This window comes from Escherichia sp. E2562, assembly GCF_005781075.1.
Taxonomy (GTDB): Bacteria; Pseudomonadota; Gammaproteobacteria; order Enterobacterales; family Enterobacteriaceae; genus Escherichia.
This window is the reverse complement of sequence record NZ_VATM01000010.1, coordinates 1-115,343: the sequence shown is the minus strand read 5'-3', so window position 1 is coordinate 115,343 and position 115,343 is coordinate 1. Positions and strand designations below refer to the sequence as shown.

General features: G+C 49.0%; 102 protein-coding genes, 1 tRNA gene and 8 pseudogenes (1 of these 111 running past the window's edge). 60 read left to right on the top strand and 51 right to left on the bottom strand.

The genetic code is table 11. The annotated features are described in order from the left end of the window. The 6 genes from ilvB to uhpT all read left to right on the top strand — a co-directional run. Positions 1–537 carry the 3' end of an acetolactate synthase large subunit gene (ilvB, locus tag FEK43_RS15665; RefSeq protein ID WP_135408419.1) on the top strand. 1,152 nt of this gene lie to the left of the window's left edge, so the window shows 537 of its 1,689 coding nt (coding positions 1,153–1,689); the start codon falls outside the window, past its left edge; its stop codon occupies positions 535–537. A 3-nt stretch (positions 538–540) separates the two neighbouring features. After that, positions 541–831: an acetolactate synthase small subunit gene (gene ilvN, locus FEK43_RS15660; RefSeq protein ID WP_104920000.1), complete on the top strand. Its 291-nt coding sequence runs from the start codon at positions 541–543 to the stop codon at positions 829–831. 72 nt (positions 832–903) lie between these two features. After that, positions 904–1,494: a transcriptional regulator UhpA gene (gene uhpA / locus FEK43_RS15655; protein WP_130206774.1), complete on the top strand. Its 591-nt coding sequence runs from the start codon at positions 904–906 to the stop codon at positions 1,492–1,494. Continuing rightward, a complete protein-coding gene (gene uhpB, locus FEK43_RS15650) occupies positions 1,494–3,002 on the top strand; it encodes a signal transduction histidine-protein kinase/phosphatase UhpB (RefSeq protein ID WP_135408421.1) in 1,509 nt (502 codons plus the stop codon). Before uhpA ends, uhpB begins: the two co-directional genes overlap by 1 nt. A gap of 9 nt (positions 3,003–3,011) precedes the next feature. After that, positions 3,012–4,331, top strand: a complete 1,320-nt coding sequence (gene uhpC / locus FEK43_RS15645; RefSeq protein ID WP_130206854.1) for an MFS transporter family glucose-6-phosphate receptor UhpC — start codon at positions 3,012–3,014, stop codon at positions 4,329–4,331. 202 nt (positions 4,332–4,533) lie between these two features. Then, positions 4,534–5,925, top strand: a complete 1,392-nt coding sequence (gene uhpT / locus FEK43_RS15640) for a hexose-6-phosphate:phosphate antiporter (protein ID WP_130261100.1) — start codon at positions 4,534–4,536, stop codon at positions 5,923–5,925. 46 nt (positions 5,926–5,971) lie between these two features. Here the strand turns inward: uhpT and adeD are convergent, their stop codons facing one another. Continuing rightward, positions 5,972–7,738, bottom strand: coding sequence for an adenine deaminase (gene adeD, locus FEK43_RS15635; protein WP_135408423.1), 1,767 nt, complete (start codon positions 7,736–7,738; stop codon positions 5,972–5,974). A gap of 174 nt (positions 7,739–7,912) precedes the next feature. Here adeD and adeQ point away from each other — a divergent pair, with 174 nt between their 5' ends. Continuing rightward, a complete protein-coding gene (gene adeQ / locus FEK43_RS15630; protein WP_135408424.1) occupies positions 7,913–9,247 on the top strand; it encodes an adenine permease AdeQ in 1,335 nt (444 codons plus the stop codon). 52 nt (positions 9,248–9,299) lie between these two features. Further along, positions 9,300–9,752, top strand: a complete 453-nt coding sequence (locus FEK43_RS15625) for a DUF1198 family protein (protein ID WP_130206763.1) — start codon at positions 9,300–9,302, stop codon at positions 9,750–9,752. A 124-nt stretch (positions 9,753–9,876) separates the two neighbouring features. Here FEK43_RS15625 and FEK43_RS15620 read toward each other — a convergent pair whose 3' ends face one another. Together FEK43_RS15620 and FEK43_RS15615 are read right to left on the bottom strand one after the other, a co-directional pair. Further along, positions 9,877–10,200, bottom strand: coding sequence for a DNA-binding transcriptional regulator (locus FEK43_RS15620; protein ID WP_000125641.1), 324 nt, complete (start codon positions 10,198–10,200; stop codon positions 9,877–9,879). Then, on the bottom strand, positions 10,184–10,537 hold the full coding sequence (locus FEK43_RS15615) for a type II toxin-antitoxin system RelE/ParE family toxin (RefSeq protein ID WP_135490529.1): 354 nt from the start codon (positions 10,535–10,537) through the stop codon (positions 10,184–10,186). The genes FEK43_RS15620 and FEK43_RS15615 overlap by 17 nt, the downstream gene beginning before the upstream one ends. A 233-nt stretch (positions 10,538–10,770) precedes the next feature. On the opposite strand from FEK43_RS15615, the pseudogene nepI reads away from it, so the two are divergent. Continuing rightward, positions 10,771–11,963: pseudogene (nepI, locus tag FEK43_RS15605) on the top strand (purine ribonucleoside efflux pump NepI). A gap of 40 nt (positions 11,964–12,003) precedes the next feature. On the opposite strand, the gene yicS reads toward nepI, so the two are convergent. Further along, positions 12,004–12,297, bottom strand: a complete 294-nt coding sequence (gene yicS / locus FEK43_RS15600; RefSeq protein ID WP_064526021.1) for a protein YicS — start codon at positions 12,295–12,297, stop codon at positions 12,004–12,006. Between the two features lie 221 nt (positions 12,298–12,518). Here yicS and nlpA point away from each other — a divergent pair, with 221 nt between their 5' ends. Further along, positions 12,519–13,337 carry a lipoprotein NlpA gene (gene nlpA / locus FEK43_RS15595; protein WP_135408428.1) on the top strand — a complete coding sequence of 273 codons (819 nt, stop codon included), beginning with the start codon at positions 12,519–12,521 and terminating at the stop codon, positions 13,335–13,337. 3 nt (positions 13,338–13,340) lie between these two features. On the opposite strand, the pseudogene FEK43_RS15590 reads toward nlpA, so the two are convergent. Continuing rightward, positions 13,341–14,265 (bottom strand): annotated as a pseudogene (locus FEK43_RS15590) (carboxylate/amino acid/amine transporter). 204 nt (positions 14,266–14,469) lie between these two features. Here FEK43_RS15590 and fliB point away from each other — a divergent pair. Next, a complete protein-coding gene (fliB, locus tag FEK43_RS15585) occupies positions 14,470–15,684 on the top strand; it encodes a flagellin lysine-N-methylase (RefSeq protein ID WP_135408430.1) in 1,215 nt (404 codons plus the stop codon). 409 nt (positions 15,685–16,093) lie between these two features. Here the strand turns inward: fliB and FEK43_RS15580 are convergent. The 13 genes and pseudogenes from FEK43_RS15580 to FEK43_RS15515 all read right to left on the bottom strand — a co-directional run. Then, a pseudogene (locus tag FEK43_RS15580) lies at positions 16,094–16,195 on the bottom strand (DUF4942 domain-containing protein); the annotation flags it as partial. A 308-nt stretch (positions 16,196–16,503) separates the two neighbouring features. After that, positions 16,504–19,617 (bottom strand): autotransporter outer membrane beta-barrel domain-containing protein, encoded by a 3,114-nt coding sequence (locus FEK43_RS23140; RefSeq protein ID WP_240783052.1) that lies wholly within the window; start codon positions 19,615–19,617, stop codon positions 16,504–16,506. A gap of 849 nt (positions 19,618–20,466) precedes the next feature. Further along, positions 20,467–20,664: a DUF957 domain-containing protein gene (locus FEK43_RS15570; protein ID WP_135408582.1), complete on the bottom strand. Its 198-nt coding sequence runs from the start codon at positions 20,662–20,664 to the stop codon at positions 20,467–20,469. 75 nt (positions 20,665–20,739) lie between these two features. Next, positions 20,740–20,889, bottom strand: a pseudogene (locus FEK43_RS15565) (DUF5983 family protein); the annotation flags it as partial. Then, on the bottom strand, positions 20,886–21,263 hold the full coding sequence (cbtA, locus tag FEK43_RS15560; protein ID WP_061361848.1) for a type IV toxin-antitoxin system cytoskeleton-binding toxin CbtA: 378 nt from the start codon (positions 21,261–21,263) through the stop codon (positions 20,886–20,888). The pseudogene FEK43_RS15565 and the gene cbtA, both read right to left, overlap by 4 nt. 89 nt (positions 21,264–21,352) lie before the next feature. After that, positions 21,353–21,721 (bottom strand): type IV toxin-antitoxin system YeeU family antitoxin, encoded by a 369-nt coding sequence (locus FEK43_RS15555; protein ID WP_135408432.1) that lies wholly within the window; start codon positions 21,719–21,721, stop codon positions 21,353–21,355. 74 nt (positions 21,722–21,795) lie between these two features. Continuing rightward, positions 21,796–22,017: a DUF987 domain-containing protein gene (locus FEK43_RS15550; RefSeq protein ID WP_105224706.1), complete on the bottom strand. Its 222-nt coding sequence runs from the start codon at positions 22,015–22,017 to the stop codon at positions 21,796–21,798. Between the two features lie 68 nt (positions 22,018–22,085). Beyond that, positions 22,086–22,562 carry a RadC family protein gene (locus tag FEK43_RS15545; protein WP_001186770.1) on the bottom strand — a complete coding sequence of 159 codons (477 nt, stop codon included), beginning with the start codon at positions 22,560–22,562 and terminating at the stop codon, positions 22,086–22,088. A gap of 14 nt (positions 22,563–22,576) precedes the next feature. Beyond that, positions 22,577–23,062 (bottom strand): antirestriction protein, encoded by a 486-nt coding sequence (locus FEK43_RS15540; RefSeq protein ID WP_135408435.1) that lies wholly within the window; start codon positions 23,060–23,062, stop codon positions 22,577–22,579. A 90-nt stretch (positions 23,063–23,152) separates the two neighbouring features. Next, the gene (locus FEK43_RS15535; protein ID WP_135408437.1) at positions 23,153–23,971 is read right to left on the bottom strand and encodes a DUF932 domain-containing protein; all 819 of its coding nucleotides are present in this window, start codon (positions 23,969–23,971) and stop codon (positions 23,153–23,155) included. A gap of 89 nt (positions 23,972–24,060) precedes the next feature. Beyond that, positions 24,061–24,294: a DUF905 family protein gene (locus FEK43_RS15525; RefSeq protein ID WP_064986988.1), complete on the bottom strand. Its 234-nt coding sequence runs from the start codon at positions 24,292–24,294 to the stop codon at positions 24,061–24,063. 70 nt (positions 24,295–24,364) lie between these two features. After that, positions 24,365–27,211, bottom strand: a complete 2,847-nt coding sequence (locus FEK43_RS15520; RefSeq protein ID WP_135408439.1) for an Ag43/Cah family autotransporter adhesin — start codon at positions 27,209–27,211, stop codon at positions 24,365–24,367. 371 nt (positions 27,212–27,582) lie between these two features. Further along, complete coding sequence (locus FEK43_RS15515) at positions 27,583–28,455, bottom strand: GTPase family protein (RefSeq protein ID WP_135408441.1); 873 nt, start codon at positions 28,453–28,455, stop codon at positions 27,583–27,585. Between the two features lie 1,221 nt (positions 28,456–29,676). On the opposite strand from FEK43_RS15515, the gene FEK43_RS15505 reads away from it, so the two are divergent. Further along, the gene (locus FEK43_RS15505; RefSeq protein WP_135408444.1) at positions 29,677–31,182 is read left to right on the top strand and encodes a YfjI family protein; all 1,506 of its coding nucleotides are present in this window, start codon (positions 29,677–29,679) and stop codon (positions 31,180–31,182) included. A 121-nt stretch (positions 31,183–31,303) separates the two neighbouring features. On the opposite strand, the gene FEK43_RS15500 is transcribed toward FEK43_RS15505, so the two are convergent. Next, positions 31,304–31,876 carry a hypothetical protein gene (locus FEK43_RS15500; protein ID WP_135408447.1) on the bottom strand — a complete coding sequence of 191 codons (573 nt, stop codon included), beginning with the start codon at positions 31,874–31,876 and terminating at the stop codon, positions 31,304–31,306. An 85-nt stretch (positions 31,877–31,961) separates the two neighbouring features. Then, the gene (locus FEK43_RS15495; protein WP_001095912.1) at positions 31,962–32,168 is read right to left on the bottom strand and encodes an AlpA family transcriptional regulator; all 207 of its coding nucleotides are present in this window, start codon (positions 32,166–32,168) and stop codon (positions 31,962–31,964) included. Positions 32,169–32,948: 780 nt separating this feature from the next. Here FEK43_RS15495 and hha point away from each other — a divergent pair. The 4 genes and pseudogenes from hha to FEK43_RS15470 all read left to right on the top strand — a co-directional run bounded on the left by hha (position 32,949) and on the right by FEK43_RS15470 (position 35,450). Continuing rightward, on the top strand, positions 32,949–33,161 hold the full coding sequence (gene hha, locus FEK43_RS15485) for a hemolysin expression modulator Hha (protein ID WP_135408451.1): 213 nt from the start codon (positions 32,949–32,951) through the stop codon (positions 33,159–33,161). Between the two features lie 694 nt (positions 33,162–33,855). Then, complete coding sequence (locus tag FEK43_RS15480) at positions 33,856–34,425, top strand: inovirus Gp2 family protein (RefSeq protein WP_135408453.1); 570 nt, start codon at positions 33,856–33,858, stop codon at positions 34,423–34,425. A gap of 262 nt (positions 34,426–34,687) precedes the next feature. Next, positions 34,688–35,071: a putative zinc ribbon protein gene (locus FEK43_RS15475; RefSeq protein WP_171020820.1), complete on the top strand. Its 384-nt coding sequence runs from the start codon at positions 34,688–34,690 to the stop codon at positions 35,069–35,071. Continuing rightward, positions 35,068–35,450, top strand: a pseudogene (locus tag FEK43_RS15470) (putative zinc ribbon protein). The gene FEK43_RS15475 and the pseudogene FEK43_RS15470 overlap by 4 nt, the downstream one beginning before the upstream one ends. A 631-nt stretch (positions 35,451–36,081) precedes the next feature. Here the strand turns inward: FEK43_RS15470 and FEK43_RS15465 are convergent. After that, complete coding sequence (locus tag FEK43_RS15465; protein WP_135408457.1) at positions 36,082–36,288, bottom strand: FaeA/PapI family transcriptional regulator; 207 nt, start codon at positions 36,286–36,288, stop codon at positions 36,082–36,084. A gap of 570 nt (positions 36,289–36,858) precedes the next feature. On the opposite strand from FEK43_RS15465, the gene daaA reads away from it, so the two are divergent. The 17 genes and pseudogenes from daaA to FEK43_RS15375 all read left to right on the top strand — a co-directional run bounded on the left by daaA (position 36,859) and on the right by FEK43_RS15375 (position 54,002). Then, on the top strand, positions 36,859–37,158 hold the full coding sequence (daaA, locus tag FEK43_RS15460) for a F1845 fimbrial adhesin operon transcriptional regulator DaaA (RefSeq protein ID WP_135408459.1): 300 nt from the start codon (positions 36,859–36,861) through the stop codon (positions 37,156–37,158). A 7-nt stretch (positions 37,159–37,165) separates the two neighbouring features. Then, positions 37,166–37,708 carry a type 1 fimbrial protein gene (locus FEK43_RS15455; protein WP_135408461.1) on the top strand — a complete coding sequence of 181 codons (543 nt, stop codon included), beginning with the start codon at positions 37,166–37,168 and terminating at the stop codon, positions 37,706–37,708. A gap of 56 nt (positions 37,709–37,764) precedes the next feature. After that, a complete protein-coding gene (faeD, locus tag FEK43_RS15450) occupies positions 37,765–40,167 on the top strand; it encodes a F4 (K88) fimbrial usher FaeD (RefSeq protein ID WP_135408463.1) in 2,403 nt (800 codons plus the stop codon). Next, entirely contained in the window at positions 40,160–40,951 is a 792-nt protein-coding gene (faeE, locus tag FEK43_RS15445) for a F4 (K88) fimbrial chaperone FaeE (RefSeq protein ID WP_138158623.1), read from the top strand. The genes faeD and faeE overlap by 8 nt, the downstream gene beginning before the upstream one ends. Positions 40,952–40,985: 34 nt before the next feature. Beyond that, entirely contained in the window at positions 40,986–41,477 is a 492-nt protein-coding gene (faeF, locus tag FEK43_RS15440; RefSeq protein WP_135408468.1) for a F4 (K88) fimbria minor subunit FaeF, read from the top strand. 238 nt (positions 41,478–41,715) lie between these two features. Beyond that, positions 41,716–42,510, top strand: coding sequence for a hypothetical protein (locus FEK43_RS15435; RefSeq protein ID WP_138158621.1), 795 nt, complete (start codon positions 41,716–41,718; stop codon positions 42,508–42,510). 196 nt (positions 42,511–42,706) lie between these two features. Further along, positions 42,707–43,483 carry a F4 (K88) fimbria minor subunit FaeH gene (gene faeH, locus FEK43_RS15430; protein WP_135408475.1) on the top strand — a complete coding sequence of 259 codons (777 nt, stop codon included), beginning with the start codon at positions 42,707–42,709 and terminating at the stop codon, positions 43,481–43,483. Positions 43,484–43,510: 27 nt separating this feature from the next. After that, complete coding sequence (gene faeI, locus FEK43_RS15425) at positions 43,511–44,275, top strand: F4 (K88) fimbria minor subunit FaeI (protein WP_135408477.1); 765 nt, start codon at positions 43,511–43,513, stop codon at positions 44,273–44,275. A 16-nt stretch (positions 44,276–44,291) separates the two neighbouring features. Next, complete coding sequence (gene faeJ, locus FEK43_RS15420; protein ID WP_135408586.1) at positions 44,292–45,065, top strand: F4 (K88) fimbria accessory protein FaeJ; 774 nt, start codon at positions 44,292–44,294, stop codon at positions 45,063–45,065. Between the two features lie 65 nt (positions 45,066–45,130). Continuing rightward, on the top strand, positions 45,131–45,772 hold the full coding sequence (locus tag FEK43_RS15415) for a hypothetical protein (RefSeq protein ID WP_135408479.1): 642 nt from the start codon (positions 45,131–45,133) through the stop codon (positions 45,770–45,772). Beyond that, positions 45,762–46,520 (top strand): EAL domain-containing protein, encoded by a 759-nt coding sequence (locus FEK43_RS15410; RefSeq protein ID WP_135408481.1) that lies wholly within the window; start codon positions 45,762–45,764, stop codon positions 46,518–46,520. Before FEK43_RS15415 ends, FEK43_RS15410 begins: the two co-directional genes overlap by 11 nt. Before the next feature lie 404 nt (positions 46,521–46,924). Further along, the gene (locus FEK43_RS15400; protein WP_240783053.1) at positions 46,925–47,167 is read left to right on the top strand and encodes a hypothetical protein; all 243 of its coding nucleotides are present in this window, start codon (positions 46,925–46,927) and stop codon (positions 47,165–47,167) included. 548 nt (positions 47,168–47,715) lie between these two features. After that, the gene (locus FEK43_RS15395) at positions 47,716–48,117 is read left to right on the top strand and encodes a hypothetical protein (protein ID WP_135408483.1); all 402 of its coding nucleotides are present in this window, start codon (positions 47,716–47,718) and stop codon (positions 48,115–48,117) included. A gap of 155 nt (positions 48,118–48,272) precedes the next feature. Beyond that, positions 48,273–49,517 (top strand): annotated as a pseudogene (locus FEK43_RS15390) (GIY-YIG nuclease family protein). A gap of 235 nt (positions 49,518–49,752) precedes the next feature. Beyond that, positions 49,753–51,498 (top strand): nuclease-related domain-containing DEAD/DEAH box helicase, encoded by a 1,746-nt coding sequence (locus tag FEK43_RS15385; protein ID WP_135408588.1) that lies wholly within the window; start codon positions 49,753–49,755, stop codon positions 51,496–51,498. A gap of 65 nt (positions 51,499–51,563) precedes the next feature. Beyond that, positions 51,564–51,854 (top strand): annotated as a pseudogene (locus FEK43_RS23135) (hypothetical protein); the annotation flags it as partial. Between the two features lie 357 nt (positions 51,855–52,211). Then, complete coding sequence (locus tag FEK43_RS15375) at positions 52,212–54,002, top strand: hypothetical protein (protein ID WP_240783149.1); 1,791 nt, start codon at positions 52,212–52,214, stop codon at positions 54,000–54,002. Positions 54,003–54,051: 49 nt separating this feature from the next. Here FEK43_RS15375 and FEK43_RS23130 read toward each other — a convergent pair whose 3' ends face one another. The 6 genes and pseudogenes from FEK43_RS23130 to xanP all read right to left on the bottom strand — a co-directional run bounded on the left by FEK43_RS23130 (position 54,052) and on the right by xanP (position 61,239). After that, positions 54,052–54,405: a hypothetical protein gene (locus FEK43_RS23130; protein ID WP_240783055.1), complete on the bottom strand. Its 354-nt coding sequence runs from the start codon at positions 54,403–54,405 to the stop codon at positions 54,052–54,054. A gap of 872 nt (positions 54,406–55,277) precedes the next feature. Beyond that, positions 55,278–55,719: pseudogene (locus tag FEK43_RS23125) on the bottom strand (integrase); the annotation flags it as partial. Positions 55,720–55,833: 114 nt separating this feature from the next. Then, complete coding sequence (locus FEK43_RS15355) at positions 55,834–57,015, bottom strand: integrase arm-type DNA-binding domain-containing protein (protein ID WP_138158617.1); 1,182 nt, start codon at positions 57,013–57,015, stop codon at positions 55,834–55,836. A gap of 575 nt (positions 57,016–57,590) precedes the next feature. Further along, positions 57,591–57,685, bottom strand: a tRNA-Sec gene (locus FEK43_RS15350). A 331-nt stretch (positions 57,686–58,016) separates the two neighbouring features. Next, positions 58,017–59,726 carry an AsmA family protein gene (locus FEK43_RS15345; protein ID WP_135408488.1) on the bottom strand — a complete coding sequence of 570 codons (1,710 nt, stop codon included), beginning with the start codon at positions 59,724–59,726 and terminating at the stop codon, positions 58,017–58,019. A 121-nt stretch (positions 59,727–59,847) separates the two neighbouring features. Beyond that, a complete protein-coding gene (xanP, locus tag FEK43_RS15340; protein ID WP_135408490.1) occupies positions 59,848–61,239 on the bottom strand; it encodes a xanthine/proton symporter XanP in 1,392 nt (463 codons plus the stop codon). A gap of 279 nt (positions 61,240–61,518) precedes the next feature. Here xanP and gltS point away from each other — a divergent pair, with 279 nt between their 5' ends. Continuing rightward, complete coding sequence (gene gltS, locus FEK43_RS15335) at positions 61,519–62,724, top strand: sodium/glutamate symporter (protein WP_130206745.1); 1,206 nt, start codon at positions 61,519–61,521, stop codon at positions 62,722–62,724. A gap of 188 nt (positions 62,725–62,912) precedes the next feature. On the opposite strand, the gene recG is transcribed toward gltS, so the two are convergent. The 5 genes from recG to gmk are packed head-to-tail and all read right to left on the bottom strand — an operon-like array spanning position 62,913 to position 68,776. Beyond that, a complete protein-coding gene (recG, locus tag FEK43_RS15330; protein WP_135408493.1) occupies positions 62,913–64,994 on the bottom strand; it encodes an ATP-dependent DNA helicase RecG in 2,082 nt (693 codons plus the stop codon). Positions 64,995–64,999: 5 nt separating this feature from the next. Then, positions 65,000–65,689 (bottom strand): tRNA (guanosine(18)-2'-O)-methyltransferase TrmH, encoded by a 690-nt coding sequence (trmH, locus tag FEK43_RS15325; protein WP_001070177.1) that lies wholly within the window; start codon positions 65,687–65,689, stop codon positions 65,000–65,002. Between the two features lie 6 nt (positions 65,690–65,695). After that, positions 65,696–67,804 (bottom strand): bifunctional GTP diphosphokinase/guanosine-3',5'-bis pyrophosphate 3'-pyrophosphohydrolase, encoded by a 2,109-nt coding sequence (gene spoT / locus FEK43_RS15320; RefSeq protein ID WP_130206741.1) that lies wholly within the window; start codon positions 67,802–67,804, stop codon positions 65,696–65,698. Between the two features lie 18 nt (positions 67,805–67,822). Continuing rightward, the gene (gene rpoZ / locus FEK43_RS15315; protein WP_000135058.1) at positions 67,823–68,098 is read right to left on the bottom strand and encodes a DNA-directed RNA polymerase subunit omega; all 276 of its coding nucleotides are present in this window, start codon (positions 68,096–68,098) and stop codon (positions 67,823–67,825) included. 54 nt (positions 68,099–68,152) lie between these two features. Further along, positions 68,153–68,776, bottom strand: coding sequence for a guanylate kinase (gene gmk / locus FEK43_RS15310; protein WP_010344504.1), 624 nt, complete (start codon positions 68,774–68,776; stop codon positions 68,153–68,155). Between the two features lie 257 nt (positions 68,777–69,033). On the opposite strand from gmk, the gene ligB reads away from it, so the two are divergent. Continuing rightward, the gene (gene ligB / locus FEK43_RS15305) at positions 69,034–70,719 is read left to right on the top strand and encodes an NAD-dependent DNA ligase LigB (RefSeq protein WP_135408496.1); all 1,686 of its coding nucleotides are present in this window, start codon (positions 69,034–69,036) and stop codon (positions 70,717–70,719) included. Here the strand turns inward: ligB and FEK43_RS15300 are convergent. Further along, positions 70,716–71,333, bottom strand: coding sequence for a trimeric intracellular cation channel family protein (locus tag FEK43_RS15300; protein WP_064526048.1), 618 nt, complete (start codon positions 71,331–71,333; stop codon positions 70,716–70,718). The genes ligB and FEK43_RS15300 overlap by 4 nt on opposite strands. A 251-nt stretch (positions 71,334–71,584) precedes the next feature. Next, positions 71,585–72,448, bottom strand: a complete 864-nt coding sequence (locus tag FEK43_RS15295; protein ID WP_000621326.1) for a YicC/YloC family endoribonuclease — start codon at positions 72,446–72,448, stop codon at positions 71,585–71,587. Between the two features lie 126 nt (positions 72,449–72,574). Between FEK43_RS15295 and rph the strand changes: the two genes are divergently transcribed. The 3 genes from rph (at position 72,575) to FEK43_RS15280 (ending at position 75,253) form a co-directional block, all read left to right on the top strand. Continuing rightward, a complete protein-coding gene (gene rph, locus FEK43_RS15290; protein WP_130206735.1) occupies positions 72,575–73,291 on the top strand; it encodes a ribonuclease PH in 717 nt (238 codons plus the stop codon). A 65-nt stretch (positions 73,292–73,356) separates the two neighbouring features. Further along, positions 73,357–73,998 carry an orotate phosphoribosyltransferase gene (gene pyrE, locus FEK43_RS15285; RefSeq protein WP_000806177.1) on the top strand — a complete coding sequence of 214 codons (642 nt, stop codon included), beginning with the start codon at positions 73,357–73,359 and terminating at the stop codon, positions 73,996–73,998. A gap of 295 nt (positions 73,999–74,293) precedes the next feature. After that, entirely contained in the window at positions 74,294–75,253 is a 960-nt protein-coding gene (locus FEK43_RS15280; RefSeq protein ID WP_135408498.1) for a reverse transcriptase family protein, read from the top strand. Positions 75,254–75,298: 45 nt separating this feature from the next. Here the strand turns inward: FEK43_RS15280 and slmA are convergent, their stop codons facing one another. The 3 genes from slmA to coaBC all read right to left on the bottom strand — a co-directional run bounded on the left by slmA (position 75,299) and on the right by coaBC (position 77,658). After that, a complete protein-coding gene (gene slmA / locus FEK43_RS15275; protein WP_130206731.1) occupies positions 75,299–75,895 on the bottom strand; it encodes a nucleoid occlusion factor SlmA in 597 nt (198 codons plus the stop codon). A gap of 106 nt (positions 75,896–76,001) precedes the next feature. Continuing rightward, entirely contained in the window at positions 76,002–76,460 is a 459-nt protein-coding gene (dut, locus tag FEK43_RS15270; protein ID WP_000976070.1) for a dUTP diphosphatase, read from the bottom strand. Further along, the gene (gene coaBC, locus FEK43_RS15265; protein WP_130215156.1) at positions 76,438–77,658 is read right to left on the bottom strand and encodes a bifunctional phosphopantothenoylcysteine decarboxylase/phosphopantothenate--cysteine ligase CoaBC; all 1,221 of its coding nucleotides are present in this window, start codon (positions 77,656–77,658) and stop codon (positions 76,438–76,440) included. The genes dut and coaBC overlap by 23 nt, the downstream gene beginning before the upstream one ends. Positions 77,659–77,829: 171 nt before the next feature. On the opposite strand from coaBC, the gene radC reads away from it, so the two are divergent. From radC to mutM, 4 genes are all read left to right on the top strand, one after another. After that, entirely contained in the window at positions 77,830–78,498 is a 669-nt protein-coding gene (gene radC / locus FEK43_RS15260) for a DNA repair protein RadC (RefSeq protein ID WP_130215158.1), read from the top strand. Between the two features lie 216 nt (positions 78,499–78,714). Further along, on the top strand, positions 78,715–78,951 hold the full coding sequence (rpmB, locus tag FEK43_RS15255) for a 50S ribosomal protein L28 (protein WP_000091955.1): 237 nt from the start codon (positions 78,715–78,717) through the stop codon (positions 78,949–78,951). Positions 78,952–78,971: 20 nt separating this feature from the next. After that, the gene (gene rpmG, locus FEK43_RS15250; protein WP_001051798.1) at positions 78,972–79,139 is read left to right on the top strand and encodes a 50S ribosomal protein L33; all 168 of its coding nucleotides are present in this window, start codon (positions 78,972–78,974) and stop codon (positions 79,137–79,139) included. A gap of 97 nt (positions 79,140–79,236) precedes the next feature. Beyond that, positions 79,237–80,046 (top strand): bifunctional DNA-formamidopyrimidine glycosylase/DNA-(apurinic or apyrimidinic site) lyase, encoded by an 810-nt coding sequence (gene mutM, locus FEK43_RS15245; RefSeq protein WP_135408501.1) that lies wholly within the window; start codon positions 79,237–79,239, stop codon positions 80,044–80,046. 38 nt (positions 80,047–80,084) lie between these two features. On the opposite strand, the gene coaD is transcribed toward mutM, so the two are convergent. Both coaD and waaA read right to left on the bottom strand, forming a co-directional pair. Continuing rightward, a complete protein-coding gene (gene coaD / locus FEK43_RS15240; RefSeq protein ID WP_001171866.1) occupies positions 80,085–80,564 on the bottom strand; it encodes a pantetheine-phosphate adenylyltransferase in 480 nt (159 codons plus the stop codon). Positions 80,565–80,571: 7 nt separating this feature from the next. Beyond that, a complete protein-coding gene (waaA, locus tag FEK43_RS15235; RefSeq protein WP_130206723.1) occupies positions 80,572–81,849 on the bottom strand; it encodes a lipid IV(A) 3-deoxy-D-manno-octulosonic acid transferase in 1,278 nt (425 codons plus the stop codon). A 405-nt stretch (positions 81,850–82,254) separates the two neighbouring features. Here waaA and rfaQ point away from each other — a divergent pair, with 405 nt between their 5' ends. The 10 genes from rfaQ to FEK43_RS15185 all read left to right on the top strand — a co-directional run bounded on the left by rfaQ (position 82,255) and on the right by FEK43_RS15185 (position 92,153). Further along, on the top strand, positions 82,255–83,325 hold the full coding sequence (gene rfaQ / locus FEK43_RS15230) for a lipopolysaccharide core heptosyltransferase RfaQ (protein ID WP_130206721.1): 1,071 nt from the start codon (positions 82,255–82,257) through the stop codon (positions 83,323–83,325). Continuing rightward, the gene (rfaG, locus tag FEK43_RS15225) at positions 83,322–84,446 is read left to right on the top strand and encodes a lipopolysaccharide glucosyltransferase I (RefSeq protein ID WP_135408503.1); all 1,125 of its coding nucleotides are present in this window, start codon (positions 83,322–83,324) and stop codon (positions 84,444–84,446) included. Before rfaQ ends, rfaG begins: the two co-directional genes overlap by 4 nt. Further along, a complete protein-coding gene (gene rfaP / locus FEK43_RS15220) occupies positions 84,439–85,236 on the top strand; it encodes a lipopolysaccharide core heptose(I) kinase RfaP (protein ID WP_138158615.1) in 798 nt (265 codons plus the stop codon). The genes rfaG and rfaP overlap by 8 nt, the downstream gene beginning before the upstream one ends. 36 nt (positions 85,237–85,272) lie before the next feature. Then, positions 85,273–86,208 (top strand): LPS core biosynthesis protein RfaS, encoded by a 936-nt coding sequence (gene rfaS, locus FEK43_RS15215; protein ID WP_138158613.1) that lies wholly within the window; start codon positions 85,273–85,275, stop codon positions 86,206–86,208. A gap of 43 nt (positions 86,209–86,251) precedes the next feature. Next, complete coding sequence (gene waaB / locus FEK43_RS15210; RefSeq protein WP_135408507.1) at positions 86,252–87,331, top strand: lipopolysaccharide 1,6-galactosyltransferase; 1,080 nt, start codon at positions 86,252–86,254, stop codon at positions 87,329–87,331. Beyond that, the gene (gene waaO, locus FEK43_RS15205) at positions 87,331–88,350 is read left to right on the top strand and encodes a lipopolysaccharide 3-alpha-galactosyltransferase (protein WP_138158611.1); all 1,020 of its coding nucleotides are present in this window, start codon (positions 87,331–87,333) and stop codon (positions 88,348–88,350) included. Before waaB ends, waaO begins: the two co-directional genes overlap by 1 nt. A gap of 39 nt (positions 88,351–88,389) precedes the next feature. Continuing rightward, the gene (gene rfaJ / locus FEK43_RS15200; protein ID WP_135408509.1) at positions 88,390–89,406 is read left to right on the top strand and encodes a lipopolysaccharide 1,2-glucosyltransferase RfaJ; all 1,017 of its coding nucleotides are present in this window, start codon (positions 88,390–88,392) and stop codon (positions 89,404–89,406) included. 17 nt (positions 89,407–89,423) lie between these two features. Next, positions 89,424–90,122 carry a lipopolysaccharide core heptose(II) kinase RfaY gene (gene rfaY / locus FEK43_RS15195; protein WP_130206705.1) on the top strand — a complete coding sequence of 233 codons (699 nt, stop codon included), beginning with the start codon at positions 89,424–89,426 and terminating at the stop codon, positions 90,120–90,122. Between the two features lie 73 nt (positions 90,123–90,195). Next, the gene (gene waaZ / locus FEK43_RS15190) at positions 90,196–91,047 is read left to right on the top strand and encodes a 3-deoxy-D-manno-oct-2-ulosonate III transferase WaaZ (protein ID WP_131161547.1); all 852 of its coding nucleotides are present in this window, start codon (positions 90,196–90,198) and stop codon (positions 91,045–91,047) included. A gap of 32 nt (positions 91,048–91,079) precedes the next feature. Further along, on the top strand, positions 91,080–92,153 hold the full coding sequence (locus FEK43_RS15185) for a glycosyltransferase family 9 protein (protein WP_131161548.1): 1,074 nt from the start codon (positions 91,080–91,082) through the stop codon (positions 92,151–92,153). A 25-nt stretch (positions 92,154–92,178) separates the two neighbouring features. Here FEK43_RS15185 and FEK43_RS15180 read toward each other — a convergent pair whose 3' ends face one another. The 4 genes from FEK43_RS15180 to rfaD form a co-directional block, all read right to left on the bottom strand. After that, complete coding sequence (locus FEK43_RS15180; protein WP_138158609.1) at positions 92,179–93,444, bottom strand: O-antigen ligase; 1,266 nt, start codon at positions 93,442–93,444, stop codon at positions 92,179–92,181. Between the two features lie 9 nt (positions 93,445–93,453). Further along, on the bottom strand, positions 93,454–94,413 hold the full coding sequence (rfaC, locus tag FEK43_RS15175; protein WP_130258365.1) for a lipopolysaccharide heptosyltransferase RfaC: 960 nt from the start codon (positions 94,411–94,413) through the stop codon (positions 93,454–93,456). Positions 94,414–94,416: 3 nt separating this feature from the next. After that, the gene (gene rfaF / locus FEK43_RS15170; protein WP_130206695.1) at positions 94,417–95,463 is read right to left on the bottom strand and encodes an ADP-heptose--LPS heptosyltransferase RfaF; all 1,047 of its coding nucleotides are present in this window, start codon (positions 95,461–95,463) and stop codon (positions 94,417–94,419) included. A 79-nt stretch (positions 95,464–95,542) separates the two neighbouring features. Beyond that, positions 95,543–96,523 (bottom strand): ADP-glyceromanno-heptose 6-epimerase, encoded by a 981-nt coding sequence (rfaD, locus tag FEK43_RS15165; protein WP_135408513.1) that lies wholly within the window; start codon positions 96,521–96,523, stop codon positions 95,543–95,545. A 213-nt stretch (positions 96,524–96,736) separates the two neighbouring features. On the opposite strand from rfaD, the gene kbl reads away from it, so the two are divergent. The 3 genes from kbl (at position 96,737) to waaH (ending at position 100,420) form a co-directional block, all read left to right on the top strand. Next, entirely contained in the window at positions 96,737–97,933 is a 1,197-nt protein-coding gene (gene kbl, locus FEK43_RS15160) for a glycine C-acetyltransferase (protein WP_135408516.1), read from the top strand. A gap of 13 nt (positions 97,934–97,946) precedes the next feature. Further along, positions 97,947–98,972, top strand: a complete 1,026-nt coding sequence (gene tdh / locus FEK43_RS15155) for an L-threonine 3-dehydrogenase (protein WP_130206693.1) — start codon at positions 97,947–97,949, stop codon at positions 98,970–98,972. 413 nt (positions 98,973–99,385) lie between these two features. Further along, the gene (waaH, locus tag FEK43_RS15150) at positions 99,386–100,420 is read left to right on the top strand and encodes a UDP-glucuronate:LPS(HepIII) glycosyltransferase (protein WP_135408518.1); all 1,035 of its coding nucleotides are present in this window, start codon (positions 99,386–99,388) and stop codon (positions 100,418–100,420) included. On the opposite strand, the gene FEK43_RS15145 is transcribed toward waaH, so the two are convergent. From FEK43_RS15145 to gpmM, 3 genes are read right to left on the bottom strand one after another with little or no spacing between them, the layout of a single operon-like run. Beyond that, on the bottom strand, positions 100,407–101,366 hold the full coding sequence (locus FEK43_RS15145) for a divergent polysaccharide deacetylase family protein (protein ID WP_135408520.1): 960 nt from the start codon (positions 101,364–101,366) through the stop codon (positions 100,407–100,409). The two genes, waaH and FEK43_RS15145, sit on opposite strands and share 14 nt — an antisense overlap. A 3-nt stretch (positions 101,367–101,369) precedes the next feature. After that, a complete protein-coding gene (gene envC, locus FEK43_RS15140; protein WP_001626259.1) occupies positions 101,370–102,629 on the bottom strand; it encodes a murein hydrolase activator EnvC in 1,260 nt (419 codons plus the stop codon). 33 nt (positions 102,630–102,662) lie between these two features. Further along, positions 102,663–104,207, bottom strand: coding sequence for a 2,3-bisphosphoglycerate-independent phosphoglycerate mutase (gene gpmM, locus FEK43_RS15135; protein WP_064526112.1), 1,545 nt, complete (start codon positions 104,205–104,207; stop codon positions 102,663–102,665). 244 nt (positions 104,208–104,451) lie between these two features. On the opposite strand from gpmM, the gene FEK43_RS15130 reads away from it, so the two are divergent. From FEK43_RS15130 to cysE, 5 genes are all read left to right on the top strand, one after another. Further along, positions 104,452–104,883 (top strand): rhodanese-like domain-containing protein, encoded by a 432-nt coding sequence (locus FEK43_RS15130; protein WP_001156181.1) that lies wholly within the window; start codon positions 104,452–104,454, stop codon positions 104,881–104,883. Positions 104,884–105,024: 141 nt separating this feature from the next. Then, the gene (gene grxC, locus FEK43_RS15125) at positions 105,025–105,276 is read left to right on the top strand and encodes a glutaredoxin 3 (RefSeq protein WP_000024392.1); all 252 of its coding nucleotides are present in this window, start codon (positions 105,025–105,027) and stop codon (positions 105,274–105,276) included. 62 nt (positions 105,277–105,338) lie between these two features. Next, a complete protein-coding gene (gene secB / locus FEK43_RS15120; protein ID WP_130206686.1) occupies positions 105,339–105,806 on the top strand; it encodes a protein-export chaperone SecB in 468 nt (155 codons plus the stop codon). Continuing rightward, the gene (gpsA, locus tag FEK43_RS15115) at positions 105,806–106,825 is read left to right on the top strand and encodes an NAD(P)H-dependent glycerol-3-phosphate dehydrogenase (RefSeq protein WP_001076194.1); all 1,020 of its coding nucleotides are present in this window, start codon (positions 105,806–105,808) and stop codon (positions 106,823–106,825) included. Before secB ends, gpsA begins: the two co-directional genes overlap by 1 nt. A 79-nt stretch (positions 106,826–106,904) precedes the next feature. After that, a complete protein-coding gene (gene cysE / locus FEK43_RS15110) occupies positions 106,905–107,726 on the top strand; it encodes a serine O-acetyltransferase (RefSeq protein ID WP_001277565.1) in 822 nt (273 codons plus the stop codon). A gap of 52 nt (positions 107,727–107,778) precedes the next feature. Here the strand turns inward: cysE and trmL are convergent, their stop codons facing one another. From trmL to FEK43_RS15085, 5 genes are all read right to left on the bottom strand, one after another. Beyond that, on the bottom strand, positions 107,779–108,252 hold the full coding sequence (trmL, locus tag FEK43_RS15105) for a tRNA (uridine(34)/cytosine(34)/5-carboxymethylaminomethyluridine(34)-2'-O)-methyltransferase TrmL (protein ID WP_000932351.1): 474 nt from the start codon (positions 108,250–108,252) through the stop codon (positions 107,779–107,781). A gap of 167 nt (positions 108,253–108,419) precedes the next feature. Continuing rightward, positions 108,420–109,610: a quinone-dependent L-lactate dehydrogenase gene (gene lldD, locus FEK43_RS15100; RefSeq protein ID WP_135408522.1), complete on the bottom strand. Its 1,191-nt coding sequence runs from the start codon at positions 109,608–109,610 to the stop codon at positions 108,420–108,422. Next, the gene (gene lldR, locus FEK43_RS15095) at positions 109,607–110,383 is read right to left on the bottom strand and encodes a transcriptional regulator LldR (protein WP_130261179.1); all 777 of its coding nucleotides are present in this window, start codon (positions 110,381–110,383) and stop codon (positions 109,607–109,609) included. The genes lldD and lldR overlap by 4 nt, the downstream gene beginning before the upstream one ends. Continuing rightward, positions 110,383–112,038: an L-lactate permease gene (gene lldP / locus FEK43_RS15090; RefSeq protein WP_130215198.1), complete on the bottom strand. Its 1,656-nt coding sequence runs from the start codon at positions 112,036–112,038 to the stop codon at positions 110,383–110,385. Before lldP ends, lldR begins: the two co-directional genes overlap by 1 nt. Positions 112,039–112,442: 404 nt before the next feature. Continuing rightward, positions 112,443–115,343, bottom strand: a 2,901-nt coding sequence (locus FEK43_RS15085; protein ID WP_171020819.1) for a YadA family autotransporter adhesin, incomplete at its 5' end; no start/stop codon positions are given.

The window sequence follows — 115,343 nt, the reverse complement described above, 5'->3', positions numbered from 1 at the left end:
GCGATTATCACCACCGACGTGGGTCAGCATCAGATGTGGACGGCGCAGGCTTATCCGCTCAATCGACCACGTCAGTGGCTGACTTCTGGTGGGCTGGGAACGATGGGCTTCGGTTTACCCGCAGCGATAGGTGCGGCGCTGGCTAACCCAGATCGCAAAGTGTTGTGTTTCTCCGGCGACGGTAGCCTGATGATGAATATTCAGGAGATGGCGACCGCCAGTGAAAACCAGCTGGATGTCAAAATCATCCTGATGAATAACGAAGCACTGGGGCTGGTGCATCAGCAACAGAGTCTGTTCTACACGCAGGGTGTTTTTGCGGCCACCTATCCGGGAAAAATCAATTTTATGCAAATCGCTGCCGGGTTCGGCCTCGAAACCTGTGATTTGAATAATGAAACCGATCCGCAGGCGGCATTACAGGAAATTATCAATCGCCCTGGTCCGGCGCTGATCCATGTGCGCATTGATGCCGAAGAAAAAGTGTACCCAATGGTGCCGCCAGGCGCGGCAAATACTGAAATGGTGGGGGAATAAGCCATGCAAAACACAACTCATGACAACGTGATTCTGGAACTCACCGTTCGCAACCATCCCGGTGTAATGACCCACGTGTGTGGGCTTTTTGCCCGTCGTGCTTTTAACGTCGAAGGCATTCTTTGTCTGCCGATTCAGAACAGCGACAAAAGCCACATCTGGCTACTGGTCAATGACGATCAGCGACTGGAACAAATGATAAGCCAGATAGACAAACTGGAGGATGTGGTGAAAGTGCAGCGTAATCAGTCCGACCCGACAATGTTTAACAAGATAGCCGTATTTTTTCAGTAACCGCTCAAGGCTTGAACAGTGGCGCGCTTATCGTTAAGGTAAGCGCGTTTTTTTACCCGCCAGGACAAGACCATGATAACCGTTGCCCTTATAGACGATCACCTTATCGTCCGCTCCGGCTTTGCGCAGCTGCTGGGGCTGGAACCTGATTTGCAGGTAGTTGCCGAGTTTGGTTCCGGGCGTGAGGCGCTGACTGGCTTACCTGGGCGCGGTGTGCAGGTGTGTATTTGCGATATCTCCATGCCGGATATCTCCGGTCTGGAGCTGCTAAGCCAGCTACCGAAAGGTATGGCGACAATTATGCTCTCCGTTCACGACAGTCCGGCGCTGATTGAACAGGCGCTTAACGCGGGGGCGCGCGGCTTTCTCTCTAAACGCTGTAGCCCGGACGAGCTGATCGCTGCCGTGCATACGGTTGCAACTGGCGGCTGTTATCTGACGCCGGATATCGCGATTAAACTGGCATCGGGCCGTCAGGACCCGCTAACCAAACGCGAACGCCAGGTGGCAGAAAAACTGGCGCAAGGGATGGCGGTGAAAGAGATTGCCGCCGAACTGGGGTTGTCGCCAAAAACTGTGCATGTACATCGTGCCAATCTGATGGAAAAACTGGGCGTCAGCAACGACGTTGAACTGGCGCGGCGCATGTTTGATGGCTGGTGATGAAGACATTTTTCTCCCGCTTAAATACTGTAGTTTCCTGCTTTTTTATCTTCTCTGCCGCATGGTTTTGCCTGTGGAGTATCAGCCTGCACCTGGTTGTACGACCGGATCTGGCGGTATTGCTGTTTCCGTTCGGTCTGCGACTGGGGCTGATGTTGCAATGCCCGCGCAGATACTGGCTGGTGCTGATGGGCGCAGAATGGCTGCTGATTTACTGGCTGACGCAGGCGGTTGGGTTAACGCATGATCCGTTATTGATGATCGGTAGTTTGCTGACGTTACTTCCTGTGGCGTTGATTTCCCGTTATCGCCACCAGCGCGACTGGCGCACGTTGCTGTTACAGGGCGCGGCACTGACGGCGGCGGCGTTATTACAGTCATCACCCTGGCTTTGGCATGGGTACGGAAACGAGCCCTGGAACGCCCTACTGATGACCTTAACCGGCGGCCTGACGCTGGCCCCCATTTGCCTGGTGTTCTGGCACTATCTGGCGAATAACACCTGGCTGCCGCTGGGGCCATCGCTGGTTTCCCAGCCGATCAACTGGCGTGGGCGGCATCTGGTCTGGTATTTGCTGTTGTTTGTTATCAGCCTGTGGTTGCAACTGGGGCTGCCGAACGAACTCTCGCGCTTTACCCCGTTTTGTCTGGCGCTGCCGATTATCGCCCTGGCCTGGCATTATGGCTGGCAAGGGGCGCTGATTGCGACGCTGATGAACGCCATCGCGCTGATCGCCAGTCAGACCTGGCGCGATCATCCGGTCGATTTATTGCTTTCGCTGCTGGTGCAAAGCCTCACTGGCCTGTTACTGGGCGCAGGTATCCAGCGGTTGCGTGAACTTAACCAGTCGCTGCAAAAGGAACTGGCGCGTAATCAACATCTTGCCGAGCGGTTGCTTGAAACCGAAGAGAGTGTGCGTCGCGACGTAGCGCGTGAACTGCACGATGATATCGGCCAGACCATCACTGCCATTCGTACTCAGGCTGGCATTGTCCAGCGGCTGGCGGCGGATAACGCCAGTGTGAAACAGAGCGGACAGCTCATCGAACAACTGTCGCTGGGCGTTTACGACGCGGTTCGCCGCTTGTTAGGGCGGTTACGTCCGCGCCAGTTGGATGATCTGACCCTGGAGCAGGCCATCCGTTCATTGATGCGGGAAATGGAGCTGGAAGGGCGCGGCATTGTCAGTCATCTCGAATGGTGGATAGATGAATCAGCGCTAAGTGAGAACCAGCGCGTAACCCTATTTCGTATCTGCCAGGAGGGGCTGAACAACATTGTGAAACATGCAGATGCCAGTGCGGTTATCCTGCAAGGCTGGCAGCAGGATGAGCGTTTAATGCTGGTGATTGAAGATGATGGTAGTGGTCTGCCGCCAGGTTCCGGGCAGCAAGGTTTTGGCTTGACCGGAATGCGCGAGCGCGTAACGGCGCTGGGCGGCACATTGACCATTTCCTGCCTGCACGGCACGCGTGTCAGCGTTTCTCTACCTCAACGTTATGTTTAAGGCGTGATGATGTTGCCGTTTCTGAAAGCACCTGCCGACGCACCGCTGATCAGCGATAAAAGTGAAATTGATGCTCGCTACCGCTACTGGCGTCGGCATATTTTGCTGACCATCTGGCTGGGCTATGCGCTGTTTTACTTCACGCGTAAAAGTTTTAACGCCGCCGTACCAGAAATCCTTGCCAATGGCGTGCTCAGCCGTAGCGATATCGGCCTGTTAGCAACGCTGTTTTACATTACCTACGGCGTATCGAAATTTGTCTCCGGCATTGTCAGTGACCGCTCTAATGCCCGTTATTTTATGGGGATTGGGCTTATCGCCACTGGCATCATCAACATTCTGTTTGGCTTCTCCACCTCGTTGTGGGCGTTTGCCGTGCTGTGGGTGCTGAACGCCTTTTTCCAGGGCTGGGGTTCGCCGGTTTGTGCGCGTCTGTTGACTGCTTGGTATTCTCGTACCGAGCGCGGCGGTTGGTGGGCGCTATGGAATACGGCGCATAACGTCGGCGGTGCGCTCATTCCCATTGTGATGGCAGCGAGCGCGCTGCATTACGGCTGGCGTGCCGGGATGATGATTGCCGGTTGTATGGCGATAGTCGTGGGGATTTTTCTTTGTTGGCGGCTGCGCGATCGCCCGCAGGCGTTAGGTTTACCGGCGGTCGGAGAATGGCGACACGATGCGCTGGAAATCGCCCAACAACAAGAAGGGGCGGGGCTGACGCGTAAAGAGATCCTCACCAAATATGTGTTGTTGAATCCGTATATCTGGCTGCTTTCGTTCTGTTATGTGCTGGTCTATGTGGTTCGTGCGGCGATCAACGACTGGGGCAACCTGTATATGTCCGAGACGCTGGGCGTCGATCTGGTCACGGCGAATACGGCAGTAACGATGTTTGAACTGGGCGGGTTTATCGGTGCGCTGGTAGCCGGTTGGGGCTCGGACAAACTGTTTAACGGCAACCGTGGGCCGATGAATTTGATTTTTGCTGCGGGGATTTTGCTCTCCGTTGGCTCGCTGTGGTTGATGCCATTTGCCAGCTACGTGATGCAGGCAACCTGCTTCTTCACCATTGGTTTTTTTGTCTTTGGCCCGCAGATGTTAATTGGTATGGCGGCGGCAGAGTGTTCTCACAAAGAGGCGGCAGGTGCGGCGACGGGGTTTGTCGGCTTGTTTGCTTATCTGGGGGCGTCGCTTGCCGGTTGGCCGCTGGCGAAAGTGCTGGATACCTGGCACTGGAGTGGTTTTTTCGTGGTTATCGCCATTGCTGCCGGGGTTTCGGCACTGTTGTTACTGCCCTTTTTGAACGCCCAGGCACCACGCGAAGCGTGATGCATCTCACTTTTCTACCTCATATCCGGCAAAACTAAGAAATTTTCCTGGTTTTGCCTGGACGCTATCTCAAGCCTGATTTGCTGCAGGTTTTTACAATGCCATCATTCGTTAATTCTTTCCCAAAATAGTTCAAGTTGCAGGAACGCGAGCAGCTAAGGCACCTGCGGCCTGAAGTATGAAGGGAAATCAGGAGTAACCCATGCTGGCTTTCTTAAACCAGGTTCGCAAGCCGACCCTGGATCTTCCGCTCGAAGTGCGGCGTAAAATGTGGTTCAAACCGTTCATGCAATCCTATCTGGTGGTCTTTATTGGCTACCTGACGATGTACCTGATTCGCAAGAACTTCAACATCGCACAGAACGACATGATCTCGACCTACGGGTTGAGCATGACGCAGCTGGGGATGATCGGCCTGGGTTTCTCCATCACTTACGGCGTGGGTAAAACGCTGGTTTCCTACTACGCCGACGGCAAAAATACCAAACAATTCCTGCCGTTCATGCTGATCCTGTCTGCTATTTGTATGTTGGGCTTCAGCGCCAGCATGGGCAGCGGCTCGGTTAGCCTGTTCCTGATGATTGCCTTCTACGCCTTAAGCGGTTTTTTCCAGAGCACCGGCGGTTCATGCAGCTACTCCACGATTACCAAATGGACGCCGCGTCGTAAACGTGGGACCTTCCTCGGTTTCTGGAACATTTCCCACAACCTCGGCGGCGCGGGGGCGGCGGGTGTGGCGCTATTCGGCGCAAATTACCTGTTCGACGGTCACGTGATCGGCATGTTTATCTTCCCGTCGATTATCGCGTTGATTGTCGGTTTTATCGGTCTGCGTTACGGCAGCGACTCCCCTGAAGCGTATGGTCTTGGCAAAGCTGAAGAACTATTCGGTGAAGAGATCAGCGAAGAGGACAAAGAGACGGAATCCACCGACATGACCAAGTGGCAGATCTTTGTCGAATATGTTTTGAAAAACAAAGTGATCTGGCTGCTGTGCTTCGCCAACATCTTCCTGTACGTGGTACGCATTGGTATCGACCAGTGGTCAACCGTGTATGCTTTTCAGGAGTTGAAACTCTCTAAATCGGTGGCGATTCAGGGCTTTACGCTATTTGAAGCCGGTGCTCTGGTTGGCACGCTGCTGTGGGGCTGGCTCTCTGACCTGGCGAATGGGCGCCGTGGCCTGGTGGCGTGTATTGCACTGGCGCTGATTATCGCCACGCTGGGTGTGTATCAACACGCCAGCAACCAATATATCTATCTGGCTTCTCTTTTTGCATTAGGTTTCCTGGTATTTGGTCCGCAACTGTTGATTGGCGTGGCGGCTGTTGGCTTCGTACCGAAAAAAGCGATCGGCGCTGCCGATGGGATTAAAGGCACTTTCGCCTATCTGATTGGTGACAGCTTTGCCAAATTAGGTCTGGGAATGATTGCCGATGGTACGCCAGTGTTCGGCCTCACCGGCTGGGCAGGCACCTTCGCTGCACTGGATATCGCCGCTATTGGCTGTATCTGCCTGATGGCGATAGTCGCGGTGATGGAAGAACGAAAAATCCGCCGCGAGAAAAAAATTCAGCAGTTGACAGTGGCATAAACGTAACTGGTGACTTTTGCCCGGCATGACGCCGGGCTTTTTTTTATTATTCCGTGACTTCCAGGGTGGTGAAGGCAAACTTCTCGCCATCAAACAGCCCCTGACTGGTCAGTTTCAATGCGGGGATCACCGGCAGGGAAAGAAACGCCATCTGAATAAACGGTTCATCGGGTAACGGACCACATTCACGGGCAGCGACTTTTAACGCGTCAATTTGCTCCGCCAGTGACTGCGCCGTGTCGGTGCTCATCAGCCCGGCAATGGGCAATGGCAGATGACTCTGTACCTGGCCGTTACGGACCACGCACAGCCCGCCGCCATCCTGAATCACCTGGTTGGCCGCCAGCGCCATCTCTTCTGCGCTACGACCGATCACCACAATATTATGGCTGTCATGGCTGACTGTCGCCGCCAGCGCGCCTTCATTCAGGCCAAAGCCGCCGAGCAAACCACAGGCCGGAGCCAGACGTTGCCCGTAACGCTCAAGTACGGCAATAAAGCACACATCATCGCGATCAAAACCATTTTCGCTGTAGACGCTGGAGCGGGAGTGCGTGATCAGTTCGTTATGGATGACATCAATGACGCGATAGCGTTTTCCGGGGGTAAATTGCAGGGCAAAGTCGCTGGCGGAAACTGGCTGGCGGGCAATGGTATTGCCATATGGCGGGGCGGATTGTGCCAGTCTCGCCGACTCTTCTGCCTGCAAGGTTTGTGCGTCAATCGGTTCGCCTTTCACCAGTACCTGTTGCACTGTGACTTTACGCGCGTCACTTAACAGGACAATGTCGGCCTGCTTGCCGGGAGCCAGTAAACCGAGATGATTCAGACCAAAATGGTGCGCCGTCGACCAGCTGGCTACGCGATATGCCACATGCAACGGCACATTGTGTTGTTCAATCAGGCGGCGAATTAAGGCGTCGATATGCCCTTCGTGAGCGATTTCCCACGGGTTACGGTCATCAGTACAAAGCATGCATTGTGGGCTGTTAAATTCGTTGATCAACGGAGCCAGCGCGTTGAGATTGCGGGCAGCGGACCCTTCGCGGATCATCAACGACATGCCGAGTTGTAATTTTCGGCGTCCTTCTTCCAGCTGATAACTTTCGTGGCAGTTTTCAATACCCGCGGCAATATAGGCGTTAAGTTCTTTACCGCTTAGACCGGGGCAGTGACCATCCAGAGTCAGATGGCGAAAGGCGTCCAGTTTATCGAGCAGCGCATTTTGTCCACTAATTACGCCAGGGTAGTCCATCATCTCAGCAAGGCCGGTAACCTGCGGATGCTCCCGCCAGGTGAGCATCTGTTCGAGGGTAAAACTGGCCCCGTTAACATCGCAGCCTTCCAGGGCGGGTACGCAAGAGCTGACCTGCAAATACTGGTTTTGCTTCGCCTGTTCGGCACAGCGGGCAAACCAGGCGAATCCGGCTTCGCCCATCACGTTGACGATTTCATGAGGGTCGCAAATTACAGTTGTGAGGCCGCGTGGCAGGGTAGCTATTTCAAAAGTGACCGGCGTCATCATGCTGGATTCAATATGCAGGTGAGCATCAATAAACCCCGGCACCGCCGTTGCGCCGCGGGCATCAATCCGCCGCAAAGCCTGAGCGTCGGCATATTCTTCGCCAACACCGGCAATGTAACGTCCTTTAATCACAATCGGGCCGGGAATTTCTCCGCCATTGATCAGATCCAGAATAACGACATTATCAATAATATAATCGGCAACAGCGTCGCCACGGGAAACAGCCAGCAAATCCTGGTATTCAGCTCGACTAATGTGATGAAATTTATGGTTAATAGGATTATTCATATTTTTCTCATTTTGATTTTATCAATTTGATTATTATTTATCATAAAGAAACATCGCGTGATTATTAAAGAATATCCATTAATGTGCAATTGAAATGTGATAATTATCACTGAACCGTTGTTGTCATTTGTTTTACAAAAGCAAAGGATTAAATCTCCTCCAATGGACAAGAAAATGAATAATGATAATACCGATTACGTGAGTAATGAATCAGGGACGCTTTCTCGATTATTTAAACTGCCACAACATGGGACTACCGTCCGCACAGAATTGATTGCGGGGATGACCACTTTTTTAACTATGGTGTACATCGTTTTTGTTAACCCACAAATACTCGGTGCGGCACAAATGGACCCGAAAGTGGTGTTTGTCACCACTTGTTTGATTGCCGGCATCGGTAGTATTGCGATGGGGATATTTGCTAACTTGCCCGTGGCGCTGGCTCCGGCAATGGGGCTGAACGCCTTCTTTGCGTTCGTGGTTGTAGGGGCGATGGGCATCTCCTGGCAGACCGGAATGGGGGCAATATTCTGGGGGGCAATAGGACTATTTTTGCTGACTCTTTTTCGTATCCGTTACTGGATGATCTCTAACATTCCGTTAAGTTTACGTATTGGTATCACCAGTGGTATCGGGCTATTTATTGCCTTAATGGGATTAAAAAATACCGGTGTTATTGTCGCCAATAAAGACACGCTGGTGATGATTGGTGATTTAAGTTCCCACGGCGTGTTGTTAGGTATTTTAGGTTTTTTTATTATAACCGTGTTGTCATCGCGTAATTTTCATGCGGCGGTGTTGGTTTCTATCGTCGTCACTTCCTGCTGTGGATTATTTTTCGGAGATGTTCATTTCAGCGGAATCTATTCTATTCCACCTGATATTAGCGGTGTTATTGGCGAGGTTGATTTGAGCGGGGCATTATCGCTTGAGCTTGGCGGTATCATTTTCTCCTTTATGTTGATCAACCTATTTGATTCATCAGGAACATTAATTGGTGTAACTGATAAAGCTGGCTTAATAGATAGTAACGGTAAATTCCCTAACATGAATAAGGCGCTATATGTTGATAGCGTGAGTTCGGTGGCTGGCGCGTTTATCGGAACTTCCTCTGTTACCGCCTATATTGAAAGTACTTCTGGCGTAGCGGTCGGCGGTCGCACGGGGCTGACTGCGGTTGTTGTTGGCGTTATGTTCCTGCTGGTTATGTTCTTCTCACCGCTGGTGGCGATGGTTCCACCTTACGCCACCGCCGGGGCGTTAATCTTTGTTGGCGTGTTGATGACCTCAAGTCTGGCGCGCGTTAACTGGGATGATTTTACCGAATCGGTACCTGCATTTATCACCACGGTGATGATGCCCTTTACTTTCTCGATCACTGAAGGGATTGCGCTCGGCTTTATGTCGTACTGCATCATGAAAGTGTGTACGGGTCGCTGGCGCGATCTGAATCTGTGTGTGGTGGTTGTAGCGGCATTGTTTGCGCTGAAAATCATCCTGGTGGATTAGTATCTGATAAGCGTTTCCAGATATCATGAGTGCCGGTTACGCAGGAGAACTCATGATCTGGATAATGCTCGCTACGCTGGTGGTGGTGTTTGTGGTTGGTTTTCGGGTGCTGACATCCGGGGCCAGAAAAGCGATTCGCCGCCTCAGCGATCGGCTGAATATTGATGTTGTACCCGTTGAGTCAATGGTCGATCAAATGGGAAAGTCAGCCGGTGACGAATTTTTACGTTATCTGCATCGCCCGGATGAGTCGCACCTGCAAAATGCCGCGCAGGTGTTGCTTATCTGGCAGGTTGTCATTGTCGATGGTAGCGAGCAGAACCTGCTGCAATGGCATCGGATTTTACAAAAAGCCCGCCTTGCCGCGCCGATTACCGATGCTCAGGTCAGGCTGGCGCTGGGTTTTCTGCGCGAAATAGAGCCTGAAATGCAGGAGATTAATGCATTCCAGATGCGCTACAACGCATTTTTTCAGCCTGCTGAGGGCGTTTACTGGCTGCATTGAAACCGCTTTGCCTGATGCGACGCTGGCGCGTCTTATCAGGCCTACAGAGCGAGTACGGATAAGGCGTTCACGCCGCATCCGCTATCGGATCTGACAGTAGACGGACGCATTCTCTACGTTCTATTTACAGCAGCACCTCTAGCCCGTGTTTTTGCACAATACTAAGTAGTTTTAATGACATACCGCTGGGGCGTTTAGCGCCACTTTCCCATTTTTGTACAGTTGAAACGCTGGTATTGAGATAGTGAGCGAAGACGGGTTGACTCACTTTTAATTTTTCCCGTAGTGCTTTTATCTCAACAGGTTGTAAGTCTGGCACGCTGGACAGGCAGGCTTTGTCAAAAGTACGCATTGTTTCGGCAGAAATGGCATCAACGCTGGACAATCCAGCAGCCGCGCTGTGAATGGCCTCAAATGCAGGGCTTTTGAATTTAGTTTTTGCAGTCATAGCAGATCTCTGTCAGTTCTTTACTGTTAATCATTGCTGTCAGTTGGGCTTTCGTCAGGAAGGCATAATGCTTTGCGAGTTCACGAAATCCAGACAGTTCCTGACTATTGATGTTCGACATATCCTGTTTTGCATATAAAAACGTGTAAAACCAATAGCTACCCCCTTTCGCCAGAATAATTGCACGCTCACGATTTTGGTGAAGGCGCTTTTTAAAAACGCCACCACCAAGCGCATCAGCTTTACCCTGATCTGTTTCTAAAATGGCCCGGCATAACTCTTCATCTGTTATTGCATGAGACTTGGCTTCCCTTGCAAACCATTTGGTTTTAAACACACGCATATCGTTGATGTCCTGTTATTAAAGCATATCACTAAGTGCGATACTTTATCCCTTGTTTCCAACGAAATCGCGTCAATACATATCACCTTGCCATATGATTTTTATTTCCTCGAGCAGCCTCGAATTTTTCCCACAACATCGTAAAAGTTGCAAAAACGTTAAATGCGTCACACATTTCAATGTTAAACTGATCGGCTTTTCCCCTGAAACATGCCACGGGTAACACCATGAGTGAATTTATTGCAGAAAACCGCGGCGCGGACGCCATTACCCGACCGAACTGGTCAGCCGTTTTCTCGGTGGCGTTTTGCGTCGCCTGTCTGATTATCGTTGAGTTTTTTTGCCCGTCAGTTTGTTGACGCCGATGGCGCACGATTTAGGCATTTCGGAAGGGGTTGCCGGGCAATCGGTGACCGTAACCGCTTTTGTGGCGATGTTTGCCAGTTTGTTTATTACCCAGACCATTCAGGCCACTGACCGCCGCTACGTTGTCATTCTGTTCGCCGTTTTGCTGACGCTTTCCTGCTTACTGGTTTCCTTTGCCAACTCATTCAGTCTGCTGTTAATCGGTCGCGCCTGTCTGGGGCTGGCACTGGGCGGATTCTGGGCGATGTCGGCGTCGCTGACCATGCGCCTGGTACCGCCTCGTACGGTGCCGAAGGCGCTGTCGGTGATCTTCGGCGCGGTGTCCATTGCGCTGGTAATTGCCGCGCCATTGGGCAGTTTTTTAGGCGAGCTTATCGGTTGGCGCAATGTCTTTAATGCGGCGGCGGTGATGGGCGTGCTGTGTATTATCTGGATTATCAAATCATTGCCTTCGCTGCCTGGCGAACCGTCACATCAGAAACAAAATACCTTTCGCCTGTTGCAGCGTCCGGGGGTGATGGCCGGGATGATCGCCATCTTTATGTCCTTCGCCGGACAGTTTGCTTTTTTCACTTATATTCGCCCAGTGTATATGAATCTGGCGGGATTCGGCGTTGATGGCTTAACGCTGGTGCTGTTGAGTTTTGGTATCGCCAGTTTTGTTGGTACATCGCTTTCGTCGTTTATTCTCAAACGTTCGGTGAAACTGGCCTTAGCGGGCGCACCGTTTGTGCTCGCCCTGAGCGCGCTGGTACTGACGCTGTGGGGAAGCGATAAAATTGTTGCTACCGGTGTGGCGATTATCTGGGGGCTGACCTTTGCTTTAATTCCCGTTGGCTGGTCAACGTGGATCACTCGCTCATTGGCCGATCAGGCAGAAAAGGCTGGGTCTATTCAGGTGGCCGTTATTCAGCTTGCCAATACCTGCGGTGCGGCAATCGGCGGTTATGCGTTGGATAACATTGGTCTGACTTCGCCGCTGATGTTGTCCGGCACATTGATGTTGCTGACTGCATTGTTGGTTACGGCAAAGGTGAAAATGAAGAAATCCTGATATCAGGTAAAGAAGCGTTGGTCAGTGGTTGTTGCCGCTCTTACATATCCGGGCATTCTACCTTACCCAACGCTTCCCAATAATTGCTCTGATTATTACGTTCCATCGCCACGATGGCCTCGCGTATGTGTTGTTTATTGTTTTCATCTGACAACATTAACTTTTCCCACGCTTCATCTGACAACGATGCCTTCGGGGTGCAAATTTTCCGCAAATCCTCTAATACCGTATTTTTCTCTTTTGCGGACTGCAGTGAGCTAAAAGGCGACTCGGCGTATACGATGCCTGGCATAGCGAAAAAAGTGAAAATAAGCAGTAGCGTCGTTGGTTTCATGGATTCAACCTTTTACAAATGTGTATCGAATGAAGCATAAGTGTAGTTTGCTTTTATCGCTCTCATCATGCTGTACGAAACGCGCTTACGCGGTCAGTAAGAAGTGCCAGACCTTATATTCCACTTTTATTCCTTTTTATTCTTATCGATAGCGTTTCGTTTTTTAAACCGCAGCGACCTTACCGCTATAGTCAGGTAATCATTAATAAAAGGATAAAAAAATGAAACTGACAACACATCATCTACGGACAGGGGCAGCATTATTTCTGGCGGGGATCCTGCTGGCAGGCTGCGACCAGCAAAACAGCGATGCAAAACACATTAAAGTTGGCGTCATTAACGGTGCCGAACAGGATGTGGCAGAAATCGCTAAAAAAGTGGCCAAAGAGAAGTATGGTCTTGAAGTTGAATTGGTTGGATTTAGTGGTTCGTTGTTGCCGAACGATGCAACTAATCAGGGTGAACTGGATGCCAATGTCTTCCAGCATCGTCCTTTCCTTGAACAGGATAATCAGGCGCACGGTTACAAACTGGTGGCGGTAGGAAATACCTTTGTCTTCCCCATGGCTGGCTATTCGAAAAAAATTAAAACAGTCGATCAGCTAAAAGAAGGAGCGACAGTAGCGATTCCGAATGATCCGACCAATCTGGGGCGTGCGCTGTTACTGTTGCAAAAAGAGAAACTTATTACCTTAAAAGAGGGGAAAGGTTTACTGCCAACGGCGTTGGATATTACTGAGAATCCACGCCATTTGCAGATAATGGAGCTGGAAGGGGCACAGTTGCCACGTGTACTGGACGACCCGAAAGTGGATGTAGCGATTATCAGCACCACTTACATCCAGCAAACAGGACTTTCTCCGGTTAACGACAGCGTATTTATTGAAGATAAAAATTCACCATATGTGAACATTCTGGTGGCGCGGGAAGATAATAAGGATGCAGAAAACGTGAAGGAGTTTCTGCAATCTTATCAGTCACCAGAAGTTGCTAAAGCGGCAGAAACCCTCTTTAACGGTGGCGCGGTGCCTGGCTGGTAATGATCAACCGTACCGCGCCGGACGATTACATTTTTCTGGCGCGGCGGCGGGAATCCATTGAAATCAAAATCACCGATGACAGAATCAGTAGCGTTCCCAGCCAATCTGGTAATGTGAAGGTGATCCCCAGCAACAGCAAAGAGAGCAGCGCGCTACTTAATGGTTCTGCGCAACTCAAAATACTGGCTTTCGGCCCGCCAATTAACTGTGCACCTTTCAGATACAGACTAAAGGTCAGCGAAGTTCCAATTACCACCAGATAGAAAAAAGCCAGGATCAGGCTGCCATTAACCACGAAATTTGTTCCTTGCCCGGCATAAAAGGGCAGCAGGACCATCCCACCAATGAGCATACTCCAGCCGACGACGGGCAGCGTGCCGTAACGGGCAATGAGCGTTGAGGGGTATGTCGTATAGAATGCGGCAGCAAAGGCTGAAGCAACTCCCCAGAACAGCGCAGCAGGAGAGATCGACAACGATGTTGGATTACCGTGGGTGACCAGCAAAAATGTGCCTATCAGGGAGGTCAAAATCGCGGTAAATACCAGAATACCGGGGCGCGATTTTCGTACCAGTGAGAACCAGGCCACAATAATCGTTGGTGATAAAAATTGCAGCACCGTTGCTGTAGCTGCATTTGATTTTTCAATCGTCAGTAAGAAAGTTAGCTGGACGGTCAGAGCGCCAACAATGGAAAAAATAAGCAGGCTGATGGCATCTTTATGATTCTTAATGATTGAGAAGACTTTATCGCCGTGGACAAAAGAGAGCGTCAGCAGAATAAATCCGGCAAATATCAGCCGCGTCATGGTCAGAAACTGCGATGACATCTGACTTTGTTCCATGATGTATTGCGCGCAAACGCCTGAACTTCCCCATAATACGGCGGCAATCAGAACGTTCATCATCCCCTTTCTGGTGGAACCCATTTTTCCCTCTGCATACTGTTTTGTCGTTTATGTATGCAGGCATGATAGCAAAAATGGTGAGAATGACCCCTTCAGGTAAACCATTCATTTGATGGGGCGAGCATTTATGAAACGAGTGAAATACTTGTTAAACCGTCAGGTTATGACGTTATCATTTTGTTCTGACAGCGTGCTACTGTTCGCTTTTTAAACGCGAAGAATGTTATGCAAATCCATAAAGTAGTAACCCCCGAGTTTGTGAAGAAGTTTGCCTGCGTCGGCCCCAACTGCCTGATTTCCTGCTGTCAGGGATGGAAGATACACATCGACAAGAAAACCCATCATACTTACCTCAACGAACAACACCCGAAAATTGCCCAGTTGGCGAAAGAGAATTTATTACGGGTGCGAAATGGTAAAAGCCGCTATTCGATAATCAAACTGGACGCGCAGGGTCAGTGTCCGTTTCTCGATGAAAATAAACTCTGCCTGGTCCATCGCGATCTGGGAGAAAAAGCACTTTCAGAAACCTGTTCTACTTATCCACGTAGCAAAAAACACTACGCGGATACAACTCGCCATTCGATGGTGCTCTCATGTCCAGAAGTAGCCCGACTGGTATTGTTTGATGCCGACAGCATGTTAGTGCACGAACAGGATGATCTGTTGGCGAAGGCGAAAAACACCTGCACCACCAGCCAGCCGGTTAATCAGATCCACCAGATTGTGCATCTCTTTGCCTGGCACCTTCTACAGGCGCCATCGTTGAACGTTGAAGAAAACCTGATGGCGCTGGCACAGTTTATGGTTTATCTGCAGCGCATTGAGTTCGATCTGCACAACCATTTTGCGCAGGCTGAACAGTACCATCAGGAGCTATTAAGCGAGCTGGCGGCAGGTATTAGCCTGATGAGTCAATCAACGCCTACGGAGTCGGTGGGATTGAAGGTGCGTGCGCTGACGGTATTGGGGTCGCTTGTCGCGAATAAGAGCAGCAGGGATCGTATTATTACTGACTTGCATCGTAAGATGGCGGTGTATTTAGACGTGGCAAACAGCCCGGATAAGCAGGCTCTGGCTGATAAGTTTGCTGTCCTGAATAAACAGTGGCAGCAGCTTTGCCAGGATTCTATTCTCAGTGCTCCACATGTATTGCGCAATTTGCTGACCTACAAAATTTACCACAGTTATTTTCCGGGAGCTGATTTCTCAACGGCCATGCGTCAGGTTTACCATTTGATCCTCGACTATTTCTACATTAAGCATCTGTTGAGTCTGATATCTCTGGAGGCCACTCCAGATGAGGCGACGGTACTGAAGATTGTGGCGAGTCTTGCCGAGACAACCTTGCATTCGTCAACGATAAACCAGCGAATGAATGAAGCGATCGACATGATCAATGCCGGGGACGATCTCTCCTGCCTGCTGTTGATTCGTTAAATTCGCCTGTCGGGGACTGGGTTAAGCGTTTGTCTGGCATGTCGCTTCCGCTGTAATAAATATTAAGAACAACTTCGGTAAAGCAGGTTGAATCATGAACAGAAGAAATTATCTGCTTTAAACGGTATTACAAGGGATTGGTGAACGTCAGAAGAGGCATTTTGGCGGAGATCACAGGAGTCGTATTTGATGGTTAACTGTATTGTTATAAATGGATTTTATCCTACTGATTTTTCTAGATGCCCCCTGTTATGCCCCCAAATGATTTTGCTTGTGGAGAAGGAGGGATCCTGTGCCACTTTGAGATTCCTGTCCCTATAGTAAAGCAGCAATATTCCGTCTACTGAACTTGTAAGTTAGCCTTACAGGTTGTGAGGGGGCTGCTGCAATGATTATGTCAGAAATTAAGCTATCTTGTAGGCAGCATTTCTGGATAGTGTTTTGCAATATTATCATTCAGTCCGTCAACCAGCTTTGGTTTCATGAGCGTGATGTGCGCACGACCTTTCTTATGCTATTACGTATAACCAGAACGTTGCTTATACAGATAGAACCGATGATTTCTGCATGCCAGGTTAACACCACTGGATGGTGAAGGGGACGTATATCTTTCCATATGTTGCAGTGGGAAGCATTCAGCCAAACGAATAACGTTTTTTTCCGTGGACGTCATTATTGCGGTTTCAGCTCAGGAATGATTTCATCTGTCGTAATGCTGATAAATGTAGTAGGTATGTTAAAAGCATACATAACAGGTTATGTCTCAGATAAGGTGCAGCCATCCGTGGCCTGCTCCTGTCTGTCAGATATTCACCGTACTCAGAAAGTGTACTTCACACCCAGCATGGCTGAGGTGTCGCTGTACCCCTTGTCACCAGCCTGAATACCCACATTACCCCACAGATTCAGACGGTCATTTATCTGCCCTTCAACACCGGCTTTCACTTCCCCGATATTGCGGGCACCGTCCTGATGTACCGTCACGCCGTTCATGCGGGTACCAAATTCACGGGTGTTGTGCAGCCAGTTCACCTCTACGAACGGACGGAACTCACGGGATTTACCGTCGTCCATTCTGTTGTGTCCCTTAATCCAGGTTTTCACACCCAGACGGGTACGGACGTTACCGTCACCGGTGTTCTCAACACGGGTACCGTTGCTTTCACGGTGTTCATCTGCTTTTACACCCATCCAGACAACCTGTGCCTGAGGCTGAACATACCATTCATTCAGGCTGCCATGGCTGCCGCTGAACTCACCCGCTTTCCAGGTATAACCGGCCTCCAGTGAAGCCGTCAGACCTTTTGATTTCCAGGACTCGCCCGGCAATCCATCGCCTTTCACACGGTTGTCAAACCAGCCGTACTGTGCCCACGTATCCAGATAAGCCCCATTATGTGTTTCATCATTGGCAAACCAGGTGGCATACAGACCTGTGCTGTATCCGTTCACACTGCCTTTTGAGCGGTATCCGGTGCGCACAGAGTCCGTATTGTTATGCTCGTTACCGTAACCGGCCATAACACCAAGGTGCCAGCGGTCAGTTTCTCCCCAGCCCCATTGTGCAATGTCCCCTCCCAGTTGAACAACATAACGGTTACCCTGTGTTTTCAGCTGGCCTGTACCATCACGCCAGCGGTTATGTCCCCCTTCGTGGCGCATCCACATGCTGGTATTTTTCGTCTCACCGGTCATGACATCGGTGTACTGCATCGGCCCCAGACGTTCATGAAGACGGGTCACGAACATGGTGTTTACTGCAGCCATATTAGCCGTATAGGAACCGGCTTCCGGACGAAGATCATTATCATAACCACCCGGTGCAGGTTCAGGTCTGGTGTCCGGGTCAGGCGTCGGTGTTGGTTCCGGCGTATTTTTACCGCTAGTCAGATACCAGTTACCACTGTTGCTTCCCTGACCACGCCCCAGCGTGTAGTCATAAGCACCGGCAGCTATACGGTTGCTCTGGATAAACTCTCCGTTTGATTGACCATCAACATGGATAATCTCAATACCATTAAGTGTCTGTGCACCAACGCCTCCGATATCTTTTACAGTGACAAAGGTTTTACCGTCTGTATTCCCTTTAACAATTAATTTATCTACTGATGAGTCATCATCGCCGAGAATGCCTGAAAAATAGATGTGACCATTCTTACTGGTATAATCACCATTTATTGTTAGCGTGTTTTGGGCGTTTTGCCCCAGGTATACAGAACCATTGTTGCTAAGTTGAGCAATATCTGAATTACCTGCCATCTTCCAGATACTGTTCTCGTCTAAATTAACAGTACCACCATTTGATGCGCTTCCCGTCCAGCGTGAATTCTCTAAAGAAAGGTTGGCAGAGCTCTTTTCATCTGCTCTGATATCGCCATTAAATGAAGCATTCTTGGTTGTAACGGAAATGTTTCCACCGGAGCCAGTATTATTACTGACTGACAAAATGAAAGTACCGCTGTTGATGATTTGACTGCCGTCTAATGTGGCAACAATAGTACCCCCGGATGCACTAAAGTTGGCTCCTTTTTCACTAATTATTACCCCATTTTTCTGGCTGAATTCAGCTTTACCATTGTCGGTCGCAACTACTGAATCTGCACCGTTGCCCGATGTGTGTACAGATATATTTTCACCCTGAATAACTGTATTACTATCACTTGCCCACAACCCATGAGAGTAATCACCACTTGTTGTAATCGAGCTTCCGGAACCAAGCGTGATTTTTCCACCATCATTTGCTACCACACCATATGACTTGCTTCCACCAGTGGTAATCTGAGCTGTACTGGCATTTACAGTAGCATTATTTTGTGCATTTATACCGTATGCATAATTACCAATGGTGTTAATGGCAACCTTTTCAACGTCAATATGGGCGGTTTTTCCATGCCCCCATATGGCAATTGAATCGTCACCCGATGTATAGATCGTTGATGATCCTGTTAGAACAGCATGTGAGTCAGGGGATGAATCAGAAGGAGAGATGGCTGCAACGTATATCCCTTTCGCAGCATAGCCAGTGGTTTGGATTGAAACACTATCACCAGTTAATGTTCCACCGTTATTTCCGGTGATTTGGATTGCGTCAGCTTGCTCTCCCTTAGTTTCAATGGAAGCGCCTGTTCCAAGATTTATATGTCCATTATTCAAAGAAGATACTGCATGGGCCAGGTTGCCGGAAGTAACAATCTGAAGCCCTTTTGAGGCAGTGATTGTAGAATTCACTCCATCTGAACGTAATCCATAGGCATTTTTACCAGATGTAGTGATTTTTGTATCCGTTAGCTCAACTGAAGCACCAGATGATGTAAATACGCCAAAAGCCCCTGAACCTTCAGTTTTAATTTGGGTGTTATTTACAGAAACAGAGCCTTTGTTTTCGGCTGAGATACCGCGAGCTCCCCACAGAAACGCATTGCTGTTCTCTCCTTGAGTTGTAATGATTGAATTATTAATTGAGAACTGACTGTTTTCACCAGAAATAACAACGCCTCTGGCATTATCACCAGAGGTTATAATATTGCCCCCTTCGATTAAGCCGTTTGAGTTTTCAATATTGATACCAGTAGCATTTTTACCGCTTGTTGCAATAGATGCACCATTAGTAATGGTCAGGGATGAGTTATTTGAAACGGAGATGGCAAACGCATTTTTTCCAGCTGTAGATAGTTTAACATTCCCTTCAGTAGTTAATTTTCCTGAGTTTTGAACGGATACGGCATATCCATTTTTGCCAATTTTTACTCCTGTATCAATATCTATATCAGATGTCTCGATTTGTTCTTTTCCATCAAGGTCGATTTTCTCAGAAGAGGTCGAGGCATAAGCATTTGATAATAAAGCGCCAATTATGGTTGATAAAAGCGTTAAACGGGAGGGGGAACTTCCGAAGTGTTTCTTGTTTTTCTTTTTGTAAACAGAAGGTAACATAGATAACCTCAGTAATTATAACTGGCTGGATGTGTAAATATAAAAATAGTTTACTACGTTAGTAGATGTTTATAAGCGTTGTTATATACTGGACAGTATTAAACGCCGGGATAATACTGTGTTTTGTTAAAAAATACAAATTTCAGTAAATGTAATAATGTTTGGGTGAGTATTTTTAGAAATGGCGTATTGATATTCAGTATGCGTCCTATGTTGTGAATAGTTATTCGCTGCGCAAAACTGGTTTGCGAGCTATTTATTTCTGACTGTGTTATTTTTTTGTTGCTCGTGTTGATGCTTGGTTTTGTATTTGTTAATAGCGCATCCGCGAAGACATTCTTCGCATACTGGTGCTTGTTTTGTCTTTCGGTATCTCCATGTTTTCTTATTCAGGTGTTAAAGATACTAATGTTTTAACTTTTAATATAAATAGTGAAAAGGTTGTGGGGGCTTATAGGTCTGAGATGTTTGTTTTATGTGGTCATTTTAATTGTTTTTGTTTGTTTTGAAATGCCTGGTCAGGATGAACCGATCATTCCGAATGATATGGCGGGTAATAACTGCGCCAGTATCCCGGTTTCATGCTCTGTTTAATAGTGCTTTTATTTATAATTTTTTGTTAGCGCTAAGGTTTTAGTTAGTTGTCAGTCGTTTTTTCCTGTAATGCGGGGATTTATTCGGTCTCAATATGTCTGATACTGGTAGAGCAAATAACATCAATATACCCGGAATCCACTTCCGGGCAGGAGACATTTATATCTGGCATAATGGTTTTCCTTTTTGTTTATAAACGAAAACGCCAGCCGTGTTCAGGCTGGCGTCAGGAGAATGAAGTCTGATGAGTGAGATTCACCGGTTCTGGTGCAGAAGTTGCATATGGCACAGAGTACGGACATCCTGTCGCGCCTGTTTAATACAGGGTAACAGTGTAACTGAATCCGTTTTATTCTCGTCGTTGTCGAAAATAATTCCGGACCCGCAGTCGATATTGTCCTGCAGCCACGCAATGAGGATATCCAGCGCTGTTTCAGTGGTTAATGGCATCACGCTCTGTATCACTGTGTTGTCTTCCGGCAACTGATGAAGGCTGGCAGAAGTCGCCGGTGTTTCGGTAGTGTCACGTTCATCCACCACGCGGAGTGAATAACCGTTTTCAGCGACTTTGTTAATCAGTTCAGCGAGCTCAATGCCATCGACGTCAACGACGATTCGCCCCATGTTCAGTGCCTGTACGTTAACGCTGTCGGCTTCCAGCGTCAGGGCCAGTTTCATCGTTTCGCCTCCGGATGCTTACCCTGGGTAATGTTATTTACCGTTCTGTAATTGTCGCGGGTCATCAGGCCGGTTGCCCGGCGAGCCCGGAGGATATCGATGCTGTTTATTAACTGAGAGTGGGTACAGGCGCTGAATCCCGGCTGGTCGGTACGCACCAGTGTGTATTTTTCAACGAGAAAGTTCACTGCATCGCACAGTGAAATACCCGCCTCAATATGCTGCTCAATCACACGTTCATCAGCGAACGGTGTGTCATCCAGCGTAAGGCCGTAATGCTGGTCCAGCAACCGTGACAGCAGTATCTGCCAGATTTCAACAGGAGACAGGCGTGAACTGGCCGCCTGCCCGGGTAATACAGGTAATGTTTTCATACTGAAAATTTTCCTGATATGCAGATATAAAAAATGGGAAAGTGGCGTGGTGAAAACACCAGGCCGGAGCAGAAGATTATTCTGATGATTTACTTTTTCGTTTCGGGCGTCGGATAAACAGCCAGATAAACGTAACCACAGGAGCCCAGGGTATCGGCTTCGCAGGTCAGTCCTTTCGCATACAGCGTGACGGTATGCTGATAGCGGGGGCTGAGTTCACCACTGGTGAGCATGAGCTCCAGTTGTTTCATCAGCAGCGGAAAGGCCTGGTCCAGGTGGTACGAATCCGCGTCGCTGAACCGGCCTCTGATACCGGCGCGGTCTGCAAGGTAATGCAACCGGTTACCCTCCTGCACCAGACGTGCCCCGAAACAGGGCATCACGGTGCAGGGTAGCCCCCACCAGGGGCGGTCGTTGTTGTTGTCGGGATGCGTTGTCCCGGGCAGTGTGTCTGACACGATAAAGTCCTCACAAAAAATCAGTTAAGAATGGTCCGGTGGCAGCGATAATTCTGCTCATCATTTCTCCTGACTCAGTTCAGAGTGACGCTCATCAGCCGGACATACGGGCCAAAACTGTCCTTACGGCGTTCGGCAAACACGGCAAGAACGCCGGGAATATCCTGCACTTCACGACCGGTATGCGCTTCAGCGCTGCCGTGCCAGCGGTACTTACCGGTACAGAACGGAAAAAGACGGGATGCAGGATGCTGTTGGTGAATACGCATGGCTTCACCACGGGTGATAATTTTCATGATGGGATACCTCTGAAGACAGAAGATAAAAGTGAAAACAAGTGTGATGTAGTTGTGACGGTGACGGGTTAAAGCAGACCGTGTTCGGCAAAGGAGAAAACCTGGTTGCCACCGACTATCAGATGGTCCGGTACCCGGATGTCAACCAGGGCCAGCGCCTGTACCAGACGTTCAGTGATAAGCCGGTCTGCCTTACTGGGTGTGACTTCACCGGACGGATGATTGTGCGCCAGCACCACGGCAGCGGCATTGTGGTACAGGGCGCGTTTAATCACCTCCCGGGGATGAACTTCCGTGCGGTTGATGGTGCCAGTGAAGAGGGTTTCACCGGCAATCAGCTGATTCTGGTTGTTCAGATACAGCACCCGGAACTCTTCACGCTCCAGTCCCGCCATGTTCAGAATCAGCCATTCCCGTGCCGCACGGGTGGAGGTGAAGGCCACGCCGGGTTCATGAAGATGGCGGTCCAGGGTTTTCAGGGCCCGCTGAATGAGGCTGCGCTCGCCGGGCGTCATCTCTCCGGGCAGAAAGGAAAGCTGTTGCATTGTACTTCTCCTGCTCAGTCGATGATGCGCATAATGGCGTTGCATTCCGGATGCTGCAGGGCGTAGTCCCGCAGACGGTAATAATGAACCGTCATGGCATAACACTCCGTACGACAGGCATGATGACTGTACGTCATCAGGCAGGCGGCAATGCCGGCGGCTTCCGGGCTCATTTCAGCGCGGTTACCGTTCATGGCATTGAGCAGTACCCAGTTTTCGTCATCATCGTCATCCGGTTCGGGCGCCATAAATGCGCCACCGTTGTTCAGGGTGTACAGATTCCAGATACCACCGCAGTAGTCTTCACACAGACGGTCCATCCAGCCGAAGATACGGGGCTCCAGGGTCACCCACTGTGGGATGAGGCCAAAATGCTGCGGCCAGAAGCTGATGCGCTGTTCATCAGGGACGAGGGTGGCAACCAGTTGAGGCGGGTTATTCTCTGATACAGCGGTTACGGAAACAGAAGGTGTGGTGGAATTATGCGAAACGGTTGTCATGAGATTATTCCTTATAAAAAGTAAATGAATGGAAGAAGTCGCGGGGCAGGGACGGACATGAGTCAGAACTGCGCTTTCAGGGAAAAGGCATCAGCGCATACTCTTCAGCAGTGTTTCTGCCATCACCCACAATGCGCGATTGAGCTTAATGTCCGTGTCGATGCTGTGAATGGCACGGGTGTGGATACGTTTTCCTCTGGCACTGCGACCGGAAATTCCGCCTTTCAGCATATTCTCCTGGATGGTCTGATATGCGCTCCACAGGTCCTTACCGTAATCCTCCCTGCGTCGTGGTGTCAGAATGTCAGCAGTGGTGACGGGCTGATGTTCGTCACCATAACGGTAAGTCAGTGCCGCCTGTGCCAGCGCCTGGCGTGCCGGTGGCGGCAGGACCAGCGACTGCATGGCATCACGCTTCTCCTCTATCCGGTCAAACACGCCCACCACCTCGTAAGCCCCTTCGATAACTTTCTCTACTACATTTCCCCGGTGTGGAACACGCACTTCCCCCAGAGACTGACCACAGACGCAGCCGTTCTGGCAGACGAAGCGGAAGTAACCCGGCAGCATCTGGTAACTGGAGGTACCGTCATGAGAGTTGAGCAGAATAATTTCAGGCACATGCTGTCCGTTTATCTCTCCGGCCCGCCGCAGACGCAGCATGTGTTTGGTGTATCCCCGGCGGCCCGGATCACGTACGCGGGTCTGGCAGGCGAAGAATGGCTGAAAGCCTTCCCGCTGCAGGCTTTCCAGCACGGTGATGGTGGGAATGTACGCATACCGTTCGCTGCGGGAGGTATGCCGGTCTTCACCGAAAATACTCGGTACATGGTGCATCAGTTCTTCGTGTGTCAGCGGACGGTCACGGCGTATCTGGTTCGCATAACCAAAACGACTGGCTAATCGCATAATTGCTCCTTGTGAATGATCAATCGCTATAAATGAAAAAGCCGCGTCTCCCGGAGAAGAAGCGGCCTGATGGGTGAAATGAATGACGTTTATTGTCTGAGAAGCCCTTCACTGGCGAGCCACACATTAAGTTGTTTGCCGGCATCGGGCTCAAAATTCCAGCAGCGCCAGCGTAGCTGACCTTCAGCATTACGGATAACCAGCCGGAAATGCGTTCCCTGGTCATCTTCAGTAAACACATTGCGGTAAACTGTTGTAACAGCAACCACCTGTTCGCGTGAGAAAGGGCCTTCGGGCAATAAACGTGATGTACAACCTGGCATATCTGTTACTCCCTGAAAGTAAAAAGCCCCGGTCATCATGACCGGGGCCTGAAGGGGAGTGACCTGATTATCAGAAAGTCACATTCAGCGTGGCCTGACCGTTATAACCTTCACCGCTGCTGCCGCTGACGCTGTGGGCATAACCGGCCTGAACGCCCAGGGTGATATTTTCCCGGACACGGGCTTCCAGTCCGGCCTGCAGGTCCAGTGATGTGCCATTCTGTGAGGGTGAGAACGCCATGTTACTGCCGGCTGCAGCTGTACCCATGCTCATGTCACCCCGGGAGCTGAAGGTGCGGATAACGGAAGGCTGTACCCACCAGTTCACTGGCAGTTCACTCACACTGTGTTTTGCACTGTCACGCAGGGTGTCACGGGATGAGGTGCCTTTACCAAAGTTCATATCGTTGTGGCTGCCCAGACGGAAGCCGGCACGCACATGTTGTGCACTGCCATGCCCGAACTTCACATAACCGGCGTTATCCTGGCCGTCATCCAGGGAGAGCCCCTGCCAGGTGTACTGCAGTTGTGGCTCCAGCATCAGGTTGTCAGTGATACTGAAGGGCAGACCGGTTTCCAGTGAGCCCAGCCAGCCCCAACCCCGGGCGCGGAAGTCGTTATTGTCCGATGACGCTTTCATGCTGTGGCGGGTTCCCTGTGCCACAATGTCAGCCCACAGGCCGGAGGGTGTGTGTACCAGATTCAGGTATCCGCCCAGGCTGCCGGCATCACCCCGGACCGTGCCGGCGCGGGAGCCGTCATCATCCTTAACATCAACGGAAGAATGGCCAGCAGCACCATACACCCCTGTTGTCAGAGACATACCGTCAACCTCTGTTCTCAGCAGGTCACCCTCCAGACGGACGAAGCCATAGCTGCCGCTGCTTTCCGGCGTGGCCCCACGGGCAATACCGCCGTTGTTATCGTGACCGAGATGACCGCCCTGAATGCTGAGACGGACGCTGTTATTTTCACCATTTACACTGGTCTGATGGCTGCGGGAGACTGCCAGAATCCGGTCATAGTCCATTGCCTGTGTCAGCATGGAGGCATACAGGGGGACTTCAGCACGATAAGCATTTTCACTGCGCAGGTACCAGTCTTCATCGCTGTCACGGTTCAGGGTGTAGTTAAAGGCGCCGGCCTGAAGCGGGCGACTCAGGGCAAACGCACCTTCTTCTGTGGTGGCGCCATTCTGTGCATCCACAACCCTGATACCCTGTCCGGAGGTTGCCACCCCGAGGTTACTGTTTCCGACATTTGTAAACGCAAGCCAGGTTTTGCCGGTTGCCTGACCACCATTAATCACCAGTTGGTCAGAGGCATTGCTGCCATCAAGGCGAACACGCATATTGATGGTGCCACCCTGACCGGTGAGATTCGTGGTGGTCAGTTTATGGAACGTTACCGGGGAGTCGCCTTTTGCAACAGCACGGCTCAGTACGGCATCCTGTGTCATCTGATTATCAAAGTGAATCTCCCCTGCGTTAACAATATCGCCGGTACTGACCACATCGCCATTCAGTACCATGCTGGCGCCTTTACTGAGCTGTGTTCTGCCACTCAGACTTCCCCCGGCAGCCAGCGTCAGTGTTCCACGATGTCCGACAGTGGTGTTGCTGGCCTGTCCCCCGGCATTAACCGTAAAGCTGCCGCCATTTTCCAGCAGCAGGCCGCTGGCCTGACCAGATATGCCATCAATACTGAACTTACCGCTGGCATTGGTCCCCTCAACAGTGGCACCACTGTCTGCAATCAGGGCACCACCGGATGTCATGGTGACACCGGTTGCCTTACCACCGGCAGACACTGCCAGGGTACCGCCGTCATCCACCAGGGTATTCTGTGCTGAATGGCTCTCCAGTACATCCAGACGACCGCCGGATTCCAGAACAACACCGTCAGCCTTACCGTTTTCCACCGCGAAATTGCCCAGACGGTTGCTGCCGGTGATGGTTGCCGCCGTACTGGTGACCAGTGCGCCGCCCTGCTTCAGGGTGACATTCGTGGCTGTACCACCGGCGTTCACCTGCAGTTTGCCTTTCTGGTTAACGGTGGTGAAATCCGCCAGACCACCTTCCTTGATAATCTGCCAGCCGTCACTGTTAACAACAGTGTCAGACGCTGTACCGCCGTTGTGCACATACTGGTACCCCCCATTCAGCGTGGTATCCAGTGCGTGACCATGTACAGTCTGGTCGCCGCCGGCATAAACCACAGTGGTATTTGCTGTTCCTTCAGCAGCCACAATCTGACGACCATTTTCATTGATAGTGGTACGTACGGCATCTCCGCGAACAAACTGCCCGGTATCACCATTTTCTGCATCCGGTCCCCCTTCCGCGCCGGTATTCACAACCGTGTCGGTTGCCACTGCGCCGGGTTTGACGACCTGCCAGCCCTTATCATTAATGACGGTTCCTGTGGCTATTGCACCCTCATGCATCCACTGCTCGCCGCCGTTCAGCGTGGTGTTCACTGCCTGCCCCTGAAGGCTCTGTCCGCCTCCGGCACTGATAACCGTGTCTGAAACGCTTCCTCCGGCATTCACTCTCTGAAGACCACCACCGGTGACAGTAGTGTTGTTGGCGATACCGCCATTTTGTATCCATTGCCCGCCGGTATTGGCCTCGTTATCCGGCCCATACTCCAGCCCGGTACTGATGGTCATTCCGTTGGCCGTACCGAGGACAATCTGGTTGTCATGATTTGTCAGTGTTCCGCCGTTCACGGTTTCTCCAGCCTGTACAACCGTGTCAGCAGCCAGTGCCGGGACTGACGTGACAGCAGCAAGAGACAGAGCAACCGCCACACCGGCGCGTTTTCCCCGTGAGCGGGCCAGTTCGGAAGCCACCACCAGGGTGCCCGTAATGTGATTCCATACCAGCCTGTAGCTGGTGTTCAGATGTCGTTTCATCAGCTTTTCCTTACAGAGGGTGAATAAAAAAGCCGGTATCCACAAATGTGGATACCGGCAGGTACAAAACAGCATGGTCAGATAAAGTGGTTTTTCCCGGACATAAATGCTTCCCCTCTCTCATCCGCCAGAGAAGTATCAGTCCGTTGTGTGCAATTCCGTTCTGCATGATGAAGAGAATCAACTGCCTTTTCGCAGGTCATTAACCACTATAAACGATCGATGATAACGATCGATACCTGTTTTATCGATCGTTTTATTCTATTAACAGCAGGGCGTTCACGCAAGAGAAAGAGGAGGGGGGGGGGCGTTTGTGTCATGTTTTCAGTTGGTTAACGTAATGTAATCAAGTATTTCCCCTGGCAGACTGTTCAGAAGAAAATCCAGTTCCATACAGCGCGGGCAACAGAGACCACCGTGTCACGGACGGCACGCAGAACCGTGCGTGCAACAGAGGCAATACAGACGCTCTCCGCCGTGTCAAATATCCGGTCCACCGCACCGGTAAACTGTTCACGGGCCTGAGAGCGGACAGATTCCGTGCGCAGCTCGTCCTGCAGGCGGGTCATCAGGGGACTGGCGGCATGGTCGGGAAGGGCTGTCATGAGCGTACTGACCAGCGTATCCAGCTCCCAGCCGGTGCGGGCCGATACGGCAACAACCGGATGTACGGGCCGGAACAGACGGAATACCGCCTCCGTTTTCTCGCGAATGTTCTGTGCCTGTGCGGGAGAAGGCTGAATGCCGGCCACATCCCATTCATGGCAGGGCTCCGTTTTGTCGGCCTGCGTCACCACAAACAGCACCTGCTGATGCCCGCGGTGCAGTATGTGTCGCCAGAAATACTCATCCACAGACAGGGCACGGTCATCGGCTTTAATCAGCCACAGCACCAGGTCCAGTTCAGGCAGAATGTCACGGTACAGGGCTTCGTACTCTGCATCCCTGTTCCGGCTCTCGCCCACCCCGGGCAGGTCAGTGATAACCATGCTGTGACCGTGGCCACTCAGACGGAAACGCTGCATTTCCCGGGTACCGGCGTGAACATCGCTGACCGGGGTGACCTCTCCCTGAAACAGCGCATTACAGAGTGAGGATTTACCGGCCCCGCTTTTACCCATAATGCCAATCACGGGTTCGTGGTGAGTGAGTTTACGCAGATGTTCCAGGATGTGACGGGAAAGCGAATAAGGCAGGGAAGAAAGTGGTTTTTCAATCGCCTCAATGGCATCAGACGGATTCATACATGTATTCCCGGTGAAAAAAGACAAAACCCCGCACACCGGAAAGGAGGCGGGGGACTCACAACGATAATATCTGTCTGAAATTATTTTGAATCGATTTGATCATTGTTCAACGGCAGGCTGACTATCTCGTAAAAGGGAAAAATCATTCATCTGACAGCCTGATTATCAGGTGTGTTCATGTTTACTGATGTGAGTATTTTTCAGCATTTTGCGGAGGTTATACATGGTTGTTTGAGAGAGTTAATGAAAATTGCGTTTATAATGATTTTACTTCTGTTGTGTATTTTCATCGGAAGAGTGCGCGCAATAATACCCATTAATGCCGGGTTGTTCAGTATATCCCTTCATGGTAATACGTAACTGTTAAATGTATTTATTATTTCGCTTCTCAGGATGAGGTATTTACCCTGTGTCCGTTTTTTCTTGTGGTGATGATGCATGAAGGATATTCAGTGATGTATGATGTCCTGTTAAATATTTTGATGAATGTTTTGTGTTGGTTCAGATAATGCCTGCTGATGTTTTATTGTCTGCGTGAGTGTTTTATAATGCAATAATTTTTTTATTTATGGTCTTGAAATGTCATCGTGTGTTTGCGCCTTATTAAGGCAGGATACTGATGTGAAAAATTGAAGATGTGTTTTTATTTTTGTCAAAAAAACTGTTATGATTCATTTTCATCACTGTCTGGCGATAATGCGGGGATGACCAGGGAAAACAGGTTATGTTTTATCTGTATTGTTATGTGTGTTATTTTTTTTTGTTTCTCTGAGTGTGTCAGGTGTAAATATTTTTCGTTTTTTATAAGGATGGTGTTATATATATTCATAGAGTGCCGTATACAGGGGGTATATCTGTCGTCTTCTTTATTTTATTATCCTTCAGGGCGGTTGTTGCTTCCTTAAGGTGTTATTCTGGTTTTTTTGTTTATGGTGTTCCCTGGCAGGAAACAGATATCCGCAACACCCGAAACGATGCTTTTTTGTATGCGCTTTGTTGTGTGAATTTTAATCAGTAAGTGTGATCCGGGGGGAACCAGACGGAGCAATGAGGGCGCACAGATTCATTTTCCCTTCCCGTGGCGGCAAAACACGTTCTGGTTATAATTTAATCAAAAATCAATAAAAAATTTTAGCTGATATTGAACTGACTGCTATTTTTGCTATTAATAGCAAAAATAGCAGCGTTTTCATGTTTTGCCTATTTTGTGAGGTTATCATGTTGCTCTTTCAGCCTGTTGATGAATTCCCTCTGCGCTCACTTCCTCCACTTATTCGTGATGCCGTTATTGAAGCCCAGCAAATCACACAGGCTCCCATGGGCCTTGTGGCATCGTCTGCATTGGGTGCGGTTTCGCTTGTCTGTCAGCATCAGATTGATGTCTGCAGGTTGAATAATCTGCGGGGGCCGGTTTCTCTTTTCTTACTGACGCTTGCAGAGTCCGGAGAACGAAAAACCGCAGTGGACAAGTTATTAATGGAGCCCCTGTACCAGCAGGAGATATTGTTATATTCCAGATACCAAAATGAACTGAATACCTGGAAAAACAAGGAAGAGCTTTTAAAGGTTCAAAAAAAAGCATTGTTGTCAAAACTGAACAAAGAGCTCCGCAAGGGGGCTGATGAGTCAGAAACCCTCAGGCAACTGGAAGCACTTCAGAAAAGCTGTGCGGAAAAACCTGTAAGGTATAAATTCATTTTTAATGATGCTACGACTGCAGCAATTAAGGAGCAGCTTTGTGGTGAATGGCGTTCGGTTGGCATTATGTCAGATGAAGCCGGTATGATATTTGATGGGTATACTTTGTCTGAGCTGCCTTTTATTAACAAAATGTGGGATGGCTCAGTATTGTCTGTGGACAGAAAGAATGAACCCGAGTTTTTGATTGAAAATGCCAGAATGACGTTATCCCTCATGGTGCAACCAGGTCTTTTTGACCGATATATGGAGCGAAAAGGTTCTGTTGCCAGAGACAGTGGTTTTCTTGCACGCTGTCTTATCAGTAAACCGGCAACCACTCAGGGGACTCGTTTTATTAATGGGGCAGTGACCCCGGGGGAATCATTAACAGCTTTTTATGAAAGATTAATGGAAATAGCCAGGGACAGCATTGATAAAACAAGTAAGGATGAACGGTATTGTCTGCATTTTTCTCCTGAAGCGCAAAAAATATTTATTGAGCACTATAATGCACTGGAGCGGGATTTATCCCCCTCCGGGCCGTTAAGTGCATTTCGGGGACATGTTTCAAAAAAAACAGAAAACATTGCGAGAATTGCAGCGTTATTTCAGTATTTTAGCCATGGTGAAGGGAAAGTAACTGCTGATATCATGACGTCTGCTATAGAAATAAGCTCGTGGTATACAGATGAATATAAAAAATTATTTGCGCTACCTGATGAATCTGAACTGCAGCGGCAGGACGCGCAGGAGTTGCTTGACTGGCTCATTGAGGAATGCCGTGGAGAATGCCCACCTCGTGTCAAAAAAAATTATATTCTCCAGTGTGGCCCGGGGCGTTTCAGAAACAGAAAAAAACTGAACGCACTGTTGAACATTCTTGCGTCTCAGTTAAAGCTTTCTATTGAGAGAGAAGGTAAAACAACCTATGTCCTGCTTTCCGATGTAAACAATATCACGTTGTCTGAGTTGAAGGCGTGTTACGATCAGGGCTATCACAGTCACAAACTGAGAGAATGGAAAGAGCAACTCTTTCGGCCATAATGTCTCGTATTGCTGAGATTGATTATTCAGTGATTGTATCGCGGTATGTCCGTCACCACTTGCTTCTGTATGATGGTGACGGAGGAAAAGAGAATGCGTGGAGCCCCGGGAGCGTTATGAATCAACAGGCGTATAACAGGTACTCGTCAATCATCAGTTCAAGCTCGCGCTTTTCCCGTTTGCGCGACACAGCCCAGCTTTCAAGCTCTGCGTGTGACTTATACTTTAACTCGTCAGTCCAGGGTTGCATGGAGCCAGCACACATCAGATCATACCAGCACAGCCATATCAGCGTGTGGTAGAGATCACGATCGTCGAAACGCCGGAGCAGGCTGTTCAGCCTGTTTGCCAGGCGTTTTTCACCCAGACGATGTAGTTCACTGAGTAAAACGCCGCCCAGGTTAAAATGTGTAAGCAGCATGATTTCATGAGTCTGAATGCTGGTCATTAACCCTTCCTGAATGGCAGGAAGAAACGGTGGCGTTCCCGGGTTGACCACCTGATAGAGTCCCTGTGGTGCCACTGAGATGATGGCACCTTTTTCCGGCAGAAAAAAGCGGGCCAGGGTTAGGCGGTGATAGCCATGAAGATGCGGAGAACCCATTCCATGAGCGACGATAAGCCGGGTCACGTTTGTCATCCATTTCTGATGCTGGGTGAGCAGCAGGTTACACCGGTTTTCAAGTTTTTGCATAATATTCTCTCCTTTAGCGCGCAGCAGAATGCCTCCGGAGGCCGGATAATGCATTCGCTGCGGTTGAACGGATAACGGTCAGGAATTACGGGCGGGACTGTGCAATACGCGCCTGCAGCCAGGCTTCCACTTCACTTTTCAGCCAGCGGGAACTGCGGCCCAGTTTGATGGGAGCCGGAAAGGCTCCGTCCTTGATGAGTTTGTAAAACCACTTATCGGTTAAGCCGGTCAGTTGAGTGATAAATGCCATGTCGACCATCTGGTCATCCATCAGCGAAACGGGGGTATTCATGAAAATGTTCCTCCGGATGTTGTTAATCCCACCCGGCGTTGGTGATGAAAACGACGCACCACCTTCACCGGCATAACAACCAGGGAGAAACGTAAAAAATTAGTAGGGGAATGTTCCCGCCGGGAGATTAACCGGGGGGCATGATGCTGAGCGTATCCGTAACACACGGTGGCTGTTGTGAAAGGATGTTTTTTGCACGTACGCACGATGAAGAAGGGATGACTTTCAAGAGGATGAGGGGAAAAGCAAACGTTCTGATAATTGCAGAGTTGTTTTCAAAGGCGGTTACGGTGCGTCAGCCCGTGTCCGGTGGGCAGGCGACAGGTATCACCGATGGGATAAGGCTGTCTGATTGGTATTATATAAATATAAGAAGTGATAAGAGATCTGTGCAAGAAGAGAGTTGAGCAGTGTAAGTATTAGAACTCAAATACATGAACGCTGATATGTAAAATCAATCAGCAGTGAAAGCTTGTAGTACAGGCTCTGAGTTATATTTCCTGATGTCCCTGTATATAAAACATGAACTGAGCATATTAATAATCCCGTCTGAGCAACGTATCTGCTCTGGTGAGTGAGAGTCTGAGAAATGCCTCTCCCTTATACCGCTCTCAACCAGAAAGGCTTCCGGGGTTATTGCGATGCGTCCGGATAACCGGAAGTCGCATTAATGCAATATTACTGAGAGGCTGCAATGGAGTCACTCGCTTGGGTAAGGGGACCTGCGAGCTGTATACTGACGGCATCCTGTTAATTGCAGCATAAAGTAATGAGAGGCTAATGGAAGTTAAAACCAGAGAAGAATGGTTGTATCAGTTCCGTCGTTGTTCGTCCAGGGAAACGCTGGAAAAAGTGATTTCCCACACACGTTATAAACTTACCCCTGCGGAGCTGGAAGCCTTCAACTCTGCGGTTGATCACCGACTGGCGGAACTGACCATGAACAAACTTTACGATCGCGTTCCGGCTTCCGTCTGGAAATATGTTACCTGAGCGTTCGGTAATCCCAGCTGTACCGCGCCAGGTGTTATCTGCTCTGTGATTCTTTTTCGGTCCTCTCAGGTTGTTGCAAAAGCTGAATATGTTCCTGTTCTAGGAAACCTGGATAATACCGTGAACGTTAAGCGATAAAGCTGCAACGAATAATTCGACATCAAAGGGGAATGGTATCTGGCGGAGGGAGGATTCAGTCGTTCCGTAGGGGCCTGTTCTCTGGTGTCAGCGACTTATAGCTTGTTGTCTGATGCTGCTGTTGGTTCTGGAACACGTATTTGTCGGAAATCACTGTTCGGGGGATTGTCGCCATCTCTACCGCAGCTCATACACGATGGCAACAGCAGTAACCAGCCATTACCTGTAGCGCCATCAGCACAGAGAGCAGGCGAACCGTGTGCGGCAATCGCCGAATGGGTCAACAGATCCACAGTACGAGCAATGCAGTATTATGAACGCCAGCCTCACCACCATTTCGCCTCGCCTTTTTTCATATCACTTTTGCTGCATCACCAGCCGGAACGAAAGAAACGTATAACGGTACCAGTGGCTGATGCTGATGATACTGGCTGTACTGGTCAGGGCATTCCGTCAGTAGTTCTGGCGGTGGATTTGTATGTCACTTTAAAGGCGCTGCGCATTTTTTACAGCGTGGTTATTCCGTATGAACGAAATCATACGGAGACAGTAAACCATGACCTACACTTACAACCCCTTCTGGCAGCAACGGATCCACGAGACGGTGCTGCACGCGCTTGATACCCATCCCCGTCTGACGGTATTGCGGGTTGACCTGCGTCTCCCGGATGTTCCTGCAGCAACTGACGCAGCTGTGATATCCCGCTTCATCAATGCCCTGAAAGCAAGAATTGACGCTTACCAGAAACGTAAGCACCGTGAAGGTAAACGCGTACATGCCACAAGGCTGCATTACGTCTGGGCCCGGGAGTTCGGGGAGAACAAAGGTAAAAAACACTATCACCTGATACTGCTGGTCAACCGTGATACCTGGTGTGGTGCGGGCGATTACCGCGATCCGGGGTCACTGGCCGGGATGATTAAACAGGCGTGGTGCAGTGCCCTGGGGGTGGATGCCGGATGCTATGCCACACTGGCGAATTTTCCTGCCAGGCCAGTGGTGTGGCTGGAGCGTGGCGATGATGCCAGTCTCCAGGATGCACTGGATCGTGCTGCTTATCTCGCGAAAGAGTACAGCAAAGTGAACGGCACCGGTGAGCGCAATTTTGGCTGTAGCCGGAGTTGAGTACGACTGGCGCACCAGTATCTCCAGTAAAACCAAAAGTATGGGCTGTTGCCTGGCTGCAACGATAAATTTTTTCTCCCACTGGCTGTTTTTTACGCCAGAGTTCCATTGTGTGACAACCACTGTGCTGTAACAACAACCAGCCTGCTTTACCCAACCCCTTGTCCAGATTTTAACTGAGCCGCCATTCACGCTCTGACCACGCTGCCCGTACCGGGACGGATGACGTCTGCGTGTCGTCTGGTGGTTGAGGAGTATGACTATGTACGCAAAATTCTTTATTGCATTCGATGGCAACGGACGTCTGACCGGAGGCCGTACCGTACAGGCTGCGCCATACGATCGTTACACCTGCCACCTCTGTGGCAGTTCACTCAGATACCATCCGCAATACAACACTGAACGTCCCTGGTTTGAACACACTGACGAAGGGCTGACAGAGCACGCGCAGCAATGTCCTTACGTACAACCGGAGCGCAGAGAAGTACTGTTGATTAAACGTTTACAACTGTGGGTACCGGATGCTTTACCCGTAGTGCGTAAAGCCAGCTGGCACTGCAGACAATGTCGCCATGATTATTATGGGGAACGCTATTGTACACACTGTCATACAGGGCGTTTCAGTGAGGAGGCAGTGGCAGGATGAACGGTCTAAAAACGGGGCTGGGGGTCACGCCGGGTGATCACATTATCAGTGCTACCTCAGCCCTTAGCAGAAATGTCAGGTATTGTTTCTGCCTTTCCTGTCGTGGTCGGTAGATTTTGCGGACAGATGCTCAGGGGGCGTGGTTTGAACACGATTTACATGCCCTGACCGCACAGCAGAAGGCGGCCTGCGTGGTATTGAATCAGGAAAAGTCCCACCCTTACATTGAGGTAATGGCGATGTTTTTATCGCCATTACCTGTCGTGCTGATATGGCATTGTGTGATGTGCGGGCAGCTTTTCATGGGAAGAAGTTCTGTGAAGCCTGTGGTACGGGAATTTATTGCCGAGCGGTATGTACAAAGTATGTTTACAGGTAACAGCCAGATTTGCTTCGGGACCTGGAGTGAGGAGGACGCAACATAATGACTTTATCATGACAGGAACGCTTATGCCGGATCCGTGCGGTCCGGCGTTTTGTTCCGCAAACGGTGGATCACTGGCTGCGTCTGCTGGCGATCTGTTTTACGCACCACTCAGACAGGAGAGACATCGACGAACATCATCACCTGTGGGCAAATGTTTTGTGTATTTAACGAAGTTACGCAGAATGACCATAGCTACTGGTTATGGCTGCAATTGTTCGGTGATGACCGGGTGAATCATTTGTGCTTCCGTTGATTTTTATGGACTGATGGCATTTTGTCAGCTGAATATTTATACGGAATTATCTTCAGTATGCTTACACGAATTGACTATCTTTTTTTCGGTGGTTGTTTATCTGGACATCACAGCTAATGAGGCCGAAGAGGTCAGCAGTCAGAAAAATGTGGCGTTGTCATAGGATACTGCATCAGTAATTTGTATCTGGGAGTGGCATAAAAAGACATCTGATTCTTCAATATTTCACACAACGCCGTAAGTAACAATATAAGTTCTTGATTGTTAAATCATGGTTATATTTCAGTAGAGGAATGAGTTAAGTTTATGCAGAAAAAATGCATGTTTTTATTAATACTTTTCCGCCTCCCTTGCTACTTCCCATAAAGTACGGGCACCACGACGAAGAGGCGTACGTCTTATTTTTCCCTCTTTTTCAAGACACATAAGGTAATGGCGGGCTTGATAAGCGCTCATGTCAAAATGTGAAGAAATGTCAGCCGTTCTGCATGGCGTGTTTATCTCCTGAATAAAAGACAGTATCTGCTTTTTCTTCATTTCTGTTTACATCCTTATCTGTAATATTCATTTTATTATAACCTGCCTCTGGCTCTCTCCTCCATGTCCACTTTTGACTCTCACGAAACGCATGAAAAATCAACAAGATAACATATTTTTTACAATATTTCTGGTTATTGATTACCTTATTAACCTGCAGATGATTATGCGTATATTTCCTTCTGTTATTTTAATTTCTTACTTTAATATTTCCTGTGGCCATAAATTCATTTTTTATATGAAAAACATGATCTGTTTTTTGATGAATATCTAAATAGGAACAAAAAAACTGTCCGGGAGGCAATATTGGTGTTCACAAAAACAACGATCTTTTTATCTATTTTTTGTTTTGTTTTTGGTTTTTTATCCTAACTTGCTGAGGTTTTAGCGGGATTTTGTGTCATTAAGTTGTTGTTGTTTGGTCATAAAGATCGTGAAATTGGTGTTTTTCGCTATAAAACACCGTGGTAGTCTTCGCCGCAGAAAACAGGGCGGCAGCAGTGTGAATACATTTTTGTTATCCGGGTTTATGTCGTCTTTTATCTGGTTATATTTCTGGAATAGATATAAATGAGCAGCAGTGACCTGTATCTGAGCAAGAAGCACGGGCGTACTTTGTCGCCCGGAAAAATGTCAGAGAGCCAGTTCTGGTTATTAGCTGAAATATCTCCGGTTCACAGTGAAAAGGTTCTTAATGCGCTGAGAGATTTTCTGGTTCTGGGTTATACCCGAAGGGAGGCCTGTGAACGACATGAGGTTTCTCAGGGGTATTTCTCTGGTGCTCTCGGGCGTATTCAGCGTACCCATCAGGCGGTAAACAGGCTGGTTCCTTTTTATATATCAGAAGCCGGTATTCCATATACGGGATAACAGTTGCATGAAAAATTTATCGCTTTCAGTACTTCTGCTTCTGGCAGGGGGCGGGGTTTCTCACGCCGCTGTTCAGAAAACCGTATTCAGTGCTGACGTGGTGGCTTCGGCCTGTCATGTGGTGGTGGATGCGGACAGCACCGGCAACAGTGGCCGGCTGACATTCGGGACTTACCGCAAGTCCACGGGGGCGTCTGTGCCTCCGCGTGACTTCACTGTGCGTCTGTATGAGTCCGGTGCCACGGTTCAGGGCTGCTCAGCCTTTAAGGCAGGGCAGGTCGCCACCCTGGATTTTGGTAACCCGGGACAGCTGGATGCAGGGGGCGTGGTCACCCGCGGTGCCGGTGATGGTATTCGCGTGGATGTTCGGGCGGTGGATGTGCAGGCAGATTATCGCGGACGTCTGACTCAGGACAGTCATTCGGTGAATTATCCGGTGGAATTTGCTGCTAAAGGGCAGTTCCGTTTTCGTGCGCAGCCGGTGTTTCCGGCGAACGTGAAGGCGGGGGAATACACGGGTGCGCTGACCTTTGTGGTCACGTATCAGTAACGGAGAAAAGGATTGTGTGTGCAGGAAAGAAGGCAGTCGCAGGGCCGGTTTCGTCCGTGTTTTTCCGTCGGGCCGCACTTGCGCTTGCCGTATCAGCTGCTTTTGCCAGTGCCACAGGTATTGCAGGTGAAAAACTGGATATGTCCTTTATCCAGGGTGGTGCCGGGGTTAATCCGGAAGTCTGGGCAGCCCTGAACGGCAGCTATGCGCCGGGGCGTTATCTGGTTGACCTGTCCCTGAACGGGAAGGAGGCCGGGAAACAGATACTGGATGTGACACCACAGGACAGTAACGAACTGTGTCTGACAGAGGCATGGCTGACGAAGGCCGGGATTTACGTCAGTGCAGATTACTTTCGTGAGGGATATGACGCCACACGACAGTGCTATGTGCTGACAAAAGCCCCGTCAGTGAAAGTGGATTTTGATGTTTCCACCCAGAGTCTGGCGCTGTCCATTCCCCAGAAGGGGCTGGTGAAGATGCCGGAGAATGTGGACTGGGACTACGGAACCAGTGCATTTCGCGTGAACTATAACGCGAACGCCAACACTGGCCGTAATAACACCTCGGCCTTTGGCTCAGCGGACCTGAAAGCCAATATCGGGCGCTGGGTGGTGAGCTCTTCTGCCACGGCCAGCGGTGGTGACAGCGGGAATAACTCCGCCTCGATAAACATGTTCACGGCCACCCGGGCTATCCGCGCACTGAGTGCGGACCTGGCGGTCGGAAAAACATCCACCGGGGACAGTCTGCTGGGCAGCACGGGAACATACGGCGTGTCGCTGAGCCGGAACAACAGCATGAAGCCGGGCAATCTGGGATATACCCCGGTGTTCAGCGGCATTGCGAACGGGCCGTCGAGGGTGACGCTGACACAGAACGGGCGGTTGCTGCATTCGGAGATGGTGCCGGCGGGTCCGTTCTCCATCACGGATGTGCCGCTGTACACCAGTGGTGATGTGACCATGAAAATCACCGGTGAAGACGGGCGCGAGCAGGTACAGAACTTCCCGTTGTCGGTGATGGCCGGGCAGTTAAGTCCGGGGCAACACGAGTTCAGTGTGGCAGCCGGTTTGCCTGACGATGACAGTGACCTGAAAGGCGGCGTGTTTGCGGCGTCATACGGTTATGGTCTGGACGGGCTGACGCTGCGCACCGGCGGGGTGTTTAACCAGGACTGGCAGGGCGTCAGCGCCGGGGCCGTTCTGGGGCTGAGTTACCTGGGGGCGGTGTCTGCTGACGGTGCTTATGCCACGGCAAAATACCGTGATGGCAGCCGCAGCGGAAATAAGGTGCAGTTATCCTGGAGTAAACAACTGGAGATGACGAACACCGGACTGCGGGTGAGCTGGTCACGGCAGAGTGAGGAATATGAGGACATGTCCTCCTTTGACCCGACAGAGTTGTGGTCGCAGTCAAATCATGGTCGCCGGACGAAGGATGAATGGAATGCCGGTGTCAGTCAGCCGGTGGGTGGACTGTTCAGTCTGTCGGTGTCCGGCTGGCAGCGGAGTTATTACCCCGCATCCATGACCGGGAGTTACCGGTACAGCGATGACAACGGTAAGGACACGGGGATTACCGGCACCCTGAGCACACAGATTAAGGGTGTCAGTCTTAACCTGGGCTGGTCCGGTTCACGGAACACCCGGGGAGAAAACAACTGGTCGGCATCGGCATCAGTGTCGGTACCGTTCACACTGTCTGACCGTCGTTACAGCAGCAGTACGTCGGTGAGTACCAGCAAAGGCGGTGGCACGGGCTTCAGCACCGGCGTGTCCGGCTCGCTGAATGACCGTTTCAGCTATGGCCTGGGCGGTGGGCGTGACAGCGGTGGTGGTGTGAGCAGTTATCTGAATGCGTCGTACAGCGGTGACCGGGCTTATCTGAATGGTGCCCTGAACCACTCGCAGTCCGGCGGAACCAGTGGTTCTGTATCTGTCAGCGGTTCGGTTCTGGCTGTACCGGCTGCGAAGGACATTATGTTCAGCCGCACTACAGGTGACACCGTGGCCGTGGTGAACGTGAAGGATACCCCCGGAGTGAAGGTGACGTCCGGTGACGGACAGACTGACAGCGACGGCAACCTGGTGGTGCCGCTGAACAGCTATGACTGGAACACTGTGACGATTGATGCGGGCACACTCCCGTTGAGCACCGAACTGACGAACACCAGTCAGAAGGTGGTGCCGACGGACAAGGCGGTGGTCTGGATGCCGTTTGATGCCCTGAAAGTTAAGCGTTACCTGCTGCAGGTGAAGCAGCGTGATGGTGAGTTTGTGCCAGGGGGGACCTGGGCACGTGACAGTAAGGACACACCGCTGGGCTTTGTAGTTAACAATGGTGTGCTGATGATTAACACGGTGGATGCGCCGGGTGATATCACCCTGGGCCAGTGCCGGATACCTGCGGCCAGACTGCAGGATACTGAGAAACTACAGGAGATTACGTGTGAGTAAGCGTAACGCAGTAACGACGTTTTTCACTAACCGGGTGACAAAAGCACTGGGAATGACTCTGGCGCTGATGATGACCTGTCAGAGTGCAGTGGCTTCCCTGGCGGCAGACCAGACCCGCTATATCTTTCGCGGGGACAAGGATGCACTGACCATCACGGTCACCAACAATGACAAGGAGCGTACCTTTGGTGGCCAGGCCTGGGTGGACAATATCGTGGAGAAAGACACCCGTCCGACCTTTGTGGTGACGCCATCCTTCTTCAGGGTGAAGCCGAATGGTCAGCAGACACTGCGTATCATCATGGCGTCTGACCATCTGCCGAAGGATAAAGAGTCGGTGTACTGGCTGAACCTGCAGGATATTCCGCCGGCTCTGGAGGGCAGCGGTATTGCAGTGGCGCTGCGCACGAAGCTGAAGCTGTTCTACCGTCCGAAGGCACTGCTTGAAGGTCGCAAGGGGGCAGAAGAAGGCATCAGCCTGCAGAGCCGCCCGGATGGCAGAACCATGCTGGTGAACACCACGCCGTACATTTTTGCGATTGGCAGTCTGCTGGACGGAAACGGAAAGAAAATCGCCACGGATAACGAGACAGCACAGAAACTGCTGATGTTCATGCCGGGTGATGAAGTGCAGGTGAAGGGAAATGTGGTGAAAGTGGATTCTCTGAATGATTACGGTGAACTGCAGACCTGGACGATTAACCAGAAAAAAACGCCAACGTCTTCCGGGCAGAAGGTATCTGATTCGTCAGTTAATTTGTCTGATAAAGCAGATAAAAAATAACCGCCCTCCGAAATACAGAACAGAGGGGTAATAAATGAAGAAAACAATGATGGTCGTCGCCCTGGTCCTGAGTGCACTCAGTATTCAGTCAGCACTGGCCGCTGAATACAGCGAGAAAACGCAGTATCTGGGGGTGGTGAATGGTCAGGTGGTGGGTAACAGCGTGGTGAAGGTGACCCGCACACCGACAGACCCGGTGCTGTACCGGAGTGGAGACACGACGCCTCTTCCCGACAGTTTGACCATCCGCAGCGCAGAGTCCAGGGCTGCATCAGGTGGCCTGACGTATATCACGGTGAAGCAGGCTCTGCCGGATAACGGGGAAGCCCGCATCACCCTGAAGACGGCCCTGATGGTTGACGGAAAGAGAGTGGCACTCAGTACCAGACAGCAGGGTGAGGATGTGGTGATAACCGTACCTGATGCACAGAAGCTGGTTGAGTTAAGAACGGATGCACCGGCAGAACTGGAAGTTCCGGTCAGCTACCGGGGAAATCTGCAGATAGCGCTGCAGGTGGAAGACTGAGGATTCATCTCCTTTATCAAGGCAATATATCCGTGACTCTGGAGTGGGTCATACTGGTAAAGGGATTTACCGTCTTTTAAAACGGGAATAACGTAAAACTGTTCTGAGTTAAACACTGTGTTTAACGAAATGCGGTTAATTAAATGAATCCGCAGGGGATAGTTTTGCGGTAATTCCGGAAAAATAAGGATTACCGATTTCAGTTTATTATTTGTGAAATATTAAGGATGTTTATTTTATGAAAAAGACTCTGATTGCACTGGCTGTGGCTACATCTGCTGCTGTATCATCTTTACCTGCAATCGCAGCAAATGGTGGTTGGGGAGATGCAGGTGGTGATTTTAATCTGGGGGGGGATATTTTTGTTGATTTACACAAGGATGTATGGGAGGTCTATACTGGTACATCTGCGAATTTCGAATCTGCTGTTGAATCAGGAACTAAAGAAATCACTCTGTCCGTGAGTAAAAATATTCCTGTGTTGGGTTTGCGAAGCATCAAGGTCTTTAATGGAGGTCTGGGGCTCACACCACAAATTAAGTATGGTGATGATTCAAATCCAGTAACCGATCTTACCTTTAGTAACAGTAAAACAGAATTGACATTGACGGTTAAGAATAAGAATAATGACCAAAAAATTGGTGCATTGAAAACGAAAATGTATGCAGCAAGCTTGGTTTCTTATAAGAATCCAGAAGGCTCATCCTATACGGGTAATACTGCTTCTACTATTGCTCCATCAGCAGGTGATGCATTCTATGGTGGTTTGCCTTCCAAAAGTGCTGAAGTTGGAAGTGGTACAACCAATAATATTGTAAGTTTGATTCCGGATCTTCGCGATTATTTTGATAACCAGGGGCAGGGAGCAGTAGGACCAGGTTCTCGTAAGTTTGATGATGCAACTAAAACATTTAGCGCGATTTATGCTTCAGGTATTATGGCTGGTGAAAGCACCACTATAACTCTGGACGCTCCAATAGCAGAAAATACTACCTGGACGGCTCAATTGCCAATTACCGTATCCTATCAGTAATTTAATGGTTACAGACAGTGAGTATTTCACTGTCTGTAACCAATGTTTGTATTCTGATTTTAGTGAGATAAATATACAGGAATATATCAGAGTAGGTTCGTTCCAGTTGAAACGTTTTTGGTGGGTGTTTAGTTTGTAGTATCCCGTTTTTGTTTTTACGTTGCCTTGAATAAGGTTCGGTATATGGCGATAAACAATGCGTTATTATAAATCTCTGCTCTTTGTAGCTTTGTTTTATTCGGTTGCGCCACATGCAGATATTCTTGATGGTGGTGAAATTCAGTTTAATGGTTTTGTCACTGACGAAGCACCGAAATGGACCTGGCAGATAAGTTCACCTGACCAGACCTGGTCAGTGGATACTGCCGATGCACGTACAGAGAACGGACAGCTTGTTTTTGATTTGCGTGACAAAGGGGCGTTGCCGTTTCTGGAGGGACATCTGCATGAGGTGGCTGAGCGCGGTGGTCCCGGGTTCACGCCATTGATTACCTTCAGCAGTAACGGACAGCCTTTCGCCGTAAAGGAAGGCAGTGGCACTACGGCGCAACGTTTTCGCGCCTCTGTCCCGGTACGTGACCCGGAAACGGGAAACGTGTCGGGACAGCTTTCTTTCACCCTGAATCAGGGGATGGCAGTCAGCGCCGGCAGACAGGAAGACGGGGCATCCGTACCGGTCGGGATGTCGCTGGTCAGTGGGCAGAGCGTGACGGATGTACAGTCAGGAACGCTGCCACAGGGGCTGAAAGCCCGGCTCTCTTCTCTGTTACTGATGAATCAGAATTTTGGCAATGGCATGAATGCGGTGGATAACGGACAGGTTATCAGTCAGGGGGTACTGGCTGACGGTCGGGTGATGAATCTGGCTGCGGCATATGCCTCTGTAGTGTCGGATTTTGAACTGCAGTTGCCGGCGGAGGGTACACCAGCAGCATGGCAGGCGGGGCTGAATGTGACGGTTACAGTACAGTGATGGTTGCAGGGATATAAGGAAAGAGAAATGAAAAAGGTGACGTTATTTCTGTTTGCTGCCAGCCTCCTGCCTTCCTGTGTACTGGCCTGGAACACGCCGGGAGAAGATTTCAGCGGAGAGCTTAAGCTGGAAGGCCCGGTGACCAGCACCCGTAACCCGTGGGTATGGAAAGTCGGACAGGGAAATGAAGGTCTGGAGGTTAAACAGAGTCGCGGTGTTCGTGACGGTGGAAAAGGGATACCGGTCGCGCTGCCAGCGATGACCGTTTTACTGGGAAAAACCACCCTGACCACACCGGCAGGGCGTGAGGGACTTTCTCCCCGGGTTAGTTACGGAAAGGAGGCTGAGGGTTTTTCACTTGTCTGGACAGCACCAAGTGTCGCGGAAGTGACGTTGCCTGTTACCGGTGATAATAACGCCCGGGCAGGTTCATTTGTTTTCAGAATGCAGGCTGCGGGGGTGTTGCGCCATGTGAAGGGCGGGCAGTCGATGTATGCTGGCGTGTATGACGACCTGAATGTGAATGGTCTGCCTGGTGAAAGCACAGCCATGAAGGCTTCTGATATTCCGGGTGTTCTGCAGAAGATGTTCCGTGGCGAAGGTCCCGGCTGGCTGCAGACAATGACAGTCAGTGGTTATTCGGGAGTGAGTCATTTCAGTGATGCCTCCCTGCGTCAGGTTGAAGGTGTGTATGGTGCACAGACTGTGGCAGGCAGTGGTGAATTACGTCTGAACGGCACGATGCCGGAACGCTGGCGGGTGTCACTGCCGGTAAGTATTGAGTACCAGTAAGCAGGAGGATGGTCCGGTGCTGAATATTATTCATCGTCTGAAGTCCGGTATGTTTCCGGCTCTGTTTTTTCTGACTTCAGCCAGTGTGCTGGCACAACCTCTGATTATTCCGCCGGGTCACTGGCAGGAGGGAATGGCAGTAGGCGTGACGGAATTCAGCGGCACGCTGTATGTTCCTGAAGTTTCCTGGCAGTGGCAGCCCCGCGCTGTGCGGATGAGCTCTCCTGATGCCGTGCAGGCTGGCCTGACAACGGGAAAAGGAGGCATGGTCAGTGAAAGCCGGGCAGGGCAGGATTTTTATATTCTGGGCGGACATACCACATCACTGACAACTGCCCGTCCGGGGCTTCAGCCGTCAGTGACATTACTTCAGGTGGCAGCGTCATCTCCCCGGATTGCAGCCCTGGGGGATCTCGATCAGGAACAAGTACGTTACGGTGAAATCACTTTTACAGTACGTCATCTGCTGGTATGGCAGAATAGTGTTATGGCTGATAAAGGCTGGAGTGTGGTCAGCGGAGAGGTGACTCCGGGGACAGTACAGCAGGTGAAACGTCAGTTACGGCAGGTGAATGGCTATAAATGGTTTCCGGACTATTCTGGGTTAACTGTGCGCCCTGATGCGTTTATTTCGGGGACAGGGGTATTGTTGGCGCAGAAAAATGACAGACAGCAGATTGCCGGTGCTTGGGTGACATGCTTGAGTGATGTGCAGGTGAGTTTCCCTGGCGCGGAAGAACCGGTAAAACGCTGGCAGGGTAATCTGACACCGGTGGTGGTGTATTTCTGAGGCCCGGCAACGAAAAGTGTTAATGCCGATGTGGTTGGTGTCTGTGTGGCAGCAACCTGTATGGCATGCCTGGTACTGACACTGGTGATGTTCTGTGCGGTACTGATGTGGTGAAGGTTGTAAGTGTGAGGCAAAAAATCCTTCTGACCGGAACCTGCTGGTATGAGCTGACAGGGCTGTGGCACCTATTGTCCGCACAGGGACACAACGTTTACCGTGTACCTCCGGGGTATCCCTGTGTCCGGGAGGGCTGGGACCTGATTATTGTGGCGCTGAGTGCAGAGCCTGTTACGGGCTGGGGGCGTCATCTGTCCTGGATACGTGAACTGAGGGCAGAAATGTCCGGTGAAATGCTGGTTCTGGTGCCGGAAAGGCTGGAAATGCTGAAGGTGTTGCGAAATATCTGCCCGGTGTACAGCGGATGCACGTCGCTGTCGTGCCTGGAAAGAACGGTCCGCATGGCACTGAACAGAAAGACAGCCCGTACCGGTAAATTCCGTCTGACGTCCGGACAACGACAGGCACTGAAACGCCTTTCTGAGAGAGGAAGAGACCGTCCCCTGAATCTGAAACAGAGTGAACGGGGGCTGTACTGGCATTATGCCCGGCTGGCAGAGAATGTGGGCGTCAGGGATTTCAGGATGCTGTTGATGACCGGGCTGGACCGGGAGGTTCATAAAATGGAAGACCGACAGTATGGACAGTAATTTTGTATCCGCAGACAGACTGATGCGTGCGCTCAGTAACGGGGAGTTTGAACCGTATCTCCAGCCGGTGGTTTCTGCATCAGACCTTACTGTGTCCGGTGCAGAGCTTCTGGTTCGCTGGCACATGCCTGCAGGCGAAATCATTCCGCCGGCATATTTCATTAACCGGGTGGAGTCTGCCGGTCTGTTGTTGGCTGTGACGGAAAAAATCCTGAACCGTGCGGTGGCAGGGCTTTCGGAGGTTAAAGCCATGCTGCCGCGTGATTTCCGGCTTGCCGTGAACGTGACGCCGGCCCTGCTGGCTGAGCGTGAGTTCACTCAGATGTGTCTGGCGCTGGCAGGGCATGACAGCATACATCTGGTTCTGGAGCTGACGGAGCAGCAGCCGTTTAACATGGACAGACAGACCGAAGAGAAACTGAGCCGGCTGAGTGATGCCGGAGTGGCATTTGCGCTGGATGATTTCGGAACCGGATGTTCCGTACTGTCGTACCTGAAGCACTTCCCGGTCAGTTATATAAAAATGGACAGGAGCTTCACACAGGACATTCTGAGTGAAAAGACATCCCGGCATATCGTGGAAAGTGTTGTCGGGCTGGCAGGAAAGCTGGGTATTGATACGGTGGCAGAGGGTGTGGAAACACAGGCGCAGGTGAACTGTCTGTGCTCTCTGGGAGTGGATTATCTGCAGGGGTTTTATTTCGGCAGACCGGAAAAAGTGGATACATTTTGTTGTGAGTATGGATAACGCCAGCTGTGTAATCAGTAAGTCACTCCTGAAAAATAAAATTAAATACATTTAAGTAATTTCATTTTGTTTCTGATAAATGGTGTGCCGACATCGCATTTTTCAGACTCCGGCAGTGTTTTTCTTCTTAACTTCAACGTCTTTTTGTTTTTATTCTTTTATTCATATTTGCATTGAGAGGAAGGCGTGCCTTTTCGCTTTGTCAGCAGGCAGGGGCGAAATCTTCTGGTGAATATGAAAGACATCCGTTTCGTTCTTCAGAAGGTTTTTTTGTGAACTTCATATCAGGGAGATTGAAGGTCATGTGGTGGTGGAAGATGACTTCAGTGAGGTTTACAGAAAAATAAAATAAATTCCACCACGAGTGAATAATGCAGGTGAAGGTGTCTCAGAGGGGAGTCGACGTGCGTCAGAATTCTGTAATTGATATTTTACTTATTATTGTCTTTTCTCTTTCTTTATTAATTTGCGGAAAAGTCTCGGCTGATACCGAATGGCAGTCCGGTGGAGATTTTCAGGGAGCTGTGGAGTTCGGGGGGACCATCACGCCTTATGATGATTCACTTCCTCCCTGGCTGTGGAAAACCGGCGGATATACCGGGTTCAGCAACAAAATCAGTGGGCTGACCGGTGTTTTGGTTTTGTGATCATTGTCAGAATAATAAGCTGTATGCTGCTGTTGTATTGTTCGATATATCTGTAATATTAATGTTTTGTTGATCATTATTCCATAATGATCAAATTTAAATTAGTTGAAAATGGTTGATTTTTTGCTCAGGACTCTGGTGCCTGTTGACGCAGGTAAATTCCGAGAGGGCGGTAGCGTGCCATTGCAAAAATGGTGGGAGGCATCGACAGGAGGTTGCTGAACAATTGTTGACACATGATGAATAAAGTTTTTTGTTTTGCTAAAAATTATGTTGCAAGTGTGTGATATCTGAAGCGCAAAACTCATTCTGGAGCCATCGGTCTTTTTTATCTCGGGCGCTGATTTCTGCATTATTATTGACTTTATCTCTTCAGACTGCTGAGCGGAGACAATACTTATGAAAACAAATAGCCTGATCTGGGTAAGGAACTGGCTGGTACAACGAACAAGGAGAAAGTTGTACCAGGTGGTGAAGATGCAGGAATTGACCTAAACTCTATAAATTTAATAATTAAAAATGCTAAATGATTATTCGGGGATATTCGATTGAATAAATTTATATATCTTCTGTTAGCAGGTATTTTATTTTCTGTTCAGGCAGATGCAGCACGGGGAAGAAAGCCCTGCTCGGGTGCTAAAGGTGGTATTTCACACTGCACGTCAGACGGACGTTTTGTCTGCAATGACGGAAGTTTGAGTCAGTCGAAGCGCCTTTGTTCCGGTTATGGCGTGGCACCCGGCAAACGTCAGGTGAAATCACCGGTCACCACAAAGCCGGTTCAGAAGAAAAAATCAGCGGCTGTCCGGAAGGTGCCACAACCATCGGTGGCTGAGAAAAATGAGGCTGTACCAGTCACTGAACCCCGTAAACCCACCTGTGCGCCGCTTTATATGGCCAGCAAACCTGGATTTACGCATCTGCCCATTTGTTCCGGTAATCAGTATTAATCTGACACTGAAATAGCAGAGGAATCTGTGCTCAGCCTGCAGTTAATTCTGTAGTGGCGGGCATCATAAAGCCGGACAACCTTCCGGGTATTAATATTTTCGGAGGGCGTTAATCATAAATATTCAGTTACTGAGAAGGAAAATAAAGGAAAGTCATGGCAAGAAGAAAAAAAGATGATAATGCAGCGGGATTTGTACTGATTTTAATTTGCGTTATTTTCTGGGGGATTTATGTGGCGGTCAGGGCGCTGATAAATCTTAATGAGCGATTTATTGATGCAGTATCGAATCCGGCAGGTATTATTGGTTTGTTTTTTGGTTTGTTTACTGTATTTGCAATTTTACTTCGTTTTTTTATTTACTGGAGACTCAGAAAGAAAACAGCAGCATTTGAACAGACCGTTTCAGAGCTGGTTCAGAGAGAGCGGGGTTTTAATGAAACTGTCAATGCCGCGATAGCCCGGGGAATACGACAGGAAAAGGAGCAACTAGCCAGACGTCGTGAGGAATTTCATACTGCCAGACAGAAGGCCAGCCGTGCAATGCAACGGATTGTTGATTCCGCTTAGAAATTTAAGGCGAAGACTCTGTTGGCCGGTGTAACGATTAATAACTGGCAAAGCAAATATGACCAGCTTCGTAAGGAAAGAGAGGCTTACGTTGCTGTCAGTGAGAAAATTGCCTTTCTTAACCTGGAAGATAATTCTGACTGGGATAGTGTCAGGCAACAGTTTTTGGATAAAGTGGCATTGCTGGAAAAAGCGCAGGAAGAGAAGGAATATCAGGCAGAGCTTAAGCGTCAGATGCGTGAAGAAAAAGAGCGTCAGGATGAACTTGATCGGCACCAGCGGGAAGCGGAAGAGGAGGAACGGCGTCTTGCCGAGCAGCAGAAACTGATTGAAGAGGCGCTGCGTGCCGCAGAAGGGGCTCACAGGGAGGAGCTGGAGAAACAACGCCTGGCGCTGGAACAGAAAATTCAGGAAGCGCATGCTCAATATGAACGTGCTAAATCCATGGCTCAGCTTACAAAACAGGGGCATGTTTATATCATTTCGAATATTGGTTCGTTTGGTGAGGATGTTTTTAAAATTGGCATGACCCGACGGCTGGAACCCATGGACAGGGTCAAAGAGTTAAGTGGTGCTTCTGTTCCGTTTGATTTTGATGTTCACGCCATGATTTCCTGTGATGATGCGCCCGCGCTGGAAAAAATACTTCATGACAGTCTGGAAAAATACCGCATCAACAGGATTAATCTGCGTAAAGAATTTTTCCGCGTGAAGCTTGAGAAAATCATTAATGAAGTGGAGCGTCACCACGGGCAGGTGGAATATGTGGCTGACCCGGCGGCTCTGCAGTATCTGCAGAGTCTGGAGTACGCGGAAAATGAAGCTGCCTGACAATCAGTGTTCTGATTTTATTCCGGCCGGATATAACAGAAGGGATATCTGTAAATATCCTGCAGCATGGTTCACAGTATTCCGGTCATGTTAATGGTTCTGTTTTTTATTTCTGAATAAAGCGACACTCACGATATAACGTCGTGGGTGTCGGTGGTGATTATTTTTTTGGTTTACAGATTAAGGTGCGTTTATGGCGAAACTGATAAATGTATCGGCGTCCACTGAGGAGAGAATGACGTCAGGGGAGAGGAGGGTGGCTTCACGACTGGAGAGCTTCCTGAATGATGACTGCCTTGTCTGGTACGATATTCCGGTGGGACGGAAAAACCGGCATCCGGATTTTGTCATTATTGACCCGGAGAACGGGCTGGTATTTCTGGAGGTCAAGGACTGGAGTGTATCCACATTACGTAAGGCAAATCAGGAGCAGGTCACGCTGGAAACTGATGGTCTTCTGAAATCAGAAATAAATCCGCTGGTACAGGTTCGTCGTTATGCCTGTGATACTGTTAATGCCTTACCCTCAGACCCGTGCTTACGGCAGAATGACGGTCAGTATAAGGGACGGCTGAAGCTGGCCTGGGCGTATGGTGTGGTGTTTACCCGCATTACCCGTCAGCAACTGAAGACACTGGCAGGGAATGATGAGAATGCGGTGGAAAAGATTTTTCCTTCAGCACAGACAATCTGTCAGGATGAAATGACGCAGTCTGTTTTACCTGAGGTATTCCGGCAAAAAATTGCCGGGATGTTTACCACGGGATTTAGAACCCGGGTGACACCCCGGATGAGAGATATTCTGCGCGGCCATCTGTTTCCTGAAGTGACCGTGAAACAGAACTCACAAATCAAAATCATGGATATTCAGCAGGAGATTCTGGCCAGAAATATTGGTGACGGGCATCGTGTCATTCATGGTGTGGCCGGCTCCGGAAAAACCATGATTCTTTTATTCCGTTGTCTTTACCTGGCTGAAACCACGCCCGGAAAGATTCTGGTGCTGTGCTACAACATTACTCTGGCCAGTTATCTGCGGGAATGCATTGATGTCAGAGGGCTGACGTCACGGGTTACGGTATCTCATTTTCACAGCTGGTGTGCCTCAATGATAAAACGCCACGGTATTCAGGTGACGGCTGACAGAAAGGATTACCCGGAGAAATGCTTCAGCACACTGGAAGAGGCTGTGAACAGCGGGAAAATCACCGACACTGGATATGATGCTGTACTGGTGGATGAAGGGCATGATTTTGACAGTCGCTGGCTGGCCCTGATTGCCCGTCTGTTTGATAACGCATCCCGTTCACTGCTCCTGATGTACGATGATGCCCAGTCCATTTATCGGCGGGAGCGGGCTCTGAACTTTTCTCTGGCCAGAGTGGGGATTCAGGCACAGGGACGCACTTCTGTCCTGCCGGTCAATTATCGTAATCCGAAACGCATTCTGCACTTTGCTTATGCATTCTCCCGCGAGTATTTTGAAAAACATCAGAACCGTGAAATACCGCTCGTTCAGCCACAGGCAGGCGGTGAAGAAGGCACAGAGCCGGAAATCCTGCGTTGTGCTTCTGAACGTGATGAAGCCAGACAGGTTGCAGACTGGCTGGAGAAGCGCCATGCCCTGTGCGGTCACTGGAGTGATATGGCTGTGCTGTGTCCGGCAGAGTTTTCAGTGAAACAACTGACAGAGGTTATGACACAGCGTGGGATACCTTTTGCCACCTGCTTTGACAAGGAAGGCAAGAAGACATACTCGCGACGCAAGGATGTGGTGCATTTACTGACGTACCAGAGCAGTAAGGGGCTGGAGTTTCCGTATGTGGCGGTTATTAATGCTTCTTTCGTTCATTCTGGTGCGGCGGATGAGTCTGAAGTGATTCCGGTGCTTTATGTGGCATTCACCCGGGCAACCCGTGAATTACTGGTGACATGTTACCGTGAAAACAGTATCAGTCGCCACCTTGAGGATTTTGCATAATACCGGACCATTTCTTTATTCCGGGCTTTCACCATACTGTTATTATCAGGTTTATTTAATTCGCCATGAACCCGTTATTTAACGATATTCAGATGCGTCTTTTTTATCTGAACCATTCGCCGTACTCCTGGCACTGGAATGTCAGATTCAGACATCTGGAAGCCGTATATATTGGCAACGATACCTGTCATATCACCATTACCTGTAATCAGTCAGGTTTTCATTTAATCAGGGACGGACAACGGCTATCCACTGAGTGTTATATCAGAAACCTTAATGAGCTGTTGCTGGTTCTGAAACGGCGGTGGGATGTGACACCGGCAATCATCCGTGCAGTGGAATATCTTTCCCGGGTATCCGAACAGATTCCAACCAGTTGTTCTTGTTTGATAGCTTGGAAGGGATGTTATTCAGAGCTGAAGCGGCATACGCAGCTAGTGGATGCGATTTACCTTGTTGGACGTGAATTCTGATCTGAATTGGAAGGAGTTGAGCATGGCGTTTATTGCCAGTTGTGATAGTGCTCACAGACAGCCACGTACATCATTTAGTGGCAAAGAGATTATTTTGACATTGTTATGAATATTAGTGAAAAAGGTTACGTTGATCTCAAGAATACATATAATGAATTGATTAATTCTTATTAATAAAGCAGATTATCTTTATTATACTATTTATCTAATATATTCTGTATTGTTATCTTTAAGGATATTATGATGCTTGAGAAGTTAGAATTAACAAAAAATGCACAGTTTTATATTTCAAAAGGAAGTAAACCAATAGAAGACGCATTTATTCTTGATATATTGAACGCTTCTGATGATAATATAGAACCTGAAGCTTTGTATATCCTAAATGAATTTAGAGTTAAAAGTAATTTAATTGATAAAAATATACCTTATTTATATTCTGTTAGAATATTCCCTACAATTAGACCAGTTTACTTCATTGGAAAAGATGAAGGTGAGGTTGGCCTATATGATAGAATTCATGCGTTTATTGTTATTTTTGAATTTGAAAATTGCATTAGTATTATCAAAAAAAGCTGTTCTAATATATCTGAAAAAATTGAGAAAAATTTTGACCTAATAACTAACACAATGATAGCTGAGACTTTCAATGATTCTGATGTTTCTTTCCAAAGAATATCCTTAAGAAACATGACGGTATCGGACAAGGCGATAAGACAGCGAACCTATGAAGCTCCGGATTTAAAGGGAACATTTTCTACTCATGCTGCCGGAAGATCAATACCGCTATTCTTGAAATTTAGGCAAGGTTCAACTGTAAGAACTATTTCAGGAACTGGGCGTTTAGTCGAGTCATCTAATAGAATTAACTTTGATAACTTAGCTCTCTGGGTTTACAATCAACTTTCTCTAATAAAAGATGGTGGAGGCGAAAAGGATTTTTTAGATGCATTCGCGAAGCCGAAGAAACTTCATGAAGTGCTTGAACATACAAAACCAAATGCAATTTTAATTGAAAGCTCATCTTTATATGACCAACTAATCGAAGATGATATTAACATTAGATATGAAAATAAAAAAGGGATAAAGATTGAACTAAAAACAGATGAATTAGATCGATTAATAAAGCATCTCGAAAGAGTTTACCCAATAGATCCAGAAGGAAAAATAAAAACTAAATTTGGGCAAGCATCAATTAGAGCAACTAATAAAACTTTAACCTTCGACTCATCATTCTTGAGGTCATTTAAAGTAAATGTATCAGGAAGTAATGTTACGCTACAAAGTTATATAAAAAAAAATGGGTTTTATAGTATTACTTTTGATGATCCACGTTATATGTATTTCATTGGCAACTGTTTTCAAGATGACTCAGGTGTTGCAGAAATAAATAGCATACTAGATATGCTAAGACCCGTGGAAAAGATGGATTCCGTAACTAGCGAAAAAGGTAGTTTTAGGAAAAATAGTGTCCAGTTTTCGAAAAATTCAATGTTTAATCTAGTTGAGAAGATACATAAAAATGATGACTATATTTTTTGTGATGATTTAGGCAATGAATGGGCTGATCATATAACCTTTAATAAAAGTGACTCATGTATCAATTTCATTCATTCAAAGCATGGATCAGTTAGTACTTCCGCTAGTAACTTGCATGATGTTGTTGGTCAAGCTGTCAAGAACTTAGGATACATGAATTTTAGCAAAGCTGATTTTATGAAAAAAATCGATGCTAAATTTGTAGGAAAATATAACTCAACAAAAGGTGAGACAAATATAAATCGGACCAGAAAAGGAAATTTAAATGATCTGGATAAATATCTTTCTAATCTATTAAAGGATTTTAAGTTGCATAGAAAATGCATCTTGAGTTGTTCCTTTATATCAAAGAATGAAATAAAGGATGAGTTTGATAAAATATCCAGAGGAGAGAAGGTGAATGGTCATATTACACAATTGCTATGGATATTATCTTCGTTTTCTCATGCAGTAAAAGAAGTAAACGCAATTCCAATTATCTACTGTTCAGAATAAGAGAGCAAGCTTAGGCCCTTAAACATTAAGGGCCATACAGGAAAAAACGTCAAAATTTAAAAGGAACAACAATATCGTCATAAACATCATCTATATCAGGTACGTATTTTACACCTGATATATCGGCCAATAATTCTGGTTTGATCTTAATCTTTTCAGCTAACATACCGAAAGATATGCCCAGATGTTCTTTTAAAATAGTTAAACTTTCCTCAAGAACATGAGACTCTTCTAATGGAATTTGATCGTCCAATTTTCCTTTTTTTGTTTGTCGTGTTTGATTGAACCAAACAATAGCACTTCTATATTGCTGGGCGTTAATAAAACCCAAGAAATGTGTCCTATAAATAATTGCTTTAGCACTAACTTTCCATCGAGCTTTTAAAGCATACACTTTTTCCATTCAATCACTCCCCCAATGTCTAAGCAGAATGAAAATTCTCTGGCAAAAGGCTTTCGAGGAAATAAGAAAGCACTAGTAAAAGCATCAGCCTTTCTGTCTTTTTACATCCAGTCTCAATACCATCATGCATTATTAAATGACCACATTCATGAACCAAGTCAAAACGCATTAGGCAGGCTCTTTCTTTCGCGATATTGCGAATTATTGTAGGAAATTTTCTATTAACAGATAAAGCATCGACTCTTTCAGACACGCCATCAAAACAGGTAACAATTGCACCCTGATTCTCAACAACATTAACCATATTATCTATAGGAGCATCAGGTGTTAACCCCCAACGAATACGAGCCCCTCAGCAATCTTTTCTATCAATGGCGGTGTTAATTCTACAATCTTACTATTATCAATCAACTTAAAACCGTTCTCGGGCATATCCAGGTGTTCATGTAACTCAGCAACGAGTTGCTCAAGAATAGTACTGTATGCCTGAACCCGCTCTTTAACATTAGCAGGCGTTGTCTGTCTTTTACGAAAATGGCATTGCTCTGGCTTAACATCACTAGAAAGAGGTATCCCGAAAAAGTTGGTGGAAACCTGAAGAAACTCTGCCAGTGCATTCCGCACATCATCAGCGGGTGCTCGAACGTCACTTTATTACTGATGTATACTTTGTCGGGTTACGCAAACAGCATCACCAAGCTCTTCATTATGTAAATCAATCACATCATCCCTGAAATTTTGAATTAGGGATGCAAGTTGTTTAAGTCGCTCTATTGTTAAACCTGGGTTTAGCTCCCTCGGTTGCTTCTTAATTATTCCCCAAGAAAAATAGTCATTCAAAGTACCCCGGGCATATTGTCTGGGAATTATTACTACTTTAGTTGATTGTTAATCTTTGCATATTCAAACGGGCTGATACATTGTTTTCTGTTCGCATCCAGAAAATCTGCTCACCACTGTAGCATCAGTCGATGTTTTTCCAGATGTTCTGCTTTATAGATATACGCAGCACGTACGCCATTATGCTCCTGATGGCTCATCTGACGTTCCACTGCATCGCGGGACCACAAACCTGATTCAATGCACTGCACGCCATCGCTCGGATTCCATGACCATAGATTTTTTGGGTTGTGTCATACCATGCCCCATCACCCTGAGGGCTTTATTTACGGTGTTTTCACTGATTGCTTTACGTGGGACATGTGCTCCCGTAAATATCAGACCATTTTCACCTGCCCATGTCTGAAGTTCTGCCAGTATGGCTACAGCCTGTTTGTAGAGTGGTACAAGATGTGGAGTCCGCATCCTGGCTCCCCCGATGTGGGTTCAGGCAGTGTGAGCAAATAAAAAAAGAAACATAAATAAAGCCATCCTGCTGTCAGTGCAGGATGGTTATTCATTATTTTTGTATCACTGAACTTTCATTCATCAGGTCAGCTCAGAAAGTGAATCTATGTAGTCAGCGTACCACTGCATCATTTCACGGCGGCCATCGAGATACTGAGCATGGTTATAAGTTCCCCTGATAGCATTTTTATCTACATGGGCTAACTGTGTTTCGATCCACGCTGAATTAAAACCCTGTTCGTGTAAAATGGTGCTCATGGTGTGGCGGAAGCCATGTCCGGTTAGCCTACCTTTATATCCCAGTAACTCAATAACCTGATTAATACTTTCCTTGCTTATAGGCTTGCGAGGATCGTTCCTGCCGATAAACACCAACGAATGATGTTTTGATATTGGCTCAAGCAGCTTAAATAGAGTAATGACTTGTTCTGAAAGCGGCACAATATGAGGACGTTTCATCTTCATCACCTCTGCTGGAATTTCCCACAACTTTGTTTCAAAATTGATATCCTTCCAGCGGGCAAAGCGCAATTCTTGCGTGCGTACGCCAGTTAACATGATTATCTGAGTCGCTGTTTTTGTGATGATACTGCCGGTATAACCTGCTAGATCGTTAAGGAAGTAAGGAAGCTCATTAGCAGTAAGGAATGGGAAATGCACTTTCTTTGGTGTAGCTAACGCACCGGCAAGATCGGGGGCGGGATTATAACTCGCTCTGCCAGTAATGATTGCAAAACGGAATACTTCTCCACAGCGTTGACGAACTTTACGCATTTTCTCCAACGCTCCGCGTTTCTCCATTTTACGTAAAGTTTCCAGTAGCTCCATTGGTTTAATATCAGCGATGGGACGTTTGCCAATATAGGGGAAGATATCTTTTTCAAAGGTGTCAATGATTTCTGCACGGTAGCGTAGGGACCAGCGATCTGCTTTAGACTGATGCCACTCGCGAGCAATGACTTCAAAGGTGTTTTCTGCATTCAGTTTTTGTGCAAGTTTCTCGGCTTTTTTAGCTTCTCCGGGATCTCCACCTGCCGCCAGAATCTTCTTAGCCACATCACGTTTTTCACGGGCGTCAGCAAGAGAAACATCGGGATAGACGCCAAAAGCGAGGCGTTTTTCTTTACCCGCAATGCGATATTTCATGCGCCAGTAGCGTGAGCCATTGGGAGCAACTTCAACGTATAATCCGCCTGCGTCGCTTATGCGATATGCTTTTTCTCTGGGTTTTAATGCGCGTACTTTTGCATCAGTTAACGGCATCTTTGTTTCCTCCTTAATGCAAGAATGTTTTGGTAACCAGAGTTTGTTTATATGTAAGGGAAAGGGTCAACTTGGTCATTTTGACAGTTAAGTTATTATGTTCTAATAGACTCAGTTGAGAGGGGGCCTGTCCTTAGTAACATTGCTCTCTTTCTAGAGTGTTATATGCGCCAGATCGTAACCATTCTTGATTTTTTTTGTGCATCCTCTCTTAATTTGATGGTCTTGATTAAACACCACATTCGATGTGTGTTGTGGAACGAGATGTTTTTACCCTTTCCCGTCTATTCGACAAGCATTCTGAGCCCGTTGAATTTATGAGCAGAAGGCTCTTTACCGATAGAAAATTTGCAAGGTCTACTATGGGTATCAGATGATGTTATTATCTGATTATAAAGTTTTTTTATTGTTTTGGTGGCATGAACTTTCCTTTCAATATTTAGTTCCCCCAATTATGCCCCCAAAGGTATATTGAAGTATGTTGACTCCTGTTGACCTCAGGATACAAAGAAAGCCTGATATATAAGGAATTAGAAGGGGGGTGTTGACGTCGGGAGAGTTCAGAAGAAGCATTTTGGCGGAAGATCACAGGAGTCGAACCTGCCCGGGACCGCTGGCGGCCCCAACTGGATTTGAAGTCCAGCCGCCTCACCGGAGACGACGATCTTCCGCGCCTCGATTGCTACATGGAGGCGGGGCGCATTATAGCTACTTCCTCGCCTTATCACATCCCCCATCACACTTTTTTCCGCTTCGTTTCGCCTTGCCATGATCCTCTTCACAGAAACTCTCGGCAAATCCATAAGTTACGCTTTGGCACAACCGCGCTCCCAGAAAAAAGAAACGTAAGTTGATAACAAAAAATAGCAATATCCGTATTCTTAAGGATGGTTTACGCCGTGCAATGAGCGGGAACGAACATGGTAATTGGATACTCTACTGTTTGTTATTTATTGAAAAAATGCCGGGTACGGCTGTGTCGTACCCGGTGAGATTGATTTTTACTGCATTGGCTCCGTTGACGTAACTTCGCCACTGGAAACGACGCCAGCATTCATGGTTTGGGTCACTTGCTGTTTTTCAGCGTTCACGGCATGGAGTTGCCCGTTAACCGTGGGTTTTAGTGGTGCATCGGCCTGAATATCGCCGCTTGCGGTAAGCTGAATATTGCCGTCGCCAGTCAATGGTAGCTCTGGCCATCCCCACTGTTGCAGGATATTCACCGGCACACCGCGTCCGTTCAGGCTGATATGAGTCTGGCGCTGCGGCGTTTGTGAAACACTGGCAGTGGCTTCCAGAATGCCTTTCTCGGTAAACGCGCTAAGTTCGCTGATATTCACCGTGCTGCTGTTGGCGGCCAGTGCCAGCGACGGACGGCGAACATCAACACGATTGAACGTCGCGGCGGCGGCATTCAGATTCGCTGTGCCACTCCAGACGCCCCATTGGTGATTGGCAACCAGTGTCAGATTCGCGCCATAGCCATCGAGCGCGGTGAGTTGCCACGGGAAGGCCGGGTCGATATCAATGATCAGGTTGCGGCTGGCGCTAAATCTCTTCAGTTGCAGACTGTTTAACCAGCCGGGTGTTGTTTCCATCCATAACTGTTGCCAGTTTTTTGGCAGGGTATATTCCAGCCCGACAATTGCCGCATCATCGAGGATCAGCGTTTTCCCGTCGCGTTGCCAGTTTCCTGACGTTCTCACCATGCCACCTTCCCAACGGCTGGTAAACTGGCGCAGCGCCACGCCCTGCGGGGAAAATTCTGCGTTCATAATCGGGTCAAACAAATGCAGCGAACCATAAATAAACTCGCTGGCATTCATCGACAGCTTTCCTTCCTGTGTCTGCCAGTCATCTTTACTGAAGGTCATGTTGCGTAAGCTGAGATCGAGATCGGTCACCGCCCAGTCCGGGCCTTGCAGGCGAGCATCTATCACTTCCAGGCGACCAATCTGTAACGAAGGCACAGAGCGCAATGGCGCAAAGAAATCAGTCAGCGATTTTTCGCTTTGCAGACGGATATCCGCCATGCGCAGGTTTTCCACCTGCCAGCTACCGTCGGCGTTACGCTGCGCGTTTCCGGTTAATGTACCGCGCGCGATATCGGCACCCAGATTGGTCAGCGTAACGCGATCGTTATCAATACTGCCTTCAACCAACACATTGGTGGCAGGAACATCATTGAGCGACAGGGAGCCAGCACTGAATTGAATCTGCGCTTTCGTTCCCAACACTTTACCGGCTTCTGGCGACCACGGAATAACGCCGCCATTTACCCGCTGAGCACTTAATTTCCACTCGCTATTTGGGCTATTAAATGCCATATCGCGCAGTTGCAGGCGATCGGCTTTGAACGGTAGCGGGGCGGTCTGGTCGGTGAGATTCAGTGTCCCGTTTTCCAGCAGAATGGTATCGACATGGCGCGGTTCGGTCAGTTGCCGACTACTCAATGCGATATCAACACTTTTTGCCACCAGGGTCGCGGGCTGTCCATCACGACCAAACGTGACGTTCTCCAGTATGATATGAGACGGCGCGGAAAAGCGGTGATCCATTGCCCCGAAGACCAAATGGTAGTCGCTATTTTCGGAAATCCATGCGCTGATATGCTCCGCACCCCAACGGGTTTGCAGAAGAAAATAGAGGCCAGTTATCACTACGAGTAGCGCGACGAAAATGTAGAGAAGCAGCTTCCCAATAAATTTCATAGTCTTCCATCCCGCGAAATACACATAAGGGAGTTATGCACGATTTACGCGCATTCCTCAAGGCGGGAATGGTGAAAGAGAGTCGCTGCGGCGGTAAAGAAACTTACCGCCGTTAAGTGAATTACGGTTTTTCCGGCGGGAAAATCAGGTTCAGCACAATGGCAGTAATACCGCCAGCGGCAATACCTGAAGAGAGCAGGTTTTTCAGCCAGTCAGGGGCAAATTGCAAAATCAGCGGCTGCTGAGAAACGCCCAGGCCGACGGCCAGCGACAGTGCAATAATCAGAATTGCCCGACGGTTCAACGGCTCGCGGGAAACGATGCGTACACCGGATGCGGCGATGGTGCCAAACATCACAAGCGTAGCGCCGCCCAGAACTGGCTCTGGGATGTGTTGCACGAAACCACTCACTGCCGGGAACAGGCCCAGCACGATCAACATCAGCGCCACCACAAAACCGACATAACGGCTGGCAACACCCGTTAACTGAATTACACCGTTGTTCTGTCCGAAGCAGGAGTTCGGGAAGGTGTTAAATACTGCCGAGACAAACGAGTTCAGGCCGTTTGCCAGCACGCCGCCTTTCAGACGTTTCATGTACAGCGGGCCGGAAACCGTCTGTTCGGAAACGTCAGAGGTCGCGGTGATATCGCCAATGGTTTCCAGTGAGGTGATCATAAAGACCAGCATCAGCGGCAGCAGTAGGCTCCATTCAATACCAAGACCGTAATAGAGCGGCGTTGGTACCATAATCAGTTCTTGCGTCATCGGTTCGTTGCTTTCTGGCAACATACCCATAAACCACGCCAGCGCATATCCGGCCGCCATCGCAATCACCAGCGAGGCCACGCGTAAGTAAGGGTTACGTTGGCGGTTAAGCAGGATGATTAAGGCTAAGACCACGCCCGCCAGCAGCAGATTTTTCGGTGCGCCAAAGGTGTTATCGCTCATCGCCGCATAGCCACCACCAATGGATGTTAACCCAACCTGAATTAGCGACAGGCCGATAATCATCACCACGACGCCAGAAACCAGCGGCGTAATAATGCGGCGCGCCAGATGCAGAACACGGGAGATCACCATCTCCGTGCAACTTGCCAACATCAGGGTACCAAACAGTGCCGCCATCATGGTGGGAACATCAGCACCACCGGTCTTCAGCGCCGTGCCGCCCATAATCAGCGGGGCAACGAAGTTGAAACTGGTCCCCTGAATCGACAACAACCCGGAACCTACCGGCCCCCAGGCTTTAATCTGAATAATCGATGCCACACCGGAGGCAAACAGCGACATACTAATAATGTGTTGTGTGTCCTGTGCCGGTAAACCTAGCGCCTGGCAGATGAGAAGCGCAGGGGTGATCACCGCGACAAACATCGCCAGCAGGTGCTGACAGGCGGCAAACAGAGTTTGAGCAAGCGGTGGACGATCTTCAAGACGATAAATCAGTTCGCTGTTTTGAGTCTGCGCAACCGGTTGCGCATTTTCTGACTCGAGGGTGGAAACAGACATCGAAAACAATCCCGTGGTAGCAAAGCGGGCATTTTAGCTGACCGAAAGGCAAAAGCAAACGTTTGCCAGCCATTCTTCTAAATATTTAAATGCGATAAATGCACTTTTTTATATAACTTTTGGTTGTTTTCTGCTTAAAATCCATGCCATTTTTCTATTTTCAGCTGAGAATTCGAACCAGGAAAGCATGACTCGATACTCGTCATATTTCGCCTTACTGCAAATGCGCGATGATGTATGACGAGTATGAAAGAGTGGTGCGGACACAAAGGAGTAACTATGTTTCATCTCGATACTTTAGCAACGCTTGTTGCCGCAACGCTAACGTTGCTGCTCGGGCGAAAGTTGGTCCATTCCGTCTCCTTTTTGAAGAAATACACCATACCTGAACCGGTTGCCGGAGGGCTTCTGGTGGCGCTGGCGCTGTTGGTGCTGAAAAAAAGTATGGGCTGGGAAGTCAACTTTGATATGTCGCTGCGCGATCCGTTGATGCTGGCTTTCTTTGCCACCATCGGCCTGAACGCCAACATTGCCAGCTTACGTGCCGGTGGCCGTGTGGTGGGGATTTTCCTGATTGTGGTGGTTGGTCTGTTGGTGATGCAAAACGCCATCGGTATTGGTATGGCCAGTCTGTTAGGTCTTGATCCGCTGATGGGGCTGTTAGCAGGGTCTATTACGCTTTCTGGCGGTCATGGGACTGGCGCGGCGTGGAGTAAATTGTTCATTGAACGTTATGGCTTCACCAACGCGACGGAAGTAGCTATGGCCTGTGCGACGTTCGGTCTGGTGTTGGGCGGTCTGATTGGTGGCCCAGTGGCGCGTTATCTGGTGAAACACTCCACCACGCCGGACGGTATTCCGGATGACCAGGAAGTCCCGACCGCGTTCGAAAAGCCTGATGTGGGGCGCATGATCACCTCGCTGGTGCTGATTGAAACTATTGCGCTGATTGCTATCTGTCTGACGGTAGGGAAAATCGTTGCGCAACTTTTGGCTGGCACTGCTTTTGAATTACCAACCTTCGTTTGTGTGCTGTTTGTAGGCGTGATTCTGAGCAACGGTCTGTCAATGATGGGCTTTTATCGCGTCTTTGAACGTGCGGTATCGGTGCTGGGTAACGTTAGCCTGTCGTTGTTCCTGGCGATGGCTCTGATGGGCCTGAAGCTGTGGGAACTGGCTTCGCTGGCGCTGCCGATGCTGGCGATTCTGGTGGTACAGACCATCTTCATGGCGTTGTATGCCATCTTCGTCACCTGGCGCATGATGGGCAAAAACTACGATGCGGCGGTGCTGGCTGCGGGTCACTGTGGCTTTGGTCTTGGCGCGACACCAACGGCAATCGCCAACATGCAGGCGATTACTGAACGCTTTGGCCCTTCACATATGGCCTTCCTGGTGGTGCCGATGGTCGGTGCGTTCTTTATCGATATCGTTAACGCCCTGGTGATTAAGCTGTATTTAATGTTGCCGATTTTTGCGGGTTAACCGATGAAGCGGCGGTAGAAGTGCCGCCGCAACAAAGACAAATGCCTGATACGCTTCGCTTATCAAGCCTGCATATTGATTCGCAAATTATTGAATTTGTAGGTTTTTGTAGGGCGGATAAGGCGTTCACGCCGCATCCGGCAGGAAGGTAGATCAACCTGAAACGGCGGTCTTCTCACCGCCGCCTTTTACGCATTTGAGTAACGTTCGGTCTCTGGCATCCAGCGTTCTATCAGGGCTTTTGCCTGCTGTGGGTAACGTTCGTGAATATGTCGCGCCAGGCGCTGAACTTCCGGGATCATCGCCTGGTCGCGCAGTAAATCTGCCACTTTAAATTCGGCATTACCCGTCTGACGTGTGCCTAACAGTTCACCCGGTCCGCGTATCTCCAAATCTTTCTGCGCAATCACAAAACCGTCGTTACTGTCACGCAGCACTTGCAGGCGGATTTGCGCCGTTTTGGAGAGCGGTGTTTTGTAGAGCAGGACACAGTGAGAAGCCACCGCGCCACGACCTACACGCCCGCGAAGCTGGTGTAACTGCGCCAGACCCAGACGCTCCGGGTTTTCGATAATCATCAGACTGGCGTTAGGCACATCAACGCCGACTTCAATAACAGTGGTGGCAACCAGCAGGTGTAGCTCGCCTTGTTTAAACGACGCCATCACTGCCTGCTTCTCGGCTGGTTTCATCCGCCCGTGCACCAGACCGACATTCAACTCTGGTAGCGCCAGTTTCAACTCTTCCCACGTGGCTTCCGCCGCCTGCGCTTCCAGTAATTCCGATTCTTCAATCAACGTACAAACCCAGTACGCCTGACGGCCTTCCGTTATGCAGGCGTGGCGCACGCGGTCGATAATATCGTTACGGCGCGTATCAGGAATTGCCACTGTCGTCACTGGGGTACGTCCTGGCGGCAGTTCATCAATGACCGAGGTGTCGAGATCGGCATACGCGGTCATTGCCAGCGTGCGGGGGATCGGCGTGGCGGTCATGATCAACTGATGTGGATGGAAGCCTTGCTGCTGGCCTTTCTCCCACAATGCCAGACGCTGATGCACGCCAAAGCGATGCTGTTCGTCGATAATCACCAGCGCCAGGCCGTTAAACTGCACCTGTTCCTGGAAAATGGCATGAGTGCCAACAATCATCTGCACCTGACCGCTGGCGATGGCTTCTTGCTGAGCCAGTCGCGCTTTACCTTTCTGCTTACCGGCGAGCCAGCCCACGTCGATACCGAGCGGTTCAAACCAGTTGCGGAAGTTATTGGCGTGCTGCTCGGCAAGTAACTCGGTTGGTGCCATCAGCGCCACCTGTTTGCCGTGGGCAATCGCACGCAGCGCGGCGAGGGCGGCAACCAGCGTTTTACCGGAACCTACATCGCCTTGTACCAGGCGCATCATCGGTACATCGAGCGCCATATCGCGCTCAATCTCCGCCACTACGCGTGCCTGTGCGCCCGTTGGCTTGAACGGTAAGGCGGCGAGGAGTTTATTTTTCAGCGCGTCACTGGCGCTAAGCGGCTGGGCATGGAAACGTTGCGCTCCGGCGCGTAACGCCAGCATGCTAAGGTTGTGCGCCAGCAGTTCTTCCAGAATCAGACGACGTTGCGCCGGATGCTGCCCGGTTTCCAGATCGCTAAGTTGCAGCGTTGGCGGTGGGCGATGCAGAGTGCGCAACGCTTCCGGTAACGTCATCATTCCTTGTGACAGCTCCAGCGGCAGGAGTTCTTCAATGGCGCAGGTGTCGAGCAGATCCAACGCCTGATCGGTCAGTTTTCGAAGCGTCGCCTGCTTTACGCCTTCCGTTGTTGGGTAAACCGGCGTGAGCGTTTCCTGCAACTCTGGCGTACTGAGATCGCCCTGCACGCGGTATTCCGGGTGGATCATCTCCGCACCATATTTGCCGCGCTTTGCTTCGCCATAGGCCAGCACGCGGCGGCCCGTCGCCAGGCTATTTTTCATTGCTGCGCTGAAATTGAAAAAGCGCATGGTGAGAATGCCGGAACCGTCGCTAATCTGGCAGGTCATCATTCGCCGACCGCCGAAGGAGATATTGCAGTTCAGCACTTCGCCTTCCACCGTGGCATAAACGCCCGGCAGTAGCTCACCGATGGGGTAGAGATGGGTGCGATCTTCGTAGCGCAGGGGAAGGTGTAAGAGTAAATCCTGCACGGTATGCAGATTGATTTTCGCCAGCTTGTTACTTTGCGCTGCACCAACGCCCGTTAGGGAACTGAGTGGGACAGCATCTAACAGGCGACCTTTCATGGCACTTACCCTGCAGCCTGCATAGTGGCCCACCAGTCGGCATCGGCTTCAATTTCGCCTTGCTGATTGACGTGGGGGTAAGGCAGGCCTTTGCGTTTTGCGACTTTCGCCAGCACCGGATAGCCGCCTTCAAATAACAAACGTTGTTGCTCTGCTTCCGGCAACATACTGTTTTCACGCAGATACATGCCTGCGTTTTGCCGCTGGCGCTGGGCTTCGTAAAGAATGAGGGCTGAGGCAACGGAAACATTCAGCGACTGCACCATGCCGATCATCGGAATGATGATGTCCTGATCCGCCAGGGCTAATGCTTCCTGAGTGATGCCCGTTTTCTCCTGACCCATCAAAATACAGGTCGGGCGGGTGTAATCAATTTCGCGGAAATCGACAGCGTTATCAGAAAGATGGGTTGCCAGAATCTGCATGCCCTGGCCTTTCAGATGGGCGACGGCATCGCCAATGGTACGGTGCGTTTTCACCTGTACCCAACTGTTGCTGCCAGCCGCAGCCGAAGCCATAGTGCGCATCCGGCTGCCAGGCCAGACGGCGTGAACTTCATGTACGCCAACGGCATCTGCAGTACGAATAATCGCAGAAACGTTATGGGGTTTGTGGACCTGCTCCATGCAGACGGTCAGATCAGGCTGCCGCCTGGCGAGCATTTCGCAGATACGTGCATAACGTGTTGGGTTCATAAAACATTAATTTCGGTTTCGGGTGACTTTAATCACGTCTGGCATCACGCGGATTTTGCGCATGATATTCGCCAGATGCACACGGTCACGGGCGGTCAGACGAATAAAGGCGCTGTAGACGCGACCATCCTTTTCTTCTGTATTCAAACTTTGAATATTGGAGTTGGTCGTATTGATCGCTGCCGTCAGGTTAGCTAATGCGCCCTGATGATTGAACATCTCCACCTTGATTTCGGTGATGAACTCTTGCGCCGTCTCTTTATCCCATTCCACAGCCATAAATTTCTCTGGCTCTTTCTGGTAGCCACGGATGTTACGACAGGATTCATGGTGGATCACCAGACCTTTACCGGGGCTGACGTGAGCGATAATCGGGTCGCCAGGAATTGGGCGGCAGCATTTCGCAAAGGTGATCAGCACACCATCGGCACCTTTAATTGGCAGATGTCCGTGACTTTGGGTCGCCGGTGGAATGGAAGCGTCCCCATGTTGCAGATTCTTCGCGACCACCACGCTCATCGCGTTGCCAAGACCAATTTCCGCCAGCAGATCGTCAAGCGTAGCCAGCTTCATGCGGTCCAGTTCACGCTGAATATTTTCCTGCGGGATTTCATTGAGCTTACGGCTACCACCCAACGCATGGTTGAGCAGGCGGCGGCCCAGGCTTACAGAATCATCACGCTTGAGGTTTTTCAGCAACTGACGAATTTTGGCGCGCGCTTTCGAGCTGACGACAAAGTTCAGCCATGCGGCATTCGGGCGAGCGCCAGGTGCGGTAATGATTTCAACGGTCTGGCCGCTGGAGAGCGGCTGCGACAGCGGGTAAGGCTGACGGTCGACGCGCGCGCCCACGCAGGCATGACCGATATCGGTATGCACCGCATAAGCGAAGTCGACGGGCGTTGCACCGGCAGGCAGTTCGACAATGCGCCCTTCCGGTGTGAAAACGTAAATCTCATCCGGGAAGAGATCGGATTTAACGCTCTCGATAAATTCAAACGAGCTACCGGCGCTCTGTTGCAGCTCCAGCAGGCTTTGCATCCAGCGCTGGGCGCGGATTTGTGCAGTCGTGCTGGTTTCGCCGTGCTCTTTATAAGCCCAGTGCGCGGCAACACCCATTTCCGCCATCTGATCCATATCTTCGGTGCGGATCTGGACTTCAACCGGCACGCCGTGCGGGCCAATCATCGAGGTGTGCAAAGACTGATAGCCGTTCGCTTTGGGAATGGCGATATAGTCTTTCACGCGACCCGGACGCGGCTTGTACAGGCTGTGCATCTGGCCGAGCACGCGATAACAGGTGTCGGAATCATTGACGATCACGCGGAAGGCGTAGATGTCCATGATCGAGTGAAAACGCTGCTCTTTGAGCACCATTTTGCAGTAGATCGAATAAAGATGCTTTTCGCGACCACTGACGCGGCACGGTATTCCCGCTTCCTGCAAACGCCCTTCGATTTCCGAGAGGATTTTTTGGATCATCTCTTTACGGTTGCCGCGCGCGGCTTTCACCACTTCTTTGATTACGCGATAACGGTTGGGATACAGCGCTTCAAAACCCAGCTCTTCGAGTTCGGTTTTAATGTGGTGGATACCTAAACGGTGCGCCAGCGGGCTGTAGATTTCGAGAGTTTCACGGGCGATGCGGCGACGTTTATCCGGGCGAAGTGAGCCCAGCGTGCGCATGTTGTGGGTACGGTCTGCGAGTTTGATGAGAATGACGCGGATATCCTGCACCATCGCCATAATCATCTTGCGAAAGTTTTCGGCCTGCGCCTCTTTCTTATCGCGGAACTTGAGCTTATCAAGCTTTGATACCCCCTCTACCAGTTCGGCGACGCTTTTACCAAAAAGCTGTTCCATGTCCTGGTAGGTGGCGGGAGTATCTTCAATCACGTCATGCAGCAGCGCTGCCATTAGCGTTTCATAGTCGAGTTTCATCTCGGCCAGAATGCAGGCAACCGCGACCGGGTGCGTGATATAGGGTTCACCGCTTGAACGTGTTTGCCCCTCGTGAGCATCACGTGCAACGAGATACGCCTGCCGCAGACGTTTGATTTGGTCTTCCGGCAGGTAGTTTTGAATCAGTTGATTCAGGCTTTCAAACAGATACAAGGGCGACCCGCTTTGTGATTAACGACGACCTTCAGCAATAGCGGTAACGGCTTGTAATTCAGCGGCTTCCTGCTCTTGCTGTTCCTGGCGTTCGCGCACGTCGAGGATCTGGTTGTTGATCAGACCTTCTTCGATTTCGCGCAACGCGATTACTGTGGTTTTATCGTTTTCTTCCGGTACCAGCGGATCCTTTCCGCCTACCTGCATCTGACGAGCGCGACGCGCGGCGACCAGTACCAGGTCAAAACGGTTACCAATTTTCTCTACAGCGTCCTGAACAGTTACGCGTGCCATACTTAAAAAGCTCCACAGGTGAAGAAATGACTGGGCATGATACTGAAAGAAGGTTCAGTCTGCCAACAATTTGCTGATTAAAGCGTCATGACGCTGCTTTTGGCGGCTCATGCGCAAGCGTTCGGCGCGAATGATAGTCTTTAGATCACCCAGAGCGGTGTCGAAATCATCATTCACTATTAAATAATCATATTCGGCGTAATGGCTCATTTCTGCAACTGCTTGCGCCATACGCTTTGCAATGACCTCTTCGCTGTCCTGACCTCGACCCCGTAAACGGCGGTCTAACTCAATTTTTGACGGCGGTAAAATAAAGATACTCCGCGCATGCGGCATTTTCTGGCGAATTTGCTGCGCGCCCTGCCAGTCAATATCCAGAAAAACATCCACGCCGCTCGCCAGTACTTGCTCAATGGCCTCGCGTGAAGTGCCATAGTAATTACCGAACACTTCTGCGTGTTCAAGGAATGCATCTCTGCTAATCATCTCTTTAAATTCATCATGATTAACAAAGAAGTAGTGTTCACCATGGACTTCACCCGGACGCGGTGCGCGCGTGGTGTGTGAAACAGAAACCTGAGTGTCGTACAACGGTTGGGTTTTTAATAAAGCCTGAATCAGACTGGATTTACCCGCGCCACTGGGGGCTGAAACAATATAAAGCGTGCCTTGAGCCATGAGTATCTTTCGTATGTGATTAGCGAAATAAAGCCTACATACGAGCTTATTATACACGGCGCGGCCATGTGACGTAGCCCTTGCTCACACTTTTTGCGCAAAGTTGTTGCGTTTTGCGTACCTGTTTCCGCAATTCCCGGTCATTTACTGCAACAAAGACGATTCTCTGGAAGCGTCATCTCACACTTTATTTTTGTCCCTCGGTTTTGCATTCATCTCGTTGTATATCTGGCCGCCTGACTATAGCGGAGGTGACGATGAAAGTATGGATTGCAGTGTTAATGAGTATTTTATGCTGGCAATCATCAGCGAAGGCGGTCTGTCCGGCCTGGTCGCCAGCCAGAGCGCATGAAGAAATCTCCCGCCTACAACAGCAAGTAAAACAGTGGGACGATGATTACTGGAAAAAAGGGAAAAGTGACGTGGAAGATGGGGTTTACGATCAGTTAAGCGCCCGCCTTGCACAGTGGCAACGCTGTTTTGGCGAAGAGACAACGGGTGACGCTATGCCGCCGCCGTTGAGTGGCACGGTTATCCATCCGGTTGCGCATACGGGGGTACGTAAGTTAGCGGATAAAAATGCGCTACGTCTGTGGATGCATGAGCACAGCGATCTTTGGGTACAGCCAAAAGTTGATGGCGTTGCGGTAACACTGGTCTACCGTGATGGAAAACTGATTAAAGCGATCAGTCGTGGCAATGGGCTTAAAGGTGAGGACTGGACGCAGAAAATACGCTTGATTCCTTCTGTACCGCAATCTGTTAGCGGAGCTTTGGCCAACAGCACCCTGCAGTGTGAGATATTTCTCCAGCGTGAGGGGCATATCCAACAACAAATGGGAGGAATGAATGCCCGTTCAAAGGTCGCTGGCATTTTGATGCGCCAGGACAATAGCGACACGCTGCATTCACTGGGCGTGTTTATCTGGGCGTGGCCGGATGGACCACAGTTGATGGCCGAGCGATTACAGCAGCTTGCTACTGCGGGCTTTACTTTGACGCAGAAGTATACCCTTGCGGTGAAAAGCGCAGACGAGGTTGAGCGAGCACGTAATGAGTGGTGGAAAGCGAAATTGCCCTTCGTCACCGATGGCGTGGTGGTGCGAGCGGCTAAGGAAGCCGAATCCCGTCATTGGCTACCGGGTCAGGCGGACTGGCTGATAGCGTGGAAATATCAGCCTGTGGCCCAGGTTACTGAAGTAAACGCGATACAGTTTGCTGTCGGTAAGAGCGGAAAAATCTCGGTGGTGGCGTCACTCGCGCCTGTCATGCTGGATGATAAAAAAGTCCAGCGGGTGAACATTGGTTCCGTCAGACGTTGGCAGGAGTGGGACATTGCACCTGGCGATCAAATCCTTGTGAGTCTTGCCGGTCAGGGTATTCCACGCATTGATGAAGTGGTCTGGCGCGGTGCTGAACGCACAAAACCGACGCCGCCAGAAAACCGTTTTAACGCGTTGACCTGCTACTTTGCTTCTGATGTTTGTCAGGAACAATTCATATCGCGATTAGTTTGGCTGGGATCAAAACAGGTTTTGGGGCTGGAGGGCATCGGTGAATCTGGCTGGCGCTCGCTACATCAGACGCATCGCTTTGAGCATATTTTTTCCTGGCTTTCATTAACGCCAGAGCAATTGCAGCACACGCCGGGGATCGCGAAGAGTAAAGGTGAGCCGTTATGGCATCAGTTTAACCTGGCACGTCAGCAGCCTTTTACTCGCTGGGTGATGGCAATGGGAATACCGTTAACCCAAACGGCGCTTAATGCCAACGACTTCAGCTCCTGGGCGCAACTTTTGCAGAGAAGCAAACAGTATTGGCAGCAACTACCGGGGACAGGGCTGCGTCGTGCAAGTCAGGTTATGGAATGGAAGGATAATGCGCAAATCAAGATGCTGGGCAACTGGCTGGCTGCCCAGCAGATCACAGGTTTTGTGCCTTAGTGACCTTCGTGGCTGTAATAAAAAACCGGTAATCCCAGTTTAAGACGCAGCGCCAGCAAGCGAGCGAAAAAGCCGAATACCAGGGTGGAAATAATCACCACATCATGGTTGGAAACATAGTGTTGCAGCGCGATATACAGCACGGCGGAAGCAAAGGAAACCCCGGCGTACAGCTCTTTCTGGAATACCAGAGGGATGCGTTTACAGAACATATCGCGCAAAACGCCGCCAAACACGCCAGTCGTCACAGCCGCGACAACGGCAATGATCGGGCCGTGTCCCATATCCAGCGCGACCTGTGCGCCAATGATAGAAAAAACCACCAGTCCGAGTGCATCGAGCACCAGAAAGACTTTACGCAGGTAAGGCATCACGGGAGCAACGATAGTGGTGAACACGGCGGCGGTGGCGACGATAATCACATACTCCGGGTGTTTGACCCAGCCAAGCGGATAGTGGCCCAGCAGAATATCGCGCACTGACCCTCCGCCAATTGCGGTGGCGGTCGCAATGATAATTACGCCAAATGTATCCATGCGCCGCCGTCCGGCCGCCAGCGCCCCTGTCATGGCTTCGGCAGTAATGCCAACCAAATACAAAATGTGTAACAGCATGGTTTTCTCCCTAAAAATCTGCCTGGCAGGGTAGCGATTTGTGTGCATTGTCACGATTGAGATTTTTTAAGGAGAGAATGGATTGATAATTTGTAGTTATGTGAAATTGCTATTTTCTGTAGTGAGAATGCATTTTTCTGATTTTGTGATAAGTAAAATGCATTAGAAAAAGTATGGAGTAAATAAATATGAGGACGAAACTATATGCGTAGCGCCGCTGTAATTAACAACGGCCTACGGAGATATGTCGCTTACTCGATGTTCTGAATCTGCTCGCGCATTTGCTCGATCAACACTTTCAGCTCGATGGCGGAGTTTGTCACTTCGGCATTGATAGATTTCGACGCAAGAGTGTTCGACTCGCGGTTGAACTCCTGCATCATAAAGTCCAGACGACGGCCAACCGCTTCTTTTTTCTTCAGAATGTTGTACGTCTCTTTAACATGCGCTTCGAGGCGGTCCAGCTCTTCGGCAACGTCAATTCGTTGTGCCAGCAGAACCAACTCCTGCTCCAGACGGTTGTTTTCCAGTTGCACCTGGGCGTCTTCCAGCTTCGCTACCAGACGCTCACGCTGCCATTGCAGGATTTCCGGCATATGGGCGCGGACTTTGACCACTTCGGCGGTGACGCCTTCCAGACGCTGCTCGATCAATGCTTTCAGCGCCTGACCTTCGGTTTCACGCGCGATGATAAAGTCGTCCAGGGTGCCATCCAACGCCGCAAGAATTTCAGCAGCAATGGCGTCGAGATCCTGCTCCTGAGCTGCCATCACGCCCGGCCAGCGCAGAATATCAACCGGGTTGATTTCCCCTTCGTCGCTCTGCATTTTTACCCAGTTCGCAGCAGTTACCAGCTGTTTAGCCAGTTTTTCGTTGAGGATCAGCTCACCTTGTGCGCTGACATCTGGCTCATAGCGCAGGGTACATTCCACTTTACCGCGCGTCAGACGAGAACGAATACGCTCGCGAACGACAGGTTCAAGGCTACGGAACTGCTCCGGCAGACGAAAGTAAGTTTCCAGATAACGCTGGTTTACCGAGCGCATTTCCCAGGTTGCGCTCCCCCATTCACCCTTGATTTCACGCCGGGCGTAGGCGGTCATACTGCGGATCATAGACGTTCCTGTTTATAAAAGGAGAGGTGGAAGGATTATAGCCATCGATGCCTTGTCAGGATAGGAATAACCGCCGGAAGTCCGTATAATGCGCAGCCACATTTGTTTCAAGCCGGAGATTTCAATATGCGTCCAGCAGGCCGTAGCAATAATCAGGTGCGTCCCGTTACCCTGACTCGTAACTATACAAAACATGCAGAAGGCTCGGTGCTGGTCGAATTTGGCGATACCAAAGTGTTGTGTACCGCCTCTATTGAAGAAGGCGTGCCGCGCTTCCTGAAAGGTCAGGGCCAGGGCTGGATCACCGCAGAATACGGTATGCTGCCGCGTTCTACTCATACCCGTAATGCCCGTGAAGCGGCGAAAGGTAAGCAGGGCGGCCGCACGATGGAAATCCAGCGTCTGATCGCTCGTGCATTGCGCGCCGCAGTAGATTTGAAAGCCCTCGGTGAGTTTACTATTACGCTGGATTGCGACGTACTTCAGGCCGATGGCGGCACCCGCACTGCTTCTATCACCGGTGCTTGTGTTGCACTAGCCGATGCCCTGAATAAACTGGTTGAAAATGGCAAGCTGAAAACCAATCCAATGAAAGGGATGGTAGCCGCGGTTTCTGTCGGTATTGTTAACGGCGAAGCGATTTGCGATCTGGAATACGTTGAAGACTCAGCGGCTGAAACGGACATGAACGTGGTGATGACCGAAGACGGGCGCATCATTGAAGTGCAGGGGACGGCAGAAGGCGAGCCGTTCACCCATGAAGAGCTACTCACCTTGTTGGCCTTGGCTCGAGGGGGAATCGAATCCATTGTAGCGACGCAGAAGGCGGCGCTGGAAAACTGATTTTTAAGGCGACTGATGAGTCGCCTTTTTTTTGTCTGTAGAAAAGTAAGATGAGGAGCGAAGGCATGAAACCATATCAGCGCCAGTTTATTGAATTTGCGCTTAGCAAGCAGGTGTTAAAGTTTGGCGAGTTTACGCTGAAATCCGGGCGCAAAAGCCCCTATTTCTTCAACGCCGGGCTGTTTAATACCGGGCGCGACCTGGCACTGTTAGGCCGTTTTTACGCTGAAGCATTGGTGGATTCCGGCATTGAGTTCGATCTGCTGTTTGGCCCTGCTTACAAAGGGATCCCGATTGCCACCACAACCGCCGTGGCGCTGGCGGAGCATCATGACCTGGACCTGCCGTACTGCTTTAACCGCAAAGAAGCAAAAGATCACGGTGAAGGCGGCAATCTGGTTGGTAGCGCGTTACAAGGGCGTGTGATGCTGGTGGATGATGTGATCACCGCCGGGACGGCGATTCGCGAGTCGATGGAAATTATTCAGGCCAATGGCGCGACGCTTGCTGGCGTGTTGATTTCGCTCGATCGTCAGGAACGGGGTCGCGGAGAAATTTCGGCGATTCAGGAAGTTGAGCGTGATTACAACTGCAAGGTGATCTCTATCATCACCCTGAAAGACTTGATTGCCTACCTGGAAGAGAAGCCAGAAATGGCGGAACATCTTGCGGCGGTTAAGGCCTATCGCGAAGAGTTTGGCGTTTAAAAATATGCGCTGCGCAGGTTTTTGCTGTGCGCAGCGTGATGCGCTTTAAGATATCGTGTTAATCTGCTTTCGCCAGCAGTGGCAATAGCGTTTCCGGCCTTTTGTCCGGGAGGGTCGGCGAGTCGCCGACTTAACGCCAGTAGTATGTCCATATACCCAAAGCCGCTTCATTGTACTTAAGTACGCTTCGCGTACGTCGCGCTGACGCGCTCAGTACAGTTACGCGCCTTAGGGATGGTTTGATGGTATTGCCGCTGTTGGCGCCTCTTTTGGCCGCCGTGATGTGGAGAGTGGAATGGATGCTACCCGGATAACCCTTCTGGCGCTCGATTTGTTCGGCTCGCCGGGCTGGAGTGCCGATAAAGAAATACAGCGGCTGTATGCGCTCAGTAATCATGTCGGACGCCATTACCGACACATTATTCTTTCTAAGCGCCACGGTGGTCAGCGGATGCTGCTAGCCCCTGATTACTTGCTCAAAACCGTACAGCGCAACATTCTTAAGAACGTACTTTCACGATTTCCGCTTTCCCCTTTTGCTACCGCCTACCGGCCAGGTTGCCCAATCGTCAGCAATGCGCAGCCTCACTGCCAACAGTCGCAGATCCTGAAACTCGATATCGAAAACTTTTTCGATAGTATTAGCTGGTTACAGGTCTGGCGTGTGTTTAGCCAGGCCCAGTTGCCACGCAATGTGGTAACCATACTGACCTGGCTTTGTTGCTATAACGACGCGTTACCGCAGGGGGCGCCAACTTCGCCTGCCATTTCCAATCTTGTGATGCGCCGTTTTGATGAGTGCATTGGGGCATGGTGCCAGACACGAGGAATTATCTATACCCGCTACTGCGATGACATGACCTTTTCAGGTCACTTCAATGCCCGCCAGGTTAAAAATAAAGTGTGCGGATTGTTAGCGGAGCTGGGCCTGAGCCTCAATCAACGCAAAAGCTGCCTGGTCGCGGCCTGTAAGCGCCAGCAGGTAACCGGGATTGTTGTTAATCACAAACCACAGCTTGCCCGTGAAGCGCGCCGGGCGCTGCGTCAGGAGGTGCATTTGTGCCAAAAATATGGCGTTATTTCGCATCTTAGTCATCGTGGTGAACTTGATCCTTCTGGCGATCTCCACGCACAGGCAACGGCGTATCTGTATGCTTTGCAGGGAAGAATAAACTGGTTATTGCAAATCAACCCTGAGGATGAGGCCTTTAAACAGGCGAGGGAAAGTGTAAAGCGAATGCTGGTGGCATGGTAAGAAAAGCGTCAGGCAGACGTTTCTGCCTGAACGTTTAGGGGAGAATTACTGCAACTGCGCAGCAATTAGTGGCCAGCGGGCGTCAAAATCATCCGTCGGGCGGTATTTAAACTCGCTGCGGACAAATCGTGACAGCATACCTTCACAAAATGCCAGCAACTGGCTTGCCAGCAGCGTTTCATCGGTGGTGTAACCTTCACCCTCACGCATTCTCTTTTCACGCAATACCTGACGCAACTGCGCTTCAATACGCTCGAACAGTTGGTTGATGCGCCCTTGCAGGCGGTCTTGTTCAAACATCAGCGCATGCCCGGTAAGGATGCGGGTCAGGCCAGGATTACGCTCACCAAAACCGAGGAGCAACAACACAATCAGACGTAGGCGCGTTGTGGTGTCCTTCTCATCTTTCAGAATCAGATTGATGCGAGTAATCAGGCTATCTTCGATAAACTCAATCAGGCTATCGAACATGCGGGTTTTACTGGGGAAGTGGCGATACAGAGCCGCTTCGGAAACGCCGACGGAGGCGGCCAGTTTCGCTGTCGTGATACGTTGGCTTCCATCGCTGGATTCCAGCATCAGCGCCAGAGACTGAAGTATTTCTTCGCGACGGTTCCTTTTCGCAGTTTGTTTTTCTGCCATGTTACAAAATACCCCTGAAAATAAGCACTTGCCAGGCGGCACCCACGCTATGACCGCAAACGAAATGTTTGCGGCAATGTTATGACGTTATTCGGATGCGTATGTGTTACTGACGACCAGAGTGACCAAAGCCGCCTTCACCGCGGTCGGTGGCGTCAAAATCTTCCACCAGATTAAATTCGGCCTGTACCACCGGAACAAAAATCATCTGCGCGATACGTTCGCCTGGTTGAATGGTGAAGCTGTCCTGACCACGGTTCCACACGGAAATCATCAACTGGCCCTGATAGTCAGAATCGATCAATCCTACCAGGTTGCCGAGCACGATACCGTGCTTATGTCCCAATCCGGAGCGCGGCAGCATCATCGCCGCCAGTGAAGGGTCGGCAATATGAATCGCTAACCCGGTAGGTACCAGGGTGGTGTCGCCCGGCGCCAGTTCTACGGCGTCGTCGAGACAGGCGCGCAGGTCAAGTCCGGCAGAACCAGAAGTGGCATAAGTCGGGAGCGGAAATTCCTTCCCAACGCGCGGGTCCAGAATCTTAACGTCGATTTTTTTCATCATAACGGGTCACGATCTCGTCGAGTAATAATTGGCCAAGGAGCTCTTTGCGCTCAAGCGGTAAGACTTTATCTCCGTCTTGCCAGAAAAGGTGTAATGCATTGCTGTCGCTGTTAAATCCTTGAGTTGGCCGGGAAACATCGTTCGCGCAGATCAGATCAAGGTTTTTACGAATACGTTTTTGCCGGGCGTATTCTTCCACATTATTTGTTTCGGCCGCAAATCCAACAACATAAGGCCTTTGGTCTTTTAGTGCGGCAACTCCAGCGACGATATCAGGGTTTTTGACCATTTTTATTGTTAATTCATCCCCCTGAGTCGCCTGCTTTTTGATTTTTTCACTGGCGACAGCGGCTGCGCGATAATCAGCCACGGCGGCGCAACCGATAAAAATATTTTGCTGCTGTACAGAGGCCTTCACAGCGGCTTCCATCTCCAGTGCGGTCATCACATCCACACGTTTAACAAACGGCGGTGTCGGTAGCGAAACCGGTCCGGAAACCAGTGTAACGTTCGCTCCGCGACGGGCAGCGGCTGCGGCGATAGCAAAGCCCATCTTGCCGGAGCTGTGATTAGAGATATAACGCACGGGATCGAGCGGTTCACGCGTCGGGCCGGCGGTAATCATAATGTTCAGATGTTTCAGGTCGTTGACGGGCGAAAAATGTGCGACAGCCATATCCACAATGGTTAATGGATCGAGCATTCGCCCAGGGCCGATATCACCACAGGCCTGACTGCCGCTATCTGGCCCCCAGATCAGCAAACCACGTGAGGCAAGTACCTCTAAATTATGTTGGGTAGCCGCAGCACGATACATCTGCTGGTTCATGGCTGGCAGTACGGCAACAGGCGCAGGCGTGGCCAGGCAAATCGTTGACACCAGATCATTCGCCATCCCGGCAGCTACGCGGGCAATCAAATCAGCGGTGGCTGGGGCGAGAATTACTAAATCAGCCCATTTACCCAGCTCAATATGACCCATAGCCGCCTCGGCTGCTGGATCCAGCAGACTATCGGAAACGGGATACCCAGAAACCGCCTGCAAGCTAAGTGGGGTGATAAAGGCTTTTGCCGCTTCGGTCATGGCTACGCGGACGTCTGCTCCGCGATCGCGCAAACGACGCACCAGCTCAGGGGTTTTATAGGCAGCAATACCGCCGCTGACGCCGAGAACGATTTTTTTACCGGCCAGGCTCATGATGATTTTTCCTGTAGAGGGACACCAGAAGTTGGCGATTTTATCACAATACTTTTGTTGTCGTGCTTTCACCTGAGAATCACTTTGCGAGGCGCTTTCCAGGATTGAAAACTGGCCGTCGATTTAACCAAACGACTATGACAGGATGCGCCCTCCACAAAGGAGGTGAAGGTGAAAAGCAATGTAGAATTGTTGATGCCACGCGAAAAAATGCTGAAGTTGGGCATTGGCGCGTTAACGGATGTTGAACTGCTGGCGTTATTTCTGCGTACGGGTACGCGCGGTAAGGATGTGTTAACCCTGGCGAAAGAGATGCTGGAGAATTTTGGGTCGCTTTACGGCTTGTTATCCTCTGAATATGAACAATTTAGTGGCGTTCATGGAATTGGTGTGGCGAAATTCGCCCAGTTAAAGGGAGTTGCGGAACTGGCGCGGCGTTACTACAACGTGCGGATGCGCGAAGAAAGCCCGTTGCTCAGCCCAGAGATGACGAGGGAGTTTTTACAAAGCCAACTTACGGGAGAGGAACGAGAGATCTTTATGGTGATCTTTCTCGATTCCCAACACCGGGTCCTTACTCACAGCCGACTCTTTTCCGGCACGTTAAATCATGTGGAAGTCCATCCACGAGAAATTATTCGTGAAGCGATAAAAATAAACGCCTCGGCGCTGATCCTTGCCCATAATCACCCTTCTGGTTGTGCTGAACCCAGTAAAGCGGATAAACTCATTACCGAACGGATAATAAAAAGTTGTCAGTTCATGGATTTACGCGTGCTCGACCATATCGTGATTGGGCGTGGAGAATATGTTTCTTTTGCCGAACGCGGCTGGATTTAATCCGCTATGCGCGATCCTTCGGGATCTTTGTCTGTTCGGGACTTGAGCACATCGCCGAGTCAGCGTATACTACGCCACCTTTGAGAATCTCGGGTTTGGCATTTGGGCCTGGCAATCGAGAGTTCACATAGAACTGCGATGACCGGGCTGTAAAGCCTGACGAGGCGCCAATACCCCATACGAAGCTCGAGCTAATTTGATTTTTGGAGAATAGACATGTCCCGAGTCTGCCAAGTTACTGGCAAGCGTCCGGTGACCGGTAACAACCGTTCCCACGCACTGAACGCGACTAAACGCCGTTTCCTGCCGAACCTGCACTCTCACCGTTTCTGGGTTGAGAGCGAGAAGCGTTTTGTCACCCTGCGCGTATCTGCTAAAGGTATGCGTGTAATCGATAAAAAAGGCATCGATACAGTTCTGGCTGAACTGCGTGCCCGTGGCGAAAAGTACTAAGTACTTAGAGGAAATAAATCATGGCTAAAGGTATTCGTGAGAAAATCAAGCTGGTTTCTTCTGCTGGTACTGGTCACTTCTATACCACTACGAAGAACAAACGTACTAAGCCGGAAAAACTGGAACTGAAAAAATTCGATCCAGTTGTTCGCCAGCACGTGATCTACAAAGAAGCGAAAATCAAATAATTCTCGCTTTGATGTAACGAAAAACCTCGCTACGGCGGGGTTTTTTGTTATCTGCCTGCCCCCATATTGACTGCATCTGTTCATTCCTGGAGATGCTATGCCTGAATTACCCGAAGTTGAAACCAGCCGTCGCGGCATAGAACCGCATCTCGTTGGTGCAACCATTCTTCATGCGGTGGTGCGCAACGAACGCTTGCGCTGGCCGGTTTCGGAAGAGATCTACCGTTTAAGCGACCAACCAGTGCTAAGTGTGCAGCGCCGTGCTAAATATCTGCTGCTGGAGCTGCCTGAGGGCTGGATTATCATTCATCTGGGCATGTCTGGCAGTTTGCGCATACTTACGGAAGACCTTCCCCCTGAAAAGCATGACCATGTTGATTTGGTGATGAGCAACGGTAAAGTGCTGCGCTACACCGACCCGCGCCGCTTTGGCGCCTGGCTGTGGGCCAAAGAGCTGGAAGGCCACAATGTGCTGGCACATCTTGGGCCAGAGCCGCTTAGCGATGATTTCAATGGCGAATACTTGCATCAGAAGTGCGCGAAGAAAAAGACGGCGATTAAGCCCTGGCTGATGGATAACAAGCTGGTGGTAGGCGTAGGGAATATCTATGCCAGCGAATCTCTGTTTGCGGCGGGGATCCATCCGGATCGGCTGGCGTCATCACTGTCGCTGGCAGAGTGTGAATTGTTAGCTCGGGTGATGAAAGCGGTGTTGCTGCGCTCGATTGAGCAGGGCGGCACGACGCTGAAAGATTTTCTGCAAAGTGATGGTAAACCGGGCTATTTCGCGCAGGAATTGCAGGTTTACGGGCGAAAAGGTGAGCAGTGTCGGGTGTGCGGTACACCGATTGTGGCGTCTAAACATGCGCAGCGGGCAACGTTTTATTGCAAGCACTGCCAGAAATAATTGATGCTTGCCGGATGGCATACCATCCGGCATAAACGCTACGCTAACTTCGCCATCAGCGCCTGATGGACATTCTCCGGCAGGAAATGGGTGACATCGCCCTGATGGCGCGCCACCTCTTTCACCAACGATGAAGAGATAAACGACCACTCTTTCGACGGCATCAGAAACACACTTTCCAGTTCTGGCATTAAGTGGCGATTCATATGCGCCAGCTGCATTTCATATTCAAAATCTGCCACCGCACGCAGTCCACGAATCAGCACCGTAGCGTGTTGATTGCGGGCGAAGTTTGCCATCAAATCGCTAAATCCGACCACTTCAACGTTTCCCAGATGCGCAGTTGCCTGTTGTGCCAGCGCCACACGCTCTTCCAGAGTAAACATCGGTTTTTTACTGGGGCTGGCGGCAATTGCCAGAATAACGTGATCGAACATCTGCGTGGCGCGCGTCACGATATCGATATGACCATTGGTAATGGGATCGAAAGTACCCGGATAAATCGCCCGTTTTTGCATAACAACCTCAATGCGTTTTCGGTGGCAGGTAAGGTTCCAGCAGTTGAAGCAGACGCTGTAGCGCGCCCTGGTTTTGATACAGCACTTCAACGGCATGACGGCCATAGAAACTACGGTAATCGGCGTCGGTGAGTAAAGAGGAAACCTCTTTCGCCAGCGACGTGGCATCGGTGACTGTAATCAGCCCGCTTGCCTGCTCCAGCCGCGCGCAAATGTCTTTAAAGTTAAAGGTATGCGGCCCCATCAACACCGGGATAGCGTGTGCGGCGGCCTCCAGCGGATTATGCCCACCGCGTTCAACCAGTGAACCGCCAACAAACGCGAGATCGGCAATACCGTACAGCAACATCAGTTCGCCCATCGTATCGCCAACCACAACCTGCGTGCTGGTGGAGGGGACTTCCCCTGAGGAGCGTGTGATATAGCTTAGTCCAGCCTGGCGGACAAGGTTAATCGCATCTGGGAAGCGTTCCGGATGACGGGGTACCAGGATGAGCAATAAATTCGGGAACTGTTGTAACAGCGCCTGATGGGCGGCAATCACTACGCTCTCTTCGCCATCATGAGTGCTGGTGGCAATCCATACCGGACGATGCGGCGCCCACTGGCGGCGCAGTGTTACTGCTTTAGCGGCCAACTGTGGCGTCACTGAAATATCGAATTTCAGGCTACCGGTAACGGTCACCTGATTATTTTTTGCACCCAGTGTCACAAAGCGCGCAGCATCTTCTTCATTTTGCGCAGCAATCAGCGTAATACGGCGGAGCAAGCGACGAACAAATTTACCCAGTTTGGCGTAACCTGCGGCAGAGCGTGCAGAGAGTCGCGCATTAGCGATAACCAGTGGAATTTTACGTTTATGTAGCGCCGCAATCAGGTTAGGCCATAGTTCGGTTTCCATAATCAACACCAGTTTTGGGTCGACTTTATTCAGGAAACGGTTGAGCGCATCGGGCAGATCGTAAGGCAGATAGACGTGCTGAACATCTTTTCCAAAAGCCGATTGTACGCGCTCCGAACCAGTCGGCGTCATAGTCGTGACTGTGATTGGTAAATCAGGATAGCGATGACGCAGCGCGCGCACCAACGGGATTGCCGCCAGGGTTTCACCGACGGAGACGGAGTGCAGCATAATGCCGCCTGGTGTTAGCGGATGGCGGTAAAAACCGTAACGTTCACCCCAGCGTTTTCGATAGGCCGGAGCCTTACGTCCGCGCACCCAGAGCCGTATCCAGATTAGCGGCTGAATAAGGTAGAGAAGGGCGGTGTAAAGCAATTCGAGCATAATAAATAGCTGACTTATGGATGTGCTGGGGATTCTATGTATTTAACGGTGGCTTTACCATTACTTTTCCCGTTTTTGACTTAAATAGCTTCAGTTTGGTCTGATCTGCCGCTACATCTTCATTTTTTTTGTATTTTTATGCGAATCATTGAAACTCGGCCCCATTTTCAACTCTACATTGGCCGTACCGACATTATCGACATGCTATTTTTTATCTGTTTGATTTCTATGATTAAAACATATTTCGTGTATAAAAATCATTCGGGTCGGATTGCTGCGAAAGAAATGATACACTAGCACGTCAAGTAAGTGCGTTATCAGTATTCAGGTAGCTGTTGAGCCTGGGGCGGTAGCGTGCTTTTTTTCTGCTTAACTTAATCAGACAATCACACAAAAGAGTCGCTAGTGGAAAAGCCATTTCGAAAAATTCTGGTCATAAAGATGCGATATCATGGAGATATGTTATTAACTACTCCTGTCATCAGTACGCTCAAGCAGAATTATCCTGATGCAAAAATCGATATGCTGCTTTATCAGGATACCATCCCTATTTTGTCTGAAAACCCGGAAATTAATGCGCTCTACGGGATAAGCAATAAAGGTGCGGGAACATTCGATAAAATTAAAAATGTGCTTTCGTTGATAAAAACTCTGCGTGCGAATAATTATGACCTGGTCATTAATCTTACGGATCAGTGGATGGTGGCGCTGCTGGTACGTTTTTTACCCGCACGGATGAAAATATCGCAACTTTATGGTCATCGGCAGCATGGCATTTGGAAAAAAAGCTTCACCCACTTAGCGCCAATACACGGCACACATATTGTTGAGCGTAATTTATCGGTCCTTGAGCCATTAGGTATTACCGATTTCTACACCGACACAACAATGAGTTACGCCGAAGATTGCTGGAAGAAGATGCGCCAGGAGTTAGATGCCCTGGGCGTAAAAGATCATTATGTTGTCATCCAACCGACAGCGCGTCAGATATTTAAGTGCTGGGATAACGATAAATTTTCTAAGGTTATCGATGCGCTGCAACAGCGAGGGTATCAGGTTGTCCTGACCTGTGGGCCTTCGGCAGATGATCTCGCTTGTGTAGATGAGATTGCACGAGGTTGCGAAACAAAACCCATTACTGGCCTTGCAGGTAAAACACGTTTTCCTGAACTAGGCGCGTTAATTGATCATGCAGTGCTTTTTATTGGTGTGGATTCTGCGCCGGGGCATATTGCGGCGGCGGTGAAGACGCCAGTTATTAGTCTATTTGGGGCCACTGATCATGTATTCTGGCGCCCATGGACTGAGAATATTATTCAATTCTGGGCGGGGAATTATCAGAAAATGCCGACCCGGCATGAACTTGACCGCAACAAAAAATATCTTTCTGTTATTCCAGCGGAAGATGTGATCGCCGCTACGGAAAAGCTGTTGCCAGAAGATGCCCCATCAGCTGACAGGAATACACAATTATGATCGTGGCGTTTTGTTTATATAAATATTTTCCATTTGGTGGGCTTCAACGTGACTTTATGCGCATTGCATCAACAGTTGCCGCACGGGGCCACCATGTTCGAGTCTATACGCAGTCATGGGAAGGTGATTGCCCAAAAGCATTTGAGCTTATTCAGGTGCCAGTTAAGTCCCATACCAACCATAGACGCAATGCAGAATATTATGCCTGGGTACAAAATCATCTCAAAGAGCATCCCGCTGATCGCGTTGTTGGGTTTAATAAGATGCCAGGTCTGGATGTTTATTTTGCCGCTGATGTTTGTTACGCCGAGAAAGTTGCGCAAGAAAAAGGTTTTTTATATCGTTTAACATCACGATATCGCCATTATGCCGCATTTGAGCGAGCGACTTTCGAGCAGGGTAAATCGACGAAACTTATGATGCTGACCGATAAGCAAATCGCCGATTTCCAGAAGCATTATCAAACTGAATCTGAACGTTTTCAAATTCTTCCTCCCGGTATTTATCCGGACAGAAAATACAGCGAGCAAATCCCAAACAGTCGTGAAATTTATCGGCAGAAAAATGGCATAAAAGAGCAACAAAACTTATTACTGCAGGTTGGATCAGATTTTGGTCGTAAAGGTGTTGATCGCTCAATTGAAGCTTTGGCATCGTTACCGGAATCATTACGTCACAATACGCTTTTATTTGTTGTTGGTCAGGATAAACCGCGGAAATTTGAAGCGTTGGCAGAAAAACTCGGCGTGCGGAGCAATGTGCATTTCTTCTCCGGTCGCAATGATGTGTCAGAATTAATGGCAGCTGCTGATTTATTACTGCATCCCGCTTATCAGGAAGCCGCGGGTATCGTTCTTCTTGAAGCGATCACTGCTGGATTACCTGTTTTAACAACTGCAGTATGTGGGTATGCGCATTATATTGCAGATGCCAATTGTGGAACGGTCATTGCTGAACCTTTCTCCCAGGAACAATTAAATGAGGTTTTACGTAAAGCGTTAACTCAGTCTCCATTACGAATGGCCTGGGCGGAGAATGCTCGCCATTATGCCGATACTCAGGATTTGTATAGCCTGCCAGAGAAAGCCGCAGATATCATTACAGGTGGTTTAGATGGTTGAATTAAAAGAGCCGCTTGCCACACTTTGGCGTGGTAAAGATGTTTTTGCAGAAGTCAAAGAACTGAACGGCGAGGTCTTTCGTGAACTCGAGACGCGTCGCACATTACGCTTTGAGCTGTCCGGGAAAAGCTATTTTCTTAAATGGCACAAGGGGACGACATTAAAAGAGATTGTAAAAAATCTACTCTCATTACGGATGCCCGTTTTGGGCGCAGACAGAGAGTGGCACGCTATTCATCGCCTGAGTGATGTTGGCGTTGATACAATGAAGGGCATTGGGTTTGGTGAGAAAGGTTTAAACCCATTAACCCGTACATCATTTATTATTACCGAAGATCTCACTCCCTCGATTAGCCTTGAAGATTATTGTGCTGATTGGGCAGTCAACCCGCCTGATATACGTGTAAAGCGTATGCTGATTACACGAGTGGCAACCATGGTGCGTAAAATGCACGCCGCAGGGATAAATCACCGTGACTGCTACATTTGCCACTTTTTACTTCATTTGCCATTTACTGGCCGGGAAGATGAATTAAAAATTTCGGTTATCGATCTGCATCGGGCACAGATACGTGCAAAAGTACCGCGTCGTTGGCGCGATAAAGACCTGATTGGTTTGTATTTCTCATCAATGAATATTGGGCTGACGCAGAGAGATATCTGGCGATTTATGAAGGTTTATTTTGGGATGCCTTTACGAAAGATATTATCTCTTGAACGGAATTTATTGAACATGGCAAGTGTTAAGGCCGAGCATATTAAAGAGCGAACACAACGCAAAGGATTATAAAAATATTTATCAGTATGTACTGGAACTAACTTCATTATGACTATTTATTTTATAAACTGGATTGCAGATTATGAATTAAGAATGATCCAGTACCTGAAAAAAAAGTACAAGATAAAAAATATAACAACACCAAAAAAATACAACTGGGTTAATAAGAAAATTTCGAAATTAGGGATGGATAATGCATGGCTGGGGCGATTATTCATCAAGCATTACCTCAATGATATCAGAAAAGATGACATAATTATCTTTAATGACAGTGTTATTAATAAAGGTATCAATAAACAAATATTAAAAAACATTAACTGTCATAAAGTTTTGCTTCTAAGAAATACTGTCAGCGAAGATTTTATTTTTGATAACACTAATTATTTTGATATTATCTATGATTTTGAGCATAGATTTATAGGGAATGAAAAGACCAAGGCAATAGAACAATTTTTTCCTATAGGAATGGATGAAATTAGAAATTATAGTTTATCTGACAAAAATAACAGTCAGCCAATATGTTTTTTTCTTGGGCGTGATAAAGGACGTCTTCAAATAATTAATGAATTAGCCGATAGATTAGCAACACTAGGATGTAAGTTAGATTTTAATGTTGTCAAAGATAAAACATCATCTCCGACTTCAAAGTATTTGATTGAAGAACAAATACCGTATGAAGAGAATATTAGAAGAACATTAAATGCTAATATAATTGTTGATATAACTAAAGAAAACCAATCTGGCTGGACTCTTCGTATACTTGAGGCACTATTTTTCAATAAAAAATTAATTACTAATAATATAAATATACTTGGTTCAGAAATCTATAGTGAGTCTCGCTTTTTTATAATAGGTCATGATGATTGGGATAAGTTAGAGTATTTTATTAACTCATCTGTTAAACCAATGGATTATGATAGCTTATATAAATTCAGCCCTGATAAAATGATGTCAACAATTGTTTCTGATTTTATAGAAAAATAAAATCATTAAAATAGTGAGCTTTACTCAATTAATGAGAATTTCAATGAAAATAGCATTTATCGGCGAAGCTGTTTCTGGATTTGGCGGCATGGAAACAGTCATTCGTGATGTTATTACTACCTTCAGGCAACAACATATCCAAAGTGAAATGTTTTTCTTTTGTCGTAATGACAAAATGGATAAGGGATGGCTGGAAGGTATTAAATACTCATGTTCATTTTCCAATATTCGTTTAGGTTTTTTGCGTCGGGCGAAACATATTCATGCTCTAAGTAAATGGCTTCAGGAGTACCAACCAGATATCGTTATTTGTATTGACGTTATCTCGTGTTTGTATGCGGGCAAAGCACGTAAAAAATCAGGAATTGATGTGCCAGTATTTTCATGGCCGCATTTTTCTTTAGATCACAAAAAACATGCTGAATATATCACCTGTGCCGATTATCATTTAGCAATCAGCTCTGGCATTAAACAGCAAATGATTAATCGGGGTGTAGCAGAATCGACGATAAATGTTATTTTTAATCCAGTCGAAGCTAAAGACACAGTCATTCCTGCGCCTGAGGAAGGCGAAACGGCAACGTTCATTTATGTTGGGCGTATGAAATTCGAGGGCCAGAAGCGGGTTAAAGACCTCCTTGATGGCTTATCACAAGCGCAAGGTAACTGGAAACTCCATGTATTGGGTGATGGTTCCGATTTCGAACAATGCCAAGCTTATAGTAGAGAACTAAATATTGATGATCGAATTGTCTGGTATGGTTGGCAACAACATCCTTGGGAATTGGTCCAGCAAGATATTAAAAAGGTGAGTGCGTTATTGCTCACGTCATCTTTTGAAGGTTTCCCAATGACCCTACTTGAAGCCTTGTCATGGGGAATTCCTTGTATCAGTGCCGATTGTGTCTCCGGGCCTGCTGACATTATTCAACCTGATGTCAATGGTCATCTGTATCAACCGGGAGATATTGCTGGTTTTGTAACGCTTCTAAATAAATATATAGCAGGTGAAATTCATATCGAACATGAAAAAATTCCTGCGTCGATCGATAAGTTTTACCAATTGAAGTATTACGATAGATTACATGAAATAATTATTTCTGCTATTTCCCGGAGGAAATAATGCAGCAGGTGTTTTTCCAGGAAACTGAGTTTCTTAATTCAGTTATTGATTATAATCATAAAGTAGAAACAGAAAATCTTTGTTTGGACATCGCTTATGGGACTGACAAAAATTTTCTATTTGGTTGCGGAATTTCGATTGCTTCAATATTAAAGTGTAATGAAGGAAGTCGATTGTGTTTCCATATTTTTACTGACTATTTTGGTGATGATGATCGTAAGTATTTTGATGCCCTGGCGCTGCAGTATAAAACCAGAATTAAAATATATCTGATTAATGCTGATCGACTCCGCTCATTGCCTAGCACTAAGAACTGGACTCATGCAATATATTTTCGCTTTGTTATTGCAGATTACTTTATTAATAAGGCGTCTAAAGTCCTTTATCTGGATGCAGATATCATTTGTCAGGGGACTATTGAGCCACTAATTAATTTCTCATTTCCTGACAATAAAGTCGCAATGGTTGTTACAGAAGGGCAAGCTGACTGGTGGGAAAAACGCGCCCATTCGTTAGGTGTTGCGGGAATTGCTAAAGGTTACTTTAACTCCGGTTTTTTATTGATTAATACTGACCAATGGGCGGCTCAGCAGGTTTCTGCACGAGCCATTGCAATGCTAAATGATCCAGAAATAGTCAAAAAAATAACACATCCTGATCAGGATGTATTAAATATGTTGCTGGCAGACAGACTTATTTTTGCTGATATAAAATATAACACCCAGTTTAGCTTAAACTATCAACTCAAAGAAAGTTTTACAAACCCAGTAACCAACGATACTATTTTTATCCACTATATCGGTCCAACCAAGCCCTGGCATGATTGGGCCTGGGATTATCCTGTATCACAAGCCTTTATGGAGGCAAAAAATGCTTCGCCATGGAAGAGCACGGCGTTGCTGAAACCGAACAATAGCAATCAATTAAGATATAGCGCAAAACATATGCTTAAAAAGCATAGATATCTAAAAGGATTTAGCAATTATCTTTTTTATTTTATTGAAAAGATAAAGCATTAAAACTGGGAAACTATAAAGTAATGATATAAGGGTAGCATTGTGGACTCATTTCCTGCCATAGAGATAGATAAAGTTAAAGCCTGGGATTATCGGCTAGTTAATATAAATACTTCTGAATGTTTAAATGTTGCCTATGGTGTCGATGCTAATTATCTTGATGGTGTAGGTGTTTCCATCACATCAATTGTCCTAAACAATCGACATATTAATCTTGATTTTTATATTATTGCTGACGTTTATAATGATGGTTTTTTTCAAAAAGTCGCAAAGCTTGCAGAGCAATACCAATTAAGAATCACGCTATATAGAATTAACACTGATAAGCTCCAGTGCTTGCCTTGTACACAGGTCTGGTCAAGAGCAATGTACTTCCGTTTATTTGCATTTCAATTATTGGGTTTAACGCTTGATCGTTTGCTTTATCTTGATGCAGATGTTGTTTGTAAAGGCGATATTAGCCAACTATTGTATCTGGATTTAAACGGAGCGGTTGCTGCTGTTGTTAAAGATGTTGAGCCAATGCAGGAAAAGGCGGTATCCAGGTTGTCCGATCCTGAATTACTTGGGCAGTACTTTAATTCCGGCGTCGTTTATTTAGACTTAAAAAAATGGGCTGACGCAAAACTAACAGAAAAAGCGTTGTCTATTCTTATGAGTAAAGATAATGTTTATAAATACCCTGATCAGGATGTTATGAATATCTTACTGAAAGGGATGACAATATTTTTGCCTCGTGAGTACAATACAATTTATACAATTAAAAGTGAATTAAAAGACAAAAAACATCAAAACTATAAAAAGCTGATTACAGAAAGCACTCTGCTTATTCATTATACAGGTGCAACTAAACCGTGGCACAAATGGGCAATTTATCCATCGGTAAAATACTATAAAATAGCTTTAGAAAATTCACCATGGAAAGATGACTCTCCACGAGATGCAAAATCAATTATTGAATTTAAAAAAAGATATAAACACCTTTTAGTGCAGCATAATTATATCTCAGGAATTATAGCAGGAGTCTGTTATCTTTGCCGAAAATATTACCGTAAATAACATTTAACTGGGTTATTATGATTCAGAAGAGCAAGATCAAAGACTTGGTTGTTTTTACCGATGAAAACAATTCAAAGTATCTCAATGTATTAAATGACTTCTTGTCTTATAATATAAATATCATCAAGGTTTTTCGTTCTATTGATGATACAAAAGTTATGCTTATTGATACCGATTACGGTAAATTGATTCTTAAGGTTTTTTCTCCGAAAGTTAAGCGTAACGAACGTTTCTTTAAGTCTCTGTTAAAAGGTGATTATTACGAACGCCTTTTTGAGCAAACCCAAAAAGTACGAAATGAAGGGTTAAATACACTCAATGACTTTTATTTATTGGCTGAACGCAAAACCTTACGATTTGTCCATACTTATATCATGATCATCGAGTATATTGATGGCATAGAGTTGTGTGATATGCCCGATATTGATGATGTGCTAAAAAATAAAATTCAGCAATCAATTAATTCCTTACATCAACATGGCATGGTTTCTGGCGACCCCCATCGTGGTAACTTCATTATAAAAAATGGTGAGGTTCGAATTATTGATCTCTCCGGAAAACGTGCTTCAGCGCAGCGTAAAGCGAAAGATCGTATTGACTTAGAGCGTCATTACGGTATTAAAAATGAGATTAAAGATCTAGGCTATTATCTTTTAGTATATCGTAAAAAAATGCGCAATTTTATGCGGCGTTTGAAAGGGAAACCAGCGCGCTAAAATAGAAATATCCACAATTACGTGTCTTCACCAGGACAGTTTTAAGCGGAGTTATTTATTTCACAGGTTTATCATGAAGAATATTAGATACATTGACAAAAAAGATGTTGAAAACCTGATTGAAAATAAAACATCTGATGATGTTATTATTTTTCTTTCTGGGCCTACATCGCAAAAAACACCTTTGTCAGTATTACAAACAAAGGATATTATTGCTGTCAATGGTTCTGCGCAATATCTGTTAAGTAATAATATCGTTCCTTTTATATATGTACTTACAGATGTCCGCTTTTTACATCAGCGTCGTGATGATTTTTATAAATTTAGCCAGAGAAGTCGTTATACCATAGTAAATGTTGACGTTTATGAACACGCTTCCAAAGAAGATAAACTTTATATCCTCCAGAACTGTCTTGTATTACGGTCTTTTTACCGCCGGGAAAAAGGTGGTTTTATAAAGAAGATTAAATTTAATATTTTGAGACAGATTCACAAAGAACTGCTGATCTCTGTACCGTTGTCTAAAAAAGGTCGTCTGGTCGGATTTTGCAAGGACATTAGTCTTGGTTATTGCTCATGCCATACTATTGCCTTTGCTGCAATTCAAATAGCATATTCACTTAAGTATGCACGGATTATTTGTTCCGGTCTTGATTTAACGGGTAGTTGTTCGCGTTTCTATGACGAGAATAAGAATCCCATGCCCTCGGAATTAAGTAGGGATTTATTCAAAATCTTGCCATTTTTCCGTTTTATGCATGATAATGTAAAAGATATTAATATTTATAATTTATCAGATGATACGGCTATTTCTTACGATGTAATTCCATTTATTAAACTTCAAGATATCAGTACGGAAGAGTCAAAGGATAAGACAAGAAAAAAAATGCAATATAAAGCTTCAACTGATTCTTATGCTAATTAGTTATCCTGAAACTAAAATAATATGGTATAAAAATGCGTTTAGGAACTTTTCACAAAAAGAAAAGATTTTATATAAACAAAATCAAAATTAATTTCCTTTCTTTTTTATTTCGTAAGAAAATCAATAACCAAGTTACAGAGCCAGCACAAATTAAATCATGCCTAATCATTCATGATAATAATAAACTCGGTGATCTAATTGTATTAAGTTCGATTTATCGTGAGCTTTATAGTAAAGGAGTTAAAATAACCATTCTCACAAATAGAAAGGGTGGGGAGTTTCTCTCTAATAATAAAAATATATTTGAGTTCTGTATCAAAGAATCGACGGGTTCCCTTAAAATGCTTACTCTATGTAAGCATCTGCGGGATTTACAGTTCGATATTGTATTAGACCCCTTTGAAACAATGCCCTCATTTAATCATAGTTTAATATTATCAAGTTTAAAAGATTCTTACATTCTGGGTTTTGATCAATGGTATAAGCGTTACTATTCATTTTACCATCCCCACGATGAATGTTTAAAAGAACATATGAGTACACGAGCAACAGAAATACTGAAGCATATTTATGGTGAGGGTGAATTTTCCACCGACTACGACTTGCATTTACCTGTAGATGTTGAAAATAAAATAAAAGATTTTATTGGAAATACAAGAATAATCATCATTAACCCATTAGGTGCAAAAAAAATATGCCGACTTACCTTTGAGCAAATAAAAATTATATATCAAGAAGTGAAAGCACAGTTTGAAAATTATCGAGTGATATTTACCGGGTTACCACAAGATTTATTGACAATACCAATACCTGAAATTGAAACACTACCATTTGACGAGTTTATTTATACTGTTGCGTTGACCCGGTATAGTGATTTTGTCATTTCTGTTGATACAGCTCTTGTTCATATCGCTGCGGCTTATCATAAACCAACGCTTGCATTTTATCCTAATTCACGTACTCCGGAATATCCCTCACATTTAATTTGGGCCCCGAATAATCATCAATCTATACAAATAGTATCTCCAACATTTACGATAAAAGATATCGATACTGAAACTTTAACTGATTCAGTAAAGAGATTAAGTTGTATAGATAAGAAGTGAGTTAAAACTCACTTCTTAAACTTGTCTATTCTTGATTAATAGTATTGTTGCGATTATTAATAACGAGTAAGAGGACTATCGCGGATATAACGATAATTGGAATGCTGCGTGCCCATATGATCACATCACTGAGTCCAATCCCCACAATGCCGAGCGTTAATATCAACAAACCCAATGCGCGTTTTTTATATACTGTATAAAATAGTGAAAAATAGAGGAAAAGGGTGGAAAAAATCCCCATCAGACCTTTCAGTGACCCTGCTTCAATTATCTCATTATGTAGGTGTACGTTAGCAAAATCCAATGCCCCTCTTAGTCTATTGTTTTCTGCGACTAACAAATTCATACTTTCAGCGCGCGACTCTGCAGATCTAAATGAAAGAGGCGATTCTTTGAATAAATCAAAACCAATTTCGTACATTGCCAGTCTTGCACCTAAGGAAGTTACGCTATTAGCATTGGTATAACTGTTTAAATCATTTAATGCTTCGTTATAGCGATATTGAATTGGTTTATTAAATATAATTACAACACTGGTCAATATAGCAATTAGAAGAACAATAGCGGAAGTGAATTTTTTTGGGGATTTGTTGTAATATGTAATTAGTGCAACAGCACAAATTACAGGGAAAAGGAGTAGAGTTGCTCTGGTTTGTGTCAGTGCCAGAACATAAAGTACCGCGCAACTATTTAATAAAAATAAAAAAGGATGGTTTTTTTTAGTATAAAGAATTGCAACACCACTAACTATCCCTATTAGCATTGTTGAATATGCTGCTCCTGTTGCCGCTCCTATACCAAAAGAAATGCGGTCATATTCATGAATGCTATTAGTATAAATTGCATATGCAGCAATTATAAATGACAGGGAATATAAAATGTATAACACACTTTCTTTTTTTGTTTTTAGCTGGCTAGTTAGTGCTAAAAAAACAATAAAAGATCCAAATATAAATATTTTGGCAGTATTTAAATAACTGTGGTAAGTAGCACGAAATGGAGAGTTGTCTACTTTAAACACAGAATACCAAATTAAATCAAGCAATCCTATAAAAAATATAGAAAGTGGAAGGATAAGGTTTTTTATATTATAATTTCCTTGTCTGCCACGTAAAATTAGTGATAACAAGCAAACTATAGCAGTGATATTATATATCTTTATGCTGAAAGTGTTATCGATGAATGCAATTATCAATGAAAAAAAACATAATATATAAGTCATTATCTCTAGAATCACAGATGATTTCAGAGTGTAAGGTTTCCATGAGTGAAATTTAATGAAGGTTGGCATGTTTTACCTTTATAATGATGATAATTTTTCCAAAACTGCTTGACCGTTGAGATTAATTAAACTTTTCCCCGGTGCCATACAAACTACCTGATTCTTCCCATAACCGCCAATTAATCCCGGGTCTGTCGGCCCATAAACTGTGATATTGGGTTTATCGAGTGCCGCAGTTAAATGGCTTAATCCTGTATCGACTGACACAACAAATTTAGCTCCAGCCAGCACACGGGCAACGCCTTCCAGAGTCATCTTCGGCAGTACGTCGACATAATCAAAGCCTTCCGCCAGCCTTTTTGCCCGCTCTTCTTCATGCGGCGCTCCCCACGGTAGTTTAATTCGAATCCCTGAACCTGCCAGTAAACCAATTAATTCTCGCCAGTGCTCTTCCGGCCAGTGTTTATCATCGCGGGTGGTCGCATGAAGGAATACAGCATACTCCCCAGCATCCGGTAGTGGATTTGTCAGGAAATGCTGCGCAATAGCATAATCGCCCTGGGCCTGCGGTTTGCTATACCCAAGGCTTTTTGCAAACAGTTCACGGGTACGTTCTACAGCATGCTGCTGTTTCGCAATATGATGTTTGCGATTGTAAAACAGGCTGGCTAAAGGCTCGCGAGCGGTTTGCCAGTCCATTCCATGTTTAACGCCATGTGCTAAACGTGTCACCAGCGCTGCGCTTTTTACCAGCCCCTGGGCGTCGATAATTGCGTCATAGTTTTCTGCCTGAAGGGCTTCACGAAACGCTTTCCGTTCCGCTTTTATGGGGGCCGAGAACCAGGCTTTGCGCCAGCGTCGTATCGCCACCGGGATAACCCGCTCAACGGCGGCGTGCCAGGACGGAATTTGCGCGAATCCCTCTTCTACCACCCAATCAAACTTAATCCCCGGGATTGCCTGCTGGGCATCGGTGAGTGCGGGCAGCGTATGGAGAACATCGCCCATCGACGATGTTTTAACGATCAGAACCCGCATCCGTCAGGCTTCCTCTTGTAACAATAGCGCGTTGAGTTCTTCCAACACGTGCTGGGGAGTAATGTCGATCAAGCTCTGGTGGTAACCCTCTGCAGCGTCACCTTTACGCACTTTGTGATAGCCGGTAATCAGGCGGATCACGCGCGCTTTATGGGAAAGCGGCGGCGTAAAGTCCGGACTGCTCGGCCCATACAGAGCAACCAGTGGACGATTGAGCGCCGCAGCAACGTGCATCAGGCCAGAATCGTTAGTGACAATGGCTTTACAGGCGGCAATCAAAATGACTGCCTGCTCAAGCTGTGTTTCCCCCGCCAAGTTCCGACACCATGCCTGCTGCTCGGTATTCAAAGCGGCAAGAATCTCATTGCCCGCCTCATGATCTTTCGCAGAGCCAAACAGAACCACCTGATAACCTTCATCAATCAGCTGCTTTGCCAGCTCTGCATAGTGGTAGTGTGGCCAGCGTTTCGCCGGGCCAAACTCCGCACCCGGGCAAAAGCCAATCATCGGACGTTCTGATGAGAGCGAAAATTGGTTACAGGCATACGATTTTTCACCTTCGCTCACCTGCAATTGCGGCCATAACAACGGTTTTGGTAGATCTTGTGCGGTACGCATTACGCCTTTGTCATAGGCCAGCGCCACATAGCGTTCCACCATTAGCGGCCAGGCTTCTTTATCGAGCACACGTACATCGTTGAGTAAACCGTAGCGCATCTCGCCGCGCCAGCCGGTGCGATGAGGAATACCCGCGAAGAAAGGCACTAATGCGGATTTGAAGGAGTTGGGTAAGACGTAGGCGCGGTCGTAGCGTTTTTCACGCAGACTATGACCCAGTTTGCGGCGTTCACCGATTTCCAGCGCCCCGTGACCGAGAGGCATCGGGATAGCTTCGTTAACTTCCGGCATCCGCGATAATAATGGACGGCACCATGCCGGTGCCATCACGTCGATTATCGCCTGGGGATAGCGCGCCTGGAGCGTGCGATAGAGACTTTGCGACATCATCATGTCGCCAACCCATGACGGGCCGATCACCAATATTTTCATTCACTTCATCCTTCAAGCTGTCTCTGCGGCGGCTGCCTGCGTTCACTCCGGTCACTTACTTTTGTAAGCTCCCGGAGATTCACTTAGTTGCCGCCTTGATACCGCTCGAATGATTTTGTGAATTTACGTTGATGTCGCGATTCAGCCAGGCCATGTATTCCGTTACGCCTTCGGCAACGGTTTTGAACGGTTTGTCATAACCCGCCGCGCGCAGATTCGTCAGATCTGCCTGCGTGAATGCCTGATAGCGGCCTTTCAGTTTATCCGGGAACGGAATGTATTCAATCTGGCCTTTCTTGTGATAAGCAAGCGTTGCATCGGCTACCGCCTGGAAGGATTCCGCACGACCAGTACCGAGGTTGAAGATGCCGGAAACGCCATTTTCCAGGAACCACAGGTTTACATCTGCCACGTCGCCAACATAGACGAAGTCGCGTTTAAAGTTCTCGCTACCTTCGAACAGTTTCGGAGACTCACCGTTGTTAAGCTGGGTGTTGAGATGGAAAGCGACGCTCGCCATGCTGCCTTTATGGCCTTCGCGCGGTCCATAAACGTTGAAATAGCGGAAGCCAACAATCTGCGAGTTCGCTTCCGGTAGGATTTGACGAACATATTCATCAAACAGGAACTTCGAATAACCGTAGATATTTAGTGGTTTTTCGTATTCGCGGGATTCAATAAAGTCGGAGGTGCGACCGCCGTAAGTGGCTGCGGAAGAGGCGTACAGGAACGGGATTTCGCGCTCCAGACAGTAATGCAGCAGCTCTTTGGAGTATTGATAGTTGTTATCCATCATATACTTGCCGTCCCACTCTGTAGTGGAAGAGCACGCGCCTTCGTGGAAAATCGCTTCGACATCGCCGAACTCTTCGCCCGCCATAATCTGGATCAGGAAGTCTTCCTTATCCATATAGTCCGCGATGTCCAGGTCCACCAGGTTCACAAACTTGGTGCCGTCTTTCAGGTTGTCCACCACCAGAATATCGGTGATGCCTTTATCATTCAGGGCCTTAACGATGTTGCTGCCGATAAAGCCCGCGCCGCCGGTAACGATGATCATAACTGTAACCTTCGAATTATGGAGTCAGAGACAATCTCAGACACGAATACTTCTATCATATCACTACACGGCGTTGGCTTCAGCCATTCGCCGAAAGTGAGGGGGATGGACGTTATTTATTCTAAATTTTACAGAAGTGTTAACGCGTCATCTCGTCGCGAACTATAAGTTTGGGTAATATGTGCTGGAAATTGCCCTGTCTGGAGAACCGCAATGCGTGGAGAATTTTATCAGCAGTTAACTAACGATCTGGAAACCGCAAGGGCGGAAGGGTTGTTTAAAGAAGAACGCATTATTACGTCTGCGCAGCAAGCAGACATCACTGTGGCTGATGGAAGTCACGTCATAAACTTTTGCGCCAATAACTATCTCGGACTGGCGAATCATCCGGAGCTGATTGCGGCGGCAAAAGCGGGAATGGATTCTCACGGTTTCGGCATGGCTTCGGTGCGATTTATCTGCGGCACCCAGGATAGCCATAAAGAGCTTGAGCAGAAACTGGCAGCATTTCTCGGCATGGAAGATGCGATTCTCTACTCTTCCTGTTTTGATGCCAACGGCGGTCTGTTTGAAACACTGCTGGGCGCGGAAGACGCCATTATCTCCGATGCTCTGAACCATGCCTCGATCATCGACGGCGTGCGGCTGTGCAAAGCGAAACGCTATCGCTATGCCAACAACAATATGCAAGAGCTGGAAGCGTGCCTGAAAGAAGCGCGTGAATCCGGGGCGCGCCATGTGTTAATCGCCACCGATGGTGTGTTCTCTATGGATGGCGTAATTGCCAACCTGAAAGGGGTTTGCGATCTCGCGGATAAATACGACGCTTTGGTGATGGTTGATGACTCTCATGCGGTCGGTTTTGTCGGTGAAAACGGACGTGGCTCCCATGAATACTGCGATGTGATGGGCCGTGTCGATATCATCACCGGCACGCTGGGTAAAGCACTGGGCGGGGCTTCTGGTGGTTACACCGCAGCGCGTAAAGAAGTGGTTGAGTGGCTGCGTCAGCGTTCTCGTCCTTACCTGTTCTCCAACTCACTGGCACCTGCCATTGTGGCTGCTTCCATTAAAGTGCTGGAGATGGTCGAAGCGGGCAGTGAGCTTCGTGACCGTCTGTGGGTGAACGCGCGTCAGTTCCGTGAGCAGATGTCGGCGGCGGGCTTTACCCTGGCGGGTGCCGATCACGCCATTATTCCGGTCATGCTTGGCGATGCTGTAGTGGCGCAAAAATTTGCCCGTGAACTGCAAAAAGAGGGCATTTACGTCACCGGTTTCTTCTATCCGGTCGTTCCGAAAGGTCAGGCGCGTATTCGTACCCAGATGTCTGCGGCGCATACCCCTGAGCAAATTACGCGTGCGGTAGAAGCGTTCACGCGTATTGGTAAACAACTGGGCGTAATCGCCTGAGTGAGGATGTGAGATGAAAGCGTTATCCAAACTGAAAGCGGAAGAGGGCATCTGGATGACCGACGTTCCTGAACCGGAACTCGGACATAACGATCTGCTGATTAAAATCCGTAAAACAGCCATCTGCGGGACTGACGTTCACATCTATAACTGGGATGAGTGGTCGCAAAAAACCATCCCAGTACCGATGGTTGTAGGCCATGAATATGTCGGTGAGGTGGTTGGCATCGGTCAGGAAGTGAAAGGCTTCAAGATCGGCGATCGCGTTTCTGGCGAAGGCCATATCACCTGTGGTCATTGCCGCAACTGTCGTGGTGGTCGTACCCATTTGTGCCGCAACACGATAGGCGTTGGTGTTAATCGCCCGGGCTGCTTCGCCGAATATCTGGTGATCCCGGCATTCAACGCCTTCAAAATCCCCGATAATATCTCCGATGACTTAGCCGCAATTTTTGACCCGTTCGGAAATGCGGTGCATACGGCGCTATCGTTTGATCTGGTCGGCGAAGATGTTCTGGTTTCTGGCGCAGGCCCAATTGGTATTATGGCCGCGGCGGTAGCGAAACACGTTGGTGCACGCAACGTGGTGATCACTGATGTTAATGAATACCGTCTGGGGCTGGCGCGCAAAATGGGCATCACTCGTGCGGTTAACGTCGCGAAAGAGAATCTCAACGACGTAATGGCAGAACTGGGCATGACTGAAGGCTTTGATGTTGGTCTGGAGATGTCTGGTGCGCCGTCAGCATTCCGCACGATGCTGGACACCATGAATCACGGTGGCCGTATTGCGATGCTGGGTATCCCGCCGTCTGATATGTCTATCGACTGGACAAAAGTGATCTTTAAAGGACTGTTCATTAAAGGTATTTACGGTCGTGAGATGTTTGAAACCTGGTACAAGATGGCGGCGCTGATTCAGTCTGGTCTGGATCTCTCGCCAATCATTACCCATCGTTTCTCCATCGACGATTTCCAGAAAGGCTTTGATGCCATGCGTTCGGGCCAGTCTGGGAAAGTTATTCTGAGCTGGGATTAACACGAACAAGGGCTGGTATTCCAGCCCTTGAAGCTGATGGAAAACACAAAATTGCCTGATGCGCTACGGCGTATCAGGCCTACGTGGTTCCTGCAACATATTAAATTTGCACAATTTGGTATGCCGGATAAAGCGTTTACGCTAGATCCGGCATAAACAAAGCGCACTTTGTCTACAATCTGAAAATCCAAAATTCCAGCCCTTTTCCCTGAGGATAATCCGTTAAATATGTAAAATCCTGTCAGTGTAATAAAGATATCGTAATTGCGCTGTTATCTTATATTGCTGCTCTCATTATTTCTCTAGCCTGAAGTTACTTTCTCACCCGTAAAAATAATATTTCACAGGCTTAATAGTTTCTTAATACAAAGCCTGTAAAACGTCAGGGTAACTTCAGAGGTCGTCGGTAATTTATGATGAACAGCACTAATAAACTAAGTGTTATTATCCCGTTATATAATGCGGGCGATGATTTCCGCACTTGTATGGAATCTTTAATCGCGCAAACCTGGACTGCTCTGGAAATTATTATTATTAACGATGGGTCAACGGATAATTCTGTTGAAATAGCAAAGCATTACGCAGAAAAACATCCGCATGTTCGCTTGCTGCATCAGGCGAATGCTGGCGCATCGGTGGCGCGTAATCGCGGGATCGAGGCAGCGACGGGCAAATATGTTGCTTTTGTCGATGCTGATGATGAAGTCTATCCCACTATGTACGAAACGCTGATGACCATGGCGTTAGAGGACGATCTCGACGTGGCGCAGTGCAACGCTGACTGGTGTTTTCGTGAAACGGAGGAAACCTGGCAATCCATTCCCACCGATCGCATACGCTCAACCGGCGTATTAACCGGCCCGGACTGGCTGCGGATGGGACTTTCTTCTCGCCGCTGGACTCACGTTGTCTGGATGGGCGTTTATCGCCGCGATGTTATTGTAAAAAATAACATTAAATTTATTGCCGGATTACATCATCAGGATATTGTCTGGACAACAGAATTTATGTTTAACGCGCTGCGTGCGCGATATACCGAGCAATCGTTATATAAATATTATCTGCATAATACGTCCGTGAGTCGGTTGAATAGACAAGGGAATAAAAACCTTAATTATCAACGGCACTATATTAAGATTACCCGACTGCTGGAGAAATTAAATCGAAATTATGCCGACAAAATTACAATTTATCCGGAATTTCATCAGCAAATAACTTACGAAGCATTGCGTGTTTGCCATGCGGTGCGCAAAGAGCCAGATATTCTTATCCGCCAACGGATGATTGCTGAGATATTTACTTCCGGCATGTATAAGCGCCTGATTACTAATGTCCGCAGCGTAAAGGTGGGTTATCAGGCATTACTGTGGTCTTTCCGCTTATGGCAATGGCGCGACAAAACACGATCGCACCATCGCATTACGCGTAGCGCCTTTAATTTGCGTTAGCGTTAAACTTCGCCGCTTCGGGCTGTTTGCCCCAGCCTTGCCACTGATGCTGGAAGTAAACGATCAGCGTGCTCTGGCTGATGCTTTCGCTTAATACTTCAAAGAAGCGATTCGCATAAACGGGTTCCAGCGGTTTTTTCGGTTTACACAGCTTCACGCCACGGAACGGATTACGCGGAGTGTTGGGCACCGTATTTTTCGGTGGCGTAGACGTATCGACCTGCGGTTCATTCAGCAAGCTGCTGGCTTTCACCAGCGTAATGTCTGGCGGCAGGTTATAAACCATTTGTTGCAATACGCGTACTGTTGAGGGATGTGGATGACCAATGGCGATGGTCGAACCGTTGCGACGCGCCAGGTCAATTGCACGATTAAACTGTACACGAATATCCGCTTCATTTTGCGAATCGTCGAGGAACACCTTCCGTTTAATAACCTTCACGCCAGTGCCTTGTGCGGCGCGCATCGCCTGGGTATTACCGATGGTTACGCTGTCGAGGAAGTAAAGATTGTAACGCGCCAGCGCCTGCATCACTTTCTGCATACCAAACAGGTTAGAGGTCATTTTGCTGCCCATGTGGTTGTTGATCCCCACGGCATAGGGCACGTTATTGACCGCACTACGAATAATGCGCTCAATTTCGTCGCTGCTCATCTCCGGGCGCAGCGTGTTTTTCTCCAGCGGCTGTTTACTCAATGGTGCCATTGGCAGATGGATCAACACCTCGTGACCGCTGTTATGCGCTTTGGTCGCCATCTCTCTGGCGTGCGGTGAGTCGGGTAACACGGCGACGGAGATAGCGGAGGGCATCGCCAGCACCTGGTTTTCGTTGTGCGGGCGATAACCAAAATCATCAATGACAATGGCTAGTTTGCCAGCAAGTACGGGGGAGGAAAGCGCTAACAGAGCGGCAAATGCAAGAACGTTACGACGAAATGGAAACAAAACTTATCTTCCCAACCACGGCTGTGGATTGACCGCCTGACCCTGGCGGCGAATTTCGAAATAGAGTGAAGGCCGACCCTGACCACCACTGCTGCCCACCAGTGCAATTGGCTGGCCCGCGCGAACCTGCGAACCAACGCTCACCAGTGCGCTCTGATTATAGCCGTAAAGACTCATGTCGCCTTTACCGTGCTCAACCACCACCACCAGACCGTAGCCTTGCAGCCAGTCAGCCAGAATCACCCGACCGTCGGCAATCGCTTTAACTTCAGTACCTTCAGAGGCACCGATAACCATCCCTTTCCAGCGCAGTTCGCCTTGTAGCTGTTCGCCATAGCGATGCAGCGTTGGCCCGCGAACCGGCCAAAATGCCTGACCGCGCGGTGCGCCCAGACCACCAGTTCGGGACATCAGCGATTTTTCGCTTTCGGTCGGTTTGTAGGTGGTGCCTTTACGTGTCGCTTCTTTCTGACGGTCGCGAACCGCCTGGGCTTCGCGCGCTTCACGTTCAGCACGCGCTTTCGCTGCCGCTTCTGCACGGGCAATGCTGTTACGCAGACGGGATTCGTTGGCACGCAGTTCACTTAGCTGCTGCTGACCTTGCTGGATGGAAGATTCCAGCCCCGCCAGCGTCTTTTTACGCTCGTTCAGCGCCTGAGTCAGTTTCGCCTGTTGGGCGCGCTGCTCATATAACAGCGTTTGTTGCTCGCTTTGTTTCTCTTCCAGTTCAGCACGCTGCATGGCGACTTCTTCACGCGTTTGCTTCAACTGGGCGATGGTTTCTTGTCGCGCCTGGTTGAGATAGCCGAAGTAAGCCTGCAATCGTTGACCGCGCTGGCTTTCTTCACCGCTGAGAATCAGCTGAATACCGGTATGTTCACCCTGACGAAACGCGGCATCCAGTTGCGCGGCGAGGCTGCGTTCCTGGGCGGCTTTTTGCTGCTCCAGTTTGGCAATCGACGCGTTCATCTCATCAATCTGTTTATTCAGTTGATTGAGCGTGTTTTGCGTTTCGCGCAGCTTGCGGGTGGCTTCGGAGATCGCCTCTTCCTGCTTTTTCAGCTGAGCAAGCAGGCTTGAGCGTTGTTGCTGCTGTTGGCGTACCGCGCGCTCTTTCGCGGCGATATCGGCCTGAATAGACTTGAGTTGGTCGCGGTCATCCGCGTGGGCGGAAAACGTGCACAACAATACGCCAGCGCTAAGAACGCTGGCGTAAATGATGGGCCTGACTGCAAACCTGCGCGGTTTCGTGGCCCGTGTCATGGTATTAATCGCCTTTCCCCTCATGGGGAGGGATTATTCCACGATGAACAGCGGCTTACCAGTCATCTCTTGCGGGATTTCCATCCCCATCAGCGACAACATGGTCGGTGCGATGTCAGAAAGCTTACCGCCTTCAACCGCTTTCACGTTCTTATCACCAACGTAAATCAGCGGAACTGGCAGGTTGGTGTGTGCCGTGTGTGCCTGACCCGTTGCCGGATCGCGCATCTGTTCAGCGTTACCGTGGTCAGCGGTGATCAGCAGTTGTCCACCCACGGACTCAACGGCTTTTGTCACTTCTTCAACACAGTGATCCAGCGCTTCTACCGCTTTAACCGCCGCTTCCATCACTCCGGTGTGACCTACCATGTCGCCGTTCGGATAGTTACAGATAATGGTGTCGTATTTGCCGCTCTTGATTGCCGCAACCAGTTTTTCGGTCAGCTCTGCGGAGCTCATTTCCGGCTGCAGGTCGTAGGTAGCGACTTTCGGCGAGTTGATCAGAATGCGGTCTTCGCCTTTGAACGACTCTTCTACACCACCGTTAAAGAAGAAAGTGACGTGAGCATATTTTTCAGTTTCGGAAATACGCAGCTGAGTTTTGTCGTTTTTCGCCATCCACTCGCCGAAGGTGTTAACCAGAGACGCCGGTGGGTAAGCCACTGCGGTTTTGATGTCGGCAGCGTATTCGGTCAGCATCACGAAATCGACGTTAACCACTTTCTTACGCGCGAAGCCGTCGAAATCAGCGTTCACGAACGCACGAGTAATTTCACGCGCACGGTCAGCACGGAAGTTCATGAAAATCAGCGCGTCGCCGTCTTCCATTGCTGCATCCGGCTGGCCTTCTGCACGAATAACGGTCGCTTTCACGAACTCGTCGTTTTCGTCGCGAGCATAAGCAGCCTGCAAACCAGCAACGGCGGTATCGGCCTGGAATTCACCCTGCGCCAGAGTCAGCAGGTCATAAGCTTTTTCAACGCGATCCCAACGGTTGTCGCGGTCCATCGCGTAGTAACGGCCAATGATGGACGCTACGCGACCTTTGCCCAGTGCGGCAAATTTCTCTTCGAATTTTTTCAGCGAAGATTCAGCACTGCGCGGCGGAGTGTCGCGACCGTCAAGGAATGCGTGCAGGTAGATTTTTTCTGCACCGCGTTCAGCTGCCAGTTCTACCATCGCCATGATGTGATCTTCGTGGCTGTGTACGCCGCCTGCGGAGAGCAGACCCATAATGTGTACTGCTTTGCCTGCGTTTTTCGCTTTATCTACCGCACCAGTCAGTACCGGGTTAGCGAAGAAAGCGCGATCTTTGATTTCAACGTCCAGACGAGTCAGGTCCTGATACACGATGCGGCCGGCACCCAGGTTAACGTGGCCTACTTCGGAGTTACCCATCTGACGGTCAGGCAGACCGACTTCCAGACCGGAAGCGTCGATCAGGGTATGCGGACGATTGGCCCACAGTGCATCCATTACCGGGGTTTTAGCACTAAAAATGGCGTTATCCTGCTGTTCTTCGCGATAGCCATAGCCATCCAGAATCACCAGTACCATAGGTTTTTTAGAAACCGACATTGCGACAACCTCATACTCAAGAGTCAAAATTTGCGTAATTTTACTACAGCTGAATCGATAAAATAGCCTCTGAAGATCAAAATATACGACCGCTCGCGGCATGCCGATGCCAGATTTGCGATTTTTTTTCGTCGCGCCCCGCAAAATTGCATTCCAGTTAACGCGCTGGCTGTATTTGCCGCACTGCGCAGGTATACTCCTTTCCTGGTTTTTTTAATCACTACGTCGGGAGTTGTTACCCCCCATGCAAGAAATTATGCAATTTGTTGGCCGTCATCCCATACTGAGTATCGCCTGGATCGCGTTACTGGTGGCGGTTCTTGTCACTACGTTTAAGAGCCTGACCTCGAAAGTGAAGGTGATTACTCGTGGTGAAGCTACGCGTCTGATCAACAAAGAAGACGCTGTGGTTGTGGATTTACGTCAGCGTGATGACTTCCGTAAAGGCCATATCGCAGGTTCTATCAATCTGTTGCCGAGCGAAATCAAAGCCAACAATGTTGGTGAGCTTGAGAAGCACAAAGACAAACCGGTTATCGTGGTAGACGGTTCTGGCATGCAGTGCCAGGAGCCTGCAAACGCGCTGACGAAAGCTGGTTTTGCGCAAGTATTCGTGCTGAAAGAAGGCGTCGCTGGCTGGGCTGGCGAAAACTTGCCTCTGGTGCGCGGCAAATAATTTACCTGTCGTCTTTCATGATGCAGGCCGTTAGCTGCAATTATGCCCCCAGCGACTTATTGTTATAAGCTTCTGGGGACACTCCATTTTGCTGCCGCCCTGCAACATGAAATTTCAGGGTAAAAAAACAGGAGCTAAGTTATGGCCAATGTTGAAATCTATACCAAAGAAACCTGCCCGTATTGCCATCGTGCAAAAGCACTGCTGAGCAGCAAGGGCGTGAGTTTTCAGGAGCTGCCGATTGATGGCAACGCCGCCAAGCGTGAAGAGATGATCAAACGCAGCGGTCGTACCACGGTTCCCCAGATTTTTATTGACGCACAGCACATTGGCGGCTGTGATGACTTGTATGCATTGGATGCACGTGGTGGACTGGATCCCCTGCTGAAATAACGTGTGAACGTTGGCATTACATTGCGCAGTATTTAAGGACAACACTTAAGGGTTTTCTACACATGTCAGAACAAAACAACACCGAAATGACTTTCCAGATCCAACGTATTTATACCAAGGATATTTCTTTCGAAGCGCCGAACGCGCCGCACGTTTTCCAGAAAGATTGGCAGCCAGAAGTTAAACTTGATCTGGATACGGCATCTTCTCAACTGGCAGATGACGTTTACGAAGTGGTACTGCGTGTTACCGTAACGGCATCCCTGGGCGAAGAAACTGCGTTCCTGTGTGAAGTTCAGCAGGGTGGTATTTTCTCCATCGCGGGTATTGAAGGCACCCAGCTGGCACATTGCCTGGGCGCATACTGCCCGAACATTCTGTTCCCGTATGCTCGTGAATGCATCACCAGCATGGTATCCCGCGGTACATTCCCGCAACTGAACCTTGCGCCGGTTAACTTCGATGCGCTGTTCATGAACTATTTGCAGCAGCAGGCTGGCGAAGGTACTGAAGAACATCAGGATGCCTGATGAACCAACGTAATGCTTCAATGACTGTGATCGGTGCCGGCTCGTACGGCACCGCTCTTGCCATCACCCTGGCAAGAAATGGCCACGAGGTTGTCCTCTGGGGCCATGACCCTGAACATATCGCAACGCTAGAACGCGACCGCTGTAACGCTGCGTTTCTCCCCGATGTGCCTTTTCCCGATACGCTCCATCTTGAAAGCGATCTCGCCACCGCGCTGGCAGCCAGCCGCAATATTCTCGTCGTCGTACCCAGCCATGTCTTTGGTGAAGTGCTGCGCCAGATTAAACCGCTGATGCGTCCTGATGCGCGGCTGGTGTGGGCGACTAAAGGTCTGGAAGCGGAAACCGGGCGTCTGTTACAGGACGTGGCGCGTGAGGCGTTAGGCGATCAAATTCCGCTAGCGGTTATCTCTGGTCCAACATTTGCGAAAGAACTGGCGGCAGGTTTACCGACGGCTATTTCGCTGGCCTCTACCGACCAGACCTTCGCCGATGATCTCCAGCAGTTGCTGCACTGTGGCAAAAGTTTCCGCGTTTACAGCAACCCGGATTTCATTGGCGTGCAGCTTGGCGGCGCGGTGAAAAACGTCATTGCCATTGGCGCGGGGATGTCCGACGGTATCGGTTTTGGCGCAAATGCGCGTACGGCGCTGATCACCCGTGGACTGGCTGAAATGTCGCGTCTTGGTGCGGCGCTGGGTGCCGATCCTGCCACCTTTATGGGCATGGCGGGGCTGGGCGATCTGGTGCTTACCTGTACTGACAACCAGTCGCGTAACCGCCGTTTTGGCATGATGCTCGGTCAGGGCATGGATGTACAAAGCGCGCAGGAGAAGATTGGTCAGGTGGTGGAAGGCTACCGCAATACGAAAGAAGTCCGCGAGTTGGCGCATCGCTTCGGCGTTGAAATGCCAATAACCGAGGAAATTTATCAAGTATTATATTGCGGAAAAAACGCGCGCGAGGCAGCATTGACTTTACTAGGTCGTGCACGCAAGGACGAGCGCAGCAGCCACTAAACCCAGGGAACCTTTGTTACCGCTATGACCCGGCCCGCGCAGAACGGGCCGGTCATTATCTCATCGTGTGGAGTAAGCAATGTCGTGTGAAGAACTGGAAATTGTCTGGAACAATATTAAAGCTGAAGCCAGAACGCTGGCGGACTGTGAGCCAATGCTGGCCAGTTTTTACCACGCGACGCTACTCAAGCACGAAAACCTTGGCAGTGCCCTGAGCTACATGCTGGCGAACAAGCTGTCATCGCCAATCATGCCTGCCATTGCTATCCGCGAAGTGGTTGAAGAAGCCTACGCCGCCGACCCGGAAATGATTGCTTCTGCGGCCTGCGATATTCAGGCGGTGCGTACCCGCGACCCGGCAGTCGATAAATACTCAACCCCATTGTTATACCTGAAAGGTTTTCATGCCTTGCAGGCCTATCGCATCGGTCACTGGCTGTGGAATCAGGGCCGTCGTGCACTGGCTATTTTTCTGCAAAACCAGGTTTCTGTGACGTTCCAGGTCGATATTCACCCGGCGGCAAAAATTGGCCGTGGCATTATGCTCGACCACGCGACGGGCATCGTCGTTGGTGAAACGGCGGTGATTGAAAACGACGTGTCGATTCTGCAATCCGTCACCCTTGGCGGTACTGGGAAAACCAGCGGTGACCGTCACCCGAAAATTCGTGAAGGCGTGATGATTGGCGCGGGCGCGAAAATTCTTGGCAATATTGAAGTTGGGCGCGGCGCGAAGATTGGCGCAGGTTCCGTGGTGCTGCAACCGGTGCCGCCGCATACTACTGCCGCTGGCGTTCCGGCACGCATTGTCGGTAAACCAGACAGCGATAAGCCATCAATGGATATGGACCAGCATTTCAACGGTATTAACCATACGTTTGAGTATGGGGATGGGATCTGACGTCCTGTGATTGTGCCGGATGCGATGTAATCATCTATCCGGCATACAGTAACTAATCTCTCAACACCGCTCCCGGATACCCCAGCTGCCGCCAGGCTTCATACACCACTACCGACACCGCATTGGACAGGTTCATGCTGCGGCTGTCCGGCACCATTGGAATACGAATTTTTTGTTCAGCGGGCAGGGCATCAAGAATGCTCGCTGGCAGGCCGCGCGTTTCCGGGCCGAACATCAGATAGTCGCCATCCTGATAGCTTACGGCGCTATGTGCGGGCGTACCTTTTGTAGTGAGAGCAAACAGGCGCTGGGGATTTTCTGCTTCGAGGAACGCGCTGTAGTCATGATGACGCGTAACGGCGGTAAATTCGTGGTAGTCCAGCCCTGCGCGGCGTAGGCGCTTATCGTCCCAGGCAAATCCCATTGGTTCGATGATATGCAGACGAAAGCCGGTGTTAGCGCAAAGACGGATGATGTTGCCAGTATTTGGCGGAATTTCTGGTTCGTAAAGTACGATGTTTAGCATACTGCCCCCTTAGTGCGGGGGCAGGATAGCAGAAAATTGGTGAGCCGTGCGGCCTTTTCCCCTCACCCCGGACTGTGCATCCGAGAGAGGTGATTCAGTCTGAGGGAGCACAAACAACACCGATCGGTCCCCTCTCCCTGAGGGAGAGGGTTAGGGGGCTCAAACGACTATGCCGCATTCCCTTTCGCCATCGGGGCCAGCGCCGCAGGCAACTCTTTACCCAGCCCCTGCACCAACGAATCTTGCGTAATTTCACTGATCGATTTCGCGCCCGTCAGCGTCATCGCCACTTTCATCTCTTTCTCAATCAGATTCAGCAGGTTAGCCACGCCCGCCTGGCCCGCTGTTGCCAGCGCATACAGGAAAGCACGACCCAGCAGTACGGTATCGGCACCGAGCGCAATCATACGCACGACATCAAGCCCGTTACGAATGCCGCTATCTGCCAGAATGGCGATATCACCTTTCACTGCATCTGCAATGGCAGGCAGTGCGCGGGCAGAAGAGAGCACGCCATCTAACTGACGACCGCCGTGGTTAGAAACCACAATCCCGTCAGCGCCAAAACGTACCGCATCACGCGCATCTTCTGGGTCGAGGATCCCTTTGATCACCATCGGGCCATCCCAGAAATCGCGGATCCACTCAAGGTCTTTCCAGGAGATGGACGGATCGAAGTTATTCCCCAGCCAGCCGATGTAATCTTCCAGCCCGGTCGGTTTGCCAAGGTAAGCCGAGATATTCCCTAAATCATGTGGACGACCATTCAGGCCCACATCCCACGCCCATTGTGGATGAGTCACCGCCTGCAAGTAGCGGCGCATTGCCGCATTTGGGCCACTCATACCCGAATGCGCATCACGGTAGCGTGCGCCCGGCGTTGGCATATCCACGGTGAAAACCAGCGTAGAACAACCCGCGGCTTTTGCTCGTTCCAGTGCGTTACGCATAAAACCGCGATCGCGCAGTACGTAAAGCTGGAACCACATTGGGCGCTTGATGGTGGGTGCGACTTCCTCAATCGGGCAAACGGAAACCGTTGAGAGAGTAAACGGAATGCCATGCGCATCCGCCGCTTTTGCTGCCTGAACTTCGCCGCGTCGCGCATACATGCCGCACAAGCCCACTGGAGCCAGCGCTACTGGCATCGACAATTTCTCATTAAACAGCGTCGTTTCCAGGCTTAAGTCGGACATGTTTTTCAGAATGCGCTGGCGCAGCGCCACTTCTGATAAATCTTCCATGTTACGACGCAGGGTATATTCAGAATATGCGCCGCCATCCATATAGTGGAACAGGAACGGCGGCAGAATGCGTTGTGCTGCGGCGCGATAATCGCTGGCTGCAGAAATAATCATGCGTTTTTCTCCCTCGAATGCTCATTATGCTCACCGGGCAGGCGGGTAATACGTGCACGGCGCGCCTGATCTTCATCGAATCTTTTCATGGTGCTGTGGACAAAACTGAGATGCGCCATCATCGCTTTACGCGCCCCGTCGGCATCCCCGGCAAAAATGGCGTCAATGACTGCCTGATGCTGCTCGGTCAGTTGTGAAAAAACGGGCGGCACGAGATACATCCGTTGACGGCTTTGCATCACCGAGGATTGCAGAACATCAAAGAAACCACGCATGGTTTGTAGCAGCACGATGTTATGCGAGGCTTCGGCAATCGCCAGATGAAAACGAACGTCCGCTTGTGAGGCGAGGTCCGGGTCTTCGCTGAGCGTTGCCTCAAAGCAAAGCTGAATTTTCTCTTTATCACCAGGCGTGGCGCGCATCGCTGCATGCCATGCGGTGCTGGCTTCAATGGCGTAGCGGGCTTCCAGAATATCGAAACTGTAATCCGGATCATCGGCCATCAGCGTTTTCAGCGGCTGGACGATGTTTTGCTCCGACCACGCGTCATGACGCCAGCGCACAAATGTGCCACCACCGCGACGACTAAGAAGTACGCCTTCGCTCACCAGTTTTGCCAGCGCTTCGCGCAGTGAATTACGCGACACGCCGAGTTGCATCGCCAGTTGGCGTTCAGCGGGCAACTTCATGCCCGCCTCCAGCTGTTTTTCATCAATCAGCGCCCGCACACGGGAGGCAACCTCGTCTGACAGGCGTCTGGGTGTAGCAATCATTAAGGAATCATCCACGTTAAGACGTAAGCCTGAAGCGTGGTGATCACGCCCACCATACAGGTGAATATCAGGCTGTGTTTGACGGTAAAGCGGAACAGGTCTGACTCTTTGCCAACCAGGCCTACCGCCGCACAGGCGATAGCGATGGATTGCGGGGAGATCATCTTCCCGGTAACACCGCCGGTGGTATTGGCGGCAACCAGCAACAGGTCAGAGACGCCAATTTGTTGTGCGGCCGTGGCTTGCAGAGCGGCAAACAGAGCGTTAGATGACGTATCCGACCCGGTCAGGAATACCCCCAGCCAGCCGAGGAACGGCGAGAAGAAGGTGAATGCATGACCGGTGTGCGCTAGTGCCAGCGCCAGTGTTGACGACAGCCCGGAATAGTTCGAGATAAAGGCGAACGCCAGCACCATACCGATGGAGTAGATGGGCAGCGCCAGTTCTTTCAGCGTGCTGCCGAAGGTGCTGAGAGCGTCAGACGGTTTCATCTTCAGCCAGACAACCGAGAGCAGCGCAGCAAACAGAATGGCGGTGCCAGTGGCGGAGAACCAGTCAAACTTAAACACGGCGGCGTAGGCTGTAGCCTCGCTGACCACCGGCGGCATACGTGCAACCAGTTTGTCGAGATACGGTACCGGAATGTTGATCACCCATTCATACAGCGCGCCGCCCGAAGCGAACAGAGCTTTAAATGGCGGGATACTCCAAAGTGTTACGGTGGCGGTCAGGAACAGGAACGGTGTCCAGGCACGTAGCACCTGACCCGCCGTGTAACCTGTGTGAGCCAGCGTCATATCAACCTGCGATGCACCCAGATCGCCGAAGCGGAAAACGCGTACTGGCTGCCAGCGTTTGAGGAACAGTGTCAGGCAGAGCAGCGATACCAGCGAAGAGATAATGTCCGGCAGTTCCGGCCCAATGAAGTTGGAGCTGAGATACTGTGCGATGGCAAACGAACCACCTGCAACCACGACCGCAGGCCACGTCTCTTTAATACCGCGCCAGCCGTCCATAATCGCCATGATCCAGAACAGGACGATAATGGTCATAAACGGTAGCTGACGACCCACCATCTGGCCGATCTCAAAGCTGTCGATGCCCGTTACCTGTCCGGCAACCAGAATTGGAATACCCATCGCACCAAATGCCACTGGCGCGGTGTTAACAATCAGGCACAGTCCGGCGGCGTACAGAGGTTTAAAGCCCAGGCCGACCAGCAATGCGGCGGTGATCGCCACCGGTGCGCCGAAGCCTGCAGCCCCTTCGAGAAATGCGCCGAAACAGAAACCGACGATCAGCATTTGCAGACGCTGGTCTGGGGTTATCGAAAGAATCGACGAGCGGATAATGTCAAACTGTCCGGTTTTCACCGAGATCTTATAGACGAACACCGCCGCAATAATGATCCACGCGATTGGCCACAAACCGTAGAAGAAGCCATAAACCACCGAGGCCAGCGCGTTGGCGACCGGCATTTTATAGAACAGCAAAGCCACGGCCAGGGCGATGGCAACCGTCCAGGTGGCGGCAACGTATCCTTTCAGTTTGAGCTTAATCAGCGCAAAGAAGAAAAACAGGATGGGAAGCGATGCTATCAGGCTGGAAAGCCAGATATTCCCGGCGGGATCATAGTTTTGTTGCCAGAGATTCATTGCAGGTCTCCTGGAGTCCACGCACATCGTGTAATGAGTCTGTTGCTCATCTCCTTGTCACACGTTGTGTAAAAGTGGTACTGCCAATTTTGTTGTGTAGGGATAATGACAATGAATGGTTAACTAAATGTTATTTACTGGCAACGTTAATGTGAGTTTTAATTGGGAAAATGTGAACCAGAGGTCAGATAAGCGAAGAATTGGTAGGGCCAATTTTTTGGCGAAGGGAGATGTCTGGTAAAGAAAAGGGCAATCCTCATCAGAGAATTGCCCTTAGATTGTTGACCCGGTGCGCCTTATCTTGCCGGAATATTCGGCCTACAGGAATGTGCAGAATCACCCTGTAGGCCTGATGCGCGTAACGCATCAGGCAATTTGGCGTTTACCCATTCGTTAATGGATGATTACCACTGAATACCGGCACCGAGTGCGGCGGAGTATTCACCCTGGCTATTGGTACTACCTTGTAATTTGTAGACCCAACGACCATTGGCGCTCACCATCGACACACCTAAAGCAACAGCTGATTCACCGTTGTAAGTACCGCCACCAATAGAGGCCATGCTGGCACCCGGAGTGTAAGCCTGCGGCAGGCCGGTCATCGCCATTGCAGAAGCGATACCACCACTCAGCTTGCTTTCAGTTTTGGACAGTTTGTTATCCATCTCAACCATGCGCTGATCGGTGTATTGCTTCGTTTCCTGCACGCTTTGCTTCAACTGCGCGTAGTTCACCGCGTCGTTGTTGTTCACGCCAGCGGAAACGTTGCTGATCCGAGTCGTACCGCCATTGCCACCACCGAGAGTGATGTTGCTGTAGTCGATAGAACCATCAGCTTTGGTGTCGTAACGCACACCGCCTGCTTCAGAAGACTTCAACTGCGCAACGTTAACGGCGTCGGTAGCATTTTTACCGGCGGCTACGTTGGTGATACGACGCTGATTGGTAGAAGAACCCACAGAGATCGTGTTTTCTTCGTTGGCCACGGAGCCTGTACCCAGAGCGACGCTGTTGTCAGCGGCAGCAATGGAACCAGAGCCAATTGCGACGCTATCTTTACCCTGCGCGTTAGCATCGACACCATCGGTATTGGTCTTGAAGTACTTGGTGCTACCGGTGGTCACGATGTCGCCAATACCGTTTTCGATATTAGTAACGCGAGTATCCAGATTAGTGACCTGATTGTTCAGGTTAGTAATGCTCTGGGTATTCTGCGCCACACGCTCGTCGGTGACTTTCAGCTGCCCAACGTTGACAGCATCGGTATCCGCTGAACCTGCCGCGACGTTGGTGATCTGGCGTTGACCGTCTTCGCTGCCGACAGAGAACTCACCGACAGAGTTTTGCGGTGCATCCATGTTGTAACCGGTGTAGCCAGTCTGTGCGCCACGGGTAGTCTGAGAACCGTTACCCATCGCAATACTGTTGGCATGATTTGCACTTGCGTTGCTACCGATAGCAATACCGTTGATCGCATCTGCCAGCACCAGAGTGTTCAGGCCGATACCAATGCCAGCATTACCGTTAACGATAGTTTTCGCACCCATTGCCAGCGAGTCTTCACCGACTGCCAGTGAATCTTCAGCCGTTGAGTTAGCGTGGAAGTATTTGGTCGGCGTGGTAGCGACTGCACCAATGGCATTCTGCAACTGGCGAACCGTAACGGCGTCATGGGCTTCGGAACCATCGGCTACGTTGATGATTTGACGGTACTTGCCATCATCACCAATCGACAATGCGCCGAGTAATTCACCGTCAGTGGTGTCGTAGCCAATCTCTACGCCATTTTCCGTTACGCTGGTGTTACGAGAACCTTTAACAATTACACGGTCGGAAACAGAGCTGCTACCCAGGGCGATACCCGTATCAACTTCGCTGCGGCTGTCCTGACCAATAGCTACACTGCTGGCACCAGAGGCAACAGCGTTATAGCCTACTGCGGTAGCACCAATACCAGAGGCGCTGGCGTCGTTGAACGCTAAGCCGTTGTCGTTGGTACGCACATAGTTAATACCTGCACCATTATCTGCGATGTACGTCGTGTCGGTGTTTCCGGCAAGCTGATTGATGATTTGGCTATTCTGCTCGATCAGCAGGTTAGCGGCATTCAGTTGGGAACCGTTGACGGCGTCAGTGCTGCCCGCTTCAATCAGACCATCAGCCACATTGGTGATTACACTGGCTTTGCCTTCATGGTTGGCGCTGTAGGCACCCGCAGCGTCATCCCACAACAGGGCATTATCATCGAGCGCATCCAGAGCTTCACCGACGTTGTTGTAATCGGTATTTGCAATGGTGTAAGTCGGCGCAGTGATAGAACCGTCAGAGTTGACTTCTGCATCTCCACCCAGGGCATCAGCAATGTACTTATTGGTGTCGTAGAGTTGCGAACCGTTAATGGCATCGCTGCTGGTATCAGAAATTGCACCGTCTGCGACATTAGTAATAATGCTGGCCGTTTTATCTATCCCGCGACCGGCGCTAAATGCACCTTGACCGTTATTTGCTGTTGCATCCCACAGCAGAGCATCATCGAGAGTGGTGTCGATTGCGTTCAGAGCTTCACCGACGTTGTTGTAATCGGTATTTGCAATGGTGTAAGTCGGCGCAGTGATGGTGCCATCAGCGTTAACTTCTGCGTCACCACCCAGCGCATCGGCAATGTACTTGTTGGTGTCGTAGAGTTGCGAACCGTTAATGGCATCGCTGCTGGTATCAGAAATTACACCATCTGCGACGTAAGTAATGACGCTGTCGGTACCACCGTGTTTGGCGCTGAATTTTTTGGCGGCAGTATCCCAGAGCAGAGCATCACCGAGCGAATCGGTAAATGACGAGTTAATGGCTGCCAGAGCATCACCGACGTTAGTGTAGGCATTATTACCAATAGTGTAGGTTGGTCCGGTTAATACGCCCGTATCGCTGATATCAGCACCACCGCCAAGATAAGTCGTGAAGGAATCAGCTAAACCATAAAGCTGGCTACCATTAATGGCATCGAAGCTGTTGGAAGAGACTGTGCCAGCCAGTACGTTGGTGATTTTGCTGGTGGCATCGGTACCGTGCGCGGCGCTGAATGCACCAGCATTTGAATTAGCGGTCGCATCCCACAACAGGGCGTCATTATCCAGAGCAGTAAGAGCTGCGCCAACGTTGGTGTATTCATTGCCGCCAATATTATATTTAGGGCCGGTAAATACGCCGGTATCACTCATTGTTGCACCGCCGCCCAAATAGGACGTAATGGTGCTTGCCGTACTCTGAAGTTGTGAACCATTAATGGCATCGGTGCTGGTGGTAGAAAC

Bases quoted from the DNA above. Each gene is read 5' to 3' on its own strand.
- ilvN (WP_104920000.1), top strand. From the start codon at position 541: ATGCAAAACACAACTCATGACAACGTGATTCTGGAACTCACCGTTCGC.
- uhpA (WP_130206774.1), top strand. From the start codon at position 904: ATGATAACCGTTGCCCTTATAGACGATCACCTTATCGTCCGCTCCGGC.
- uhpB (WP_135408421.1), top strand. From the start codon at position 1,494: ATGAAGACATTTTTCTCCCGCTTAAATACTGTAGTTTCCTGCTTTTTT.
- uhpC (WP_130206854.1), top strand. From the start codon at position 3,012: ATGTTGCCGTTTCTGAAAGCACCTGCCGACGCACCGCTGATCAGCGAT.
- uhpT (WP_130261100.1), top strand. From the start codon at position 4,534: ATGCTGGCTTTCTTAAACCAGGTTCGCAAGCCGACCCTGGATCTTCCG.
- adeD (WP_135408423.1), bottom strand. From the start codon at position 7,738: ATGAATAATCCTATTAACCATAAATTTCATCACATTAGTCGAGCTGAA.
- adeQ (WP_135408424.1), top strand. From the start codon at position 7,913: ATGAATAATGATAATACCGATTACGTGAGTAATGAATCAGGGACGCTT.
- FEK43_RS15625 (WP_130206763.1), top strand. From the start codon at position 9,300: ATGATCTGGATAATGCTCGCTACGCTGGTGGTGGTGTTTGTGGTTGGT.
- FEK43_RS15620 (WP_000125641.1), bottom strand. From the start codon at position 10,200: ATGACTGCAAAAACTAAATTCAAAAGCCCTGCATTTGAGGCCATTCAC.
- yicS (WP_064526021.1), bottom strand. From the start codon at position 12,297: ATGAAACCAACGACGCTACTGCTTATTTTCACTTTTTTCGCTATGCCA.
- nlpA (WP_135408428.1), top strand. From the start codon at position 12,519: ATGAAACTGACAACACATCATCTACGGACAGGGGCAGCATTATTTCTG.
- fliB (WP_135408430.1), top strand. From the start codon at position 14,470: ATGCAAATCCATAAAGTAGTAACCCCCGAGTTTGTGAAGAAGTTTGCC.
- FEK43_RS23140 (WP_240783052.1), bottom strand. From the start codon at position 19,617: ATGTTACCTTCTGTTTACAAAAAGAAAAACAAGAAACACTTCGGAAGT.
- cbtA (WP_061361848.1), bottom strand. From the start codon at position 21,263: ATGAAAACATTACCTGTATTACCCGGGCAGGCGGCCAGTTCACGCCTG.
- FEK43_RS15550 (WP_105224706.1), bottom strand. From the start codon at position 22,017: ATGAAAATTATCACCCGTGGTGAAGCCATGCGTATTCACCAACAGCAT.
- FEK43_RS15545 (WP_001186770.1), bottom strand. From the start codon at position 22,562: ATGCAACAGCTTTCCTTTCTGCCCGGAGAGATGACGCCCGGCGAGCGC.
- FEK43_RS15540 (WP_135408435.1), bottom strand. From the start codon at position 23,062: ATGACAACCGTTTCGCATAATTCCACCACACCTTCTGTTTCCGTAACC.
- FEK43_RS15535 (WP_135408437.1), bottom strand. From the start codon at position 23,971: ATGCGATTAGCCAGTCGTTTTGGTTATGCGAACCAGATACGCCGTGAC.
- FEK43_RS15525 (WP_064986988.1), bottom strand. From the start codon at position 24,294: ATGCCAGGTTGTACATCACGTTTATTGCCCGAAGGCCCTTTCTCACGC.
- FEK43_RS15520 (WP_135408439.1), bottom strand. From the start codon at position 27,211: ATGAAACGACATCTGAACACCAGCTACAGGCTGGTATGGAATCACATT.
- FEK43_RS15515 (WP_135408441.1), bottom strand. From the start codon at position 28,455: ATGAATCCGTCTGATGCCATTGAGGCGATTGAAAAACCACTTTCTTCC.
- FEK43_RS15505 (WP_135408444.1), top strand. From the start codon at position 29,677: ATGTTGCTCTTTCAGCCTGTTGATGAATTCCCTCTGCGCTCACTTCCT.
- FEK43_RS15500 (WP_135408447.1), bottom strand. From the start codon at position 31,876: ATGCAAAAACTTGAAAACCGGTGTAACCTGCTGCTCACCCAGCATCAG.
- FEK43_RS15495 (WP_001095912.1), bottom strand. From the start codon at position 32,168: ATGAATACCCCCGTTTCGCTGATGGATGACCAGATGGTCGACATGGCA.
- hha (WP_135408451.1), top strand. From the start codon at position 32,949: ATGGAAGTTAAAACCAGAGAAGAATGGTTGTATCAGTTCCGTCGTTGT.
- FEK43_RS15480 (WP_135408453.1), top strand. From the start codon at position 33,856: ATGACCTACACTTACAACCCCTTCTGGCAGCAACGGATCCACGAGACG.
- FEK43_RS15475 (WP_171020820.1), top strand. From the start codon at position 34,688: ATGTACGCAAAATTCTTTATTGCATTCGATGGCAACGGACGTCTGACC.
- FEK43_RS15465 (WP_135408457.1), bottom strand. From the start codon at position 36,288: ATGAAGAAAAAGCAGATACTGTCTTTTATTCAGGAGATAAACACGCCA.
- daaA (WP_135408459.1), top strand. From the start codon at position 36,859: ATGAGCAGCAGTGACCTGTATCTGAGCAAGAAGCACGGGCGTACTTTG.
- FEK43_RS15455 (WP_135408461.1), top strand. From the start codon at position 37,166: ATGAAAAATTTATCGCTTTCAGTACTTCTGCTTCTGGCAGGGGGCGGG.
- faeF (WP_135408468.1), top strand. From the start codon at position 40,986: ATGAAGAAAACAATGATGGTCGTCGCCCTGGTCCTGAGTGCACTCAGT.
- FEK43_RS15435 (WP_138158621.1), top strand. From the start codon at position 41,716: ATGAAAAAGACTCTGATTGCACTGGCTGTGGCTACATCTGCTGCTGTA.
- faeH (WP_135408475.1), top strand. From the start codon at position 42,707: ATGCGTTATTATAAATCTCTGCTCTTTGTAGCTTTGTTTTATTCGGTT.
- faeI (WP_135408477.1), top strand. From the start codon at position 43,511: ATGAAAAAGGTGACGTTATTTCTGTTTGCTGCCAGCCTCCTGCCTTCC.
- FEK43_RS15415 (WP_135408479.1), top strand. From the start codon at position 45,131: ATGCCTGGTACTGACACTGGTGATGTTCTGTGCGGTACTGATGTGGTG.
- FEK43_RS15410 (WP_135408481.1), top strand. From the start codon at position 45,762: ATGGACAGTAATTTTGTATCCGCAGACAGACTGATGCGTGCGCTCAGT.
- FEK43_RS15385 (WP_135408588.1), top strand. From the start codon at position 49,753: ATGACGTCAGGGGAGAGGAGGGTGGCTTCACGACTGGAGAGCTTCCTG.
- FEK43_RS15375 (WP_240783149.1), top strand. From the start codon at position 52,212: ATGATGCTTGAGAAGTTAGAATTAACAAAAAATGCACAGTTTTATATT.
- FEK43_RS23130 (WP_240783055.1), bottom strand. From the start codon at position 54,405: ATGGAAAAAGTGTATGCTTTAAAAGCTCGATGGAAAGTTAGTGCTAAA.
- FEK43_RS15355 (WP_138158617.1), bottom strand. From the start codon at position 57,015: ATGCCGTTAACTGATGCAAAAGTACGCGCATTAAAACCCAGAGAAAAA.
- FEK43_RS15345 (WP_135408488.1), bottom strand. From the start codon at position 59,726: ATGAAATTTATTGGGAAGCTGCTTCTCTACATTTTCGTCGCGCTACTC.
- xanP (WP_135408490.1), bottom strand. From the start codon at position 61,239: ATGTCTGTTTCCACCCTCGAGTCAGAAAATGCGCAACCGGTTGCGCAG.
- gltS (WP_130206745.1), top strand. From the start codon at position 61,519: ATGTTTCATCTCGATACTTTAGCAACGCTTGTTGCCGCAACGCTAACG.
- recG (WP_135408493.1), bottom strand. From the start codon at position 64,994: ATGAAAGGTCGCCTGTTAGATGCTGTCCCACTCAGTTCCCTAACGGGC.
- trmH (WP_001070177.1), bottom strand. From the start codon at position 65,689: ATGAACCCAACACGTTATGCACGTATCTGCGAAATGCTCGCCAGGCGG.
- rpoZ (WP_000135058.1), bottom strand. From the start codon at position 68,098: ATGGCACGCGTAACTGTTCAGGACGCTGTAGAGAAAATTGGTAACCGT.
- gmk (WP_010344504.1), bottom strand. From the start codon at position 68,776: ATGGCTCAAGGCACGCTTTATATTGTTTCAGCCCCCAGTGGCGCGGGT.
- ligB (WP_135408496.1), top strand. From the start codon at position 69,034: ATGAAAGTATGGATTGCAGTGTTAATGAGTATTTTATGCTGGCAATCA.
- FEK43_RS15300 (WP_064526048.1), bottom strand. From the start codon at position 71,333: ATGCTGTTACACATTTTGTATTTGGTTGGCATTACTGCCGAAGCCATG.
- FEK43_RS15295 (WP_000621326.1), bottom strand. From the start codon at position 72,448: ATGATCCGCAGTATGACCGCCTACGCCCGGCGTGAAATCAAGGGTGAA.
- rph (WP_130206735.1), top strand. From the start codon at position 72,575: ATGCGTCCAGCAGGCCGTAGCAATAATCAGGTGCGTCCCGTTACCCTG.
- pyrE (WP_000806177.1), top strand. From the start codon at position 73,357: ATGAAACCATATCAGCGCCAGTTTATTGAATTTGCGCTTAGCAAGCAG.
- FEK43_RS15280 (WP_135408498.1), top strand. From the start codon at position 74,294: ATGGATGCTACCCGGATAACCCTTCTGGCGCTCGATTTGTTCGGCTCG.
- slmA (WP_130206731.1), bottom strand. From the start codon at position 75,895: ATGGCAGAAAAACAAACTGCGAAAAGGAACCGTCGCGAAGAAATACTT.
- dut (WP_000976070.1), bottom strand. From the start codon at position 76,460: ATGATGAAAAAAATCGACGTTAAGATTCTGGACCCGCGCGTTGGGAAG.
- coaBC (WP_130215156.1), bottom strand. From the start codon at position 77,658: ATGAGCCTGGCCGGTAAAAAAATCGTTCTCGGCGTCAGCGGCGGTATT.
- rpmB (WP_000091955.1), top strand. From the start codon at position 78,715: ATGTCCCGAGTCTGCCAAGTTACTGGCAAGCGTCCGGTGACCGGTAAC.
- rpmG (WP_001051798.1), top strand. From the start codon at position 78,972: ATGGCTAAAGGTATTCGTGAGAAAATCAAGCTGGTTTCTTCTGCTGGT.
- mutM (WP_135408501.1), top strand. From the start codon at position 79,237: ATGCCTGAATTACCCGAAGTTGAAACCAGCCGTCGCGGCATAGAACCG.
- coaD (WP_001171866.1), bottom strand. From the start codon at position 80,564: ATGCAAAAACGGGCGATTTATCCGGGTACTTTCGATCCCATTACCAAT.
- waaA (WP_130206723.1), bottom strand. From the start codon at position 81,849: ATGCTCGAATTGCTTTACACCGCCCTTCTCTACCTTATTCAGCCGCTA.
- rfaG (WP_135408503.1), top strand. From the start codon at position 83,322: ATGATCGTGGCGTTTTGTTTATATAAATATTTTCCATTTGGTGGGCTT.
- rfaP (WP_138158615.1), top strand. From the start codon at position 84,439: ATGGTTGAATTAAAAGAGCCGCTTGCCACACTTTGGCGTGGTAAAGAT.
- rfaS (WP_138158613.1), top strand. From the start codon at position 85,273: ATGACTATTTATTTTATAAACTGGATTGCAGATTATGAATTAAGAATG.
- waaB (WP_135408507.1), top strand. From the start codon at position 86,252: ATGAAAATAGCATTTATCGGCGAAGCTGTTTCTGGATTTGGCGGCATG.
- waaO (WP_138158611.1), top strand. From the start codon at position 87,331: ATGCAGCAGGTGTTTTTCCAGGAAACTGAGTTTCTTAATTCAGTTATT.
- rfaY (WP_130206705.1), top strand. From the start codon at position 89,424: ATGATTCAGAAGAGCAAGATCAAAGACTTGGTTGTTTTTACCGATGAA.
- waaZ (WP_131161547.1), top strand. From the start codon at position 90,196: ATGAAGAATATTAGATACATTGACAAAAAAGATGTTGAAAACCTGATT.
- FEK43_RS15185 (WP_131161548.1), top strand. From the start codon at position 91,080: ATGCGTTTAGGAACTTTTCACAAAAAGAAAAGATTTTATATAAACAAA.
- FEK43_RS15180 (WP_138158609.1), bottom strand. From the start codon at position 93,444: ATGCCAACCTTCATTAAATTTCACTCATGGAAACCTTACACTCTGAAA.
- rfaC (WP_130258365.1), bottom strand. From the start codon at position 94,413: ATGCGGGTTCTGATCGTTAAAACATCGTCGATGGGCGATGTTCTCCAT.
- rfaF (WP_130206695.1), bottom strand. From the start codon at position 95,463: ATGAAAATATTGGTGATCGGCCCGTCATGGGTTGGCGACATGATGATG.
- rfaD (WP_135408513.1), bottom strand. From the start codon at position 96,523: ATGATCATCGTTACCGGCGGCGCGGGCTTTATCGGCAGCAACATCGTT.
- kbl (WP_135408516.1), top strand. From the start codon at position 96,737: ATGCGTGGAGAATTTTATCAGCAGTTAACTAACGATCTGGAAACCGCA.
- tdh (WP_130206693.1), top strand. From the start codon at position 97,947: ATGAAAGCGTTATCCAAACTGAAAGCGGAAGAGGGCATCTGGATGACC.
- waaH (WP_135408518.1), top strand. From the start codon at position 99,386: ATGATGAACAGCACTAATAAACTAAGTGTTATTATCCCGTTATATAAT.
- envC (WP_001626259.1), bottom strand. From the start codon at position 102,629: ATGACACGGGCCACGAAACCGCGCAGGTTTGCAGTCAGGCCCATCATT.
- gpmM (WP_064526112.1), bottom strand. From the start codon at position 104,207: ATGTCGGTTTCTAAAAAACCTATGGTACTGGTGATTCTGGATGGCTAT.
- FEK43_RS15130 (WP_001156181.1), top strand. From the start codon at position 104,452: ATGCAAGAAATTATGCAATTTGTTGGCCGTCATCCCATACTGAGTATC.
- grxC (WP_000024392.1), top strand. From the start codon at position 105,025: ATGGCCAATGTTGAAATCTATACCAAAGAAACCTGCCCGTATTGCCAT.
- secB (WP_130206686.1), top strand. From the start codon at position 105,339: ATGTCAGAACAAAACAACACCGAAATGACTTTCCAGATCCAACGTATT.
- gpsA (WP_001076194.1), top strand. From the start codon at position 105,806: ATGAACCAACGTAATGCTTCAATGACTGTGATCGGTGCCGGCTCGTAC.
- cysE (WP_001277565.1), top strand. From the start codon at position 106,905: ATGTCGTGTGAAGAACTGGAAATTGTCTGGAACAATATTAAAGCTGAA.
- trmL (WP_000932351.1), bottom strand. From the start codon at position 108,252: ATGCTAAACATCGTACTTTACGAACCAGAAATTCCGCCAAATACTGGC.
- lldD (WP_135408522.1), bottom strand. From the start codon at position 109,610: ATGATTATTTCTGCAGCCAGCGATTATCGCGCCGCAGCACAACGCATT.
- lldR (WP_130261179.1), bottom strand. From the start codon at position 110,383: ATGATTGCTACACCCAGACGCCTGTCAGACGAGGTTGCCTCCCGTGTG.
- lldP (WP_130215198.1), bottom strand. From the start codon at position 112,038: ATGAATCTCTGGCAACAAAACTATGATCCCGCCGGGAATATCTGGCTT.